Source organism: uncultured Mucilaginibacter sp., from assembly GCF_913773635.1.
Taxonomy (GTDB): domain Bacteria; phylum Bacteroidota; class Bacteroidia; order Sphingobacteriales; family Sphingobacteriaceae; genus Mucilaginibacter.
Genome location: NZ_CAJYGQ010000005.1, coordinates 230,685 through 346,027 on the forward strand (window position 1 = coordinate 230,685; position 115,343 = coordinate 346,027).

Consider the following 115,343-nt stretch of genomic DNA (forward strand, 5'->3'; position numbering starts at 1 on the left):
CTTGGGAGAAGGGGATTATAATTTTACTTACAAACATCCTGAAGGTTGGGAGGAAATTTCTATTGTTGATTATATTGAATCGCATGAGCAATTAGAAGAGTTGCTTTACATTTACCGAAAACGTTACGAAAGAAAGATGATAGGTGATAAGATTTGATAAAAAGTACTATTTTCAAAATCAATGTCCCCAACACACCCTTTCTCCCGCGGCATCAGGAATGCTGCGGTAAACTCAGCCTTAAGTAAAAGCAAATAACGGAATTATTAATACGTTGCTTTAGTTTTTAAGCGATGTCACAAAGGGAAACTATCTACTATACTTTTTACACAATATGCTTTACAGCAGCAGTTTATTTTGCGATAACAATTCCAAGAATCAATTCCCATATACCTCCACCAGCTTTTGCTATTGAATTATTTGCTTTGCCAATAGGTTTTGTGATTTTTCAGTATGATATTATAAAATATAAAAAAATGACGGTACATAAGATAGGCCTTACCGCTAATGGATTAGTGATGGCTTATATTTTATTTATGGCCTTTTAAAAGCTCTGCCCCAACATCACCTTTCCCCGCGGCATCAGTGTTTTGCGGGTAGCACAAACTCAAGTCAAACCACAGCCCTAACGAAGCAAATAAACGTAGCCGCAAGTTTTCTTTTGGTTACTTTTCTTTTGTATAAAAGAAAATTGACATCCACTGGCTTACGGCAAGTACATCCCAATGCTAACAAGGCACTGGCAGTAGTAGAAGCACAAAACTCAAAGCAACGACGAGGTGGCGAGCAAAACCGCTTCGATAAGATTTCTCTCTATCGTTCGAAATGACAGGTTTATTAAAGATCGTTAAGAAATAAACACCCCTACGTCAATCAATCCTCACATTCTCATAAAAATTCCTTAAAACTCTGTGTAAAACTTATTTTTGCTAGCAAATCAAAATACACACTTGGACAGGACAGTTATTATTGGCACCCGTGGTAGCGAATTAGCCTTATGGCAGGCCAACTTTGTTAAAGATAGTTTAGCTGAAATTGGCGTAACCGCCCAGCTGAAAATTATTAAAACCCAGGGCGACCGTATCCTGAACCTTAGCCTTGATAAGCTGGAGGGTAAGGGATTTTTCACCAAAGAGCTGGAAGAAGAACTGATGGCCGGCACTATTGATATTGCTGTACACTCACATAAAGATTTGCCTACCGAGCATCCGCCGGGCTTAATTATCGCTGCAGTATCTGAGCGCGAAGATCCGTCGGAGTATTTGATTATTTTGAAAGATTGTGTTGATGTAAAGCAAAAGCTGTCGGTTAAGTTTGGTGGTTTGGTGGGTACATCATCAAACCGTCGGAAAGCCCAGTTGCGTGCCCTGCGTCCTGATTTAGAAATGGACGATTTGCGCGGCAACGTGCCTACCCGTATTGGCAAATTGCGTAGTGAAAGCTATGATGCCATTATGCTGGCCAAAGCCGGGGTGGTACGTTTAGGAATTGATTTAAGCGAATTTCATGTTGAGGAACTAACTCCAACTGAATTTGTACCTGCCCCTGCGCAAGGTGCCTTAGCTATCCAAATCCGCGAAACCAATACTGATTTGTTCGAGGTATTACAAAAGCTGCATCACCCCGAGGTGGCCGAGGCTTTAGCTGTTGAACGTACTGTACTTAAAAGTTTTGGTGGTGGTTGTCATATGCCTTTGGGCTGTTATTGCCGCAAACACGAGGGCGAGTATCAGGTGTTTACCTCTAAAGCCGATACCGAAAATGACCTGCCCGACCGTATGTTTATAAGCGCTACAAGCACTGAGGGACTGGTTGACAAGATATTAGCCAAGTTTGATAAAGAGCGCAAACTGGCTAACAAGGTATTTATATCAAGAGAGCTTCCAGCATCAAGTTATTTCCGCCGAGTGTTGGAAAAACATGATGTGGAGATTGAAGCCCGCTCATTGATACGCACTGTGCCGGTAATGACCATTTTGAACCCTTACGTTTTGCAGGGTGTTGATTGGGTATTCTTTACCAGCAAAAATGCGGTTGAGTATTTTTTTCAGTTGAAGCCGCAGTTTAGTCACCCGGTTAAGTTTGGCGTAATGGGTAGCGGATCTGAAGATATGCTGCGTCGTAACGGCCACTTTGCTAATTACGTAGGCGACAGTGGCGACACTGCAGAGGTAGGTGCCGAGTTTGCCAAACTAGCCAACGGACTACACGTACTGTTCCCTGGTGCCGAAAACCCAATGCGGAGCATACATAAGGCATTGTCGCCCGAAACAAAAATAGTTGATCTGCCGGTTTACGAAACCGTACTTGAAGAAAGCGCCGAAGGGACCAATGCCGATATACTGGTGTTCACCAGTCCATCAAATGTTGAAGCTTACTTTAACGACAACCTGTTGGATAATTACCAACGCGTAATTGCTATAGGTAAATCAACCGGCAACAAATTACAGGAAATGAATATAGCCTACACCCTGCCATTTTCACCTGATGAGGTTGGACTGGCCGAAGCGGTGTTTGGACTATAAATTGGATTGTGATTCATGGTTCATGAATCATAGTTCACAATAAAAGTTGTTGATAGGTCAATTCTGCCATGAACGATGAGTTATCAACTATGAACTATAAAATTATGCTACAACGACCAAGAAGAAACAGAAAGAGTGAAGTGATCCGGCAAATGGTGCAGGAAACACATGTGAGTGCGGCAAATTTGATATTCCCGCTGTTTATTGTAGAGGGCGAAAATCAAAAAACGGAGGTTTCTTCTATGCCGGGCATTTACCGGTACTCTATTGATAATTTACTGCGTGAAGTTGAAAGCTGCATGAAGTTAGGATTGAAATCGTTTGATTTGTTCCCTAACATTGATGAAGCGTTGAAAGACCAATACGCTACCGAAAGTCACCGCGATGGTAATTTGTACCTGCGTGCTATCAGTGCGGTTAAAAAAGAATTTCCTGAGGCGTGCGTGGTTACAGATGTTGCTATGGATCCATACAGTAGCGACGGCCACGACGGCATTGTTCAAAACGGCGAGATACTGAACGACGAAACGCTGGAAGTTTTAGGTAAAATGGCTTTAGCCCACGCGCGCGCCGGTGCCGATATTATTGCACCATCAGATATGATGGACGGTAGAGTAGGCTATATACGCAATGTGCTTGATGATAATGGCTTTACCGGCGTATCTATCATGTCATATACCGCTAAGTATGCCAGCGCCTTTTACGGCCCGTTCCGTGATGCACTGAACTCAGCGCCTAAGTTTGGCGACAAAAAATCATACCAGATGAACCCTGCCAACCAGCGCGAAGCTTTGATTGAAGCCGAGCTTGATGAGGCCGAAGGTGCCGACTTTTTGATGGTTAAACCCGGTTTGCCGTACCTTGACGTAATTCAACTTCTAAAAGAAAATACCGAATTGCCAATTGCCGCCTATAACGTAAGCGGCGAATATGCTATGATTAAAGCTGCAGTACAAAACGGATGGCTTAATGCTCAGCGTTCTATCACCGAAGTGTTATTGAGTTTCCGCAGGGCAGGCGCATCGGCAATTTTAACTTACCACGCTAAGGAAGTTTTAGAAAATAAATGGCTGTAATTTAAAGGTGAAGGGTTAAAGGCGAAAGGTAAAAGGTTTCCAACCCTAAAAAGCATCTTTCGCCCTTAACCTTTCACCCTTAACCTAATAAAAAGGATGTCTGATAACGTAAAAGAAATAAGCCGCGAAAAATCGGCTGCATTATATGCTAAGGCACAAACTTATTTCCCGGGTGGGGTAAACTCTCCGGTAAGAGCGTTCAAATCAGTGTATGGTACCCCTCTATTTATAAAAAAGGGTGATGGAGCTTACCTGTGGGATGCTGACGATAACCAATTTATAGATTTTTGTGGCTCATGGGGTCCGCTTATTTTAGGCCATAACCACCCTGCCGTACGCGAAAAGGTAATTGAGGTGATGCAAAACGGTATGTCGTTTGGTGCACCAACAGCGTTGGAGAACGAACTTGCCGAACTCATTTTGAGCAATAATCCGTTCATCGAAAAAATACGTTTTACAAGCTCGGGTACCGAGGCGGTTATGTCGGCTATAAGGCTGGCCCGTGGCTACACCAAGCGCGATAAGATATTAAAGTTCGAAGGCTGCTACCATGGTCATACAGACTCTTTACTGGTTAAAGCCGGTTCAGGATTGGTAACCTTTGGCGAAACTTCATCAGCAGGTGTACCAAAATCTTTTGCCGATGAAACCATCGTAATAGCACTTAATGATAAAGAAGCATTGGCTCAGGCGTTTGAAAATTTTAAAGATCAGATAGCCACTGTAATAATTGAGCCGGTACCGGCTAACAACGGTTTGCTGCTTCAGCATAAAGAGTTTTTACAATACCTGCGAGAGATTTGTACCGCTAACGGTACCTTGTTAATTTTTGATGAGGTAATTTCCGGATTCCGTGTGAGCTTTACTGGCGCGGCAGGTTTATATCAAATTCAGCCCGATATTATTACTTATGGTAAAATTATTGGCGGTGGTTTACCTGTAGGTGCTTACGGTGCATCGGCGCAAGTTATGAGTAACGTATCGCCCGAGGGGCCGGTTTACCAGGCTGGCACACTGTCGGGTAACCCGGTTGCAATGGCAGCAGGTATAGCTCAAATAACCGAGTTATTAAAACCTGGCTTTTATGAAAACTTGTCGGCCAAGACAGAAGCATTTGTGAACGATATTACAGCTTTTGTAAACGAGCATAATTACCCGGTTAACCTTACGCGCATTGGTTCTATCTTCTGGTTTGCATTTGATACTAAAGAAACCATTCGTAAAGCCGAAGACATTGATCCGCAAAGCATGAGCAAATTTAAGCAAATGCATTTCGAACTTTTAAACCGCGGGGTTTATTTTGGCCCATCGGGTTATGAAGTTGGCTTTGTATCTGCCGCTCATACTACCGATTTACTTAACCAAGCAAAACAAGCTATATTTGATAGCTTAAAGGTGATATTTGGATAGATAAATGTTCTTGATTCATAGTTATTTGAGCGCCAACTTTGCTGTAAACTATGAATCATCAACCATGAACTGATTTATGAAAAGACCATTTGTTATTTTTTACGCGCTTATCATTTATACCGTTATGGAACTGGTGTGGTGGGGGTATATGCTTTTAAAGCTGCAGCCCGAGCGTACGGGCATGATACTGGGCGAAGGTTCGATGTTTGTGATGGTTATAACAGGTGGGGCTATACTGTTTCATAAATCGCTTACTAAAGAACGCCGCTTACAACATCAAAAAAAGAACTTTTTACTCTCGGTTACGCATGAGCTTAAATCACCTCTGGCTTCCATAAAACTTTATTTGGAAACTATTCAAAAGCGCACGCTAACCAAGCAACAGGTTGATGACTTTGTGGGCAAGTGTTTGCTTGACGTTGACCGCCTGAATGATATGGTGGAAAATATGTTGCTGGCCGCCAAGATAGAAAACCAGTCATATACTTTTCCAAAGCAGCAGTTCAATATTTCGGTATTAGTTGATGGTATTATTAACCGTTTACAAATAAACCGGTGCGATATGCATCAGCAATTGATTAATGCCGAAATTGAGCCAAAGCTTGAAGTAACCGGCGATAAGTTTGCCTTAACATCGGTAGTTACCAATTTAATTGAGAACGCAATTAAATACTCAAAACCCTGCGAAACGGTTGATGTAAAACTGTACGCCCGCGGCGGCAGAATACACCTTGAAGTGGCCGACCACGGCATTGGTATAGCAGATGAAGAAAAAAGCCGTATTTTTGAACGTTTTTACCGTGTAGGAAGCGAAGAAACCCGTAACACAAAGGGCACAGGTTTGGGTTTATACATTGTAAAACAAGTGCTGGATAAACACCAGGCGGTAATTAACGTACGTGATAACCGTCCGGCGGGCAGTGTATTTGAAGTTATTTTTGGTTAAACCATTTCAACAAACCTGTAATGACAAAAAAAAGAATCCTTTTGGCCGAAGATGAAGAACATCTTTTAGAAGCCATCAAATTAAACCTCGAGTTAGAGGGTTATAAAGTAACAACAGCCAACAACGGCAAAAAAGCGCTTCAAAAGTTCAAAGAAGAGCGCTTTAACCTGGTTATTTTAGATGTGATGATGCCCGAGGTTGATGGCTTTGTAGTGGCCGAAACCATTCGTTTGGAAAACTCGGAGGTGCCTATCATGTTCTTAACGGCTAAAAATACTAATGAGGATAAAATTCAGGGCCTCAAAAAAGGTGCTGATGATTACCTTACCAAGCCTTTCAACTTAGAGGAACTAATTTTACGCGTTAACAACCTGGTTAAGCGTGGCCTCAAAGGCGACGACTTGAAAGAGTTTAACAGTTACAAAATTGGCGACAAAACCATCCATTTTAACTCATTTGAATTAATTAACGAAGATGGCTCGGTTACGCCTTTAACTAAAAAGGAAACCATGCTGTTGAAGCTGTTGATTGAGCGCCGTAATGAGGCAGTATCACGCGAGCAGATATTGGAGACTGTATGGAACTACGACGTTTACCCGTCAACCCGTACTATTGACAACTTTATATTAACCTTCCGCAAGTATTTTGAACCCGATCCAAAAAACCCGGTTTATTTTCATTCCATTCGCGGTGTAGGCTATAAGTTCACTGACCATCATTAATGTTTACCAACAAAGCCCGTATTCTTGTAGCTATTGCTTTTACGCTGCTTATGATATTTTTTATCTATAAGCAAACGTATCAGCTGGCTGCCGTAGCACTGCTTTTTGTTGCCTTGCTAGTATGGGGATATTTTAAAGAAGGACCTATTATTTTAGCTGCAAAGCAATTTCACCTTAAAGATTACCATAAGGCCGAAGAGTTGCTGATGCAAATCAAAAACCCTGAATGGCTAAGCCGTAAACGCCGTGGTTTTTATGAATTTATGATGGGTGGCATTAGCTTGCATAAGCAGGAGTACACCACGGCCGAGCAGCATTACGAGCAGGCGGCTCAATATCCGTTACGCTCGGTTAATGACCATGTTGCTGCCTTGGTACATATTGTAAATATTAATATAAGGCAAGGTAACTATGAAAAGGCCGAAACCTATTTGCAGCTTGCCGAAGAAAAAGGTGATAAAATAAGTGCTAAAATGCGTGAGGTAATTAATAAGCTTGAAAGCGAATTAGCAATGCGTAAAAATTGATATGAAGCAGGCTGAGCAGGCCTGCTATTTTTATATGAAAAATTCATTATTTATTAAAGCCGCATTATCACAGCCAACCGAGCGTCCGCCGGTGTGGATGATGCGCCAGGCCGGTCGTTTTATGCCGCAGTATTGGGAAATCAAAAACAAGTATTCGTTTTTGGAGATGTGCAAAACGCCCGAAATTGCTGCCGATGTAACTATGTTGCCGGTTGATTTGCTGGATATTGATGCGGCCATCCTTTTTTCTGATATATTGGTTACCGGCGAGGCTATGGGTGGCGATTTAAGCTTTACCCAGGGAGTTGGTCCTAAGTTTGCTAACCCGGTGCGTACCAAGGCCGATGTTGACAATTTACAGGTTGATGTGTTAGACCGTCTGCAATACGTAGCCGATGCTATTAAAGTGATACAGCAACGTTTGAACGGCCGTATTCCGCTTATAGGTTTTGCCGGAGCACCATTCACAGTAATGAGTTATTTGGTTGAGGGCGGCTCATCGCGCGATTTTAAGCTTACAAAGCTTATGCTGCATAATCAGCCCGAACTGGCTCATCAGTTGCTATCGAAAATTGCACAAGTAACTGCCGATTACCTTAACCTGCAAATTGAAGCTGGTGTGAATGCCGTGCAAATATTTGACAGTTGGGCACAAGCTTTAGCGTGGGATGATTACAAAGAATTTTCGCATAATTACATTGCTCAAATCATCAGCAAGTTGAACCGTAAAGATATTCCGGTAATATCTTTCTGTAAAGGAAGCTCGGTGTTTGCCCCTTTAATGGCCGAAGCTAAACCTGATGTGGTTTCGATTGACTGGAATGTTGATTTGCTTGACATGAAACAACGTTTACCACAAGGTATTGCCGTGCAAGGTAACCTCGATCCGCATATTTTATATGCCGATAAAAGCGTTATCAAAGAGCGTATTCACCGCCTGTTTAACCGCATGAAAGATGAGCAGGGTTACATATTCAATCTCGGTCATGGCATTATGCCTGATATTCCTTTTGATAACGTGAAGTATGCTGTTGAAGTAATTAAAGAATACAGATACTAAGACATAAATCTCCTCCCGTTGAAAGGAGGAGATTGCCTTTTAAAATAATAAGTAAAGCGCACCAATCAAGTCGCCATATCTTATGTACCTATACGTAAAAGCCATACATATAATATTTGTAGTCAGCTGGATGGCCGGACTATTTTATGGCGTGCGTTTGTTTATTTACCATACCGAGGCCCAAGATAAACCAAAAGTTGAGCGTAATATATTAACCGCCGAATACGTGCGCATTGAAAAACGACTATTTAACATCATAGCCACCCCGGCAATGATACTTACGTTGCTGGCAGGCATAACCATGGTGTATCTTGATACCACTTTGATGCGGGCCAACTGGCTTATTGTTAAGCTGTGCTTTGTGGCGGGCCTGGTGGCTTACCACTTGAAGTGCCAAAGCATTATGGAAGATATGCGACACGGTAAGTTCAAGTGGACGTCATTCCAGCTTCGCCTGTGGAACGAGGTTGCTACCATTTTTTTATTTGCCATTGCCTTCCTGGCGGTACTTAAAAGCGCTGTAGATTGGTTGTATGGCATGGCCGGACTTATAGCTTTTGCGGCTATCATCATGTCGGCCGTGAAGATTTATAAGAATTACAGGGTAAAAAAAGGAATAAAGTAAGGATTATCATCAATCGTCATTCCGAAGTAGCGGGGGAGTTGAGCGCTGCCGCTGAAGCAATCTCGGAGTTCCGATACGCTGTACTTCCTTATTGCTTCGACATCCAATGCTCTTCCTGCATCTGTCTTGCAGTGACATGATTATTGTACGGGCACTAATGCCGTTGTCTACGTTCTCACTTACAACTTTATTTTCAAATCACCACTTGGTGCACTATACTTTCTTAGACAATAATTCTAAGCAAAGATCCATATTATCGATATATTTAAACCATATTAACCTATGGCCGAAAAACTGGAGTTTAGTTGCAGTCAAGACGATTTGCGAAATCTAATAAACGGTAAAATCCTCATTGCCGATTTTCTGAGTAACTTATTTACAGACCCTGCAAAGTACGCCCAAATGTGCGCTGCCCTGCAATCCTACCACCGCAACGATGGTGGCTCACCCGAGGTACATTCCTTTGATGTTGAGAATGCGATATTAAACCCAGATGGTACGTCTGGACGTTTCAGGTGCCGGTTCAGAGTAAAGTATCATTACACCTGTTCTGATGTTCATAACACCGCAGGAGATACCATTGACTGGACTTTTAAAATTATAAATCAAACGCTTCAATTAACAGGTGAAGATGTACTGGAGCGAGATGGCGATGAGTTCTAAAAAAATATTTATAAAGTGATGCAACCATTTCCTTGCATGTATCATCTTACCTACAAATGCTGTTTTTAAAACATAAATATTCAACCGAAGACTTAATTGCCAAATGCAAAACAGCCGATCGCAAATGTCAGGAGTTGCTGTATAAGCAATTCGCTTCAAAAATGCTTGCGGTATGTATGCGTTATGCAGTTGACAAAATGGAAGCTGAAGATATGTTACAGAATGGCTTTGTAAGGGTGTTCCAAAAAATAAACGACTACCGCGGCGATGGTAGTTTTGAAGGCTGGATGCGCCGTATTATGGTGCACAGCTCAATTGAGTATTACCGCAAACATCATAAGATGACTTTAGTTGATATTGACGAGAGTGGTTATGAGCAACCAGTTAACGCAACGGCTGCTTCCAGCCTGGAAACTAAAGACCTTATGGCCTTAATACAGCAATTGCCTGCAGGTTATCGTATGGTATTTAACCTTTATGCCATTGAAGGATACTCGCACCGTGAAATTGCTGATATGGCAGGAATTACCGAAGGAGCATCAAAATCGCAGCTGTCAAGGGCACGCACTTTATTAAAGCAAAAGATTGAACAATTGGAGGGAAAGTTATATGAATATGCAGGATAATGAATTAGACGAACTGTTCCGTTCAAAGCTGGGTGGTTTGGAAATGCAACCATCCGCTCATATATGGGATAATATTAATGCTTCCTTGGGAAAGGAAAAAAAGAAGCCTTTAATACACACGCTTAGTATTGCGGCTACTTTGCTTGTTATTTTATCGGCCGGAACGTGGTTTGCATTAAATAAACCGGCAAAAGTTGAGCAGGCTCATGCATCTGCGGTAATTAAAAAGACTAATGCAATAAAGCAGCTTCAGGCTGCTGATACTAAGTCTGACGTAATCAACCAGCCAGTTGTTGGCGTTAAAAAGACCAATGAAAAAATTCAACAGGTTGCAGTTGTTAAACGTAAGCCTATAGTTGAGCAAGCAAAATCAAATGCGGAATCGGTAAAAGAGGTTATTTATGATGCTGCCACTATTACCAATGAACCTGAACAAATATTAGCTGCAGTTGTAAATGTTACTGTAAATAAGCCCGTGCTGCCAGAAATGGCCTTAGCCACCAAAACCATTGATACTGTTCCTGCTGCATTGAAGACAACTCATTCTGTTACTTCGCCAACGCTAATGGCTCAGCAACCCGAAAAAAAGAAAAGGCGTGGAATACACTCGCTGGGAGGTATAATCAATGCTGTAGTTTCGGCAGTTGATAAACGCGAAGACAAGTTTATAGAGTTTACCGAAACTGACGAGGACAATGCCAATATAACAGGAATTAACCTTGGCCTGTTGAAAGTTAAGAAAGAGAAATAAGACATATATTCAACTTAAATAATCATGAAACGCTCAATTATAATTGCAATAATTACCGCTTGTACTACAGGTGCGTTTGCGCAAAGTACAACAACTACTACAACTAAAACAGTAATTACAACTAATGATAAAGGTGACACTGTGCAGGTGCGTACCGATACGGTTAAAACTAAAAGAAAAGGTTTCAGGTTTAGCTTTGGTAAAGGCGAAGATGCGGCTTCGGTATCAGTTAACCGTCGTGATACTATCAAAACAGAGGATAAGCCATCTAAGGCTCCCGGCTTTTCATGGGGGCTTACACTATCAAGGTTAGATCTTGGTTTGGCTACTTTGGTTGATAACGGTAGTTTCAATTTATCACCTCAAAACAATTTTCTTCGCTATCGCTCATGGAAAAGCAGTAATGTTGGCTTCGATTTTATTCAGGTAGGTTACCGTTTTAACAGTGCATTTCGTATCTACGTTTCGGGTGGTTTAGATTGGACTCACTTCCGCTTGCGTGAAGACATTACTATCCAAAAGGAGCAACCTGGTGATTTAGGCCTGGTATACACCACAGATAATATTGATTACAGTAAAAACCGCTTTACGTCAAGCTACTTCCGTATACCATTAACTTTTGATTGGAGAAGCCATGTAAACAGTGAAGGCAAACGCTTCCATATAGCAGGCGGACCAATGTTAGGCGTACTTTACAACGGCCGTGTTAAGCAAATAAGCGATGAGAACGGCAAACAAAAGGCCAACGATAATTACCACTTTACCAAATGGCGCTACGGTATGACTGCCCGCCTGGGTTACGGTGCCTGGGGTATTTATGGTAAGTACTACTTTAACGATATGTTTGATACCGCCGTTCAAAATGGGTTACGTAACTTTTCCTTCGGTATCATGTTAGGATTTTAAACATATTGCGGTATCAAAAAGCAAAACTGCATTCTAGTTAAAAGCCCTTTGTAAGAGGGCTTTTTTATTTTTAAAAGTGGCGTCGTCAATAGATTTAGGCGGGGTTATGTATCTTTACCCCGATGTCAGATTCTACCCATTTCTTACAAGCTGTTTCGGTAAATAAAATATATCCGGGCAAACAGCAATCAGGTGTTAAAGATGTTAATTTAAGTATTCAGCAGGGCAAAATCACAGCAATAATTGGTGAAAGCGGCAGTGGCAAGAGTACGTTGTTAAAGCTGCTTTTTGGTTTGCTGAGTCCTGATTCGGGCAATGTGAACTTTAAAGGTGAACGCATATGGGGTCCGGATGAAAAGCTTATACCAGGGCACGATGCCATGAAAATGGTAACCCAACACACCGATGATTTGAATCTTTATGCGAAGGTATGGGACAACGTGGCCTCGCTAATGCCCAATACCAACCTCAAAGCCAAACAGGAAGAAAGCGAAAAGGCACTTCGCCAGCTCAATATGTTTCACCTGGCCGATAAACGTGTTACCGACCTAAGCGGTGGTGAAAAACAACGTGTAGCCATAGCCCGCGCATTAATTAAACGCCCCGAGGTGCTATTATTAGACGAACCATTCAACCAGGTTGATACTACCTTTAGAGACGGCCTGCAGCAAGACATACGCCGTATAGTAAAGGAGACTGGTATTACCGTTATCATCGTATCTCATGACCCTGCCGAAGTGCTTTCAATGGCTGATGAATTAGTAGTTATTCAAAATGGTAGCGTGCTCGAAAGCGGATCGCCTAAGGCATTGTATAATGAGCCACGTAATTTGTATACCGCGCGTTTGCTATCAAACTGCAATGTGCTTTTAAGAGAAGAGGCAAGAGCGCTGCGAATAAAAGCCGTTAAAGACAAAGTAGTTATATACCCGGAATGGATAAAGCCTGTAAGTACCGGTGAGAATGTGGAATGGACTGTAAAAGAAATACTTTTTAAAGGCTCACATGAAGAGGTATACCTCGAATATGGACCAATTGAAATACACCTTACCAATCATGAGCCGGGCTTGTTTGACAACTATAGCCATTTGAACGTTCGGGTAAGTAAGTATTTAGAATTTTAAAAGGCTTGTTAAATGAAAAATGTCATTTCGAGTGATAACGAGAAATCTTGTTTGGCAATGCAGGTTTTACACTTGGCATTATTAACAAGATATCTCGTTATCGTTCGAGATGACATATGGAACAGGTGGAGACTACTTACACCAAGTACTCAAACAGCGTTTGGTCTCGGTTTACTTCAATTACATCAAATTTGTAATCTTCCATTTTTTGCAGCAAAGCCGGATAATCGTCGGCGTTTTTAAGCTCAATTCCCACCAAAGCGGGGCCACGCTCGCGTTCGGTTTTTTTGATAAACTCGAAACGGGTAATATCATCGTATGGTCCTAAAACTTCGTTTACAAAAAGTTTAAGTGCTCCCGGGCGTTGCGGAAAACGAACGATGAAATAGTGCTTCAGGCCTTCATATAAAAGCGATTGCTCCTTTATTTCGCCCATTCGGTCAATATCATTATTGCCGCCGCTTACCACACAAACTATCTTTTTGCCTTTGATCTGATCTTTAACCAAATCTAACGCCGATACCGATAGTGCGCCTGCGGGTTCAACTACAATAGCATCTTCGTTATATAACTTCAATATGGTGGTGCAAACTTTGCCTTCGGGTACTGAAAGCATATCGTCAAGTATTTCACTGCAAACTTGATAAGTTAGGGCGCCAACGCGTTTTACAGCAGCTCCATCAACAAAACGGTTAATTTGCGATAGCGTATAAGGTTGCCCTCTGCGAATAGCTTCTACCATGGATGGAGCGCCTTCAGGTTCGATGCCTATTAGTTTTACTCCGGGATTTATCTGCTTGAAAAAGCTTCCCACGCCAGCAGCCAAACCGCCACCACCTACGGGCATTATAATAACTTCGGCATTAGGCAGGTCTTCGTGTATTTCTACACCTACAGTGCCCTGGCCTTCCATAATGCGGTAATCATCAAATGGGGGGATGAAAGTCATGCCATTGGCTTCGGTATAAGTCAATGCTTCCTGCAGGCAATCATCGAAGGTATCGCCAATTAAAACTATCTCCACATTGCCGTTGCCAAACATTTCGGTTTGTTTAACCTTTTGCTTGGGGGTAATGCCGGGCATAAAAATAACGCCTTTAATATTAAGCCTGCGGCATGAGAATGCCACACCCTGGGCATGGTTACCTGCACTTGCACAAACCACACCCTTTGCTAATTTCTCCTGCGGCAACTGACTAATCATGTTGTACGCGCCACGCAGTTTATATGAACGTACAACCTGCAGGTCTTCACGCTTAAGATAAACCTCGCATGCGTATTTATCTGAGAGTCCTTGGTTAAATTCGAGCGGGGTGCGGCGTACTACACCGCTTAAACGTGTTTTAGCAGCGGTAAAATCTAAATGCCGTGTATGCAATTCACTATCCATCGTTATTATTGTTTTACCAAACGATGAGCTACTAAGCTTAGCAAGTCGGTATCGTTTATATCTAATTTATTATCTGCAAGCTTCAGGAAATTTTGATATACCTCGGCTAGTTCTTCTTTGCCCAACACATGACCCAGGCGGTCTAAATGATACTTTAAAGCATGGCGACCGCTGCGTGCGGTTAACACAATGGTTGCACTCGGGAAGCCTACATCCTCAGGACGAATGATCTCGTAATTTTCTCGGTTTTTTAAGAAACCATCCTGATGAATACCTGAACTGTGCGCAAAAGCATTGCTGCCCACAATGGCTTTGTTAGGCTGAACCGGCATGCGCATTTGCGTACTGATCATGCGGCTTAACTCATAAAAGCTTTGGGTGTTAATGTTGGTATGCAAGCCCAAAGATTGGTGAGTTTTCAGAATCATTACCACTTCTTCAATAGAAGTATTGCCTGCACGCTCGCCTATACCGTTAATGGTACCCTCAATTTGGCGGGCTCCGTTTTGCAAGCCGGCAACAGAGTTGGCTGTAGCCAAGCCTAAATCATTATGGCAATGTACCGATATAATGGCTTTGTCGATATTTTTTACGTTCTCTTTCAGAAAACGGATTTTGCTACCATACTGGTCGGGCAGGCAATAGCCATTGGTATCGGGGATGTTTACAACGGTTGCACCTGCACCAATAACCGCTTCTACCATTGTAGCTAAAAATTCAATGTCGGCACGGCCGGCATCTTCGGCATAAAACTCAATGTCTTCCACCGACTTTTTAGCATACTTAACCGCTTCAACTGCACGCTCCAAAATTTCTTCGCGGGTGCTGTTGAATTTAGTTTTGATGTGCATATCTGAGGAGCCGATGCCTGTATGTATACGCGGACGTTTAGCATATTTCAACGCTTCAACGGCGGCATCAATATCACCTTTGTGGGCGCGGGTTAGGGCACACACTGTTGGGTTGGTAACCGCTTTGGCAATCTCTACTACGCTTTGAAAATCGCCGGGGCTCGAAGCCGGAAAACCAGCCTCGATAATGTCAACGCCCAGCGCTTCCAGTTCGCGCGCAATCTCTATCTTTTCAGGCGTGGTTAACTGGCAGCCCGGTACCTGCTCACCATCGCGCAGGGTGGTGTCAAATACATATACTCGGTTTGGATCGTGTAACATAGTTTTTTTGTTTTAGTATCGAGTAGTTAGTATCAAGTATCAAGATTTAAATATCCCGCATCTATCTTGATACTTGATACTCGCTACTTGATACAAATGGTGCTACTGCTCTTTAATAGCTGTAAATCTTAATCTTTTATAATCTGCATACCATTGGCCGTTTTCGTTATAGTGCGGCTCCAGTATTTCGGTTATTTCCTGTAATAGTTTGGGGTGTTCTGTTTCGGGGATGCCGGTAAAGTATTGTGCGCCGAACATTTTTATCCATTTGGCTACTCCCTGATCGCCATCCTGTAATGGTGTTTTACGGTCAAAGTGTGCGGCAAATGTTACCCTGAAGCCGTGAAGCTCCAGCAGGCTCGTGTACTCTCCCAGTGATGGAAAATACCATATTTGGGTATCGGCCTGCATGGTATAGCCATTTTTAATCAGCACTTGCTTTATAGCCGAACGCAATTTGGCAATGTTGCCTTTTCCGCCCATTTCGGCAACGAAACGTCCGCCGGGCTTTAGGGCCTCATAAACAGATTTAATAACGCCACCTGCGTTGTGCACCCAGTGTAAAGCAGCGTTCGAAAACACGGCATCGTAAGGAAATTCAACCGTAAAGTTGGCTGCATCAGCTACTTCAAAATTTACTGTTGGGTATTTGAAACGTGCTTGTGCAATCATTTCGGGCGAATAGTCGGTTCCGGTAACATCGGCGCCTTTGGCTTTAATTTGTTGAGTAAGGTCCCCAGTGCCACAGCCTATATCCAGTATGGATTCGCCCGGCTTTACATCCAGCAATTCGAGCACGTTTTCGCCAAACTGCGAAACGAAGCTGTGCTTGTCGTCATATAAATCTGCGTTCCATTTCATGTTCTTTAGGTATTACACTGATTTTTAAGGTGATTCCACCGATATTGTCTACCGATGATTTTCAATTCTGTTAATTCTATAAATTCCTAAAATCCCGGTTCAGACCTACGTCAAAGCCGGTTTTGATAAAAACTGTAACACCATTTCGCCCATGGCTTTGGTGCCTAAAATCTTATCAGGCTGCGTCAACGTATCAGCAATGTCACCGGTGCGGTAACCTGCTTTCAATACATGATCAATTGCGGTGGTTACGCGTTTGGCTTCGTCTTTCAAACCAAAGCTAATTTCCAGCATCAGCGCAACTGATAGAATAGATGCCAGCGGGTTTGCCTTGTCTTGCCCGGCAATATCATGTGCTGAACCGTGAATTGGCTCAAAAAAACCCGTTCCATCACCAACAGAAGCTGATGCCAGCATACCCATGGAACCTGCAATTTGCGATGCTTCATCCGTTAAAATATCACCAAAAAGGTTTGCCGTTAATACCACGTCAAACTTTTTAGGGTTTTTAACCAGTTGCATAGCCGCGTTGTCAATGAACATGTGCTCGGTTTCTACGTCGGGGTATTGCTTAGCTATTTCCTGCACCACCTCGCGCCACAGCCGTGATGATTCTAACACGTTGGCCTTATCAACCGAGCATAAACGTTTGCTACGGGCTTGTGCGGCCTGGTATGCTTTGTGTGCGATACGTTCCACTTCATAACGGTGATAGATCATCAAGTCAGACGCTGTATTGCGATCCTCGCTACGCGATTTTTCACCAAAATAAACGTCGCCGGTTAATTCGCGGAAAAACAGTATATCGGTACCACGTAACACAGCGGGTTTTAGGCTCGATGCATCCAGCAGCTCATCAAACAGCATGATAGGACGGAGGTTGGCATACAAACCAAGCTCTTTCCGTATCTTAAGCAAGCCCTGCTCCGGGCGCACCTTTGCCGATGGATCGTTGTCATATTTGATGTGACCGATGGCGCCAAACAGGATAGCATCGCTAGCTTTAGCTTTTTCCAGTGTTTCATCAGGTAATGGGTTGCCTGTGGCTTCAATACCTGCATGACCCATCAGTGCCTCATCATAAGTAAACTCATGACCGTATTGTGATGCTATTTGCTCTAAGACTGCTTTGCCCCAAGTGGTAACTTCAGCGCCAATGCCATCACCTGGGATGACTAATATGTGTTTTTTAATACCCATTTTATTTTGGTTGTGAGATGCCGGTTGCTAGATGCCTGTATTCAAAATTGATGACGGCGCGCAACTGACAACACATAACTTATTTCTGTTCAAATTCTTCTACTAAGCCTTTATTGCTCAAAATATAATCTATATCGTCATAGCCGTTTATTAAACAGGCTTTTTTGTACGGATTAATTTCAAAGCTTTCCTGCTCGCCGGTGCTTACTATTTTAATGAACTGGTTTTCCAGGTCGACCTCAACTTCGGCGTGTGCATCTGAAAATACCGCTTCAAACAGATTTTTTAAAAACTCATCGCTTACCTGAATTGGCAGCAGGCCATTGTTAAGCGCATTGCCTTTAAAAATATCGGCAAAAAAGCTGCTTACCACCACGTCGAAGCCATAATCTGATATAGCCCATGCAGCATGTTCGCGGCTACTGCCGCAACCGAAGTTTTTACCGGCTACCAGTATTTTACCAGAGTATGTGGGATGGTTGAGCACAAAATCCTCCTTAGGATTATCGTTCTCGTCAAAGCGCCAGTCGCGGAAGAGGTTATTGCCAAAGCCCTCGCGGGTGGTGGCTTTCAGGAACCTTGCCGGAATAATCTGGTCGGTATCAATATTCTCGATAGGCAAAGGCACCACCGAGGTTTGTAAATGTTTAAAAATTTTGGTTGCCATGTGATCAGAATTTACTGAATTTAAGAATTTACTGAATTAGGCTTGAAAATGTATTTTGGATTGAAAACAAGCTTATGTTGTAAGCTTGTACCACCAAAATTTATCAATAAGCCGATAGGGAAATTATAAGCCACCGTATAATTTTTTGCCTGTGCTAAATGCACATCTTCTAAATTTATCAATGCTTTTAATTCTACTACTAATTTGTTTTCAATTACAAAATCTGCCCTTCTTGTTCCAACTTGTAAATCCTTGTAAAATATTGGATGTTCTTGTTCTCTTAAAAAATTTAATCCAGCCTCGGCTAATTCTATTGCCAGGCACCGTTGATATATAACTTCCTGAAAACCATTGCCGAGTGTATTGTGCACTTTCATTGCACATCCGATTACTTTATATGTAAGTTCATCTTTTTCCACCCGACAGGATTCTGTTAATTCTAAAATTCTGCAAATTCAGATTCAGACAGAAACGCTCGTATATCCGTCACCTTACCCGTAATAGCCGCCGCCGCAGCAGTCAACGGACTGGCTAATAAGGTACGTGAGTTTGGCCCCTGGCGGCCTTCAAAGTTGCGGTTTGAGGTTGATACGCAGTATTTCCCCGCAGGTATCTTGTCCTCGTTCATGCCTAAACAGGCACTGCAACCTGGTTCGCGCAGTGGGAAACCTGCTGCTTCAAATATCTTGTCGAGGCCTTCTTCAATGGCCTGTATTTGTACTTGTTTAGAGCCGGGAACAACCCATACGGTAACGTTATCGGCTTTGTGTTTGCCTTTTACAAAGGCTGCAACTTCGCGCAAATCTTCAATGCGGGAGTTGGTACAGCTGCCGATAAATACATAGTCTATAGGTTTGCCTATCAGTGATTCGTCATCGTGCAGGCCCATATAGTTAAGTGCCTTGGCGTACGAGCCTTGTTCTTTGGCTTCGAAGCTGGCAGTTTCGGGTACGTGTTGCGTGATGCCAATACCCATACCCGGATTGGTACCGTAAGTTATCATGGGCTCAATATCAGCAGCGTCAAAATAAAGTTCGCTGTCAAACTGAGCGTCAGCATCAGAATATAGTGTTTGCCAATAAGCAACGGCTTTGTCCCACTCTTCCCCTTTAGGGGCAAATTCACGACCTTTTACATAGTCGATTGTGGTTTGGTCGGGCGCAATTAAACCACCGCGGGCACCCATTTCGATGCTCATGTTGCAAATGGTCATGCGGCCTTCCATACTCAGGGAGCGGATGGTGTCGCCTGCATATTCTACAAAATAACCGGTACCGCCAGCGGCCGATATTTTGGAAATGATATACAGGATAATGTCTTTAGCGCCTACGCCTTTTTGAAGTTGTCCGTTCACTTCAATTTTCATGCGTTTAGGGCGTTGTTGTAACAGGCATTGGGTTGCTAAAACCTGTTCAACTTGTGAAGTGCCTATACCAAATGCAATAGCGCCAAAAGCGCCGTGGGTTGAGGTATGGCTGTCGCCGCATACATAAGTGCAGCCGGGACGTGTGATGCCCAACTCTGGACCAATAACGTGTACAATGCCTTGGTAAGGGTGACCTAAGCCGTAAAGCTCTACGCCAAATTCAGCACAGTTTTTGGTAAGCATATCAACCTGGTAACGTGACAGTTCCTCCTTAATAGGCAGGTGCTGGTCCCAGGTAGGTACGTTGTGGTCGGCCGTGGCCACAGTTTGTTTTGGCCTGAAAACAGGTAGACCTCGCTGACGCAAGCCATCAAAAGCCTGCGGGCTGGTTACCTCGTGTATAAAATGCGTGTCGATGTACAAAATATCTGGAAAGCCTTCATTGTTGCTTACAACGTGTGCATCCCAAATTTTATCGAATAGTGTTTGTCCCATTTCCTCTTTTAGTATCAATAGTAAGTATCAAGTATTTAGTATCAAGTATCAAGATAGGAGGTTTCCTGTTTTCTTGATACCTGATACTCGTTACTTGATACTTAAAAATTATGCTTCTACTTCCTGGTTTTCAGGGCGTAAGCTGCGTACAGTTTTGCCAGCTTGCCATAATTCACTTTCGCGAAGCTCACGAAGTTCTTCGTTCAGTTTTTCGCGGTAATCTGGCTGGCTGTTGCTGTCTATAGAGCGTTGTGACTCTTTACCGGTAGCTACGCTGTCGTATAATTCTTCGAACACTGGTTTAGTAGCGTCACGGAATTTTTTCCACCAGTCTAACGCACCGCGTTGTGCAGTGGTTGAACAGTTGGCGTACATCCAGTCCATACCGTTTTCGGCAACCAATGGCATTAAAGATTGGGTTAACTCTTCAACAGTTTCGTTGAAAGCTTCAGAAGGTGAGTGACCTTTGGCACGTAAAACTTCAAACTGGGCGGCAAAAATACCCTGGATACAACCCATCAGTGTTCCACGCTCGCCGGTTAAATCGCTGTATACTTCTTTACGGAAATCGGTTTCGAACAGGTAACCGCTACCTACGGCAATACCTAAGGCAATAACGCGCTCAAATGCTTTACCGGTTGCATCCTGGAAGATAGCGTAGCTTGAGTTTAAGCCACGACCTTGCAAGAACATACGACGTAATGAAGTACCTGAACCTTTAGGAGCTACTAAAAATACGTCAACATCGGCAGGAGGAACTATGCCGGTTTGCTCGTTAAAAGTGATACCAAAACCGTGAGAGAAGTAAAGGGCTTTACCCGGAGTTAAGTGTTTTTTAACGGTTGGCCAAAGTTCAATCTGGGCGGCATCGCTCAACAAGTAACAAATGATGGTACCTTTTTCAAGGGCTTCTTCAATTTCAAATAAAGTTTCGCCCGGTACAAAACCGTCAGCTACTGCTTTATCCCAGGTTTTTGAATTTTTACGCTGACCAACAATAACGTTAATGCCGTTATCTTTTTGGTTTAACGCCTGGCCAGGACCTTGAACACCGTAGCCAATTACCGCTACTACTTCATTTTTAAGCACTTCCTGTGCTTTCGATAAAGGAAATTCGTCGCGGGTTACTACGTTTTCTTCGGTACCGCCAAAATTTAATTGTGCCATTTCTATGTTATTAGTTATTGGGTTATTTGTAAGTTATTTATGTTGTTAGTTTAGTTTGCGCTAAAATTATGCACTGCCGCTTGTTCAATATTCAATACTGCACGGCGCAATGCCAGGGCGTAACCAAAATGTAAATTATCATGCGTGCAGAAGTAAGCAACGGCATTATTGATGTTACTTAAGGTTGCACCAAAAGCTGTGGTTACCGGTTCGTAGTTGTCAAATATATCAGCCTCTATATCGATTTTTAAATCATCGAGCAGGGTAATAGCCTTGTCTTTATAAAAATCAAGCTCTTCTTCAGTTATAAAATCTTCTGGACGAGTGCCCTTTTGGTATTTAGTTACTTCTTCAATAGCTAATCGAGTGGGCACCTTACCTCTAACATAGCAAAGCGTTTGCTGCGCTGCCACAATGTGTGCAAAATTCCAGGCAATGTTGTTGTTATATCCTTGTGGAATAACATTCAGTTGCTCTATGCTTAGGCCTTCCATCAGTTTGATAAAGTTTAACCTCGTGTGCCGTGCTATTTCAATTGCAAACTCCATAGCCATTACATGGTAAATACCTTATCGCGTTGGTTTAGGTATTCGTTTTCAATTACGTCTTCGCCCGGTTCGCGTTTTTCAAATTCACGCAGTTTGCGGTTGAAGCCTTCACTGTCTTTAATAATAGCAATACGAGCACTGCGTACAAACTCAATCAAGCCAAAAGGTTGCAATACATTAATCAAGTTGTCCGTTTCCTCGCGGTGACCGGTAGTTTCAAAAACAATGTAATCTTTACGGATAACTACCGCACGGGCGCCATTCTCGCGCAGTAAGCGCTCAACCGAAGCCTTTTCGGCAATAATATCTGCAGGTACTTTGTAAAGTGCCATTTCCTGCCAAATGATATCGGCGTTGGTATGGTAGTATACTTTTAATACCTCTACCTGCTTTTCAATCTGACGACAAAGCTTACGTACCACATCTTCTGTTTCGGTAATAACGATGTTGAAGCGGTGAATACTCTCAATCTCTGATGGAGAGGTATTTAAGCTATCGATATTGATTTTACGGCGGGTAAAAATGATAGCTATGCGATTCAGTAAACCAATTTGGTTTTCGGTATAAACCGTGATGTTATATTCCTGTTTGCCTTCGGGCAATGTATCCTGAGTGCTCATTGTACTTGTGTTTTAACTCCCCCGTCAGGGGGGCGGGGGGTTATTTCAATCTTATTTCGCTAACGCTGCAACCTTGTGGTACCATTGGGAACACGTTGTTCTCTTTGGTAACAAATACCTCTAATAGGAAAGAGCCTTTATGCTCGAGCATTTCTTTCAGACTTGATTGCAGTTCATCGCGTTCCTTAATGCATTTGCCGGCAATGCCGTAACCTTTGGCCACCTGCACAAAGTCGGGGCTTTGAATATCAACAAACGAATAACGACGCTCATTAAACAACTCTTGCCATTGGCGAACCATGCCTAAGAAGCGGTTATTAAGAATAAGAATTTTAACATCTACACCGCTTTGCATAATGGTGCCTAATTCCTGCAAGGTCATTTGGAAACCACCATCGCCTATAATAGCTACAACAGTTTTGTCTAGTGCACCAAACTTAGCTCCTATTGCTGCAGGCAGGGCAAAGCCCATAGTGCCTAAACCACCGCTGGTAATATTGCTGCGGGTGTTGTTAAATTTAGCATAACGGCAGCCCACCATTTGGTGTTGGCCTACGTCGGTTACAATAACCGCGTCGCCATTAGTAAGTTGGTTTAGTTGATCAACTACTTCGCCCATGGTCATTTCGCCGGTTTGCGGGCGAAGTTCGGCGTTGATAACTGCTTCTTCTTCCTGGCGGGTGTAATCTTTAAACTTAGCCAGCCAATCGGTGTGTTGTTTTTGCTCAACCAGTTCAGTAAGCATAGGCAGGGTCTCTTTACAATCGCCCCAAACGGCTACCGTAGTTTGTACGTTTTTGTCAATTTCGGCCGGGTCAATATCTAAATGAATAACCTTGGCTTGTTTTGCATATTTATCTAAACGGCCGGTTACGCGGTCGTCAAAACGCATACCTATGGCAATCAAAACATCGCAATCGTTGGTTAACACGTTAGGGCCGTAGTTACCGTGCATGCCTAACATTCCTACGTTCAACGGATGGTCGGTTGGAATGGCACCCACCCCCATAATAGTCCATGCAGCAGGAATGCCCGATTTTTCAACAAAGGCTTTAAACTCCTGCTCGGCGCTGCCTAGCAATACGCCTTGCCCCCAAAGAATGAAAGGTTTTTTAGCTTGGTTAATAACCTGTGCAGCCTGCTCAATAAACTGCGGACGTACAATAGGTTTTGGACGATAGCTGCGGATATGCTTACAAGGTGTATAACCTTTAAAGTTGAATTTTTGTATCTGCGCATTTTTGGTAATATCAATTAGCACAGGGCCCGGCCTGCCGGTACGCGCAATGTAAAACGCCTTGGCAATAGCCTCCGGAATTTCATTGGCATCGGTTACCTGGTAGTTCCATTTGGTTACCGGGGTAGTAATGTTAATTACATCGGTTTCCTGAAAGGCATCAGTACCCAGCAAATGGGCAAACACCTGGCCGGTGATACATACCAATGGAGTGCTGTCAATTTGCGCATCGGCCAAGCCTGTTACCAAATTTGTTGCACCTGGACCGCTGGTTGCAAAGACGACACCTACTTTACCTGATGAACGGGCATAGCCCTGTCCGGCGTGAATGCCTCCCTGCTCGTGGCGGACCAGGATGTGGTTTAATTTCTCTTTGTAATCATACAAAGCGTCATAAATAGGCATAATGGCACCACCCGGATAACCGAAAATGGTATCAACGCCTTCCACAAGTAAAGCTTCTAAAAGTGCAGCAGAACCTGTCATTTCGGTTACTGTTTGCGCTTCAGGTGCGGTGAGTACGTCTTGTTGTGCAACTTCCATTTTTATTTAGATTTTAACTTTCGAATATCAAATTTCGAAAGTCAGTTAATTATGCAGTTCTGTAAATTGTTCAGTATTGGTTTAAAAGAACACCCTTACGCTATTTCGTCCGTTACGCACCCATCGGCGGCAGTGCTTACGGTTTTGGCATAGCGGTATAACAAGCCTTTGGTAACACGCAGTGGCGGCTGTTGCCAGGCTGCTTTGCGGGCGGCCAGTTCCTCGTCGCTAATTTTTAAATTAATGCTGTTTTTGGTAGCATCAATTTCAATGCGGTCATCGTCTTTTACCAAAGCTATGGTACCACCACGGTATGATTCGGGGGTGATGTGGCCTACCACAAAACCGTGGGTACCACCGCTAAAACGACCATCAGTTATTAATGCTACCGAGGCACCTAAACCTGCACCAAATATGGCCGATGTTGGTTTTAGCATTTCAGGCATTCCCGGCGCGCCTATCGGGCCCACGTTGCGTATTACTACCACATCACCGGCTTTAACCCGACCGGTTTGTATGCCATCTATCAAATCAAACTCTCCATCAAACACCCGTGCAGGACCTTCAAATCTTTCACCCTCTTTACCGCTAATTTTGGCTACACTACCACCCTCAGCTAAGTTTCCGTAAAGTATTTGCAGGTGGCCTGTAGCTTTTACAGGCGCTTCAACAGGCCATATAATTTTTTGCGTATCAAAATCAAGTTCAGGAACATCGGCCAAGTTTTCGGCCACGGTTTTTCCGGTTACAGTAAGGCAATCACCGTGTAACCAACCCTTGCTAAGGCAATATTTCATTACTGCAGGTACGCCGCCAATTTCATGCAGGTCGGTCATCATATACTTACCGCTTGGTTTCATGTCTGCCAGTACCGGTATACGGTCGCTAATGGCTTGGAAATCATCTTGGGTAACTTTAACGCCAACGCTTTTTGCCATGGCTATCATGTGCAATACTGCATTGGTGCTGCCGCCTAATACCATAATCAACACCATAGCATTTTCAAATGCTTCGCGGGTCATGATATCACTTGGCTTAATATCTTTTTCTAATAAAACCCTTATGGCTTTACCTGCTGCCAAACACTCAGCTTTCTTTTCATCACTCAATGCCGGATTGCTTGATGAGTAAGGCAAGCTCATACCCAATGCCTCAATAGCAGCAGCCATGGTATTGGCAGTGTAAACGCCACCACAGGCACCTGCGCTTGGACAAGCGTTTTTAATCACTCCTATATAATCTTCCGGGCTAATAGTACCGGCTATCTTTTTACCTAAAGCTTCAAATGCCGATACAATGTTCAGATCTTCTCCCTTCCAATGGCCGGGGTGAATAGTGCCACCGTAAACCATAATAGACGGGCGATTTAAACGGCCCATAGCAATGATGGAGCCTGGCATGTTTTTATCGCAACCAGGTAAGGTAATCAAGCCATCATAATACTGGGCACCTGTAACTGCTTCAATAGAATCAGCAATTACATCACGGCTTATTAACGAGTAGCGCATACCCGGAGTACCATTACCCATGCCATCGCTTACACCAATAGTATGAAAAATCAGGCCAACCAAATCTTCATTCCAAATACCTTCTTTTACAAGTTTGGCTAAATCGTTAAGGTGCATGTTACATGTGTTACCATCATAACCCATACTGGCAACACCTACCTGTGCCTTTTTCATATCCTCATCAGTTAAACCAATGCCGTAAAGCATGGCCTGTGCCGCAGGTTGGGTAGGGTCTTGGGTAAAGGTTTTGCTGTATTTGTTTAATTCAGCAGCCTCGGTAGTGTCGGTATTAAAGCTCATTTTTGTATAGTACTTCCGTTTATAATCTATTGACTTAGAATTAAGGTTTAAATTCTTACAAATCAGGTGACAGATGTTTAAACAGCAACGTTAATTTTGGTTTAAACTTAATCCCTCAATCAATATTTGTAAGGTAGATAGATAGCTTAAAACTGGCAATAGCAATTGAAAAAAAAATCAAACAGAATATGATTCTTATTAAATAGATTATTTAAAATATTATTCTGTACAAATTAATAAAAATGAAATAAAATAATTATAAGATTATACCAAAGTTTAAAACGGTATTTGGTATTGATGCTATGCATGCATAGTAGTTTATAGAATTTCAGCCTGAAATTGCGTAGATGCCTGTAAAAGTTAGAATATTATTAATGAATTTAATTGTTGCAATGCTTACAAAAAGCTTAGGCTGTTTTGCCTTTGGAATTTACAGTCTTTTCAATTTTTTAAGTCGCTTAATAACCAGCGATAACCTGCATGATTATCATAATGCTGTTGTAGCAAACACAATTCCTTTTGCGTATAGGTAGTTATAAAACCTTATTATGAAAAAGCATTTTATTTTATTGATGTTGGCTTTCGCTACAATGAGCGCCTGTAAAAAGGGAGATCAAAATTCAGTAAGCGGTTTATTTGGGCGCTGGAAGCTTACCGAACAATTGATCGACCCAGGTGACGCTAGTGGTAACTGGCAAAAAGTACAAGGTGACCAATATGTAACTTTCAACGCCGACGGAACCATTAAAGGCGATTACTTATTAAATGCCAAACGGTTTACTATCATTGATAGTGTAACCCTTAGTGTTAGTCCGCAAATGGACAATACCCAGGCTGTGCAATGGCGTTATAAAATTAAGGGCAAAAACCTGGAGATCAATCCGCCGTGTTTTGAGCCATGCGGGTTCCGTTTGGTTAAGCATTAAATCTGCGTATATACAGTAGTTTAATTTACTATCTTTCGCACCTCATGATTATAATAATTCAATGCCGCGACCGGGTGGGACTGGTGTCGGCCATATCGGGTGCAATGAGTAAGGCCGGTCTCAACATCATTAACATGGATGAGTACGTTGATAAGGCCGAAAATCGTTTTTTTGTACGGCTGAATGTTGAACAGCCCGAGGGCACCCGTTTGCATGAGGATGATTTGAAACCATTGCTACCTGATGATGCTATAGTAACCATCAATCCATCGCCCGAGAAAAAGATAGTAGTGATGGTTACCAAAGAATACCATTGCCTGGCAGATATATTGATTCGTAATTATTTTAAAACGCTGGGCGCAACCGTGCAGGCGGTAATTGGTAACCATAATGTGCTTGAGGATATTTGCCGTCGGTTTGGTATACCTTTCCATTATATAACACACGAACAGGAAACCAAAGGCCAGTTTGAAGCAGCAATTGCTGATACCATTAACAACTACAATCCTGATTACGTAGTGCTGGCAAAATTTATGCGAATTTTGTCGCCTGAGTTTGTAGCCAGATTCCCTATGCGGGTTATCAATATCCATCACTCTTTTTTACCTGCCTTTATTGGGGCCAACCCATACAGGCAGGCGTACAATCGTGGCGTGAAAATTATAGGTGCCACCGCTCACTTTGTAACCAATGATTTGGACGAAGGGCCTATTATTTCACAACAAACCATTCATGTAAACCATACCTACACCGCACAAGACATGATGAAGGCCGGCCGTGAAGTGGAAACCTCTGTTTTGGCAAATGCACTACAGTTGGTTTTGCACGATAGGGTATTCGTTTACAAAAATAAAACGGTTGTTTTTGAATAATGTATCACACAAATCCTGAGTTTTTAACTTTAAAGTACCAACACTTTATATGGAAAAGAAAATCTATTATTTGCTTGCATTTGTAGTAGTGATTTTTGTGGCATGTACGTCTCAAAAAGGAATGTCGGTACATGACAAGTTGGAAGGCCGCTGGGCATTAACTGAAACGTTGAACGACATTGGCGATGGTAAAGGCAAATATGTGCCCGTAACTGCCGACAGTGCTTACCTTGTATTTAATAAAAGCGGACTTATAAACGGCAATGCTATTTATGGTGCCACTAATTATAAGATTACTGATAACACTCACCTGGCAATAAGTATAAAGGGTAACACGGCGCCGGTAAACTACCGATACAAGGTAGATGGTAACGATTTAGAACTTAATGCGCCCTGCCGTGAGGCCTGCGGTATGCGTTTTAAGCGAATGAGGTAGTTTTGTAGCCACAATTGCTATATTTAGCACATGGATTACTCGCAAAGCTTACCTAAACTTAATGCCGAAGAAATACGTGTGTTAGGCTCCTTAATGGAAAAAAGCCGTACCACCCCCGATTATTATCCCATGACCATTAACAGCTTAACGGCGGCTTGCAACCAAAAGTCGTCGCGCAAGCCGGTGGTTAATTATGATGAGGATACCGTGGTGCGTACACTTGATACTTTAAAGAAAAAAGGTTTAGTATCAACCGCCACCGGCGGTAGTAGTAGGGCTACCAAGTATAAACACAACTTTGCTATTGCGTTCCCGGTAATTCCATCCGAAGTAGCTATTATTTGCCTGCTGCTGTTGCGCGGTCCGCAAACACCCGGCGAACTGAATACCAATTCGGGCCGTTTGTACGAGTTTGAAAGTTTGGACGATGTACAAGACGCCCTGGAAAAATTAAGCAGCGGCGATATGCCGTATCTAACCCAGTTGCCACGCCGTACCGGGCAGAAGGAAGTGCGTTATATGCATCTGTTGGGCGAATCGTTGGATATTCTGGAGGATGATGAGCCCGACAGTGCTTCTTCGTCAAAATCAAACCCTTTGGTTGCTGCACTTGAGGAACGCGTGGCAAAGCTGGAAGAAGAGCTGTCTACTATGCGCACGGAGTTTGATAAGCTGATGAAAGAATTGATGGGATAATTTGCCGGTAAAATTTGTTTAAAATACTTTATTAAGGCAACATAAACCGCAAAGCTTTGCCTTTACCCACGCATTGCCGAATGAAAAAACTAATTATCCTGTTTGCTGCGCTACTTGAAGTTTTATTGACTTTTGGACAAAATACAACTGAACTGCCAAAGTTTTCTGCTAATGAACTTAAGACAGATCTTGACTTTTTGAAACAGCAAGTATTTAATGTGCACGCTAACCCATTTACTGAGCTTTCGCAAACGCAATATCAAAAGTTATTCGACGACATTGAATCTAGCATCACTGATTCGCTAACAGCGGTAGACTTTTATCGTTTAGTAAAACCTGTAGTGTCTTACCTGTCTGACGAGCATGCGCAAATAGGCTACAACGGAAAACTTATTGGTACCTATTTTACCAGCAGTGTGTTCCTGCCTATCACGCTAACAAAAAAAGGTAAGGATTACGTAGTAGATAATACCCTTACAGATGTTGCAGGTATTGTTAAGGGCGACGTTATAACGCAAATAAATAATGAGCCGGTGAATGCACTAGTTAACCGCAATATTGCTTACGCAACAGGCTTTCGTGGCCAGCGGTTAGACAAGGCTATGCAGCAGTTTGGTTTATGGTACGGCTGGAGCACACCCTATGCAAAAGTGCAATATGAAGTAAAAACAGGTGCAGGAAAAACTGTGGTTGTTCCTGGAGTTGACATAAAGGTTTGGCAAAAATACTTGAACGCTGCTTCAGTAAGTAGCACCGCAAAATTACCGCTGATTTCTTATTCGCTTTATAAGGATGCCGGATACATCAATGCCAATTCTTTCAACGTCCATAATAATAGAGAGATGGACTCGATAAAGAACGTACTCAAAACCGTTTTTCAAAAAATAAGCACCGATAAGCCTAAGTACCTTTTTATTGATGTGAGTAATAACGGTGGGGGAAACTCTGAAGTTGGTGATGCAATGATAGACTACTTTTACGCTAAGCCATATCTTAATTATCAATGCAACTGGCGGCGTAGCGATGAGTATTTAAAGCTGATGCAAAGTTGGGGAATAAAAGATAGCGTTTACGCAGCTAAGGCAGCAGGAAGCTTAATTCATTTTGATGCAGAAAAGGTATTTCCCTCGTCAAACAATCCGCTTCGTTATAATGGTAAGGTTTATATAATTGTAGGCCCCGGTACATTTTCGAGCGCTATGATGTTTGCTACTGTAATTAAAGATAACAAAATAGCTACTTTAGCAGGCCAGGTGCCTAAAAACGGACACCCTTCACACTTTGGTGAAATGTACTCAGTAAACTTGCCTAATACAAAACTGCCAGTTAGGTTTGGCGTAAAAGAATGGTTGCGCCCCGCCGGAAAATCAGTTGAAAATGTTTTAAGACCCGATATCAATATTGACTTATCAGCAGGTTCAAGCCCCGAAAAGCTGTACGATTTGTTGATCAAGTAACCATTATGCCGACTTCGTAGTTGACCCGTTTTTACGTTTAGAAATTACCAGCCCTATTATAACCAGCATAGTACCTATTACCGAATAAAGCGTAATGCTTTCGCCCAATAATAAATAGCCAAAAAGGTAGCCAAACACCGGTACAAGGTACAGCCACGAGGCCGCAGTTACAGGATCGCGCTTTACGAGGTACATCCATATCATATTTGCTACAAATGATAGTACCATGATGAGCCACGCAAGACTTAGGAGCAAATTGACATCCACTTTGTAAACCTGGTGTGCATTGAAGAGCCAGCAAAACGGTAATAACATAACCCCACCAACAAAAACCTGCCATATGTTAAACACCATACGTGAAAGTGACATGTGTGCGTTGGAAAGATAAATGCTGCTAGATGCATAGGCAGTTACATAAATAACCAGCAACAGTATGCCAAGCGGTTTAATAGAAGCGTTGGGCAGTGCTGCTAATGAGGCTACAATTAAACCGGTAAAGGATATAAGCATACCGCCAACTTCAAATCGTGTTAGTTTTCGTTTTAAAAAAATGGACGAAAGCAATGCAATCAAAAGCGGAGTAACGGCTGTAAACAGCATACTGATTCCAGCCGGTGAGTATTTTTGAGCGGCAAAAAAGCTGCCTAAGGTGGCTGTACTATTCAGAAAACCGTAAATAAAAATGGGTTTCCATTCATTGCGTTTAGGCAAAAAACGATGCTTGGGATGAAGTAGAAAGAATGGCGAGAATAGTAAGCCCGTGCAAATAAAACGTATAGCGGCCAGCATCAATCCATCGGCCGAGCGGATGCCAAACTTGGCTCCTATTGCCCCGGTTGACCATAATATGGCAAACATTAACCCAGGCAGTATATTCTTAAACATGGGGCTAAGTTAAGCAGGATGCCGAAAAGTTTATTATCTTAATTATTCCCTTTTTGGCCCTCTAAATATTTCGATGAGAAGCTGCCAATCTTTTGCTTGTGCACTTCATCATAAATAACCCAGGCTTCCACTTCTTTTAAAGGAACTTTTACTTCGTCTTGTATTTTTAGCTTTTTCAAAACGTATGGAGAGTCAACGAGCATTCCTTGAAAAGTATTACTGTTTACCACAAAAAACCTTGACCACATATGTTCATGTTGACCATCTTTAATAAAGTCTGATTTTACAGCAAAAACATAGTTCTTTTCATCGGCGGCATGTAGTTTCAAACTATCAACAAATTGGTTGATTTTCGCTTGAGCAGTATCTTTAAGCGCTAAAAAGGCACTATCTCCGGTTGGTAAATTCACAACCGAATCGGGCTTTTATTAGCGGAATTAGTGAAAGCTTGTAAGCTGGCTATCAACAAGCCTGAATAAATAAGTAGATGTTTCATATTACATTACCCGTACTTTCAAAAAGCTCGGATTGTTTTTAGAAGTGTAAACGCGGTGCGTTGCCTTTTTAAAATCGGTATCCTTAGCTTTCATTATATCCTGAAACTGCTGCGTATTGCGGTCAATAAGTGGGAACCATGAACTTTGTACCTGTACCATAATACGGTGGCCCTTTTTAAAGGTGTGAAGTACATCCTGCAATTCAAAGTTGACCGGGCTTACCTTGCCAGGCGCAAATGGAGATGGCTTATCAAAGCCTGTACGGTACTTTCCGCGCATACCTTCGCTGCGTACCATTTGCTGGTAGCCGGCCATTTGCACGTCTTTGCCCGTAAACTTATTATTAGGGGCGCTATCTGGGTAAACGTCAATTACTTTTACAATCCAGTCGGCATCGGTGCCGGTGGTTGATACTTTGAGGTTAGCCCAAATGTTACCAGCAAGCGTAACATCACTGGTAAGCACATCCGTTTGATAAGTTACCACGTCAGTACGGTCCTTTAAAAAACGCTGGTCGGCCGTCATGTAATCACGTTCCATGTCCATAGTTGGCTTAGCGTAGTAAGGCACGGGTTTGTTAGGGTCTGATACAAATTCGTTAAAGCTTTCTTTAGTGGCAGATGGCGCCGTAAATGATAATCTTCCACCGGACAAAAAGTAAAGGTTCTTTTCTTTAGCGGGGGCTGGCGGCCATATGTTGTAGTTTCTCCATTTGTTTTCGCCTGTTTCAAAAGTGTTTACCTTTGGCAAGTTTAAGGGTGTGCCTTTCAAATAGTGGCTAAAGAAGACAAACTCAATACTATCACGATAATAAGGGGCTGTAGCACCACCAAAATCAACATCACCTAAGTGGTCGCCCAGGCCGCGTGCCCAGCCGCCATGTACCCACGGACCCATGGCAAAGTAAACCGGCGTGTTAGGATTTTTAGCTGCAAGCACTTTATAGGTGTTGATGGCGCCGTACAAATCTTCGGCATCATACCAGCCGCCGGTAACCAGTGTAGCAGTTTTAATATCGTGCAGGTGAGTTAACACGTTGCGGTCTTTCCAATGCTGATCATAGTCCGGGTGGTCCATCATCTCATTCCACAAGCGTATAGTGTCTTTGAAGTACTTTACGTTGGTATTACGCATTGAACCCATTTTTAGGAAAAAGTCATAACCATCCTCACTGCCAGGGTTAGGGTTAAACCTTGCACCGCGGCGCTGGGTGGGTTTATCATCCTGCCTGTTAGTAAAACCCGGATAAAAGCCAAAGTTGGCTGCTAAAAAGAAGGTGCCGTTATGCCAGGCATCATCGCGCCATAAATCGGCAATAGGTGCCTGTGGCGATGCAGCTACCAGGGCCGGGTGACGGCTTAACAGCGCTGTTGTAGTGTAAAAGCCTGGATAAGAAATACCCCATACCCCAACTTTGCCGTTGTTGTTGGCTACGTTTTTAAGTAACCAGTCAATAGTATCATAGGTGTCGGTGCCTTCGTCAACATCTTTGTTGGTTTTGTGCTCTTCCAGTTCAGGAGTCATTTCTTCGTAAATGCCTTCGCTCATCCAACGACCGCGCACATCCTGGTAAACGAAAATGTAGCCATCCTGCATGAACTTTGGGTTCGGTCCTAATGATGGTCTGTAAGCATCGGCTCCGTAAGGAGCAACACTGTAACAAGTGCGGTCCATCATGAAAGGGTGCTTTTTTGATTGATCTTTAGGAGTGTATACCGACGTAAATAGCTTTTTGCCGTCGCGCATGGGTATTTGATACTCATGCTTGGTGTAGTGTTCTTTAACGTAAGCGGCATCAGCACTGCCGGGCTGTGCAATAGCCGTAATGCAAAATAAAGAGAATAGGAGCGTAACGAAGAGTTTCATAAATGCTATTGAATAGCTAAACATACAAAAAAGGCCGCTTTGATGAAAGCAGCCTTCTCGTTTATTTTGGTGTGTTAAGATTACTCGTTTATAGCCTTAACACCCGGCAATTCCTTACCTTCCATGTATTCCAGTAATGCACCGCCGCCGGTTGATACGTAGCTTACATCATCATTAAAGCCAAACTTTGAAACTGCAGCAGCCGAGTCGCCGCCACCAATCAACGTAAAGCCACCATCTTTTGTAGCTTGTACTACTGCTTCGGCTACGGCTTTGGTGCCTTTTTCAAACTTTTCCATTTCGAAAACGCCCATTGGGCCGTTCCATAACACAGTTTTTGATTCGGCTACAACTTTAGTGAATGCGGCTATCGAATCCGGACCAATATCCAAGCCCATCCAGTCTTCTTTAATTTCTTTGTTTGGCGCTATGTCGGTATTAGCGTCGGCAGCAAATGCATCAGCAATTACCGAATCGGTTGGTAACAACAAATTAACGCCTTTGCTTTTGGCTTTTTCAATCAACTGTAGCGCCAGGTCAAGCTTATCATCCTCTACCAATGATTTGCCAATGTTTCCACCCTGAGCCTTTGCAAAGGTATAAGCCATACCACCGCCAATAATAAGGTTGTCAACTTTTTCAAGCATGTTTTCAATCAGCAGCAGCTTGTCGCTTACTTTTGCGCCGCCCATAATAGCGGTAAATGGTTTGGCAGCACCGTTCAATACTTTTTCGGCATTTTCCAGTTCGGCAGCCATCAGGTAGCCAAAGTACTTAGCTTCCGGGAAAAATTGTGCAATTATAGCGGTAGAAGCATGGGCGCGGTGAGCAGTTCCAAAGGCATCATTTACGTATACATCGCCTAGTTTTGAAAGTTTTTCGGCAAAGTCTTTATCGCCTTTTTCTTCTTCCTTGTAAAAACGCAGGTTTTCAAGCAGCAATACTTCGCCATCTTTAAGAGCAGCAGCTTTTTCAGTTGCTTGTTGGCCTATACAGTCATCTGCAAATTGGACTTCTTTACCAAGCAGTTGAGATAGGTGCGGAATGATGTGCTTTAAAGAATACTTTTCGGTAGGTCCTTCTTTTGGCCGGCCTAAGTGCGACATCAATATAAGCGAACCGCCATCAGCCAATATTTTTTTTAAGGTTGGCAGCGCAGCAGTAATGCGGTTATCATCAGTTATGTTGTAATCCTTGTCAAGCGGAACGTTAAAATCAACCCTTATAAGGGCTTTTTTTCCGGCAAAGTTTAGTTGATCGATTGTTTTCATGATTGGTTGCATGTCAAAATGAGTGCCCAAAATCAGAAAATTAATTGAGATACGTAAACGTAATTTTAAAAATGTGTGGGAAATACACTATGCAAGCTTAATGGTGTTTAAGTTGAATGTATTTATATATCACTTAACTTTTTTAATGATAAGTAAATTGATTTGATATGTTAAGGTTAAACGTCTTTTAAACAATAGCTTACATATAAATTAGTAGTAAGAGTTGTGAAAATTGGCAGCTAAATTGCTTTTACCATTTGACTTTTATCAATTCAACAAGTCAATTAATTATTAGCATTTACTTAAAACAGTTAATTATGATACAGGTAAAGCGTTTATTGATGGTTTCGGGCGTAGCACTAGGTTTAGTTGCATGTCATTCAAACCCAAATCAATCTAACACCGTGGCTGCTAAAGTAGACAGCCAGCAAACTTCAACCGTAACAATGGAAAAGTCTGATACCGTAGGCCTGGCAGCTTTCAGGGCTCAACAGCAGGCACGTTATGAAGACAGCCTTAAAAATGTAGGCGCTATGCGCGAGCGTGAACGCCGCCGTGCAAGAGCAACAACTACTTATGCTTCGTCAGGTACAAGGTCGTCATATGCGGCTTCTGGCTACGGTGCAAATACCACAACAACTACCAGAAAGAAAAGCCACGCAGCACGTAACGGTGCTTTGATAGGCGCTGGTGCAGGTGCTTTAACAGGTGCTTTGGTAACCAAGAAAAACCGCGGCGTTGGTGCATTAATTGGTGGTGTAGCCGGTGGTGCAGCAGGTTATGGAGTTGGTAAAATAGTAGAGAAGAAAAAAGAAAACCAATAAGCTTACTTAGCTCAAATAAAAAATGCAACCCATGAAGGGTTGCATTTTTTGTATAGGCTCATTTTATATATGCGGCTTATTGAATTTTAAGATACATAGCATGGTGCGGGCCAATTCCGGGTATATCAAATTCCTTTGATACAATTTCAAAACCAACGTTGCTGTAAAAGTTAACGGCTATTTTACGTGCATTGCACCATACATAGTTTACTTTTTGGCCGCGCAGATAAACCACAGCAAAATTTACAAGCTGCGTACCCAAACCTTTACCCTGGTAGCTTTTTAAAGTAGCCATTCCCCTTAACTGGTAGCCTTTACCGGTAAACTCACCGTACCCTTGCGGATGAAAAGACGCAATACTTACTAGCTCATCACCATCAAAGAAACCTAAGTGGAAGCTTTCTGGATAATCATCGCCCGTAAAGCGGCATTCTTCAAGGGTAAGCTTTCCCTCACGCAATATTTCATTGCGGATAGGAAGTATATCATCTTTGCTTATAAATTTTACCACGAGTGATAATTATTGGTTTTGTAAGTTAGAAAGGTTCAAGTTGTATTATTCTCTGAAGCTGTATTTAAGAACTCAATGATGCAATTCGCTCAACCAAATCGGCCAAACGGCTGCTATAACCCATTTCATTGTCATACCAGCCCACAACTTTTACCAGGTCGCCAACTATTGATGTTAGCTGTGCATCGAATATACAGCTATGCGGGTTGTCAAGTATATCGGTTGATACTATAGGGTCTTCGGTATATTCTAAAATATCTTTCATTGCGCCGTTGGCAGCTTCCTTAAAGGCTGCATTAATGGCCTCAACAGTTGCCCGCTTTTTTAAAAGGCAGGTAAAATCAGTAAGTGAACCGTTAAGTACAGGCACACGTATTCCTGCTCCGCCTAATTTACCATCCAAATGAGGGAATATTGAAGTTATTGCCTTTGCTGCTCCGGTGGTTGTTGGAATGATAGATGATGATGCAGCCCTTGCCCTGCGAAGGTCTTTATGAGGAGCATCGTGCAGGTTTTGATCGCCGGTCATGGAGTGTACGGTGGTGATATAACCTTCGGTTATGCCCCAGTTTTCTTCCAGCACCTTTACCATAGCAGCCACATTGTTGGTAGTACATGATGCATTTGATATAATGGGCGACCGCAAATCAATTTGATCATCATTCACACCCAACACCACGGTTGGTACCGTTTTGCCGCCTGCCGGGGCAGATATAATAACTTGTTTGGCACCTGCAGATAAATGCTGGTTAGCGCCATCGAGCGAGGCAAACTTGCCGGTTGATTCAATTACAAGATCAATGTCAAGATCTGCCCATGGTAGATTTACCGGAATGCTTTCGGCCAGTATTTTTATTGATTTGCCGTTTATAAACAAATGTTGCTCATCAAAAGAAACATCGCCTTTAAAGCCTCGGTGAACGCTGTCGTATTTAAATAAATGTGCCAGCGTTTGTGTGCTGGTAATGTCATTAATGGCAACTACCTCAATGCCCGGCCTGTTCAATATATTACGCAAAAAGATGCGGCCAATACGGCCGAATCCATTGATAGCTATTCTCATTATCTAATACTTAGTACCCTGCAAAATTATAAAATATAAAGGCTTAAGCGTGTGTTTTAATACACGGGCGGGTCATATTCATACTATCTTTTAATAATGCCTACTTTTGTAATTGCATGACCTCTAAAAGTAGCATCAGGGAAAATAAATGGGCCTTCATTATTTTGGCGGTTCCGGTATTGGTAACGTTTATTACCGGAGCTTATAGTTTTGTAGCACCTCCGGCCATATACCCCGATCCAAGCTGGGGTTTTCAGGTAATGCGCTCAATGGAACACGGCGGTGCCTTCAATATGCTGGTAGGACCTGATACTGCCAACATAGCCAGAGATTCCGGCTTTTTTTTAACGTGGTGGTCGCCGGGACAATATTTATTACCTTACATTTTTAAGCAATTGTTTGATGTTAACACCGGGCAGGCTTCAGTATTTACCAGTGTATTATGTGAAATAACAGGCCTTTTTGGCTTTTTTGCTTTTTTTAAGAAAGTAGGCTTTAAGCCGGTTATTGCTGCTTTAAGTGTGGTCTTTATTGCCAGTCAGCTGTTTTACTATATTCCGTTTGCTTTTTATAATGGGGGAGAGGTAATCATGTTTGCTTATGCAGGGTGGTTTTTATACGGATGCTTTCATTTCAAAAAAGTTAGCCCGCTCATGCTGCTGTTTGTATTGGTTGCAGGCTGGGCAGGCTTCTTCAGCAAATCGTCAATGATGCTGGTGTACGCGGCCGGTTTGTTTTGTATGTGGATTAATATGTCGCCACAACGCAAAGATTACGCTGCATGGATTAAAAACGGAATAGCCATCAGTATTCCGTTTGTGATTTCTGTAGCTTGTATTTACATCTTCTTTTTAAGCAGGGGCGAAAACCCGGCGTCAGAGTCAAGCGGTGGTTTTCGTATCATATGGGAAACGTTCTTGTTCCCGATAGGCTCACCTTTGCTGGCTGGTTTCTCGTTAGATGAACTGACGCATGGCTTAATTTACCACCCCGACGGACCTATGTTTTCGCCGGCCGTAACAACCATATTGTTGATTGCTATAGCCGCGGGCAGCGTAGCACTGGTTTGGGCAATTGTAAGGCTTGTGCCTTACCGTCAATACATTATCGCTTTAGTTGCTTTTTATGTAGTTTTCTTTCTTTTCTTTGGGCAGGCCTTTGTACGCCAGTTAGCTATATCATATGAAGGCCGGCACTTTCGTATTGTGGGGCTGTTGATTGTTCCGGGAGCAATTTATTTGGTTGATAATAGCAGGATTTATTTTAAGGCAGCCTTTGTGTTTATTTGGATATTTATTGCCTGGCAAAGCATTTCAACTCTGCACCGCGAATACTGGTATAACCGCGAGGAAGGCATACACGGCACTTCGGGCATTACCCAGCAATTTATTGACAAGCCAACGCTTAAGTACATTTTACAAGCAGATCAGCGGCAACGCAATGCTATCTTCGTTTTCATCAGCGCCGATTTAGGCTTGGAAATTCAAAACAACCGGTTTATAACCATTGAACCCATAGGTGCCGATGTTGGTACCAATTATGATGACTACACATTTAAAGGACACGCCGGGCCATTGTATATTTTGCTGCCGTCGGAATATGAAACCAACGGAGGAGCTAAGTTTATAATGCAAAAGTGTTTCCCCGGGTATAAAAACTTTGAGCCTAAAAAGCTTACAAGTGATTATACCGTTTGGATAGGAAAGTAATTATTCAATTTCCGTAATTAATCCTTTTCAAAAAAGTTCCCTCTTTGGATAAAAAGGGATAGGATAATTATTGAATGTTATTATTGATTTCTTTCCACAGCAAATCTTTCAATGGATCAATGCCTTGTTGGGCTACGGCTGAAATAAATACCGCAGGTATGCCTTCTGGAAGCTCTGCTTTCATTTCCTGTTGCAGTTCGTCATCCAGCAAATCGCTTTTGGTAATAGCCAGTACACGTGGCTTGTGAGCAAGCTCGGGATTGTACTCTTTAAGCTCATGCAATAATATCTCATATTCCTGCTTAATGCTGCGGTTAGTATCGGCCGGAATCATGAATAACAATACAGAGTTGCGCTCAATATGACGTAAAAAACGGAAGCCCAAACCTTTACCTTTTGATGCTCCTTCAATAATACCCGGAATATCGGCCATTACAAATGAACGGTTATTGCGGTAAGCCACAATGCCTAGATTAGGTACAAGGGTAGTAAAAGCATAATCAGCAATTTCGGGCTTGGCTGCTGATACTACTGATAGTAGGGTAGACTTACCCGCGTTCGGAAAACCAACCAAACCTACATCCGCCAGTAATTTCAATTCCAGTATATTCCAGTGCTCTTGTCCAGGTTCGCCCGGTTGAGCGTAACGTGGTGTTTGGTGGGTTGATGATTTAAAATGCCAGTTACCTAAACCACCACGGCCCCCTGAGGTTAGAATTTTGGTCTCGCCGTCTTTAGTAATTTCAAAAATCACCTCGCCAGTTTCGGCATCGCGGGCTATAGTGCCCAAGGGTACTTCAAGTATTTCGTCTCTGCCGGTTTTACCGGTGCTAAGGGCACTGCCGCCACTGTCACCATCACCGGCAATGATATGCTTGCGGTATTTGAGGTGTAGCATGGTCCATAGCTGGGCATTGCCCTTCACAATAACATGTCCGCCACGGCCACCGTCGCCACCATCGGGGCCACCTTTAGCCGTATGTTTATCACGGTGCAAATGCGCCGACCCTGCTCCACCCTTGCCCGAGCGGCAGCAAATTTTTACATAGTCAACAAAGTTCGAACCCTGGCTCATGTGTTTTGTATTTCAAAATCCAAATTTTTACATTCGAATTTGTGTAACTCTTTAATTTTCTACTTGTCATTTCAAGCCCGACAAACCTCTTTAACGTGCTTACCTTGCACATTTATCAGGATTATCTGCAATAATTAGCAATGACAAAGTCTCAACCTGCTATAAACAACAATTTCGGATTTAAACAGCCCTTTGTAGCACTGTTCAAATCCGAAATCAAAATTCCGGCTAGCGGAAATATTAATATTTTTCTATTACCTCGCTAATGGCATCAAAAATACCATCAATGGTACCTACGCCGTTAATGCTGGTAAACTTATCCTGTTCTTTGTAAAACTCTGCTACCGGCGTGGTTTTGCTATTATACTCGTTAATGCGTTTACGAATAATTTCGGGGTTTGCATCATCAGGGCGGCCTGATGTTTTGCCGCGCTCTAACAAGCGTTTTTCTAACTCTTCATCATCAACCACCAAAGCTATCATGCCTGAAATTGCAGTGCTTTTTTCCTCAAGTAAGGTATCTAAAGCCGCTGCCTGCGCAACAGTGCGTGGAAACCCGTCAAATATAAAGCCTTTGGCATCAGCATTTGCATCTAGCTTATTGCTAATCATGCCAATCACTACTTCATCAGGTACAAGTTTGCCATCATCCATCAGTTTTTTAGCTTCGAGGCCCAGCGTAGTACCTTGTGCAATTTCATTGCGTAATATATCACCGGTTGAGAGATGTATTAAGCCGTATTTTTCAATAAGTTTTTGAGATTGTGTACCCTTGCCAGCGCCCGGCGGACCAAACAAAACTAAGTTCAGCATCCTTGTGATTTGTGTTTTAAATTAAAAAAGCCTTTCTGCAATAATACGGAAAGGCTTTGAGATTAAAAAGTGCACTCGAAGGGAGTCGAACCCCTAACCTTCTGATCCGTAGTCAGATGCTCTATCCAATTGAGCTACGAGTGCTTCCTGAAACGGAATGCAAAAGTAGTATTATTCTACATTCCGTTCAAATGTTTTTATAAAAAAATGATAAATAATTTTTGAAAATGAGTTTCCGACTTCATAATCAGGATATTAATTTTCAAATAAACCATAACACAAGTTGTTGTTCATGTTCTTATTTGGCTGCCGACTTAGCCGCCGCAAGTTTAAGCGCATTATAAGCGTTTACAACACCGCCGGTTTTACACAAGTCGGCAAAGGCAATGCTTCGCTCTTTGCTGCCAACTTTATAGTTTACTTTATGGTCTATTTTAACAACCGATTTTAAAATAACTTCTTTAACCTCTGCAGCGGTCAAAGAGGGGTAGTATGATCTGATAAGTGCCGCAAGTCCGCTTACTACCGGTGCCGCCATGCTGGTACCGTCATGATTGGCATACTCTGAATTTGGTGTAGTTGAATAGATAGCAACACCTGGAGCAAATACATCCACTGTATTTTTACCATAGTTTGAAAATGGTGCTTTCAATGTTTTATCATCTATAAAGCCCGATGCACCAACTTCTATCCATGCTTCGGCCGTACCGCTTTTGTCTTCATAATTACGGTTAGGGTAAAATATCTTTTGGTCAGTGTTTTCATTGTCGTTACCGGCAGCGTGTATAAGTAGCACATCTTTACTTACAGCGTACTTCACCGCTTCGTCCACTACTTTTTTATCCCATGAGTAGGGTTTGCCAAAACTCATGTTAATTACCTTAGCTCCGTTATTGGCAGCGTATCTTATAGCGTTGGCTACATCCTTATCGCGTTCATCGCCGTTGGGTACCGTACGTACCGACATGATGGCAACGTTATTGGCTACACCTTTAATACCTAGGTTGTTTTCACGCAGGGCGGCAATAATTCCTGCCACATGCGAACCATGATCCGCATCAGGCCCGGTAACATCGTTGTTGCCGTAGAAGTGTTCGTTACTGTTTTCGTAATTGTCGCCTACAAGGTCACGCGCCTCATAGTCCATATTTAAGTGGTAATTCAGCTTTTCGTTATAATGCTGGTAGGCCTCATCTACTACATTCTTTTTAAAATCTTTAAAATCCTTGTATTCAGGCATCATGCGAAGCACAATCTCGCGCACACGGTTATCAACCTGGTTGCGCGGCACAAAATTCATCACGTCTTTATACGTTGGGTTTTCAATGCCAATGGCTTGCAGTACCGCTTCAAGGGCCTGTTTAAAGCCGCTTATATTTTGCAGGCTTTGGGTGGCTTCAGCTCGTTGCTTTTGCAGTTCGGCCTTATGCTTTTCGTGTTCATTATAAGCTTTAAGTTCCTCGCCCTTCAGTGTTTCGGGTGTTGCGTAGGCAAACTTCATCCAGTATTTTTTTAGCAGGCGGGTAAGTTCTGTATTATCGTATTGGAGGTTGCCTTTGGCCGATCCTATGAAATTCCAGCCGTGCACATCGTCGGCGTAGCCATTTTTGTCATCATCAATACCGTTGCCTGCAATTTCTTTGCTGTTGCTCCAAATTACATCTTTCAAATCTTCGTGGTTCACATCAACCCCGCCATCAATCACGGCAACAATTACTTTTGATGGCTTTTTATCCTTCAGTAATTCGTTGTAAGCTTTTTCAGTGCTTATACCAAACATTCCGTCGGCTTTCAGGTCGAGGTTTTGCCAGTTGGGTTTTGGCTTGGCGGGAGCTTGGGCGAAGGTGTTTGTGGTACATAAAAGCATGCCTGCCAATAACAGGCGTTTTATAGAATAAAAATTAATCATTTAAGTTAAAGAGCAAGTAAAATTACAAGCGTTAAATAAACCAAAAAAACGCTCATGATACAACGCTGAAATTTGATAAACCATATGAAAGTTTAAAACCGTGGGCCAGTAGCAGAGTTAATTGAATGATGAAAACAGTGATAATTTGTAAACCCGGAGGACCTGATGTGTTGAAGCTGGCCGAGCGGCCAAAGCCTGTGCCCCGGCCAAATGAAGTATTGATAAAAGTGCATGCTGCCGGCGTTAACCGGCCCGATGTTGCGCAGCGTGAAGGCAGTTACCTGCCGCCCCCGGGTTCATCCATTGATATACCTGGGCTTGAAGTGGCGGGCGTGGTTGAAGCAATTGGGTCTGATGTGTCGTTATGGCAAGCGGGTGATGAGGTATGCGCTCTTATAGCAGGCGGCGGTTATGCTGAATATTGCGTGGCTCCCGAAGGGCAATGTTTGCCGGTTCCGGCGGGTATGAGCATGGTTGAAGCTGCAAGCCTCCCCGAAACTTTTTTTACTGTTTGGAGTAACGTTTTTGACAGGGCAGGGTTACAGCCGGGCCAAAGTTTGCTTGTGCATGGCGGCAGCAGCGGTATTGGTGTGGCAGCTATACAAATGGCTAAAGCTTTAGGTAGCACTGTGTATGTAACCGCCGGTACAGCCCATAAATGTGAAGTGTGCGAACAATTGGGTGCAACAAAAGCCATCAACTACAAAACGCAAAATTTTGCTGATGAGATCATACAGTTAACCAACGGAAATGGTGTTGACATAATTTTAGACATGATAGGAGGCGATTACACACCGCTAAACCTTGCCGCACTTGCAAATGATGGACGGTTGGTACTGATTAATACCATGAAGGGTAAAGATGCGCAAGTTGATTTGTCATTGGTTATGCGTAAGCGAATTGCCATAACCGGTTCAACTTTGCGTGGCAGAAATACTGAATTTAAGGCTGCAATTGCAAAACAACTCAAGGAACATGTATGGCCACTAATTGAGCAAGGACAAATTAAAGCAGTGATTAACCAAACTTACCCGTTACATCATGCTGCCAAAGCGCATTCGCTTATGGAAAGCAGCGAACACATAGGCAAAATTGTGCTTGTGATGCCTTAATTTAAAAGTCAAGCTATCCGCTGATGACGATCAGCTGAACGCTTTTTATTGTGATATATTATCCATCTGTTATTATTCATTATCCGTTGAGTGTATTAGGTTCATATTTTCAGTAAAATTCTTTCATATAAGTAGTTAAAAAGTCATTATAAACCTTAACTTTGCGCTCCGAAATAGTGTCATGTGTTTGTTACAAAACCTGTTTCATTATCAGTTTTAAAAAATTAGGTAAGGTATATATGCCAAACATTGGAAAAATCTCACAAATCATTGGTCCGGTAGTTGACGTAAGCTTTAGCGACGATGCACATCTTCCTAGAATTTATGATGCGCTGGAGATCACCAAAAGCAACGGTCAGAAAATTGTATTAGAAGTTCAGCAGCACTTAGGCGAAGATCGCGTACGTGCCATTGCAATGGACTCAACCGACGGTTTATTACGCGGCATGCCGGTAACCGATCTGGAATCTCCTATCCGTATGCCTATCGGTGATAATATCAAAGGTCGTGTATTTAACGTAGTAGGTGATGCTATTGATGGTTTGCCTGATTTAGACAAAAAAGGTGGTCGTCCTATTCACGCTACTCCTCCAAGATTTGAAGACTTATCTACCGAAACTGAAGTACTGTTTACTGGTATTAAAGTAATTGACCTTTTAGAGCCTTATGCTAAAGGTGGTAAAATTGGTTTGTTTGGTGGTGCTGGTGTAGGTAAAACCGTATTAATTCAGGAACTGATTAACAACATTGCAAAAGCATACTCAGGTTTATCGGTATTTGCTGGTGTAGGTGAGCGTACGCGTGAAGGTAATGACTTACTGCGCGAGATGCTTGAGTCAGGCATTATCAAATACGGGGAAGAGTTTATGCACTCTATGGAGCAAGGCGGATGGGATCTATCTAAGGTGAACGCCGAAGAATTAAAAGATTCAAAAGCAACCTTCGTGTTCGGTCAGATGAACGAGCCGCCAGGTGCACGTGCACGTGTTGCATTATCAGGTTTAACTATTGCCGAGTATTTCCGTGATGGTGATGCTGAAGGTAAAGGCCGTGATATCCTGTTCTTTATCGATAATATCTTCCGCTTTACTCAGGCGGGTTCTGAAGTATCGGCTTTATTAGGTCGTATGCCATCAGCGGTAGGTTACCAGCCAACGCTTGCTACCGAGATGGGTATCATGCAGGAACGTATTACCTCAACAAAACGTGGTTCAATTACTTCAGTACAGGCCGTTTACGTACCTGCGGATGACTTGACTGACCCTGCGCCGGCTACAACTTTCGCCCACTTGGACGCTACCACCGTACTTTCACGTAAGATTGCTGAGTTAGGTATCTATCCTGCGGTTGACCCTCTGGATTCAACTTCACGTATTTTGAGCGCTGCTGTATTGGGTGATGAGCATTATAACACCGCACAACGCGTTAAAGAAACCTTACAACGTTACAAAGAACTTCAGGATATCATTGCCATTTTAGGTATGGATGAGTTATCTGAAGAAGATAAGTTAACAGTATCACGCGCTCGTCGTGTTCAGCGTTTCTTATCACAGCCTTTCCACGTGGCCGAGCAGTTTACCGGCTTAAAAGGTGTATTGGTTGATATCAAAGAAACTATCAAAGGTTTCAATATGATCATGGATGGTGAAGTGGATCAATATCCTGAAGCTTCATTTAACCTTGTTGGTACTATTGAAGACGCCATTGAAAAAGGTAAAAAACTATTAGCAGAAGCAAATAATTAATTGTTGCAGTTTGCGGGTTGAGAGTTAACAAATAATGAATTGCAAAACTCTCAACACGCAAGTTACAGCACATAACTCAAAAAATGACTTTAGAAATTCTTACTCCTGATAAAAAAGTATTTGAGGGCGAAGTTAGCTCAGTAACCGTTCCGGGTACTTTAGGGTCGTTTGAGATATTAAATAACCACGCACCAATCATTTCAACGCTTGAGGATGGTAAACTTATTGTTCGCGGCGGAAGCAAAGATGGTAAAGAAGGTGTTTACCGCATACAAGGCGGAGTGGTTGAAGTAAATAATAACAAAGTAATGGTACTTGCCGAAGGCATTACCCAGCGTTAATACTTACTTAAACATAATAAAAGCCCCTGTTATTTTATAGCAGGGGCTTTTTTGTATAATAAGGTTTGCATTTTATGCGCGCATCCACTTTCTTTTCAGCCAGGCGCGCACAGGTTCGTCATATAGCTTAAGTGCTGCATATGCAACCGCCACAAATACAATAAACAACCCGCAGCCAACAGTTAGCATTTGAGCGGGTGTTGGCTTTTTTGCTTGTATCCAATACAAAAAGTAATAAATGCCGGGGTAGTGTATGATGTAAAGAGGGTAAGACAAATCGCCCGAAAACTTACACAGTTTAGCCCACTTTCCGCCAATGCTGCTTCCGGCACCAGCTGCAATAACCAAAGGAAAAATGAATATGATACATGCAGCCTCAAACAGCCCGTTATATTTAAAATAGGGTAGCATGAAAAGTACAATCAATACTACCGAGCACAGCAGGTAAGCGTTGCGTATTTTAATTAATAACCCCGATCTGAATAGCAGCAACCCTGCAAAGAAAGGGAATGCCATGCGTGTTAAACCCATCCAAAAGTTACCATAAGCCCAACCGCTGGCCACGCTACCCAGCATGTTAGCCGCATATGCTAACCATAAGCCGCTAATAATGGCTACAATCCATAATGCCTTAATGCTTATCACCCGCCCAAACGCAACATATAGAATGTTTGCGATGTATTCCTGTAATAGTGACCATAGCGGCCCGTTCAGTGAATGAGTTTCATCCCATCCCCGCACATCAGGGGTGGGCAGTAATGTTAGTCCTATTAATGTAATGCCCACCAGTTTCATAAAGTCAATATGGTATTTGGCATCTATATAGGGGTCGAGCCAAAAGCAAACGGCACCGAGTATTGTGCTGAAAATAACCATAGGGTGCAGGCGAATAAGGCGCGCCTTAAAAAAGTCCCAGGGTTTCAATTTACCCCAGCGGTCATCATAAGCGTAACCAATAACAAAGCCCGACAACATAAAAAAGAAGTCGACAGCAAGGTAGCCATGGTGAATAGGGTGAATGCTATAATCGATGTACAACGATTCGTACAAATGGAAGATAACTACCATAATGGCCGCTGTTCCGCGTAAGCCATCAAGTATAGGGTAATGTGGTTTCAAAGGCAATGTAATTGGTAACAGGTTGCAAAGTACCAAAAATTATTAACGAGCTAATGTTGTTGGCGCTATAGAATGTAAGTGAAAGATTTACAGTGTTGTTATGGTAGTTTATGAAAGCGCAGTAAGGAATTTATAACTGTACAAATAAGCAATTGTTTGCGGTGGTGGGGATAAAGTTATCAAAAGTTGCTGTTGAAAACTTTTTAGTGGGAAAAAGTGGGAGGAAGTGGAAATTCTGTGTTACTTTTACATCTGAAAATTAGGATAAGACCCTGCATGTCTCATTTTTTAGGAGAATTTGATTGTAAACTGGATGCCAAAGGGCGGATGATGATCCCGGCGGGCCTCAAGAAACAGCTTCCAGAAGCTGATAAAGAGGGCCTTGTGATCAACCGTGGCTTTGAAAAGCACCTGGTAATCTATACTCGTAAGGAGTGGGATAAGATAGTTGATGACCTGAGTAAGCTTAATCAGTACGAGAAAAAAACCCGTGAGTTTATCCGGTATTTCACCCGTGGAGCTACCGAATTATCCCTTGATGCATCGGGTAGGGTACTATTGCCAAAGGCGCTCACTGAATACGCGGGTATAGGTACTGAAGTGGTGTTGTCTTGCCAGTTTAATAAAATTGAGGTTTGGGATCAAACTGCATATGATGAGCAGATGGATAGCGCCCCTGAAAACTTTGCCAACCTGGCCGAGGAGGTGATGGGTGGTTTAGGAAGGAGGGGAGATGAGTAATTATCATAACCCGGTAATGCTGCAGGAGTGCATCGAGGCTTTGAATATTAAGCCAAACGGAACTTACGTTGATGTAACCTTTGGCGGTGGCGGTCACTCGCGTGAAATAATGAAGCACTTGGGTGAAAACGGAAAGTTAATAGCTTTTGACCAGGATGCTGATGCACAGCGTAATAAAATTGATGACAAGCGCTTTGTGTTTGTTGATCAGAATTTCAGGTATCTCAAAAACTTTTGCCGCCTGCATGGTGCAACAAAGGTTGATGGTATACTGGCCGATTTGGGTGTATCGTCGCATCAGTTTGATGAGGCAGAGCGTGGATTTTCAATAAGGTTTGATGCCGAGCTGGATATGCGCATGAATCAGCAATCGGAGCTTACCGCCAAGCAGGTGGTAAATACGTATAGCGAGGCTGAATTACACCGCATTTTTGGTATTTACGGTGAAATTCAGAATGCAAAATCGCTGGCAAAAACTATTGTAACAGGTAGGCTTAATGGTCAGCTGAGTACAGTGGCCGATTTAAAAAATACAATTACGGGATTAATTCCCCGTGGCAAAGAACATAAGTACCTGGCGCAGGTGTTTCAGGCGTTGCGCATTGAGGTAAACCAGGAGCTGGAGGTATTGAAAGATTTCCTGCAGCAATCAGCCGATGTGCTGGCAACAGGGGGCAGGTTGGTAGTTATGTCTTACCATTCGCTGGAAGACAGGCTGGTTAAAAACTTCATTGCTAAAGGCAAATTCAGTGGCGAGGTAGAAAAAGATTTTTACGGTAATGACCAAAAACCGCTGGAGGCTGTAAGCCGCGGCGCAATAACCGCTACCGAAGAAGAAATAAAGGAGAATAACAGGGCGCGTAGTGCCAAATTAAGAATAGCTGTAAAAAAATGAGCAACCGTTTACGTACAGAAATTCAGGAAGAAGAAGCTGAGAAGGAGATTGTGGTAAAGGAGATACCGGCTAAAGAAAACCCGGAAAACTTTTTTACTAACCTTATCAGTAAAGGAGTAATATCTACCGAGGATGTTACCCGTGCTTTGCCATTTGTTTTCTTTTTGGCATTGCTGGGTATGGTGTACATAGGTAACAGGCAATTTGCCGAAAATAATATACGTGACATTGATAAACTAAGTAAAGAAGTAAAGGAATTAAGCTGGGATTATAAAACTACCAAAGCCGAGATGGCTTACCACAGCACGCTTACAGAAGTGGCCAAGCGTGTGGATACCCTGGGTATAAGTGAAGCTGTTGAGCCACCACAAAAGTTAACCGATAATACGGAGGTTGAAAAATGAATATCAGGACTAACATATTGTTGCGTGTGTACCTGGCCTTTGGGCTAATAGTGGTACTGGCGTTTGCTGTGTTTTTTAAGCTGTGTCATTTACAATTTGCGCAGGGTAAAAAGTGGCGCAACATGGCCGATAGTCTTTCTGTAAAGTACGTTAACGTTGATGCTGCAAGGGGTAACATTTTTGCCGTTGACGGTAGCTTGCTTGCAACCTCAGTGCCTGAGTATGAGCTGCATATGGATATGCTTGCCGGGGGCATTGAAGATGATAAGGTGTTTTATGATAAGGTAGATTCACTGGCTTATAAAATGTCGGCCTTCTTTGGCGATAAATCAGCCGGTGATTACTCACGCGCTTTGCGTGAGGCACGCCGCGAAAAGCGCCGTTACCAGTTGGTTCGCAGGCGCGTATCTTACCAGGATCTGAAGAAAATACGCAAGTTCCCCATTTTTAACATGGGCCGTTATAAAGGTGGTTTAATTGTGGTGCAGCAAAATAAGCGTATTCTTCCTTATCGCTCGCTTGCGGCACGTACCATTGGTTATAAAAACGAAAACATCAAAAACCCTGTAGGTTTAGAGGGTGCATATGCTGATTATATTGAAGGCGAAAGTGGTAAGCGTTTAATGCAGCGTATTGCAGGCAGTGTTTGGATGCCGGTTAACCCCGATAATGAGATTGCCCCAAAAGAAGGTGCAGATATTATATCAACCATTGACGTAAATTTTCAAGACGTTACGCAAAACGCGTTGCTTAAGCAGCTCATTAAAAGTAATGCCGACCACGGCGCCGCCATATTAATGGAGGTATCAACCGGTGAAATACGCGCTGTAGCAAATTATAGCAAGGTTGCCGACGGCGAATACAAAGAGAAATTCAATTATGCTATTGCCGGTAACCAGGATCCCGGCTCTACATTTAAAATAGCATCTTATATGGCGCTGCTTGAAGATAAGTATGTTGATACCAACACCCTTGTAGGTACGGGCACATATCCTATTCGTGGCCACATCATTAAAGATTCGCATGGAAGCATTGGAGTGGTGACCGTAAAAAAGGCGTTTGAAGAGTCATCAAACGCCGCGGTTGCCTATTTAGTTGATAAGTATTATAAGCAAAACCAATCGAAGTTTACCGACCATCTTTACGATTGGAAGTTGAATGAAAAGCTGGGTTTGCAAATACCGGGCGAAGCTCAGCCGGTGGTAAAAAATCCTAAAAGCAAAAGCTGGAACAAGAATATGTCGTTGCCTCAAATGGCCTACGGCTATGAGATGAATTTGACGCCGCTTAAAATGTTGTCGTTTTACAATGCCATAGCCAATAACGGCAAGTATGTAGCGCCAATTTTTGTGCGCGAAATTCGCAGACTGGGTAACCCCATCGAGCAGTTTTCGGCTCGTGTTGTTAACGATAAAATATGCTCCGAAAAAACCCTGAAGAAAATGCAGGAAATGATGGAAGGAGTAATTACCGAAGGTACGGGTAAAGGCATCATTTATAACCCATTGTACAGAGTTGCCGGTAAATCAGGTACTGCACAAGTGGCCGATGCAAACAAAGGTTATAAAGCCCGCCGTCAATACCAGGCCTCATTTGCAGGTTATTTTCCGGCCGATAAGCCCAAATACTCGCTCATAGTGGTTATCAATGATCCTAAGAACGGCTATTACGGTGCAGCGGTTGCTGGTCCGGTTTTCAGGGAAATTGCTGATAAAGTATACTCGAGCGATTTACAGATGGACCAGGCTCCTGTAACCCGCTTAGTTGGCAACACGCAGCTACCTGAGGTTAAGCACGGAAACATTAAAGCCCTGCAGCAGGTGTATGGCAAACTAGGAGTTAAACCGCTATATGCATCAAACGCATCGCGTTCGGTTGATACCAGTAATGGTTTGGCTCCGCAGGAAGTAAAATACAAACGTGGCACTGTACCCGCCGTAACAGGAATGGGTTTGAGTGATGCGCTTTATGCATTAGGTAATGCAGGATATAAAACAACTGTAAGAGGATGCGGAGTAGTAGCGCGCCAGTCGGTAACGGGTGGCAGTATTATTCCTAAAGGATCACGCGTAACCATTGAACTGCAATGAGATATTTAAGCGAAATAATTGAAGGCTTAGCCTTTACCGAATTGCAGGGCAGCGCCGATGTTGAGATTACTGCGGTAGTGTTCGACTCGCGTAAGGTTGTACCCGGTGCATTGTTTGTTGCAGTGCGCGGTACCCATGTTGATGGTCATGATTATATAGAGCAAGCCATTAAAGATGGTGCCGTAGCCATAGTTTGTGAAGATTTGCCGGGTCATACCGCCGAAGCTGCAGACTTTTTAATGGTACAAAACTCTGCCGAAGCGTTGGGTTTACTGGCGTCTAACTTTTACGGCAATCCATCCAAAAAAATAAAACTTGTTGGAGTTACCGGTACAAACGGGAAAACTACTACGGCAACTTTGCTATACCAGTTGTTTCGTGATTTAGGTTACAAATGTGGTTTGCTTTCAACGGTAGAGAATCAGATAAATGGTAAGGTAATACCTTCTACTCATACCACGCCCGATCCGGTTGCGCTTAATGCCTTACTTGATGATATGGTGGCGCAAAGCTGTGATTACTGCTTTATGGAAGTAAGCTCACATGCTGTTGCACAACACCGCATTGATGGGTTGACTTTTGCCGGCGGCATATTTTCAAACCTTACGCATGATCATCTAGATTACCATAAAACCTTTGATAGCTATTTAAAGGCCAAAAAAGGGTTTTTTGATGCCTTGCCTAAAGGTGCATTTGCTTTAACCAACGTTGATGACCGCAATGGTAACGTAATGCTGCAAAATACCAAAGCCTCTAAAAAAACATATGGCCTTAAAAACATGGCCGATTTTAAGGTAAAGGTTCTGGAGAATCAGTTTGGCGGCCTTTTGTTGAATGTTGACGGAGACGAAGTGTGGTTTAAAATGGTAGGCAGCTTTAATGCTTACAATTTATTGGCAGTGTATGCAGCGGCTATATTGCTAGGTCAGGAAAAAAGTGCCGTATTAACCAGCTTAAGCAAATTATCAGGAGCGGAAGGTCGGTTTGATTATTCAATAGCACCTAACAAGGTTATTGGTATTGTTGATTATGCCCATACGCCTGATGCCGTGCAAAATGTTTTGAGCACCGTGCACGACATACGCAAAGGAACCGAAAAGGTGATAACTGTTATAGGCTGCGGAGGCGACAGAGATAAAACAAAGCGCCCCGTAATGGCAAAAACAGCCTGCGACTGGAGCGACAAAGTAATACTTACCTCTGACAACCCACGCACAGAAGATCCTGCCCAAATTATTAAAGATATGGAGGCCGGAGTTGACCCAGGCAATCAGCGCAAAACAATAAGTATAGCTGACCGCCGGGAAGCCATTAAAACAGCGGTACATCTGGCTCAACCCGGAGATATTATAGTGTTAGCCGGAAAGGGACATGAAAAGTACCAGGAAATAAACGGTGTAAAAAACCACTTCGATGATAAAGAAGAACTTCTAAACGCATTTTCAAAACTATAACAGCAATTATTAATAAAGAGAACCAGTAACCTAAATAACTCAATAAAAAACCAGCCGATGCTCTATTACTTATTTACTTATCTGGATCGTAACTACAATATTCCTGGCGCGGGTGTATTTCAATATCTTACGTTTCGTATGGCCATGGCTGTTATTGTGTCGTTGCTGGTTACTACCGTTTGGGGGCGCAGGCTAATTGATTATTTACGCTTTAAACAAGTTGGTGAAACCGTACGCAACCTGGGCTTGGAAGGCCAGATGCAAAAAGCAGGTACGCCAACCATGGGCGGTATCATTATTTTGCTGGGTATACTCGTACCAACCTTATTATTTGCCCGGTTAGATAATGTGTACGTAATACTGATGCTGGTTACTACAGTTTGGTTGGGCGCTATTGGCTTTTTGGATGATTACATTAAAGTATTTAAAAAGAACAAAGAAGGTTTAGCCGGTAAATTTAAAATTGTTGGCCAGGTTGGTTTATCAATCATCATTGGCTGGACAATGTGGTCAAACACAGGTATAAAAATGCGTCAGGAAGTTAAGCTTCCCGTTAAGTATGATGCACCGGTAAGCTATCACCTTAAAAACGGATTGCCTGTTTACACGCAGGATATAAAGTCTACTAAAACCACTATGCCGTTTTATAAAAACAATGAGTTTGATTACGGCAAGGTATTAAAGTTTATGGGTGGCGATTATGAACGCTGGACACTGTTGGTGTTCATGTTCTTCGTTATCATGATCATAACCTTTATATCAAACGGTGCTAATATAACCGATGGTATTGATGGCCTGGCCACCGGTACCTCTGCAATTATAGGTGTTACACTGGCAGTATTGGCTTACGTATCGGGTAACGTTGTAATTGCCGATTACCTGAGCATTATGTACCTGCCTAATTCAGGCGAACTGGTAATTTTTGCCGGAGCGTTTGTAGGTGCCTGTGTTGGCTTTTTATGGTACAACTCATTTCCTGCTCAGGTTTTTATGGGCGATACCGGCAGTTTGGCCATAGGAGGTATTATAGCCGTGTTTGCCATATTGATACGAAAGGAGTTAATGCTGCCTTTGTTATGTGGCGTTTTTGTAATTGAAAATGCATCTGTGCTGATGCAGGTGGGCTGGTTTAAGTTTACCAAGAAGCGCTTTGGCGAGGGGCGTCGTATTTTTTTAATGGCTCCGCTGCATCATCATTATCAAAAGCGTGGCTTTCATGAGGCAAAAATTGTAACCCGTTTTTGGATCATCGGAATTATGCTGGCCATTATAACGGTAATAACGCTAAAGTTAAGATAGAACCAAAAGGTAAGAACAAGAGCCAAGACAAAAAGACGATAGCAAGAAGATTAAAAGATAAATGAACGAAACTAATAACATATCAAACCAAACTGCTCCCTCTTTGGAGATGGCTGGAGAGAGGCTTGTTATTCTCGGTGCCGGCGAAAGCGGTGTTGGGGCAGCCTACCTCGCCAGGCAGCAGGGGTATGATGTGTTTGTTTCAGATTTCGGCGCTATTGCGGATAAATATAAGGCTCAGCTTGAAGAGTGGAACATTCGCTTTGAGGAAAAGCAACATACCGAAAGTGAAATTTTATCGGCAGTTGAAGTTATAAAAAGCCCTGGAATACCAGAAAAAGCAGCTATTGTAAAAGCATTGCGTACCAAAGGAACTCCCGTAATATCAGAGATTGAATTTGCCGGCAGGTACACCAAAGCAAACATCATTGGTATTACAGGTTCAAATGGTAAAACTACCACTAGCAGTCTTACCTATCATATACTTAAAAACGCTGGTTTAAATGTAGGGTTGGCGGGCAATATAGGTAAGAGTTTTGCTTACCAGGTAGCTACCGAAAGCTATGATCATTATGTATTGGAGTTGAGCAGCTTTATGCTTGATGACATGTATAAGTTCAGGGTAAACATTGCCGTCTTATTGAATATTACGCCCGATCATCTTGACCGCTATGATTATAAGCTGCAAAATTATGCTGACAGTAAGTTTCGCATAACGCAAAATCAAACTGCGGCCGATTATTTTATTTATTGTGCCGATGATGCTGAAACCCTTAAAGGGATGGAGCAACGCACTTTTGATGCACAACTATTACCATTTAGTATACAAAAAACATTGCCTTTAGGTGCATACCTCAATGGCGAAGAACTAACCATAAATACACCAAATAATCATTTCGAAATGACTATCACCAAACTTGCTTTACAAGGTAAACACAACATCTACAATTCAATGGCGTCCGGAATTGTGTCGAAGGTATTAGAATTGCGGAACGGGGATATCCGTGAAAGCATGGGCAACTTCAGAAACGTACCTCACCGTTTAGAGCACGTGGCTGATATTGCCGGTATCAGGTTCATTAACGATTCAAAGGCAACTAATGTTAACTCAACATGGTATGCACTTGAAGGTATGCCTAACGAAAAGGTAGTACTTATACTGGGTGGCGTTGACAAAGGAAATGATTATAACGAATTAACATCTCTTATAAAAAGTAAAGTAAAAGCTATCGTATGCATGGGTACTGAAAACGCTCGCATTCATGAAGCTTTCAGCGATGATGTAAAAACAATAGTCAATACAGCATCGGCTAAAGAGGCAGTTGCTGCAGCTTATAATTTGGCTACAAAAGGTGATACTGTTTTACTATCTCCGGCTTGTGCAAGCTTCGACCTTTTCAAAAACTATGAAGATCGCGGCGATCAGTTTAAGCAGGCAGTAATGGAACTGTAATTGGAGTTTGCTGAATTTGATTCAGGAAGTAGTTAGTGATATTGTAAAATTAAAGGTAATGCATAGGATACTAAGTAAAACCAAAGGCGACAGGTGGATATGGCTCATCGTTATTATGCTTTGCGTAATATCAATGCTGGCTGTATACAGCTCAACTGGTACGCTTGCGTATAAGCGTGGCGTGGGTACCGAATCTATCTTGATTAAGCACTTTTTTATGATGGTGGGCGGTGTTGCGTTGATGTATATAGCACATAAGCTCGATTACCGGTATTACGCCGGCATATCAAAAATGCTTATGGTGGTAACTATTCCTTTGCTGTTTTACACTTTAGCTTTTGGTAGCCATGTAAATGATGCAAGCCGCTGGATAGCTATACCAGGTACCGGCTTAACTTTCCAAACTTCCGATTTGGCTAAACTTGCCCTAATTACTTACCTGGCACGTACACTATCGCGCAAACAGGAAAATATAAAGGACGTTAAGCAATCGTTTATCCCAATCATGGGGTCGGTTTGTGTGGTGTTTATTTTGATTGCGCTGGCTAACTTATCAACAGCTTTGATGCTTTTTGGTGTAAGCATATTGCTGCTCATAATTGGCCGCATAAGCGTGAAGCAAATTGCGGTGGTTTGTTTGGCAGGTGCAGTATTGTTGGCCGGGGTTATATTTTTAGGTCCGCGCCGTGCAACTTACATGTCACGTGTTAATACATTTTTACACCCCGAAAAGGTAGATAAAGATAAATCATTTCAAAGCGACCATGCAAAAATCGCCATCGCAACGGGTGGCGTAGCCGGCAAGGGACCAGGTAACAGTACTGAGCGTAACTTTTTGCCTCACCCATACTCCGATTTTATTTATGCAACCATAGTAGAAGAGTATGGCCTTATAGGTGGTTTATTCATTATTGTAATATACCTGTTTTTGCTATACCGGTGCATTAAAATTGTAACCAAAGCCCCTAAAGCCTTTGGTGCATTGCTAGCCGCCGGGTTGAGCTTTAGCTTAACTATTCAGGCGTTTGCAAACATGGCTGTAGCGGTAGGTTTAGGCCCGGTTACGGGTGTGCCATTACCGTTGGTTAGTATGGGTGGTACATCTATTTTATTTACCAGCGTTGCGTTTGGTATCATACTATCGGTAAGCCGCCATATTGATGAAAACGAAGCGCTTAAGGGTGCTGGTGGTAAGGAAGGCGCAAAAAAAGTAGTGGTTGGAGAAATACTGGAAGTAGCTTAAGAGAAAGTCAAGAGTAAAGAGTCAGTAATAATATAGTAGATAAAACAATGTTAAACGAGCAAGCAAATAGCACCGAAAATCAGCTTCCCGTTGCGGGACAGGGGAGGCGTCCGCTTCGCATCATCATTAGTGGTGGTGGTACGGGTGGTCACATATTCCCGGCGGTTGCTATTGCCAATGCGTTAAAGCAACTTGCTCCTAATACAGAGATATTGTTTGTAGGAGCCAATGGCCGCATGGAGATGGAAAAGGTTCCGGCGGCCGGCTATAAAATCATAGGGCTCGATATACAGGGCATACAGCGTAAAGCCGTATGGAAAAACGTGTTTTTCCCCATTAAGCTAATTAACAGTATTAGTAAGGCTGCCAAAATTATTAAAGATTTTGGGCCCGATGCTGCTGTTGGCGTGGGTGGTTATGCATCAGGTCCGTTGTTGTATGCCGCATCATTAAAAGGTGTACCTACGCTTATACAAGAACAAAACTCGTACGCGGGTATCACCAATAAATGGCTAAGTAAAAAAGCCCGCAAAATTTGCGTGGCCTTTGATGAAATGGACAGATTTTTTCCGGCTTCAAAAATTGTGAAAACGGGCAACCCTGTACGCCGTGCATCAGTTGATATTGAAGGCCGGGAAGAAGAAGCCTTGCACAACTTCCAGCTTTCGCCTAATAAGAAAACTATTTTGGTTACGGGTGGAAGTTTAGGCGCACGCACTTTAAACAACAGTGTACTTGCCGGATTAGATAAATTGATAGCGGCCGATGTGCAACTTATATGGCAAACCGGTAAAGTTTACTATAAGGGTATAATGGAACGGTTGGGCGAAAATTATCATCCTAACATACGCATACTGGAGTTTTTGAACCGTATGGATTTAGCCTACGCTGCTGCCGATGTAATCATATCACGTGCAGGGGCCGGTACCATTGCTGAGTTATGCATTGTGGGCAAACCTGTAATACTGGTGCCGTCGCCAAACGTGGCCGAAGATCACCAAACCAAGAACGCATTGGCGCTTGTGCAAAACAATGCAGCCATGTTTATAACAGATGCCAATGCGCCTGTGAAATTGGTGCCGCAGGCATTGGAATTATTGAAGAACAAAGAAGAACAAAATAAGCTAAGCAAAAATATCAGCCAACTGGCTCTGCCTAATGCCGATGAAGTGATTGCTCAGCATGTAGTTGAAATAATAAAAGAGAATAACAAAATTTAAATAAGCTGTCATCGTAAACGATAGTGAGGAATCTTTTTGAATTGATAGCCTAATGCTTTTAAAAAGATATTTCCTGGATTGAAATGACAAATGAGATTTGAAGGTACAAGTAAAAATGATGGAGTTAAGTAACATAAGACAGGTTTACCTGATTGGAATAGGCGGCATAGGCATGAGTGGCCTTGCCCGTTATTTTAATCATTTGGGATGCGCTGTTTGCGGTTACGACAAAACACCAACGCCGTTAACTGATGCTTTGCAAAACGAGGGTATGGCTATCATTTTTATGGATGATGTAAGTCTTATCCCGTCGGCCTTTAACAAGCCTGATGATAAAACGTTAATTATTTATACTCCGGCTATCCCCAAGGATTCTGCCGTGCTTAATCATTTCCGCTCGGCGGGGTTTGAATTGTATAAGCGTTCGCAGGTATTAGGCATTATAAGTCAAAGCATGTTTACGGTGGCTGTGGCAGGTACACATGGTAAAACCACCACATCAAGCCTTATTACACACATACTTACCGAGGCTGGTAAAGATTGCAGTGCATTCTTAGGCGGTATAGCATCAAACTATAACAGTAATGTACTGTACGGCAAATCAAATATTGTAGTGGTTGAGGCCGATGAGTACGACCGGTCATTTTTAACCCTGCACCCCGATGTTGCCGTAATTACGTCAATGGATGCCGATCATTTGGATATTTATGGCAATCATGAGCATCTGACCGAATCGTTTAAAATGTTTGCCTCGCAAATAAAAGCAGGCGGTAAGTTAATAGCTAAGCAAGGGTTGCCATTAACGCACACACGTATCAGCTACACCATAGGTGCCGAAGCGGCAGATGCGGTTGGTACCAACATACACGTTAAAAACGGTAGCTTTTATTTTGACTTTGAAAGTGGTGATACCATTATCAAAGACATTGAAATGGGCATTCCGGGAATACACAATATTGAAAATGCAGTTGCCGCTATACAGGTTGCATTGTTAATGGATGTAAGCCCTGCCGACGCGAAGGCTGCACTTGCTTCTTTCAAAGGCGTTAAACGCAGGTTTGAATACATAGTTAAGGGTGCCGGTAGCGTTTATATTGATGATTACGCCCATCATCCTGAGGAGTTGAAGGCAGCTATTACATCAGTGAAAAAACTATACCCTGAGCGTAAGCTTACCGTGATATTTCAGCCGCATTTGTTTACGCGTACCCGTGATTTTGCCGACGGCTTTGCCGGGGCACTTGATATGGCCGATGAGCTGCTGATGCTTGACATTTACCCGGCAAGGGAATTGCCTATAGCAGGCGTTAATTCGGCTTTGATATTAAGCAAAATGCAGCTGAATAATAAACAGCTTTTAAGCAAACAAGATGTTGTTGACTACGTACAAAGCCAACAGCCCGAATTGTTATTAACCGTTGGTGCCGGAGATATTGACCAGTTAGTTGAACCCTTAAAACAAGCTTTACAGTCATGAATATAGGGAGTAAACTGCTTTGGAAAAAAATAGGTATCGGGTTTGCCTGGGTTGTAAGTCTTACCGGTTTAATTGTGCTTATGAGTTTCATTGGCGTAAAGCAAGCGGGTGTGGTTTGTGCAGGGGTTAAGGTTTACATTCCGGGCAATGAATACTTTATTGATCAGGCCGAGGTAGACAACATTTTAGGAGTAAGCAGTAACACGCTTGTAGGCCGTAAAATTGATCAGATCAATATACATGATCTTGAAAACAAATTGCAGCGAAATTCATTTATTGAATCAGCAGAAGTTTATGCCGATATGGACGGATTGATTAGAGTAGAAATCAGTCAACGTCACCCTATTTTACGCATTTTGAACCGTTTCGATCAGGATTTCTATATAGATCAGCACGGCGTTAAAGTACCGCTGTCTAACAATTTTACTGCCCAGGTTTTGGCTGCCAATGGCTTTATCGATGAGTTGTTTGCCAATAGGTTGGATACATTGCACACAAGGCTGGCTAAAGACCTGTTTGCTACCGCAAACTTTATAAGGAAAGATACGCTATGGAATGCCCAGATAGCACAGATATATGTTGATCAAAACCATGAGATGCAACTTATACCGCGTGTAGGTAATCACCGTATTTTACTCGGCAATGCCGATTCGCTTGACAGGAAGTTTCATAACCTTGAGATTTTTTACAAGCAGGCTATGCCACAGGTTGGCTGGAATAAATATAAAGCTATCAACGTAAAGTATACCAACCAGGTAGTTGGTGTAAAAAGTGAAACCAGCCTGGCTGATAGTTCAACCGTTAAAAAAATTGCGCCCTCAAAAGCCGATTCATCGATAAAGAAAAAGGAAATTTTAAGAGATACAACATCCCAATTTTAATAAGTTATGGAAAAAAGCATACCACAAGAGAAGAGCTCGCCAATTGTTGTAGGGTTGGACATTGGTACAACTAAAATATGCGCAATAGTTGGACGCAGGAGCAAAAACGGAAAGATAGAGGTACTGGGTATCGGTAAGGCCGAATCGGCCGGGGTTACCCGTGGTATGGTATCAAATATTGACAAAACTGTGCAGGGTATAAATGTTGCCGTTGATGTTGCCGGTTCACAATCAAACGTTGAAATACGTATTGTGAATGTTGGCATAGCAGGGCAGCATATTAAAAGCCTGCAACACCGCGGCCTTATTACCCGCCGCGATTTAAACACCGAAATTGGCCGCAAGGATATTGACAAGCTGATTGAGGATATGTACAACCTGGTAATGCCTCCGGGCGAAGAAATTATTCATGTATTACCGCAGGAGTTTACGGTAGATAACGAGCCTGGTATTAAAGACCCGATCGGGATGTCGGGGGTGAGGCTTGAGGCAAATTTCCATATCATATCAGGACAGGTAACTGCAATAAAAAATATTGTTAAGTGTGTTACCAAGGCCCAGCTTGAAAGCCAGGAATTGATACTGGAGCCACTTGCATCTTCAGAAGCTGTTTTGAGCGATGAAGAGAAAGAGGCTGGTGTAGTGCTGGTTGATATTGGCGGTGGTACAACAGACGTAGCTATTTTCCATGAAGGTATTATTCGCCACACTGCCGTAATTCCTTTTGGTGGCAACAGCATTACCGAAGATATACGCGAAGGCTGTTCAGTAATGCGCAACATTGCCGAGCAACTGAAAGTAAGATTTGGCTCAGCGTTGGCTGACGAGAACAAGGAGAATGAAATTGTTTGCGTACCTGGCTTGCGTGGCCGCGAACCAAAAGAAATTTCTGTAAAAAACCTGGCTTACATTATTCAGGCACGTATTGAAGAAATTATCGAGCACGTTTATTACGAAATTAAATCATCGGGTTACGAAAAGAAACTGATAGCCGGTATAGTAATTACGGGTGGCGGCGCGCAGCTTAAGCACCTGTCACAACTTGTGGAGTATGTTACCGGTTTAGATTGCCGTACTGGTTACCCAAATGAGCATTTGGCTAAAAACGAGACTTTGCCTAAAGGAATATATGAAGAGCTGCAAAGCCCTACTTTTGCAACAGGTATTGGCTTGTTAATTAAAGGCATACAGCGCATGGAGTACGATACCCTTACCTCGGTACAACCCGAAGTAAAAGTGCAGAAAGCAAAGTATACCGACGAGCGCCGTTTTGGCTTACTTGGCAAAATTTTAGAAACCGGTAAAAAGTTTATAAAAGACGATATCAAAGACGAAGACTTTTTAAAATAATAACTACCAGTGCCTGCACCTTACAAAGTGTAAATTTTTTAGAAGAAACTTAAAATTTGCACGTTTAAATAGGGTAAACGCGGGCACTAGTTTAAGTTATTAACAATTTAGAAATGTTGATAAATTTTAAGCAAAAAGCTTTATAATTACATAGCAGAAAACAGAATATCCATCAATTCACATACCCCTGAAAATAAGTATCATGCAGTTTGAGATGTTAAAAGAAAAATCGTCGATTATCAAGGTAGTTGGTGTTGGCGGCGGCGGCGGAAACGCTGTAAACCACATGTACAAGCAAGGAATTACCGGTGTTGACTTTATTATTTGTAATACCGATGCGCAGGCGCTTGAGCTTAGCCCAATCCCTAACAAAGTACAATTAGGTGCCAGTTTAACTGAAGGAATGGGGGCAGGATCAATACCCGAGGTTGGTAAAAACTCGGCTATTGAAAATATTGAGGATGTGAAGCAGATGCTGGGAAGCAACACCAAAATGTTGTTTATAACTGCAGGTATGGGCGGTGGTACCGGTACAGGTGCAAGTCCTATTATTGCAAAAGCTGCCCGCGAAATGGATATTTTAACAGTGGGTATTGTTACTACGCCATTTTCGTTTGAAGGCAAACGCCGTAAAATGCAGGCCGAAGAAGGTTTGGAAGAGCTAAAAAAGTATGTGGATTCTTTTTTAGTGATCTCTAACGATAAAATGCGTCAAATTTTTGGCAACCTTACTTTAGGTTCGGCATTTGCGCAGGCCGATGATATTTTGACTACTGCGGCTAAGGGTATTGCCGAAATCATAACTCATCCGGGTTACATAAACGTGGATTTTAAAGATGTACGCACTGTAATGAAAGACAGTGGTGTGGCCATTATGGGTAGCTACTCTGCCGATGGAGATAACCGTGCATCACGTGCTGTTGAAGGTGCGCTTTCTTCACCGTTGTTGAAAGACAACCAAATTGAAGGTGCCCGTTATATTCTGTTAAACATCAGCTCGGGTAGTGAGCAGGAAGTTACCATGGATGAGGTAAGTATCATCACTGATTACATCCAGGAAGAAGCCGGTTTAGCCGCCGACCTGATCTGGGGTAACTGTATTGACGAAACTTTAGGTAACAAACTATCGGTAACCATTATTGCTACCGGTTTCCAAACTAAAGACGAACGCGAGAAAGAAGAAAGCAACAAAAAAGTGGTATCAATGCTGATGCCTGAAAATACACCGCTTGTAAAACCGGTTAACGAATTTGTAAAAACAACTGTTAAAGAGGAGGAAGTTGTAATGGCAAAAACCACTGCAACAGCAGCACCTCAACAAAGCGATTTGTTTAACATGCAGGTTACTGCACGCCAGGAAGAGCAGGCGCCAACCGTGGTTAGGCATAACCTGATGGAGCCTGATCCGGAGCCTACGCCTGAGCCTCAGGCTGATGAACTGGTTTATAAGGTAACTGAAACCGTAATGAACTTTGGCCCGGTAAACGAAGCACCTGTAGCACCACAGCCTCAATATGCACCACAGCCGCAGCCGCAACCAGAACCGGAGCCGGTGGTTAATGCCGATGAAGGTAAAACCAACGAGTCTATAGAAGAACAGCTGCGTAAATCGCGTGAGCGTATTATGCGTTTAAAAGATTTGAGCATGAAATTGCGTAATGGCAACATTCAGGAGCTTGAAAATGTACCTGCTTACAAACGTAAGGAGATATCATTACAGCAGCCTGCTGCCTCAAATGAAAGCTCTATTTCTAAGTTCTCATTGTCAGACAATGAGGGTAATCCTGAAATTCGCCGCAACAATTCGTTTCTGCACGATAATGTCGACTAATTGAATAAACTTCACCTTGTAAAGTATACGAAAAAAAGAGGTGCCCGACTCACATGAGTCGGGCACCTCTTTTTTTACAGCTATAATAGTTGTTTTAAACGGTCCCGTAACTATTTGATTGCCCTCCGTCAATTGCAATTACCTGTCCGTTTACGTAGCTGCAGACATCGCTTAGCAAAAAGCAAACTACTTTTGCAACTTCTTCGGGCTTACCCAGTCGTTTAGTTGGGTTGGCTTGTGCATACTCCTTTTCGGCTGCTGCCGGATCGCTCGGGTTTACTTGTTTAAAAGCACCTGCCACCATAGGTGTTAAAATAGCTCCGGGGGCAATGGCGTTGGTAACAATTCCAAATTTTGCATACTCTAATGCTGTGTTTTTGGTTATACCAGCTACTGCATGTTTACTGGCCACGTAAGGTGTTTGGTTCATAACTCCGCGTATACCACCAACAGATGCCACGTTCACTATACGTCCGTAGTTTTTGTTTTGCATATGCGGCAGCACGTGCTTAATACCATAGTACACTCCGAGTAAATTAATATCAATAACCTTTTTAAATACTTCAGCATCGTAATCAGCCAAAGGTGCCTGCTTTCCTTCAATCCCTGCGTTATTGTAGAAGCCGTCAATGGCACCAAACTTATTAATGGTTTGTTCCACGTAGTTTTGCACCTGCTCTTCGCTTGATGTGTCGGCAACAATAGTTAGTATTTCCGCAGCGGGAAATTGCTCGCTGATTTGTGCCTTAGCTTTCTCCAAGCCTTCTGCATTATAGTCTACAAGCGCAAGTTTAGCACCCGTAGCTGCAGCTTCAACCGCTGTAGCAAAACCTAATCCCATTGCTGCACCGGTAATAAGTATTACTTTGTCTTTTAAATGATTCATAGCATCTGAAATTAAATAATACATGTTTAAACATGTATTTTGATGAATTGTTTTTATGTTTTAAGCCTTAATTATGCTCAACGATAACCTGTCAATGTTATGTTATAACCTATTATAAAAAGTTATAGGCGTTGATTGCCTGAATGTAATCCCTTATATTTGCGTTTAAATAAATAAATTAAAGACATTGGATTTATTTGACAAAATTTCAAAGAACCTTGGCGGACCTATTGGTCAGCACCAGAAGTGGTCACACGGTTATTTTTCTTTTCCCAAGTTAGAAGGGGAGATTGCTCCTCATATGATGTTTAACGGAAAAGAGCACTTAGTTTGGAGTCTTAACAACTATTTAGGTTTAGCAAATCATCCGGAAGTGCGCCAGGCTGACGCTCAGGCAGCTGCCGATTACGGTATGGCTTATCCTATGGGTGCCCGTATGATGTCTGGCAACACCAAATATCACGAGTCGTTAGAGCAGGGTTTGGCCGAGTTTGTGGGCATGGAAGATGCCTTTTTATTAAACTATGGTTACCAGGGCATGGTATCAATTATTGATACGCTTGTTGATCGTAATGACGTAATTGTATACGATGCTGAATCACACGCCTGTATTATAGATGGTGTACGCCTTCACATGGGTAAGCGCTTTGTTTACCAGCATAACGATATCGCCAGCTTTGAAAAGCAAATGGAGCGGGCTACAAAACTTACCGAGCAATCAGGCGGCGGCATTTTAGTAATCACCGAGGGCGTTTTCGGTATGTCGGGTGCTCAAGGTAAAATTAAAGAAATTGTTGACCTTAAAAGCAAGTATAATTTCCGTTTACTTATTGACGATGCTCATGGCTTTGGTACAATGGGCAAAACAGGGGCAGGTACTCACGAGGCTCAAGACTGTATTGAAGGTGTTGATGTGTTTTTTGGCACGTTTGCAAAGTCAATGGCAGGCATAGGTGCATTTGTGGCTGCTAAAAAGGATATTATTGCTTACTTACGTTATAACATGCGTTCGCAAACTTTTGCTAAGGCACTACCAATGCCAATGGTTATGGGCTTGCATAAGCGTTTTGAACTTCTAAAATCACAACCTGAGCTGCGCGAAAAGCTTTGGCTGATTGCTACCACACTGCAAAATGGTTTAAAAGAACGCGGTTTTGACATAGGCAACACCAATACAATGGTTACGCCTGTATTTTTAAAAGGCGATTTATTTGAGGCAACAAGTCTTACCCGTGATTTACGCGAAAACTATGGCATCTTTTGTTCAATAGTGGTTTACCCCGTTATTCCAAAAGGGCTCATTGTATTACGACTTATACCTACTGCAACACATTCGTTAGAGGATGTACAGCGTACGCTTGATGCTTACAGCGAAGTTGCTCAAAAATTAAAGGACGGTTTTTACAAGGAGAAGAACTTAGAACTCGCCTAAACTAAAAACTTAGCTATACAAGGCCTCCGCGATAGCGGAGGCTTTTTTGCGTTTTTTAAGTAGGTTCATGCATCAATTACTATTCAAATTATAGCCTGAATGAGTAAATAATAGCTGTTTGAGTATTTTGACAGTCTAAAAGTTTTCAACATACATACTGCCTTTTTGAAAAAAATTAATTTATAAGCGATAATTGATAGTATAATTCAATTAAATAAACGGTTTGATTGAAAAAGTGCCTAAACAGCATCAGAAGGGCGTTTTTAGGATATCAAACGTTTTTATATTCAAAAAAAAGATTTTAGATTAGCCTTAGTTAAAACAATAAACCTCAATCTTTAAAAGGAGTAAATTAAAATGGACAAATTTAACCAGGTAAAAGAGCTTATTGCTTCATTAGAAGGCGATGCTGACAAATTCTATAACAAAGGTAACAGCGCTGCTGGAACCCGTATACGTAAAGGAATGCAGGATTTAAAAAACCTTGCTCAAGCAATACGCCTGGAAGTACAAGACACTAAAAACAAAGCCTAAGTTTATATCAGGGCTTAATTAAAAGCTATAAAAAAAGCTGGTTGAAAAACCAGCTTTTTTTATGTTGTAAAATTACGTTGTATTATTTGGCAGAGCTTTAGTGAAATGCTCAGCTATTAGGCAGTAATCTTTTTGAGTTCTGATGCAATTTTATCAGCAGCAGCACTGCTTACCTGTACTAAAGGTAAACGCAGGGTATCTCCACAAATGCCTAATTGCTTAAGGGCTGTTTTAATGCCGCCCGGACTTCCTTCGGCAAACATAAGGCGGGTAAATTCAATTAAATCGTAATGGCCTTTAAGTGCAGCTTTAAAGTTGCCGGTTAAGCAGGTACGTATCATATCTGAAAACTGGCGTGGTACCGCATTGCCAATAACTGATATTACACCAACAGCACCCATAGCAATCATAGGAAGGGTTACCGGGTCATCGCCTGATATAAACATGAAATCTTCAGGCTTATCGCGCATAATCTGGTTAAACTGTTCAAAGTTGCCTGACGCTTCTTTAGTGCCAATAATATTTTTAAAGTCATTGGCTAAACGTACAGTAGTTTCAGCGGTTACATTACTGCCGGTACGGCTGGGTACATTGTAAAGCAACACCGGTAGAGGAGATGCCTCGGCAATAGCCTTGTAATGCTGATAAATGCCTTCCTGTATTGGCTTATTATAATAAGGGCTGGCCGATAGTATAGCATCATAGCCTGCGGCTTCAAAACCTTTAACGGCTTCAACAACTTCGTAAGTGTTATTGCCGGCTATGCCAGCAACAAGGTGAACACGTTTATTAACTTTTTCGGCGGTAAAAGCCCATACCTTCTTCTTCTCCTCCTTGCTTAATGTGGCGCTTTCGCCGGTTGTACCCAATGATACCAGATATTCAACACCTCCGCCAATGAGGTGATTAATCAGGTTTTCGAGGCCGGCATAATCAACCTGGCCATCGGTAGTAAACGGAGTTACCATTGCCACTCCCGTTCCGTGAAACATTTCCATCTTATCTAATTAACAGGATTGCTAAGATATGATTTCCGCTGTTTAAATGCCATTTTTATTTAACCAACGTTAAGTTTGTATCAACTTTTTTAAAATTCGAGATTGATACGAAATGCTGTTTTTGAGTTAGGACCGCTGTTGAATGACCATCCGTAGAGTGCTTTTATGCCCAGGTAGCTTATGCCCACGCCAAGCTCCGAGTAGTTTTTAAATTGTGGTGTGGTAAGATAGCTTGCCTTTACTATTTCCTGTAATTTAAGCCGGCGTATCAACGGAATTTTACTTAATACCAAGCCGCCAAAGTTATGCTCATAATGTCCTTCCAAGTAACTGCTGGCGGTACTATTGGTATAGTAATTAAGCATCAGGAAAGAGTTTGGAGCATCATGATGAATTAGTATTTCGTTACCCGAAAAGTGTTTGTAATCGGTAAAGTAAAGTTGCTTGTTGTTGAAAAACTTACCTGCGCCAATGTAAAAGTCAAACTTACCGTACATACCCAGGCTTACATCACTCTTACTTAAACTGGCGGTGAGTAAATCATAGTCTACATCAGAGCCCAGTAGCTTGTTTATTCCTTTTGTATAGCCAACCTCAAGCTTAGGATACTTTGATGCTAGATAGAACCTGCCTGTTGGATAGGTTACATAGCGGTTGCTGAAATCATAACTGGCGCGAATGCTAACTTTCAAAGCTTGGTTGTTGGGGAACAGTGGTGTATTTGAAAAGGGGGCCAGCGGGTTGTTTGATGAGTACTCTCGGTTGCGGAAAAAGAAACTGTAATCTGATGTATTGTCAAGCCAGCGCCTGTCTGCAAATTCGGCAACTACGCTTCCCTGTAAGCCTCCTGCAATACGCCTTGATAAGCCAACAGAAATGAAATGCTTATCATATAGCTTTTGGTAGTTAAGCCGGTAAAACAAGCTTGATATGGAATTTGACAGCGGCCGTATAGGGTAGGTGTTATTTAAATCTACTACATCTGAGCCACCAGCAAAGCTTAACGAGTAATCATTTATTGGAATAATGCCCGTTATGTTGCCATGTAGCAGTTTATTACTAAAGCCATACCTCACCCGGCCTGATAGCCTGAGGTATTTATTGCGGGCACTATCAATTTGCTTACTGAACGATGCGCCATAATTGATAGCCACGCCCTCTACCGTGTTATATAGCAATGAACCTAATACCGATTCGGTATTGAAATATGTTTTTTTATAGCGGTTACGTATGCTGATGCCTGACAGTAAAAATCGTGTAGCCGATACTTTGTTATGAACCTTGTCGAGCGAGTCGAGGTAAGGCTTTGATTCGCGCTTTTTTGCAAGCACCGCCTTTTTTTCATAATCGGTCATTTCTTCAGCAGTAAGTGGTATTGGGCGCGCCTGCTGCCAGTAGGTAGAGTCTTTTTTATTAACGCCCTGGGTAACCCGCATAACCTCGGCAAACGTTTTGCGTGTAAGTGCAGGGTTGATGTCGTAGTTTTTAAATACCGCTACAAAGTAACCGCCAATTTTGAAGCTGAATAAGCCGGCCGTAAACTCAAATTTAACCGACGATGGCATCCATGTTTTAGTACCCACCGGTACAAATTGCTGTTTAACGGTGAGGGTGTCAACAAAGTTAATTCCGGCCGATTTGGTCAGCATTAAATCGGCGCTGTGCAGGCGCCAGCTATCTTCAATAATGTAAATAAATCCTTCAAAAGTGGGTTCAAACTTACGCTTGGGTGTTACTTTAATACGGTTAATAGTTTCACCGTTTTCTACGGTTTCACCCATGTATTTATAATTATAAAACGATAAAGCATTTTCGGCAATTGGCGAAACTAACGGGCGGTTGCTTAGTCCTTCCCAGTCCTGCAAATTTTCGTAAAAGTTTACGTTAAGCTCAGATGCCCTGTTGAAACTAAAAGCCCTGTTGCTACCCGATACTTTTGACGATACCATTTCCTCATGGTAATTATTGGGTTGCATGAAAGCAAGTTTCGATTCAGACTCAGAAAGGTAAACAATCCCTCTGCGGTTGGAGTCAAGGCCAATCTCGCGTGCCATTTGATCAAGATCACGACCCATGAACTTTTTTGGCATATTCAATATTCGCTGTAAACCTTTAATGTAAGTATCACAGGTGTAAGACTTAATTTCGGTTAAATATCCTTTACGCTTACGTATGGCTTTGCGTATTATAGCATACGCCGGGTCTTCGCCACCAGCCCTTACCACTACGTTTTGTAATTGGAACGCCTCGGGCAAAAGCTCAATGTTCAAAGTCAGATTGCCTTGTAAGGTTATTTTCCTGCTTTCCTGCTTGTAGCCTATCGCTTTAAACTGTATATCATAGGTGCCGGTTGGAAGCGTAAGCGTATACTGCCCGTCGGCATTGGCGGGCGAGCCTTTGGTGGTGCTTTTTACCAACACAGTAGCAAAAGGCACAGGTTGGCCTGTATTATCTTTTACTGTGCCATTAATAGTAAAGTTTTGGGCCAGCGCTGTGAAAGATATAAACAACAGGCTGATAAGCGATAAAACAATCTTCATGCGTATGATAGGGGTTGTGCATAAAGATGCACATTATTGCCTTAACGCCTTGTTAAATAGTGTTAAATAAGCATATATAGGTTAGCTCACCTTGTTTTGTGTAAGATTATAACGCGGCTTAATACTCCGCCAACACTACAATCTTATCTGCCAAAGGCGCAATTTTTTTTCTGCCCTCTAATGCACTCAATCCTACAATAAAGCTAAAGCCGGCAATTACACCGCCCATTTGAGTAACCAGGTTTGCAGCTGCAGTAACGGTGCCTCCGGTAGCCAGCAAATCATCATGTATTAAAATACGCTGACCAGATTTAAAGGCATCGGTATGAACCTCAATAACTGCCGAGCCATATTCTAAGTCATACTCCATTTTTTTAACCGTATATGGCAATTTGCCTGCTTTGCGTATAGGCACAAAAGGCACACCTAATTTACCGGCCAGTTGTAAACCAAACAAAAAACCGCGGCTTTCAATACCGGCTACGGCATCAACAGTAGAGTTTTGAAAATGGGCTGCAAATGCGTTAACTATGTTTTCGCACAAAACAGGCTCTTTAAGTATAGGGGTAATGTCTTTAAATACTATTCCGGGCTTTGGAAAATCAGGGATATCGCGAATTACGGATTTGATTTGCTGGTCAATCATAATTTGCCAAAGCTAGCTTTTTTTGGCGATGCATCATAGACGGTAGTTTAACAGTGTATTTTGAGCTAACGGTTTATAACTAATGTAATTCCGCAATAGAACATCCGATATCTAAAATCAAAAAAATTCTATCTTTGACGCGCTATGAGTAAAAGTACCGACGAATTATTTAAAAATGTAATTGCCCATGCTAAAGAGTATGGTTTTGTATTTCAGTCAAGTGAAATTTACGACGGCCTGAGCGCTGTTTATGATTACGGCCAAAATGGTGCTGAACTGAAAAATAACATCAAAACCTACTGGTGGAAAAGCATGGTTCAGTTGAACGATAATATTGTGGGTATTGACTCAGCCATATTTATGCACCCAAAAATATGGAAAGCCAGCGGTCACGTTGATGGTTTCAGCGATCCGATGATTGATAACAAGGATTCGAAAAAACGCTACCGTGCCGACCAGCTTTTAGAAGATCGTATACAAAAATACGATGCTGATGGCAAAACCGATAAAGCTGAGCAGCTGCAGCTGGAGTTGGATAAGGCCATGAACGCAGATGACCTTAACCGCCTGCGCGAATTAGTTGTAGAGCATGAAATTGCCTGCCCTGTAAGCGGTACCCGCAACTGGACCGAAGTACGCCAGTTTAACCTCATGTTCAGCACTCAAATGGGGGCCGTTGCTGATGATGCCGATACTATTTACTTACGCCCCGAAACTGCACAGGGTATATTTGTAAACTACCTTAACGTGCAAAAAACCGGTCGTATGAAAATACCTTTTGGTATTGCACAAATTGGTAAGGCTTTCCGTAATGAGGTTATTGCACGCCAGTTTATAATACGTATGCGCGAGTTTGAACAAATGGAGATGCAATTCTTTGTTCGACCGGGTACGCAAAAAGAGTGGTTTGATAAATGGAAAGAAACCCGTTTGCAATGGCATTTGGCCTTGGGAACAGCTCCTGAAAAATACCGTTACCATGAGCATACCAAACTGGCACACTATGCTGATGCCGCTTATGATATTGAATTTAACTTCCCGTTTGGCTTCAAAGAGGTAGAAGGTATTCATAGCCGTACTGATTTTGATTTGAGCCAGCATCAGCAGTTCTCGGGCAAAAAAATGCAGTACTTTGACCCTGAGGTTGATCCGGACACTAATAAGCCATATGGTAACTACGTGCCATACGTTATTGAGACTTCAATAGGGTTAGACCGTATGTTTTTACTTACCATGATTAATGCGTACGAGGAGGAAGACCTGAGCACCGAAGAAAAGCAGGACAGCCGTACTGTACTACGCCTGCACCCTTGCCTGGCACCGGTAAAAGCCGCTATTTTCCCGCTTACTAAAAAAGATGGTTTGCCGGAAAAAGCGAGAGAAATTATGGACACGCTTAAGCTCGACTTTAACATTCAGTACGAAGAAAAAGATGCTATTGGCAAACGTTACCGTCGTCAGGATGCTATTGGTACACCGTTTTGTATTACGGTAGATCATCAAACACTCGAAGATAACACCGTAACCATACGCCACCGCGACAGTATGCAGCAGGAGCGCGTACCTGCCGACCAGTTGCAAAAAATAATCGGCGATTTGGTAAGTTGGAGAAACGTGTTGAAATAGACTTATCGTTATAATTACAAAAAAGCGGCCTGGATTTATTATTCAGGCCGCTTTTTGTTTACGTTAATATTGAATTAATAAAAATCAGTTACTTGAAGTTAAGCACAACCGTTTTGCCCGATATACCTTCTAACAAAGGTTTGAATATAACCTGTGCGTTCTGCCTGGCTTTACCGGTAATATCCTGTTGTTTGGCATTATCCAGCAAACGCTTTTCGGCAAGTTTGTAAATATCCTCAACCATAGCTTTGGTGGTGCTTGGTAGTATTACGCCGCTTACGTCATATACTTTGGAGCGTTGATGATCGAGCTTTGCGTAACAAATTTCGGGCTGGGGCAGCGTTACAGTAACTACACTGTCGCCGTTACTGCGGGTAATGTTCTGTTTGGTTACTTTGGTAAGATCAATGCAGGCGGTTACTTCGCCCACGGCTACAAATAATACTCGTTCATCCGGTAAGATGGTGTGTATCTGTTTCTTTTCCAGCACATCCTTCATGCTGTATTTTACCAACTCGAGTTTGCCCATAGCAGTTATTTTTTCTACCATAACATCTTCCTTAACCTCGGTGCGTACGGTGCCAAATTGGTGCTTCATGTAAAAAAACAGGAATACAAGAAACCCAGTAATAATAATCACAAATAAAAAAGTAAGCGATAAACGTCTACGCATAGTATTAATATGTATTTGGTTTTAAACAACAAGGAGCAGACGTTATTGTCTGCTCCTTGTATATTTTACCTGCGCATGTCATTACCGTGAACTATCAGCAATTACAGCAGCAAGAAAGGTAGTGTTTTCTATTACTTATACGCCGTAAATCACGTTAAGGGTAAATGGCACGCTTAAAGCTTTTGAAATGATACAGTTCTTTTTAGCGTCTTCGGCAACGGCTTTAAACTGATCTTCAGATACACCGTCAATAGCTGTAGCTTTAATTTCAAGATGAATACCGGTTATGGCAAGGTTGGCCATATCAAGGTCTAACACAGCGGCGGTGTCTAAATCACCAGGCTGAAAACCTTGCTGGGTTAAAGCTGCTCCAACAGCCATAGTAAAGCAACCTGCATGTGCAGCTGCTAATAACTCCTCGGGGTTAGTACCCACGCCCGACTCAAAACGGGTTTTAAAAGAGTATTGAGTTTGATTTAAAGTAGTGCTTTGTGTAGTTAAGTGGCCTGCGCCGTCTTTCAATGTTCCGTTCCAGTGTGCAGTTGCTGTACGTTTCATGTTCTTTTTGGGTTGATTATTAAAAGGTTAATTAGTTTTGCATTCAATTAACGCCATTGTGCGCGTTCGTATTGTGCAGGCCATGCAATTTCATGTTGCAACTCATGTGCAGCGCGTAAAGCAAAATGCGGATCACGCAACAATTCGCGCGCCATCAATACCATGTCGGCCTTGTTGTTTTCTATAATTTCATTGGCTTGGGCCGCATTGGTAATTAAACCAACGGCGCCGGTCAATATTCCGGTTTGTGCTTTAATCTTCTCGGCAAATTCAACCTGGTAGCCCGGTTTATTAGGTATGTTTGCTTTCGGCACGTTACCGCCCGATGAGCAATCAACCAAATCTACACCTTTTTCTTTTAAAACTGCAGCCAGTTTAACCGAATCTTCAATAGTCCAGCCACCCTCAGTCCAGTCGGTTGATGATATACGTACAAATAGCGGGTAATCCTGAGGCCACACTTCACGCACCACTTCAGTAACTTCAACCAGCAAACGTATACGGTTTTCAAAGCTGCCTCCATATTCATCAGTACGTTGGTTGCTCAATGGCGAGTAAAACTGGTGAAGCAGGTAACCATGTGCTCCATGTACTTCTGCTACTTTAAAGCCTGCGCTAAGCGCACGCTCGGCAGCACTTTTAAAGTCGGCTTTAACCTTTTCAATTCCGGCCTTATCTAACGCTACTGGCGCTTCTTCGCCTTCAGTAAAAGGCAGGGCACTTGGTGCAACGGTTAACCAGCCATTTTCATGATTTGATGTAAACTGCTTACCGCCAAGCCAAGGCTTATCATGGCTGGCTTTACGACCCGCATGTGCCAGTTGTATACCGGCTACCGAACCTTGTGCCTCAATAAAACTTGTTATTTGTTTAAGCTTTTCAATTTGCTCATTATTCCATATGCCTAAATCGGCGTAGGTTATACGGCCTTCGGGTGATACCGCGGCTGCTTCGGTAATTATAAGGCTTGCGCCACCGGTAGCAAATGCACCTAAATGTACCAGGTGCCAGTCATTAGCGAAGCCATCATTACTGCTGTACTGGCACATGGGCGATACAACAATACGATTTTTAAAAGTTGTGCCTTTTATAGTTAAGGGTGAAAGTAAATTAGCCATATCATCAAACTTACGGTACAAACATTAACACTGTGTAAACGGTTTGTAAAAGCGTTTTTAGATGATGTGTATATGACATTAAAGCGTCCCTTAACAAACAATTTAAGCCAAAATGTTATATTGCTACACAAGTTAATTGCATTTTGACTACCTATACTACTTTAATCGTTCTGTGTTCGCTGGTTATTTTTTCATACCTGTTTGATTTAATTGCAGGTAAAACAAAAATTCCGTCAGTACTGCTGCTTCTGTTTTTAGGTGTAGCCTTACATCAGTTGGTTGATTACTTCAGCATAAAGCTGTTTGATTTAACCACTATTTTACCAACACTTGGAACGCTGGGTTTGATCTTAATAGTTTTTGAGGGCGCACTAGAGTTAAAGTACTCACCTTCAAAAAATCAGGTAATCAAAAAATCGTTCTTATCGGCATTTTTTGTACTGTTGTTCACTACATTCAGTATATCAGGCTTGATTTATGTACTCACCCGGGCCGATTATTACCGATGCTTTATAAACGCCATTCCCTTTTGTGTTATCAGTTCGGCTATTGCTATACCGTCAGCTTCAAACATCAATAAGCATAAAAAGGAATTTATAATATACGAATCCTCGTTTTCAGATATTTTAACGGTAGTACTGTTTAACTTTATGCTTAGTAACAGCGTTATAAGCGTAGGGTCATTTGCCAAGTTAGGCGTTGAGCTGGTTGCCATACTTATACTGGCGCAGGTGGCTTGTTTACTATTACTGTATTTAATTGGCCGCATAACGCACCACGTAAAGTTCTTCTTAATTATTGCGTTGCTAATTTTGGTTTATGCTATAGGGCAGTCGTTTCATTTGTCGTCGCTCATTATTGTGCTGGCGCTGGGGCTGTTCTTTAACAATGCCGATCAGATAAACCTGCCCTGGTTTCGCAAACATTTCATTTACCACGGCTTAAGTCTTGACCTTAAGCAGTTGCTGCAACTTTCGGCCGAGAGCGCCTTTATCATGCGTACGTTTTTCTTTATCATTTTCGGGTTCAGCATGGACGTATACCAACTGCAAAAGTCAACCGTGCTGTTCATTGGGGCACTTATACTGTTTACAATTTACTTTATACGCTTTGTTTATATCAAACTGGCATTGAAAACCGACTTGATGCCCGAACTGGTTATTGTTCCGCGCGGATTAATAAGCGTGTTGTTGTATTATAATTTGCCGCAGCAATTACGTTTACCCGGTGTTGAAACGAGTTTGCTGTTTGTGGTAATACTTGGCACCAGTATTATTATGAGTCTAGGCTTGTTCTTTTACAACCGCAGGGTTAGTGGTAGGGAATTTGAAAATGTTTAGGATGAAGTAAGTGATAGCAGCGGCGAAATAATTGCTCATTCACAACATCGCTTATTCACACATTAACAAAAAACCTATCTTCGCCTTTATGGCAACAAACCAGGCTAAACAACGCATTGCCCAGCTCACGGCTGAGCTTAAGCAACACAATTACAACTATTATGTGCTTGCACAGCCAACTATATCTGATCAGGATTTTGATTTTAAATTGAAGGAACTGGCCGCCTTAGAAGAGCAGTACCCTGATTTAGCCGATCCGGAATCGCCAACTCAGAGGGTTGGCGGTGAGGTAACCAAAGAATTTAAAACAGTACGTCACCGCTGGCCTATGTTATCGCTAGGTAACACTTACAGCGAGCAGGAACTGCTGGACTTTGACCAGCGCGTACGCAAAGCCATTGGCGATAATTTTGAGTACGTAGTTGAATTGAAGTTTGACGGCCTGAGCATGAGCATTACTTATGAGGACGGCAAACTGGCCCGCGCCGTAACCCGTGGTAACGGAGTTGAAGGCGATGAAGTAACCACCAATGTGCGCACCATACACACCATACCTAAAAAGCTACATGCCGATAGCGGCTACCCTGATTTATTTGAAATACGGGGCGAGGTGTTTATGCACCGTAAAGCTTTTGAACGTTTAAATGACGACCGTATTGAAAAAGGAGAGGTGGCGTACGCTAACCCCCGCAATTTTGCATCGGGTACTATGAAGCTGCAGGATTCGGCCGAGGTTGCACGGCGCCCTTTAGATTGTTTTTTGTATGCCCTGCATATGGAAAAATCGCCGTTTAAAACTCATTGGGAGAGTTTGCAGGCCATTAAAAGCTGGGGCTTTCACGTGAGTGAAGATAGTAGGCTTTGCACTGATATTAACCAGGTGCTTGAATTTATAAATTATTGGGATACCGAGCGTTTTAACCTAAGCTTTGATATTGACGGAATTGTTATTAAAGTAAACAATTATGGCCAGCAGGAAGAGCTTGGTTTTACTGCAAAAGTACCACGCTGGGCCATATCATATAAGTTTAAGGCCGAACGGGTAGAAACCGAGCTGCTGAGTGTGGATTACAATGTGGGCCGTACCGGAGCGGTTACCCCTGTGGCTAACCTAAAGCCTGTACTGCTGGCGGGTACAACTGTAAAGCGTGCTACGTTGCACAACGCTAACGAAATTATTCGTTTGGATTTGCATGAGGGTGATACCGTCTTCGTTGAAAAAGGCGGTGAAATCATCCCTAAAATTATCAGCGTAAACCCCGATAAGCGTAAAGCCGGCGCTGTAAAAGTGGAGTATAGAAGCACTTGTCCGGCTTGCGGTACGCCTTTAGAGCGCAAAGAGGGTGAGGCTGCCTATTACTGTCCGAACGATGAAGGCTGTCCGCCGCAAATTGTAAGCAAAATGCAGCATTTTGTAGGACGTAAGGCTATGGATATTGATGGGTTGGGCGACGAAACCATTGAAACACTTTATCAGCGGGGATTGCTCAAGCACATTAGCGACATATATGAGTTGCACACACATGCTGATGAATTAAAACAGATGGACCGCTTTGGTGAAAAATCAATCACCAATATGCTGGCCGGAATCGAAAAATCAAAGGAAAAGCCTTTCGAAAAAGTGTTATTTGGCCTGGGCATACGTTACGTGGGCGAAACCGTAGCACGGAAACTGGTGGCTCATTTTAAAACATTAGAAAAGCTACAGTCGGCATCACTAGAAGAGCTTACCGCCGTTGAAGAAATTGGTGAACGCATAGCCCAAAGTTTGGTGGAGTATATGAGCGGGCCTGTGCATTTGGCCGAGCTTCAAAAGTTGCAAAGCCAGGGTCTGCAATTTGAATCAGTTCAAAAAGAAGTTGTATTGCAAAGTGATAAGCTGGCGGGCAAAACTTTTATCATATCGGGTGTATTTGAAAAATACTCGCGCGAGGAGCTTAAGGAACTTATAGAGCAAAACGGCGGTAAAATACTGAGCAGTATATCGGCTAAGCTAAACTACCTTGTAGCAGGTGACAATATGGGGCCATCAAAACTGGAAAAAGCTAATAAGCTGAATGTGCCTATCATAACCGATGCAGAGTTGCTGGAAATGTTATAACTCAAAAATCTTATATTTGACCGTTTATAGAGTATAATGAAGATTTCGTATAACTGGCTTAAAGAGTTTATTTCAACTGATAAGTCGCCCGAAGATATATCACAAATACTTACCGGCGTAGGGCTGGAGGTAGAAAGCCTTGAAAAGGTGCAGGCCATTCCCGGTGGTTTGGAAGGTTTGGTTATTGGTTATGTTAAAGACGCTCAACAACATCCTAATGCTGATCGTTTGCGTATAACCAAAGTTGACGTTGGTGCCGAAAATGATTTGCAAATTGTTTGTGGTGCACCCAATGTTGCTGCCGGTCAAAAAGTGGTTGTAGCTGTGGTTGGTTCAACCGTACACCCAACTACTGGCGAGCCTTTTAAAATAAAAGAATCAAAAATTCGCGGCGAACTATCGCAGGGTATGATTTGCGCGGAAGATGAAATTGGCTTAGGCCATGACCATGATGGTATTATGGTTTTGGATGCTGATGCACCTGTTGGAGCTTTTGCAAAAGATTTCTTTAAGCTTAATGACGATTACTTATTTGAAATTGGCCTTACACCAAACCGTGCCGATGCTGCTTCACACCTGGGCACAGCCCGCGACATTGCAGCGTTTTTGCGTATTGGTATAACCAAGCCTGATGTTTCGGCCTTTAAGGTTCAAAATAACGATTTAAACATACCTGTAACCATTGAAGCTCAAGCTGCATGCCCGCGGTATGCCAGTTTAACAATAACAGGCGTAAAGGTGCAAGAATCACCGCAGTGGTTAAAAGAGCGTTTGGCAGTTATTGGCGTACGCGCAATTAATAACATTGTTGATGTTACCAATTACGTGTTGCATGAGTTAGGCCAGCCCTTGCATGCGTTTGATGCTAATGCCATTACCGGTGGTAAAGTATTGGTTAAAACGTATGCCGAAGGTACGCCATTTGTAACGCTTGATGATGCTGAGCGCAAACTATCAGCAGATGATTTGATGATAGGCAATGCCGAAGAACCAATGTGTATTGCAGGGGTATTTGGTGGAGCTAAATCGGGCGTAACAGAGGGCACAACGTCTGTTTTTCTTGAGAGCGCTTATTTCAACCCGGTTTCCGTACGTAAAACATCAAAACGCCATGGTTTAAAAACCGATGCCTCTTTCCGTTTTGAGCGTGGCGTTGATCCTGATATAACGGTGTTTGCGCTTAAACGTGCTGCCTTATTAATTCAGGAGGTTGCAGGTGGTGTAATCTCATCAGAAATATCTGACATTTACCCGGCACCCGTTGAACCGTTTAGCGTTGAGGTTACTTTTAAAAATATCGACAGGCTTATTGGTAAAGCAATAGGTAACGGTACCATTAAGGCAATTATACAAGCTTTAGATATTGTTATAACTAACGAAACTGCCGAAGGCTTATTCTTAAAAGTGCCGCCTTACCGTGTTGATGTAACCCGCGAAGTTGACGTCATTGAAGACATCTTACGTATTTACGGTTATAACAATATCGAAATTCCTACACAAATACGTGCGTCGCTGAACACCAGTAACCGGCCAGAGCGCGACACCGTGCAAAATGCGCTGTCAGATTTACTGTCCGCTAATGGATTTAACGAGATGCTGGCAAATTCATTAACCAGTTCATCGTATGCCCAAAGTTTGGATAACGCGGTTAAACTGCTTAATCCGCTGAGCAGCGATCTGGACATCATGCGTCAAACGCTGTTGTATTCAGGTTTGGAGGCTATTGCATACAATCAAAATCGTCGTCAGGCCGATTTAAAGCTTTACGAATTTGGTAAAACCTACTTTTTTGAGGATGACAAATACGTTGAAACGCAACGTATGTCAGTTTTTATAACTGGTAGGACATCTGTAGAAAATTGGAATGATCGCCCTAATTACTTCATTCCACTTTTTGAAAATGTTGGTAAGTTGGTAAAAGCAGTTGAAGAAAGTGAACATGCAAGTGAATTTGTTAAGTTCAAGCAACCAATCGTTAATGCGCGTAATAATGCTGTTAAGGAAGTTGATAGTATTAAAACAGGTACTTTTTACACCCTTAAAGCTATTGTTGATGGGTTACTGAGCCGGTTAAATATTACCGATTATACAACCGACGAAATACATGATCATGAATTTGCTTACGGTTTGCAATACAACTTTCGTGGTGGCAAAACGCTGGTAAAATTTGGCTCAGTTTTACCTGGTGCTTTGAAAAAAGCCGGGGTAGAGAAAGAAGTGTTTTATGCCGACTTTAACTTTGATACGTTGCTGAGCATTGTTCGTAAGAATAAAATTGTAAACAAAGAAATTTCTAAGTTTCCGGCCGTACGGCGCGATTTATCTATGCTGGTTGATACCGCAGTTACATTTGGTCAGTTAAAGCAAATAGCGCACAAAACCGAGCGTAAGTTGCTTACTGAGGTTAGTGTATTTGATGTGTATCAGGGAGATAAGCTTCCGGCGGGTAAAAAATCATATGCGCTTAGCTTTGTTATACAAGACGAAGAAAAAACGCTTACCGACAAGGCTATTGATTCGATAATGCAAAAGCTTATTTACAACTTTGGAAAAGAGGCGGGAGCAGAAATAAGAAAGTAATTTTTACCATTTTGGTTTGAAGCTATGCCCGTTTTAAAATTAAATTTTAAATGAGGATATTACGCAAATTTGAAATTATATTGCGTGGCAAAGCGTTAGTCCGAAATAAAAAAATCCCAAATAGAATATTCGAAATCTGAAATCAAAAAGATGCCATCAGTAACCGATCAGCTGAGTATAGTAGTAGAGAAAACGGAGCGGCTTATAGCGCTTTGTGGTGCGTTGCAGGAAGAAAACGACTTGCTGAAGCTTGAAAACCAGTCGCTGAGCACAGCTTTAGATGTAAGTAAAAGTAAGAATAAAGAGCTTGAAGAGAAGCTTCGTGTATTGAAGCTGGCTAAGTCATTTTCAGAAACAAATGAAAAAAGCCTTGACATCAAGCAAAAAATTAACGAATTTGTGCGGGAAATTGATAAGTGTATCGTGTTGCTTAAAAAGTAACATTGTAAAGTGAACAAGCTCAAATGGGAGAAATCTCAATAAAAATAAACATTGCTGATCGCGTATATCCGTTGAAAGTTGATACGGAAGAAGAGGAATTAATACGCCGGGCTGCCAAATTGGTTAACGACCGCATAAAGGAGTATCAGGAGAACTATGCGGTAAAAGATAAGCAGGATTTGCTTTCAATGAGTGTTTTGCATTACGCAACCGCATCATTAAAAGCAGAGCGTAAAGTTACGGTTGAAGATACAACCGTGGCCGAAAAGGCTTACCAGTTAGACCATATGCTGACGGAGTTTTTTAAAAAGCAATAAACGTTCTTATAAATAGAGCAATATAAATTTAACGCAGTTAAATTTTAAGTTTCACTGACAGGCACAGGCTTTTTGCTGGTTGGTTATCGGTAGGTAGTAGTTTTTACCTTACTGACCCATCAGGCATTAAGCAATGTGGGATGGCACTTAAAATTTAGTTGCGTTTTTTTTTAACATATATATACATCACACAAACACCAAAATGGACCTTTTATCCACCATTATAGGCCTGCTCGTAGGTGCCATCATTGGCACTTTGATAGGCCGGTTCCTGCTCCGGAAGCTATTTAAGGAACAGGAAGTAGCAGCTCAGAATAAGGTTAAGAAAATTCTGAAAGATGCTGAGAACAACGCTGAAATTCTTAAAAAGAATAAATTGCTTGAGGCTAAAGAAAAGTTTTTACAGCTTAAGGCCGAACACGAGCAAGAGGTAAACGCTAAAAATAACAACATTAATCAGCGCGAAAATTCTATTAAGCAGAAAGAGCAGTCACTCAATCAAAAGCTTGAAAACGTAAACCGCAAGGATAACGAACTGGAAAACCAGCGTAAAAACCTGGAGAAGCAGAACGAAATACTGCACAAAAAACAGGAAGAAGTTGAGCACTTGAAGCAGCAGCATGTGCAGCAATTGGAAACAATTGCAGGATTAACTGCCGAAGAAGCCAAAAATCAATTGGTTGATACCCTGCGCGAGGAAGCACGTACCAAAGCTATGATGCAAATAAAAGACATTGTAGATGAGGCTAAACTTACTGCAACAAAAGAAGCTAAAAAGGTAGTTATTCAAACCATTCAGCGCACTGCAACAGAAAGTGCAATTGAAAACACGGTATCAATTTTCAATATCGAAAATGATGAAATCAAAGGCCGTATCATTGGTCGCGAAGGGCGTAACATACGTGCGTTAGAAGCAGCAACCGGTATTGAAATTATTGTTGATGATACTCCTGAGGCTATTATACTTTCGGGTTTTGACCCGGTTAGGCGTGAAATTGCCCGTTTAGCAATGCACCGTTTGGTAACCGATGGTCGTATTCACCCTGCACGCATTGAAGAGGTAGTAGCCAAAACACGTAAGCAAATAGAGGAGGAGATTGTAGAGATTGGTGAGCGTACCGTTATTGATTTAGGTATTCACGGTTTACACCCCGAGCTTATACGCATGGTAGGACGTATGCGTTACCGTTCATCTTACGGACAAAACCTGTTACAGCACTCGCGCGAGGTTGCTAACTTCTGTGCTACCATGGCAGCCGAATTAGGCTTAAACGTTAAACTGGCTAAACGTGCCGGCTTACTGCATGATATTGGTAAAGTGCCTGATGATAACCCTGAATTGCCACACGCAATATTAGGTATGCAACTGGCCGAAAAATATAAAGAACATCCTGAGGTTTGCAATGCCATAGGAGCCCACCACGATGAAATTGAAATGACATCAATGATATCGCCTATTATTCAGGCTTGCGATGCTATTTCAGGTGCTCGTCCAGGTGCCCGTCGTGAGGTTGTGGAAAGCTACATTAAACGCTTGAAAGAGCTGGAAGAGCTGGCTCTGTCATACCCGGGTGTTGAGAAAACATTTGCTATACAGGCTGGTCGTGAATTGCGCGTAGTAGTAGAAAGCGAAAAGGTGACTGATGCGCAATCAGAAGTGCTGGCCGCTGATATATCAAACCGTATACAAACTGAAATGACCTATCCTGGTCAAATTAAGGTTACCGTAATACGCGAAACGCGTTCGGTATCGTACGCTAAATAATTATTTGCAATAAAGCATAACCAAGCGACAGGATGAATTCCTGTCGCTTTTTTTAATTAATACTATGCCTCCTAAAGCAGAACTAAGACCGGTTGACAAGCATTTTGATGAATACAGTTTGGTGCAAAAGCAATTTACGCTGCCTGTGCCTGTGCTATGTTTTGCCATAGTTTTAACCTTGTTTGGCCTTGTTACTTTTATATGGGCTTTGCCGTTTCCTTATATCAGCTTTTTGGGGCGTTATAACGGATACGTTAACTGGGCCTCTTTTTTAATAGCGTTCAGTATTTATTACCTGCTGCGTTTATCGCCGCTGGTATCATATGTTATGCTTTTTATGCTTTTTGCTTTTTCATACGGCATTATTCAGTTAGAAGGCTGGCAAAAAACAGGAGGACCTGAGTTATGGCTGGTTGGATTAGTCGCTTTAATAGTTGGACTGGCCTTGCAGCTTTTAACATACCGTTCATTTAATTTTAACAGGCGTTTAGGTTTGTTATTGTTAGCCCCTCTGTGGTTAATTGTTTCCGTCATCAAGAAATTGAATTTCAGGTATTAACGGTATTTTAAGATCATAAGTTAATGCCATTAATGACATTAACTTAATCTCAAAAAATTAACTATTGAATTAATGTGCTATATGTCAGTAGTTTACAATGGTTGTTAATTTTAATTTAACAATTAGAAATTGTACAGTTAATTTGATGATAACAATGAGCTAATGTTGCGCTAATAATTTTGCTGCATCAAAAATATGCAAGTGAAAAAATTAGCTATTACCTTATTTAAACTAATCGTGTGTTTGTTGCTTACAGCATCTTTTAGTTTAGCACATGCTCAAAGCACCGGTAAGCTCACCGGTAAAATAACCGATCAAAAAACAGGCGAAGCGCTAATTGGCGCATCAATTTTGGTTGAAGGCTCTACCCGTGGTGCGGCAACCAATGTTAACGGTGAATATACTATAAACGATGTTCCTGCAGGTACACACAGCGTTTTGGTACGTTACGTAGGTTACCAAAACAAGCAGATATCTGAAATTCTTATTAAAGCGGGGCAGCCAACTACTTTAAATATAGTATTAACTGAAGCGGCAACACAGCAGTTAGCGGCAGTAACGGTAAGAGCAACAGCCCGCCAGGAGTCCGCCAACTCATTATATGCACAACAAAAAAATAGTGCCCGTGTAACCGACGGTATATCGGCTGAGGCTATACGCCGTTCACCTGACCGCAACACTGCCGATGTATTGAAGCGTGTGAGTGGTGTTACCGTACAAGACAATAAGTTTGTGGTTGTACGTGGATTGAGCGACAGGTATAACAATGCCACCCTTGATGGCGCTCCACTACCAAGCACCGAGCCTAACCGTAAGGCTTTCTCATTTGACATTGTACCATCAAACATGGTTGATAACCTTATTATCAACAAAACTGCAACGCCTGATCTTCCTGGTGACTTTGCTGGTGGTTCGGTACAGGTAACTACTAAAGATATTCCAGACCGTAATTATACTTCGGTGAGTGTGGGCGCAGGTTACAATACCGCATCAACCTTTAAAGATTTTAAAAGCGGACAGCGTAACACCAGCGACTACTTTGGATTTGACAATGGCGACAAAAAGCTTCCATCATCATTCCCAAGTTCAGAAGCGTTGGTGAATAACTCCTTGTCAACTTCACAAAATACTGCGGCTATCAGAAGCTTACAGCAAGACTGGAACGTTTACAATAAAAAAGCTCTGCCTTCACAAAACTACCAACTAACCGTTGGTCGTGTAAAGGATTTTGAAAAAACCGGTAACAGATTCGGCGCAACAGTATCATTAAGCTACCGTAATACCCAAAACTATTATCAGGATTTATTTCGCGAATTTTATGGTAACAAGTATACCGACCAGGTTTATAAGTTTTCAACTAACGTAGGTGCATTGGCAAACTTTGCATATACCTGGGGTAAAAATAAAATCACGCTTAAAAATACTTATAACCGCATTTATGATGATCAGTACCTTTCAAGAGCAGGTGTAAACGAAAACATCACCAGCCAGGTACGCTTCTCGGCTTTTGACCTTATACAAAAAGCCGTATTTAAATCAACACTTGAAGGTACACACTCATTTGGCGAAAAAGGAAGTAAGTTAACTTGGTCTGCCAGCTACAGCAATACCTTGAATGATCAGCCTGACCAACGTAAGGCTAACTATGTGCGTGATATAAACGCTACAGGTAATGCTCCTTTCTTTGCTCAAAATACAACGTTGGGAAAAGAAAATGCACGCATGTTTACTTACATGACCGAGAACGGTTATTCAGGTAACTTGAATTATTCAACCCCGCTGAAAATGTTCAATAACTCGGCAACATTCAAAGCCGGTTTAAATTCATCATACCGCGATCGTGGCTTTACCGTACGCTTTATAGGTTTGTTACCTAATAACGTTGATGATTTAGAGCAGATAAGACAAAGGCCACTAAACACACTTTACGGCCAAGATTTAATTGACCGTGGCGATGTTTACCGCTTAAGTGAAATTCCGGGTAGCTACCTTGATGAGTCATACAATGGTCACGCCATGACTAACGCAGGCTACGCCATGTTAGATAATAAACTTAGCGATAAGCTAAGAGTAGTGTGGGGTGTACGTGTTGAACACTTTGATTTAGATTTGCAAAACCTGCGCAAATCGGCGTTGTCAAGAGCACAACTAAGCAACGTTGACGTATTGCCATCAGCAAACTTTACTTATAGCTTAACGCCTAAAGCTAACCTTCGATTAGCATACTACCGTACGCTTGCACGTCCGGAATTCAGAGAGTTGGCGCCGTTTGGTTATTATGATTATGAGCAGGTAAGCTTTATAACAGGTAATCCTAATTTAAAACGTACGCTTATTGATAACTTTGATTTGCGTTATGAATTCTTCCCTTCTGCCGGTCAAATTATCTCAGTTTCTGGTTTCTATAAAAGCTTCCAAAACGCAATAGAAGCTTACAATTTTGATCAGGGCTCAAACAGGCAAATTGAGTATCGTAACTCTCCAAAAGTAACTGTTTACGGTGCTGAGTTTGAGTTACGCCACTCACTGGGCTTTATATCAAACACTGATTTCCTTAAAAATACTACCCTTTACACCAACGTATCATTAATAAAATCAAAAGCAACCAACCCCGATTTAGGTGTAAACCTTAATTATTCAGAAAGACCTTTGGTTGGCCAGGCTCCTTACGTAGTTAACGCCGGCTTAATGCATACTTTCCTTGAAAATAAGGTTACGTTCAACGCTCTGTACAACGTTGTTGGCCGCAGGCTTAACGTAGTTGGTGGTCCTATATTCCCGGCAATTTGGGAAGCTCCGCGTAACGTTATTGATTTACAGTTAGGCATTAAAGTGCTTAAAAGCCGTGGTGAGCTTAAGCTGAACGCAAACGATATTCTTAATCAGCGCTCGCTGTTCTACTTTGATCGTGATGGTAATAAGAAATACGATCAGGCTGCCGATCAAACACTTAGCCGCTTTAAATACGGTAGCAATTACTCATTTGTTTTCAGCTACAACTTTTAAGGGCTTAACAATAAGTAAACACTTTGCTCATAATAAGTTAAATACAACATAACATTAACGTTATATACGACCCCGATTTTTGAACCGAAATAAATTCACACAAAAGATGAACATTAAGAAATTCTTTTTACTTGCCTCTTTAGGATTGATGGTATTTGCATCAAGCTGCTCAAGTGACGATGATGCACCTGCAGTTTCAGAAGATAACGTACTGTCTGGTGATATCACAACCAGCAGAACCCTTACTGCTGATAAAATCTGGTTGTTGAGAGGTAACGTGTTTGTAACGAACAATTCAACCTTAACTATTGAGCCAGGAACAATTATTAAAGGAGAGAAATCAACCAAAGGTTCATTAATTATAACCCGCGGTGCCAGAATAAATGCTGCTGGTACGGTAGATAAGCCAATTGTATTTACTTCAAATGCTGCTGCAGGTGGCCGTTCACAAGGCGACTGGGGTGGTGTTATCCTTTTAGGTAAAGCAAATAATAACATTGGTGCTTCTGTAGCCATCGAAGGTATATCTGACGCTACTGATAAAGCTAAACATGGTGGTACTGACGATGCCGATAACTCTGGCGTTATGAAATACGTTCGTATTGAGTTTGCTGGTATTCCACTTGGTCCGGATAACGAAATCAACGGTTTAACTTTTGGTAGCGTTGGTTCAGGTACTACAATTGACCACATTGAGGTTTACCGTTCAGGTGATGATGCTTACGAGTGGTTTGGTGGTTCAGTAAACGCTAAATATTTATTATCTATTGCTACCTGGGATGATGACTTTGATACTGATAACGGTTACTCAGGTAAAATTCAGTTTGCGTTAGCTCAGCGTTTAGCTTCAACTGCCGACGTATCTGGCTCAAACGGTTTTGAATCTGATAACAACTCTGGTGGTACTTCAGCTACTCCTCAAACTAAAGCTCTATTCTCAAACGTAACTATCTTAGGTCCGCGTGAGCACCTGCAAGGTACTGCTACTTCGGCTCCAAGCGTAAATGCTAACTACCAAAATGCAGCTCAAATTCGCCGTAACTCTGCTATGAGCCTTAACAATTCAGTATTAGCAGGTTATACAGTTGGCGTGTTTTATGATGATGCTTTAGGTAATTCAAGCGGTGCATTAACCGGTAACACATCATTGTTCCTTAACAACCTTATATACGGTTGTACTACACCAATCAGAGCAACTAATGCCACTGCATTACAAGCTGTAACTGATAAAATCAATGCTGGCGGAAACGCAATCTCTGCTGATTTGGCTAACGCATTATACACCGAGCCTTACAAATTTGCTGCTGATTTAGCTGGTGGCGCTCGTATTGGTACTCCTGTATTTACTCAAAAAACCGGTTCGGTTGGTTTAGCAGGTGCTGCGTTTACTGGTGCTTATGCTGATGCTTTCTTTGATAAAGTTGCTTTCAAAGGTGCATTTGGTGCTGAGAACTGGGCTGCTGGTTGGGCTCACTTTGATCCTCAAAACTTACCTTACACCACTCCGGGTGCTGTAAAATAATATTAACAACGTATACCTTTCTTAAAAGCAAACGGCCGCCTGCATTGCAGGTAGCCGTTTTGCTTTTAAAGTGTGTTGAAAAAAATAAAGGCCAACCAGTATTGCTGATTGGCCTTTACTAAACAGTAAGTCATTCTACAGGTTTCTACCTATCTTTTCCAAAACATCTTTTGGTACCTTTTGTAAATCAAGCACCAGGAAGCCGTCCAAACAATCTGCAAACTTAGGATCAATGTTAAAGCAAATGATTTTTGCATTGAGCGATATGTATTGCCTTAGCAGCACAGGCACCTTAATGTTATGGGTTTCTATTTCAGATATAAGGTTATCAAGCTTTTTAAAATTTTCTTCACCGGCCATAAGCAATTCAGTATCAATGCTGGCAAAATCTACTTTAAACTTTTTGCGTGGCTTTACATATTGCGCCATATCATGATCAAAATGATGGCGGGTGATGTAGTCAACAATCAATGATTTAGAGAATTTGGAAAATGTGTTGCTTATGCTTACCGGTCCAATTAAATACCGGTACCTCGGGTTATCAATAACAAACTTTAATATGCCTTTCCAAAGCAAAAACAGTGGAAGGGCTTTTTGTTGGTATTCTTTCCTGATCCATGAGCGGCCCAGTTCAAGACTGCTTTGCAACACATCACTGAATTGTGATTTAATTTTGAATAAGTTAGCGGTGTAAAAGCCCTTTTTTCCAAAGCTGTCAAATATTTCGTCGCCCATGCCTATACGGTAGGCGCCAACAACTCTTTTGGTGTCAACATCCCAAATAAACAGGTGATGATAGTAAATATCATACTCATCCAAATCGGTGCTGTTATTTGTTCCTTCGCCAACCTCACGAAAGGTAATCTCACGCAAACGGCCAATTTCACGAATGATATTAGGAATAAGCGCAGTTGGGGTGATGAATACCTCGTAGTTTTTCTCACTCCATACCCTGTAGTTTTCCCGCAGCGGAACCAATTCCCTGTCCATTAGCTCGGCCATGGTAGGTGCAACAATTTCTTTAGGCTCTTTTTTTATCTTAAAAAGATTCCGTGGATTAAAAAGACGCTTTTCGTCTTCAAGACCAGTACCTAACGCATATGTTTTGGCGCGTAAAAAATTAAGCAGCTGCGTAACATTGTTATAGTTAGGTATTTCTTCAACCTTGATAGGCTTTCCAATGCGCAGTTTTATAGTATGACCCTGCTTGTTAAATAATTCTGATGGTAGCTTGGCAGTACGTAGGGTGGGGTGTATTAAACTAAGCAGGTTAAACAGCAGGCCATTGTTACCATGAAAGTAAATGGGTACTACCGGTACTTTGGCTTTTGCAATTAGCTTTCCAACCACCGGGTGCCACATACGGTCGGTAACCTGTTTGCTGTTTAATTTATAAGTCGACACCTCACCAGCCGGGAATATTCCTATAGGTGTTCCGTTTCTGAGCAATTCAAGTGTTGATTTAATGCCGCTAATGCTTGATGAATGCTCAACGTTTTCAAAAGGGTTAACGGCTATAAAGTAATCGGCAAGGTTAGGTATTTTTTTTAGCAGGAAGTTTGCCATCAGTTTGGCATCCTTCCTAACCATACATAATATTTTAAGTAATATCATGCCCTCAATTCCGCCATACGGGTGATTGGCAATGGCTATGAAGGCGCCATCAGCAGGCAAATTCTTCAATTCGCTTTCGTCAAAATCTACAGTTACGCCGCAGCCCTCCAGTATGGCATCTACAAATTCAGGTCCTTGTTTGGGCTGAGCCTTGGCAAACAAATCATTAACCTGGTTAATTTTCATTAACTCCATCAGTAAAGCTGCCAGGCCCGGCATACGCAACTTATCAAGCTTGGTGGCCTTGGCAAACTCATCTGTGGTTATAATCTTCATGCTTATATACGTAGGTAAATTTATAAAATTACTAATTTAACCTTTTATTTAGGTATAAGTGAAAGCACGCATCAAAAATTACCTGCTGTTAACCAAAACAGAATGGAACGGACTAATTGTATTGGTGTTGCTTATAGCCGGGGCATTGGCAGCTCCGGCAATCAACAGGCGCTTAAATGTTGAAAAGCCGGTTAAATTTAAAAAGGTTGATTTAGCTGTTGCCGAGTTGCAGCGTGCAGGCGTAAAGCCTTACTTAAATGATGAAGAAGAAATAGCAAGTGCGCATTTGCAGGTAAAGCTTTTTAAGTTTAATCCTAATAAATTACCGGTTGAAAGTTGGCAACGGCTTGGCTTGTCGTTACGGCAGATTAAAGGGATAAAAAATTATGAAGCCAGTGGAGGCCGTTTCATTACCAAAGCCGATGTTAAAAAAATGTATACTCTTACTGCAGAAGATTATCAACGCCTGCAGCCTTACATTAATTTACCGGCCGACAAACAGTTAAACATTGCTGAACACCGTTTAGTAGTAGAACTAAATACGGCCGACTCGGCAACTTTAACAAAGCTTAAAGGTATAGGCCCCGCGTTTGCGCACCGTATTATCCAATATCGTACACGGCTGGGTGGCTTTTATAAAAAGCAGCAGCTTACAGAGGTGTTTGGCTTAGATGAAATATATTATAAGGATATACAGCAACAATTTACCGTTGACAGGAAGAGAATAAAGAAACGTAATGTAAATGCTGCCGAGTACGAAGATCTTAAGAATTTCCCTTACCTGAGCTACAAGCAAGTCAACGCTATTGTACAGTACAGAAAGCAGCACGGTAACTATGAATCGGTTGAAGAACTAAGCAACGTAGCTATTATTGACTTAGCAACGTTAAAAAAGGCAGGCCCTTATTTAACAGTACAGTAGTTACTCGGATTACTGTGATGAGTCCAAAAGATGCTTTTTAGTGCTTCAGGTTGTATAATGTTGATTTTCAACTAAAAACATTTGCTTATTGAAATCCTTTATGAAGTCATATTCGTAAGTTGGATTACATGGGCAACTTTTTACATAGTACTTCTTTAAGGCAGCAATTAAAATGTGTATTTACACTTACTATTTTATTGTTTGCTTTGAGCGTTGCCTGTAAAACGGTTATGCAATCAGGCAAACCTTACGTCAAAAAAGCTTTAATGGTTCCGGGAACCCAAGATGGTGACACCGGCGACGCCGATGAAAAAGATGACGCACAATTTGGTAGCAAAAACTTGCTATCTGCAAACTATTTAGCAACTGATTTAAAGGTGCTTCCAACTGTGCTGCAAGCTAGAAAGTATAGCTTGTTTGTGCCGGTAAGCTTTTCGGCTTTTCATTTGGTTGTACCTACACCACCTCCTAACGCTTAGCAAAAAATCTACTGCTACTTTTTTATTTATGAGGGCTTGTTACAGCCATCAGTCTGATTACGTATTTACATAAATTATGAAAAATTATACTACTACCTTTTTTATGAGAGGAATGGCTTTGTGTGGCCTGGCACTTTCTGTATTGTTAAGCTCGTGTTCAAAAGACGACGATGACGATTACCGCAACGACAGCGAAATTGTTGCACCAAATGTTAATGTTACCGCATTGCTACAAAATAACCGCATTGCTTCTTTCAATGCGCAAACCAGCGGTGCACTTACACAAACCTTAAGCATAACCGGTATGCAATCTGGAGAAAACATGCTGGCTATTGATTACCGCCCGGCCACAGGTGAATTGTATGGTGTAAGCAGCGGTAGCCGCATTTATATCATCAACCCATCAACAGGTGCTGCCCGTGCAGTAAATGCAACGCCTTTTACCCCGGCCATTGACGGAACGGCAATTGGTATTGACTTTAATCCAACAGTTGATCGTTTGCGTTTAGTGTCAAACAATGGACAAAACCTGCGCTTAAACCCTGAAGATGGAACTGCACTTCGTGATGGTGATATCAACGGTGCAGCCGGTGCAAAAATATCTTCAGTAGCTTACACCGAAAACTATGCGGGTGCAAGTTCTACAGTATTATTTGATATTGATTTAACTAACAAAAAGCTATACAAGCAGGATCCACCTAACAACGGTACGCTGGTTGAAGTTGGTTCCCTTGGTGTTGACGCTTCTGCAATAGGCGATTTTGATATTACTCCCGACAGTAAATCAGCATTGGCTGCTTTAACGGTAAATGGTACACAAGGACTTTACAGTATTGATATGAGCAATGGGAAGGCTTATAAGGCTTATTCATTTAATACCAATATTGTTGGTTTGGCTATCTTCACCAACCCCGTAGCATACGCTGTTAGCGGTAACAACGAGCTGCTAATTTTTAACCCTGCAAGTATATCACCGGTTGCAAAAGCAATTAGTGGTGTGCAGGCTAATGAGCAAATTTTGGGTATAGATTTCCGTCCGCTTAATGGCAGGTTATATGGCTTGGGCAGCAGCAACCGCCTGTATACCATCAATCCATCATCGGGTGTGGCAACCGCCGTTAGTGGTGCTCAATTTTCTACGGCTTTGTCGGGCACATCTTTTGGGTTTGATTTTAACCCGGTGGCCGATTTAATACGTGTAGTTAGCAACACCGGCCAAAATTTACGTATAAGCCCGGTTACTGGCGACATTGCAGGTGTTGATACGCAATTGCCTGCAAACACCGGCTTTGTAAATGCAGCTGCTTATACCAATAACTTTGCAGGTGCTACGTCAACTGTGTTATTCACCATTAACTCCCAAACAGGTAAATTATACAAGCAAGATCCACCAAATGCCGGTACTATGACCGAGATTGGGTCACTTGGCATTACTATTACAGAAGCAAACGGATTTGATATCAGTGCAAACACAGGTAATGCTTATGGTATATTTACTGTTGCAGGTACTACACGGTTTTATGGTATAAACCTGCAAACCGGTGCTGTATCGGCCGGTGTGTCATTCCCGCAAGGCACACGCGGTTTTGCATTGGGCCTGGGTTTTTAACCTTATATAAAAATTATGCTACAAAGGGCTTGTTCGTTAACCGAACGAGCCCTTTGTGTTGTTTTTTAAGTTGTTATGAGTAATTTAGTCCGGCTATAGCACATCTCTTACACGCTACACCAAACCTATTACGCAATAGCAAACCAAATTATGAAGAAGAAATTAACACTGCTTAGTGTATTGTTATTGGCGTTATGTGCCTGGATTTCGCCGCCCCAAAAAATTACTGTTTACATGATTGGCGATTCAACAATGTCCATCAAAGAAAAGCGCTATTACCCCGAAACGGGCTGGGGGATGCCGTTTGCAAACTATTTTGACAGCACCGTTGTGATTGAAAACAGGGCAAAGAACGGTAAGAGTACCAAAACGTTCATTAATGGTGGTTGGGCATCTGTTAACGAAGGCATGAAGGCCGGCGACTACCTCATTATTCAATTTGGCCATAATGATGAGGTGCCTACCAAAAAGAGTGCAACCACCCAGGCTGAATTTAAAAAGAACCTCGAAATGTTTGTTGCAGCCGCTAAAGCCAAACAGGTTACGCCGGTAATTATTACACCCGTTGCCCGCCGTAAATTTGACAGCACCGGACATATAGTGCAAACCCACGAATTGTACGCGCAAATAGTGCGCAACGTTGCTAAGGAAACCAAAATTGCACTTATTGATCTTGATATGGAAAGCCAGCAAATGTTTCAGCAGCTGGGCGATGAAAAGTCAAAGCTGCTGCTTAACTACCTTGAGCCAGGGCAAAACCCCAATTACCCTCAAGGTAAGGCAGATGATACGCATTTTAATGAACTAGGCGCCCGTCGAGTGGCTGAATTAGTTTTAAAAAGCATAATTGATTTAAAGCTGGGTTTAGCCGATCATGTAGTTAAAGCTAAATCTTGATAACTTATAAGAACAAGTTGGGCAACATCAGTCAACCTGTTTAGTTGCCAATTGCCTTATTTTGAAAACCACATAAACCACAGCTTAATGTTAAATATTAAAAAATATTCTATAGCCGCCTTATTAATCACGGGCAGTACTTTTCTTGTTTCGGCGCAGGTAAAAAACAGGCCATACAGTTGGAGTAATTTACCAAAGGCAGCTTTACCAACCTTTAAAAAAGACACCTTTAACATTATAAAATATGGTGCTAAGCCCGACGGTATAACACTCAATACAGAGATTATCAACAAAACTATTGACGCCTGCAGTGCAAAAGGCGGAGGGGTAGTATTAATACCGCAAGGCTTATGGCTAACAGGCCCTATAAAACTTAAAAGCAACGTAAACCTGCACGTTAGCCGCGCAGCCTTAGTGCAGTTTACGGCCGATAAAAGCCAGTACAAACTTATTGAAGGCAACTGGGAGGGGCATGCGGCATATCGCAACGAGTCGCCTATATCAGGTACTAACCTCACAAATATTGCCATTACCGGCGATGGAATTATTGATGGAAACGGCGAAATATGGAGGCTGATTGCCAAAGACCGTTTAACCGAACAGGAATGGAACCGCAAAGTAGCATCGGGTGGTGTTGTGAGTGAAAACGGTAAAACCTGGTATCCATCTGCAGCTTATTACAAGGCAGCACGTACACCAAAGGCGGGTTACATTGAGCCCGGATCTACGCCTGAGGCTGCTATGGAATTTAAAGATTATTATCGCCCTAACATGCTTGTGCTGGCTAACTGTAAAAAGGTTTTACTACAGGGTGCAACTTTCCAAAATTCTGCAGCCTGGTGCCTCCATACATTAATGTGTGAAGACTTAACATTTGACGGTGTACGCGTACGCAATCCTTGGAACGCTGCCAATGGTGACGGTGTTGATGTGGAGTCGTGCAAAAATGTGTTGATTAATAATAGCACGTTTGATTGCGGCGATGATGGCATTTGTATCAAATCGGGCCGTGATGAGGAAGGTCGTAAACGTGGTAAGCCAACCGAAAACATGGTAGTTAAAAACAGTATTGTTTATCGCGCACATGGCGGTTTTGTAATTGGTAGTGAAATGTCGGGCGGTGCGCGTAACCTTTTCGTAACCGACTGTACGTTCATTGGCACCGATATTGGCCTCCGCTTTAAAACCACCCGCGGACGTGGTGGCGTGGTTGAAAACATCCACATCAAAAACATTTCCATGCGCGATATTGTAACCAGCGCCATCTTGTTCGATATGTATTACACCGGCAAATCGCCAACGGATGAGGAAATGGCAAATGACACCAATGTTCCGCCGGTAACAGAAGCTACCCCGGTATTTAAAGATTTTTGGGTTAGTAATGTATCATGTAACGGTGCCGACAGGGCATTAATGATTCGTGGTTTACCAGAGATGGCTATCAAAAACATTAATCTTGAAAACGTAAGCATTAAAGCCAACAAAGGGATTGATATTATAGAAGGTAAAGACATTAACCTGAAAAACTTCTATGTTGAAGCCAAAGCATCTGCGCCTTTAATTAATGTTATCAATTCAAATAACGTTAAATTTAGTAACCTGCGTTACGGTGCCACTACAGAACAGGTGTTTGGCATTAACGGTAAAAAGACATCAAATATTGAAGTTACCGCGTCAGACTTGACTAAGGCCAGGCAAAAGGTGGCGTTTAAAAACGGTGCTAATCAAAAGGCATTTATAGCTAAGTAATAGCAGTATGAAAGTGTTTAAGCTGTTAATGGTTGCCGTTTTATTCATCGGGCATGCATTTGCTCAGCAGCCTGTGTTTCCTGCAGAGCTTACCGTTGCTGCCGATGGCAGCGGTAATTACAAAACCATACAGGAAGCAGTTAACTCAGTGCGCGATTTAGGGCAAAAGCGGGTAATTATTCATATAAAAAAGGGAATCTATCATGAGAAGTTGGTTATTCCCAGTTGGAAAACTAATGTATCTCTTGTTGGCGAAAGTGCTGAAAGCACTATCATAACCAACAATGATTATTCAGGAAAACCCGTAACCGGTGGAAAGGATGCTTACGGTAAAGATAAAATGACTACCTACACCTCGTATACCGTTTTGGTACAGGGTGACGGCTTTGAGGCCAGTAACCTCACCATCGAAAATACGGCCGGCAGGGTAGGACAGGCTGTTGCCTTACACATTGAGGCCGACCGGTGCATTATAACCAAATGCCGTTTGCTGGGTAATCAGGATACGTTATACACAGCCAAAAGCAACAGCCGTCAATTTTACCAGGATTGCTATATTGAAGGCACTACCGACTTTATATTTGGTGAAGCAACAGTTGTATTTCAGCACTGCACTATTCGTAATTTAACTAATTCATTTGTTACTGCTGCAGCCACCACTGCAAACCAGGAGTTTGGTTATGTACTGATGGATTGTAAATTAATTGCCGATAGCACCGTGAAAAAAGCACTATTGGGCCGCCCATGGAGGCCTTACGCTAAAACGGTGTTTATACGCTGCGAAGTAGGTGCTCATATTTCACCTCAAGGCTGGAATCCGTGGAAGGGAGATGCCATGTTTCCTGATAAGGAGAAAACAGCTTTTTACGCCGAATACAAATGTTATGGAGCAGGCGCCAAAACGACTGAACGTGTTACCTGGTCAAAACAGTTAACTGATAAGGAAGCCAAAAAATATACGTTACAAAATATATTGGGTGGCAAAGACAATTGGAATCCGCTTGCCTTGGCCAAGGTAAAGTAGCCTAAATGGCGTTACGAAAACGTTTGCATTGATTTTTACAGCCATTATCGCTTTTTTATCCTTTCAATATTATAAAATTGTATCCTGAAGATATGCGGGGTACTAACCAAACCTTTGACAGGCGACACCGTCTGTCATTAACTAATTATCAGAAGAAGAAACTATGAGAAAATTCTTATTTGCATGCCTGTTCCTGATTTCAGGTCTTCAACTTGTTCAGGCACAAACGCAACCCTGGTCGCAGCGCATGGCTAAAACAGCTATGAAGGTGTGGGCAGATACTTCAAAACCACACTGGACTTATGAGCACGCCGTTGTATGGAAGGGTTTAGAAGATGTGTGGCTGCAAACCGGCGATCCGCAATACTTCAAATACATCAAAAGCCGTGTAGATGTTCATCTAAATGATGACGGCACCATAAAAGGCTATAAAATGGACGATTACAATATCGATAACATTTTACCCGGCCGTAGTGTGCTAATGCTTTATCAGGTAATTGGCGGCGAAAAATACTTAAAAGCAGCCCGAACTCTTCGTGAGCAATTGAGCAAGCAGCCACGTGTTCCTGAAGGTGGTTTTTGGCACAAAAAACGTTACCCTAACCAAATGTGGTTGGATGGTTTGTACATGGGTGAGCCGTTTTATGCCGAATACGCAAGTGCTTTTCATGAAGATACTGCGTTTAACGATATAGCCAAGCAATTCATTTTAATGGAGCGCATGTCGCGCGATAGCAAAACAGGATTGCTGTACCATGCGTGGGATCAGAGCCACAAAGAGCGCTGGTCAAACCCTGAAACCGGTAAATCTCCCAATTTTTGGGGGCGTGCTATGGGCTGGTACGGTATGGCCTTAGTTGATGTACTTGATAAAATGCCGGTAAATCATCCAAAGCGTGCTGAATTGCTGGTTATTTTAAACCGCTTTGCTACAGCAGTAGCCAAGTATCAGGATAAGCCATCCGGTTTATGGTACCAGGTAATGGATAAACCTAACGGAAAAGGCAATTACCTGGAGGCTTCGGCTTCTTCAATGTTTGTTTATGCATTGGCTAAAGGCGTGCGGCAGCATAACCTGCCTAATTATTTTAGAGGCGTAGCCGAAGCAGGTTATAAAGGCATCATTAAAAAGTTTGTTGAGGTTGATGCTAACGGTCAGGTTAATTTTAACGGTACAGTAAGTGTAGCCGGTTTAGGCGGCAATCCGTACAGGGATGGCAGCTACGAGTATTATTTGAAGGAAAAAGTAGTTACCAATGATGCTAAAGGCCTTGGTGCTTTTTTGCAGGCCAGCGTTGAAATTGAGCGTATTGCCAATTTAAATAAAGCCAATAACAAAACTGTGTTATTGGATAGCTATTTTAACGACGAGCGTAAAAAAGACGTAACCGGTGCTGTAGTTCCTTATCATTACAAATGGGAGGGCCGTGATAACAATGGCTTCTCGCTGTTAGGGCACATCTTTAATAACTACGGCCTAGAAACTACCACTTTATACCAAGCCCCAACTGCGGCTAATTTAAAACCGGCTTCTGTTTACTTAATAGTTGATCCCGACATTCCAAAAGAAAACCCTAACGCTAAATACGTTGAGCCGGCCCACGTAACCGCAATACAAAATTGGATTAAGCAAGGCGGGGTATTATTAGTATTACATAATGATACAGGTAATGCCGAGTTTAAAAACTTTAATACGCTGATGAGTAAATTTGGTATGCCGTTTAAAGAAAACAGCATTAACCATGTGGCTGGTCAGCAGTTTCAACAGGGTGCGGTAAAAATTCCGGCGGGCAACCCTGTATTTAAAACAGCTAAGAAGATTTATATCAAAGAAATAAGCACGTTCAACCTGTCGGCCCCTGCAAAACCGGTATTAAATCATAATGGTGAGGTGGTTGTAGCAATGGCAAAATACGGTAAAGGTACCGTAATTGCAGTTGGCGACCCATGGTTTTATAACGAATACCTCGATGGTCGCAAACTAACGCCCGACCTGGAAAATTTTAAAGCGGCTAACGATTTAGTGGCCTGGCTGGCAGATCAGATTCCGGCTAAGGCTGCCAAAAAGTAAGCGGCAAATTATAAGCAAATGTTACTATCAAGATATAACTTAAAGAAGATTAATGTACCGGGTTTGGTGCTTCCGCCAGAGGATGTATTTAACCTGCCCGAGAAAGTTTTACAATTTGGTACCGGCGTGTTACTTCGCGGCCTTCCTGATTTTTATATAGATAAAGCAAATAGGGAAGGAGTGTTTAACGGCCGTATTGTGGTGGTAAAATCAACGGATACAGGCTCGGCTAATGACTTTGACCGTCAGGATGGCTTGTACACACTTTCAATTAAAGGTATTGAAGATGGTAACGAGGTTGATGAGCAAATTGTATGTTCATCTATAAGCCGTGTACTATCGGCCGGCGAAGACTGGGAAGAGATTTTAAAAGTTGCCCAAAACCCCGAACTTAAAGTTGTTACATCAAATACCACAGAGGTGGGTATTCAACTGGTTCAGGATGATATTTTTAAAAACCCACCTGTATCTTTCCCGGGCAAGTTATTAGCCGTCTTATACAAGCGCTTCCGTACATTCAACGGCAGTGCCGAGAGCGGTTTGGTAATTGTTCCGGCCGAATTAATAGTTGATAATGGCAAAAAACTGGAAGCAATTGTGCTTGAACTGGCGCATTTGAATAACCTGGAACCTGCGTTTATTGATTGGCTTGAAGAACACAACCGCTTTTGCAACACATTGGTTGACCGTATTGTTCCGGGTAAGCCCGATGCAAAGCTGGCAGAGCAACTGGAGGCTGATTGCGGATATAAAGACGGACTACGCATCGTATCTGAAGTATATTCACTTTGGGCTATTGAAGGCGATGACTACGTTAAAGATGTATTATCGTTCCATAAAGTTGATAAGGGCGTTGTAATAGTGCCTAACATTGACATCTTCCGCGAATTGAAATTACGCTTGCTCAATGGTACGCACACGTTAAGTTGTGCAGTTGCATTTTTATCAGGTTTCCGCACGGTTAAAGCAGCCATGGAAGATACTGGTTTTACGCACTTCATCAATCAATTAATGTTAAAGGAAATTGCTCCGGCCATTCCTTATGACGTTGATCATGACACTGCTGCCGAATTTGCAGGTAAGGTGTTAGATCGTTTCCGTAACCCTAACCTGGAGCACCTGTGGATCAGTATTTCGGCACAGTTTTCGTCAAAAATGCAATTGAGGGTGGTGCCGTTAATTTTAAATCATTTTAAGCATCATACTACGGTTCCGGTACATATAGCACTAGGCTTTGCAGCATTCATCAGGTTCATGAAATCTGTTAAAGATGAGGACGGTAAATACATTGGTACAAATAATGGTGAAGATTACGTAATTACCGATAGTAACGCAGAGTTCTTTTATCAGGCCTGGCAAAAGGCTGAGTTGCATGATGTAACTTACAGCATCTTGAATAATAAGGAGCTTTGGGGTGCAGATTTGGCCCAGCTTCCAGGTTTCAAAGAAGCTTTATTAGATCAGCTTCAGCAAATTGAAGCCAACGGAACAAAAGAGATTTTAGCAAAAGAAGCAACTTTATAATATACAATGAAACAAAATATTTTAAAGATTCACCCTAATGATAACGTACTGGTAGCGTTGGTTGACCTGCCCGTAGGTGAGGTGATCACTTATGATGGAGTTACCATAACAACTGTTAACCCAATTGCCGCTAAACATAAAGTTGCCATTAACGATATTAAAGCCGGCGATAGCATTATCATGTATGGCGTGTTGGTAGGTAAAGCGCAGTTTGACATTCCGTCGGGCGGTGTAATAAGCACACAGAATATTAAGCATGCTGCCAACAGCATGTCTGCCGCAAGCAAACATACCGACTGGAACAAGCCTGATGTTAGCGCCTGGGAAAGCCGCACGTTTAATGGCTATCACCGTCCGGATGGTAGCGTGGGTACGGCAAACTACTGGCTGGTTATACCCATGGTTTTTTGCGAAAACCGTAATATAGAGGTACTGCAGGAGTCATTGATTAAGCCGCTAGGCTATGGTCGTAAAAAAACTTACGAAACCAAGGCGCAGCAATTAATTAGCAAAATCAAAGCTGGTAGCGGTGTTGACGAGATATTGTTTACCGAGGTTAATGCAGGCGACGTAGCTTCACAAGAAAGCAAAGTGTTCCCAAATGTTGACGGTATAAAGTTTCTGAACCACTCTGGTGGTTGCGGCGGTACCCGCCAGGATGCTGAAGCGCTTTGCGGTTTATTAGCCGGTTACATAACCCATGCTAATTGTGCCGGTGCTACAGTGCTAAGTTTGGGTTGCCAAAATGCACAGGTGAGCATTTTGGAAAACGAAATTCAGAAACGTTCTCCGGGCTTTAAAAAGCCGCTGTATATATTAGATCAGCAAACTATAGGTAAGGAGTCTGACATGATGGAGCAGGCGTTACGCAAAACGCTTGCAGGTTTAATACAGGCTAATGAGTATACCCGCCAGCCGGCACCATTAAGCAAACTTACTATTGGTTTGGAGTGTGGTGGTTCGGATGGTTTCTCCGGTATATCAGCAAATCCGGCTATTGGTTATACTTCTGATTTATTGGTTGCCTTGGGTGGTTCGGTTATTTTAGCTGAGTTTCCTGAACTTTGTGGAGTTGAGCAAAACCTTATTGACCGTTGTATTCAGCAGGAAGATGCAGACCGCTTTGTAAACCTTGTACGCACTTACGCGCAACGTGCCGAAGAAGCAGGTTCGGGCTTTGATATGAACCCATCACCTGGTAACATTAAAGACGGTTTAATTACCGATGCCATTAAATCTGCAGGGGCAGCTAAAAAAGGTGGTACATCACCGGTTGTTGATGTGTTAGATTATCCTGAAAAAGTGGTAAACCCAGGCTTAAACCTGCTTTGCACGCCAGGTAATGACGTGGAAAGTACCACTGCCGAAGTTGGCTCAGGTGCTAACGTTGTATTGTTCACCACTGGCTTAGGAACGCCAACAGGAAACCCGATTGTGCCGGTTGTAAAAATTGCCACCAACACAAATCTGTACAATAAAATGAGTGATATTATTGATCTAAATACAGGTACCATTATTGAAGGCGAAGAGACTATTGAGCAGGCTGGTGCACGTATTTTAGATTATGTAATTCAGGTTGCCAGCGGTGAGGTTGAAGTGTCTGCCGTGCGTCACGGTCAGGACGATTTTATTCCTTGGAAACGCGGCGTATCCTTGTAATTTATTGATCATCATAAGCCTGCATAATTATCAGGTTAACATCCTACATAAAACCCCGTGCGTTTGCCACGGGGTTTTATATTTTTAATCACATTTTAATGCACTTCGGTTAAAAATGTAATACATTTATACAAGCAGTTGCTTAAATCTACCGGCTGTAAGTTTTCTGTTAATGGCAATATAATATAACAAACAGGCAATTACTGATAAGTATCTGTCTGAATTTTTTAATCTCTTTGAAAATGCCATTTATACATCCGGGCTGCATTGAGGCAGCTGTTAACAATTAACACCAGGATTATAAACCATACACAACACTACCATGTATAAAATTGATGCTCACCAGCATTTTTGGAAATTTGACCCGGTAAGAGATAATTGGATTACCGAGGAAATGGATGTTATACGCCGCGACTTTTTGCCGCAGGATTTGATGCATATACTTATGCATAACCAAATGCAGGGGTGTGTGGCAGTGCAGGCAAGTCAAACCGAAAAAGAAAATCAGTTTTTACTGGAGCTGGCAAGCACCACACCATTTATAAAGGGTGTGGTTGGCTGGATTGATTTACAAGCCGATGATGTTGAAGAGCAATTAAAGCATTACGGTAAAATTGACAAAATGGTGGGCTTTCGTCATGTGTTACAAGGAGAGCCACAGCGCGACCTAATGCTTAAGCCTAAGTTTAAACGTGGTATAAGCCTGTTGCACAAATATGGCTTTACCTATGATGTACTCATCTTTGCCGATCAGCTTAAGTATACCGCTCAACTAGTAGCCGAGTTCCCAAAACAGCAATTTGTAATTGACCACATTGCCAAGCCCGACATTAAAAATAAGCAAGTAGCTGAATGGGAAAAGGAAATTCGCAAGGTAGCTAAACACCCTAATGTGTATTGTAAAATATCGGGCATGGTTACCGAGGCAAACTGGTATGATTGGGAAGAGGAAGACTTCAAGCCTTACATGGATGTGGTTTTTGATGCCTTTGGTATCGATCGTTTAATGTTTGGGTCAGACTGGCCCGTGTGTATGGTTGCCGGTGGTTATAACCGTGTGGTTAAAATGGTAAGGCATTATCTTGAGCCGTTCAGTGATATGGACAAGGCTAAGTTTTGGGGTGGCAATGCCATAAAATTTTATAATCTGGAAGTTTAAAACAATAAATGAAAATATTAACCTGTACTACACCCGGCCAGTTTGATTATGGCCAGGCCAATAAACCCGAACTAAAAAAGGATCACGCCATCATCAAAATAAAACGCATTGGCGTGTGCGGAACTGATTTACATGCTTTTAAAGGAACACAGCCCTTTTTTAGCTATCCGCGTATTTTGGGCCACGAGCTTTCGGGCGAATTGGTAGAGGTTAATGGTGCCCAGGGATTTGAAGCAGGGGAAGCGGTAACTTTTATCCCTTACTTCAATTGTGGTCATTGCGTAGCCTGCCGCACCGGTAAGCCTAATTGCTGCTCAAGCATACAGGTTTGTGGCGTACACGCCGATGGTGGTATGGTTGAGTATCTGCAAGTACCATCGTACTCACTGGTACATGGCGAGGGTTTAACTTACGATGAATTGGCACTGGTTGAACCATTAGCTATTGGAGCTCATGGCATTCGTCGTGCAGGTATTAACCAGGGCGACTTTGTGCTGGTAATTGGTGCAGGACCTATTGGCTTAGGCACCATTGAGTTTGCGCGCATTGCAGGTGGCAAAGTAATAGCCATGGATGTAAGCAACGAGCGCTTACAGTTTTGTAAAGATAACCTGGGCATCGAATACACCATTAATCCTTTGGATGGAAACGCAGTCGAACAACTGCGTGAGATAACCGGTGGGGATATGGCATCGGTAGTGGTTGATGCTACTGGTAACCTGAAGGCAATAAACGGTGGTATTGATTACCTGGCACACGGCGGGCGTTACGTATTAATCGGGTTACAAAAAGAAGCTTTTAGCTTTAACCACCCTGAGTTTCACAAACGCGAATCGACCCTGATGAGCAGCCGCAACGCCACCCGCCAGGATTTTGAACACGTAATAGCCAGCATGAAAAAAGGCTTGGTAGACCCTAAAACCTACATTACCCACCGCGTACAATTTGACGAGGTAAAAGACAACTTTGAAAGCTGGTTGCAACCGGAAACGGGGGTGATTAAGGCGATGATTGAGGTGTAGTTGCCCCTCCTAAATCTTCCCCGCCTGAGGCGAAAGGATTTTAAGAAAGCGAACTGTAGAGACACAATACTTTGTGTCTCTTAATAAATATGGCAGCTAAAAGAGCGGTGGCCCGCCACAACACCCGGCCGGGAGCTGGCCTGTGGGATGGAAGGGATTGTTGTGGATAGGCCTTTTTGTTTCTTTTGTGGCTATGACAAAAGAAATAGCCCCCGCGGCAATGAGCGGTAGAAAAGCGATAAGCTAACCAAGATGCAAGGCGACTAACCTAATTAAAGAGATTGCCACGTCGCTATCGCTCCTCGCAATGACATTCGAGGGATATGAACCAATTATAAATGAAGAAAATACTCACTATACTACTTTCACTAACAGCAACCATTGCGTATAGCCAAACCAAACCAAGCCTTACCGATGACAAGTTGAAATCGTACGTTACCTATTTTAATAAGATTGATACCGAAACGGTTAAAAACTACGTGACTAACGATCAGGCTATTGATTGGATGTCGCAAAACGTGCCACTGTTTGAGTGCCCCGATTCTACGCTCGAAAAAATATACTATTACCGCTGGTGGGCTATGCGTAAGCATTTAAAGCAAACACCCGATGGCTTTGTGTTTACCGAATTTATCACCCCGGTTAATCACGCCGGCAAGTACAATACGGTGAGCAGCGCCCTAGGCCATCATATTTATGAGGGCCGCTGGCTGCGTAATCAAACCTACATCAACGATTATATAAACTTCTGGCTTTACGTTGACCCTAAAACCCCAAAGCCTCATTTGCGTAACTTTAGCAGCTGGTTGCAAAATGCTGTGTTTAATTACTATCTGGTGAATGGCAATAAGCCCATGGTGCAAAAGCTGTTACCTGTTTTAGATGCTGATTACCGCGCTTGGGAAAAAGATAAAAAACTGCCCAATAACATGTTCTGGCAGTTTGATGTGAAGGATGCCATGGAAGAATCCATTAGCGGTGGCCGTAAGGATAAAAACATTCGCCCTACCATTAACAGCTATATGTATGGTAACGCCATTGCGCTATCAAAAATGGCAGCATTGGTGGGTAACGATACGCTTAAAAAGATTTACGCTGCCAAGGCAAAAGAGCTAAAAAAATTGGTGCAGGATACCCTTTGGGATAATCAGGCATCATTCTTCAAAGTAAAACAGGTAACTAAAAACCAACTGGCCGATGCCCGGGAAGAATTAGGCTATATTCCGTGGTATTTTAATTTGCCTGATGATAAGGCTAAATATGCCGAGCAATGGGAGCAGTTAGTTGACGAGAAAGGCTTTAACGCTCCTTGGGGCATTACTACAGCAGAGCGTCGTCACCCAGGTTTCCGTACACATGGTACAGGCCATGGCTGCGAATGGGATGGCGCCGTATGGCCTTTTGCCACAACGCAGACTTTAAAAGGGTTAGCAAACCTGCTCACCAACTACAAAAATAAGGATGGGATGAGCTCCAAAATATTTTATGATGAACTGCATAAATATGCGGCATCGCACCAAAAACGTGGTTTACCTTACCTGGGCGAGTACCAGGATGAGAAAAACGGCTACTGGTTGAAAGGAGATAATCCACGTAGCAGTTACTATAATCATTCCGGCTTTGCCGATTTAATTATTAATGACCTTATTGGCCTAAAACCACGCGAAGACAATAAGCTGGAAGTATACCCGCTGATACCTGAGGGTCAATGGGACTGGTTCTGTTTAGACAAAGTGAATTACCGTGGTCGTACCATTACCATCCGCTGGGATAAAACCGGTACAAAGTATAATCAAGGACAAGGCCTTGTAATTTACTCCGACGGAAAAGAAATAGCTAAGAGTAAAGAGTTGAAGCATATTGTGGTAAAATTGCCGTTACCTGTACTCACAAGAGATAAAATGATACAATAGCATGAAAAAATGCTATATGAATAAATAACAGGGTACTTATAGCTTTGAACCTGATAAAATGAGCAACTTTTGTTTTTTCGGTCCTGTGCAAAATTCCTTACAGGACGAAGGCAGGAAGTAAAAAGAACTCATAACTTTTAAAACCAATAATAAACTTTTCACCTGTTTGTTAAGCTGGGTTAAAATCAGTTTCAGCGTGGTTGCATAACCCCCGGCCATCAGCAGGTAAATCGTTTTTGATAACTTGATATGGTCAAATTATATAACCGCTGTTTTCTTAGCGTCTTAATCGCTTTTTCTTGTTTTGCTAACGCTTATGCTCAAAAGGCAGCTACTAAGTCTATAGCTATTGTTACGCCGGCTGGCGCGCATGTGCGTATTGGCTATGGGGCCGGACAGTTAGCAAAGGCACTTCAAAAAAGCGGTTATCAAACTAAAATGCTTAAGCAGGTACCTGCATCAGGTGCAAGCATTGTTATCGGTAGGGCGCAGGATGCAGTTGTAAAGAGTGGTCTTGCAAAATACAGTATCAAAACCACCGGAAAACCCGGTAAAGAGGGTTATACCATTGGTACAGGTAAAAATAGCATGGTTATATCTGGCGCTGATTTTTCGGGCGCTATGTATGGCTGTTTAGAACTGGCCGACCGTATACTTGACCAAGGCAAGCTTCCGTCAGGCATAAACCTTACCGATCAGCCGGAGATGGTAATGCGCGGGGCCTGTGTAGGCGTACAAAAACCGGTATTGCTCGAAGGCCGCGGCGTTTATGAATATCCTTACACCCCTAAAAATTTCCCGTGGTTTTACGATAAAGCGCTTTGGCTGCGCTACCTCGACTCATTAGCCGAAAACCGTATGAACGCTCTTTACTTGTGGAACGGTCACCCGTTTGCCTCACTGGTGCGTGTTAAAGAGTACCCATATGCGGTAGAGGTTGACGATGCAACTTTTAAAAAGAACGAAGAAATATACAAGTTTATAACCGATGAGGCCGACAAACGCGGTATATGGGTTATACAGATGTTTTATAACATCATCGTATCAAAACCTTTTGCCGAAAAAAACAAGCTGGCCACGCAGGATCGTAACCGTCCTATCATCCCTATCATTGCCGATTATACACGCAAATCAATTGCAGAGTTTGTTAAGAAATACCCGCACGTAGGTTTAATGGTAGCCTTGGGCGAAGCTATGGAAGGCGTAGGGCAGGATGATATCGACTGGTTCACTAAAACCATTATCCCAGGCGTGAAAGATGGTTTGAAAGCCATTGGCAAAACCGAAGAGCCACCTATTGTACTGCGCGCTCATGATACCGATGCACCTGCAGTAATGAAAGCAGCGCTGCCTATATACAAAAACCTGTATACCGAAGCCAAATTCAACGGCGAAGCCTTAACTACTTATACCCCTCGTGGTCCGTGGGCAGAGCTGCACCGCACGTTAAGCCGATTAGGTTCGGTACAAATTGAAAATGTGCACATTTTGGCTAACCTAGAGCCTTTCCGCTATGGTTCGGCCGATTTTATACAAAAGAGCGTAGAGGCTATGCACAACACTTATGAAGCCAATGGGTTGCATCTTTATCCGCAGGCATCATACTGGGACTGGCCGTATACCGCCGACAAAACCGACCCGCGACTGCTGCAAATTGACCGCGACTGGATTTGGTACAAAGAATGGGCACGTTACGCCTGGAAGTGTAACCGCGACCGCGCACAAGAGATAAAATATTGGGGCAAATTGCTGGCCGGCATGTATGGCTGTACTCAGGCGCAAGGCGAGCAAGTATTAAAAGCTTATGAAGAAGCTGGCGAAATCTCTCCGCAGATATTGCGCCGTGTAGGCATTACCGATGGTAACCGCCAAACCATGACTTTGGGTATGCTGATGGCACAATTTACCAACCCTGAAAAATTTGGTCTGTTTAGCCTGTTATATAATTCTGAAGCACCAGAAGGAGAAATACTAAGCGAGTATGCTGAGAAGGAGTGGAAGCATGAAAAGCACATTGGCGAAACTCCGCTTGACGTGGCTAACAACATTGTGGCTTTTGGTAAAAAATCTGTAGAAGCTATTGAAAAAGCAGCTCCGGGTGTAAAGAAAAATAAAGCCGAGTTTGACCGCCTCAAAAATGACATGTACATCCATGAGGCCATGGCTAACAGCTATTCGGCTAAAATCAAGGCAGCCATAGCCATTATGCGCTACAAATACACTGATGATGTAGCCGACTTGGAAAAAGCACTGCCCGACATGGAAACCAGCTTGAACCACTACCGTCAACTGGTGAAACTTAGTGAAAATACTTACCTGTATGCCAACAGTATGCAAACCAAGCAACGTAAAATACCGGTAAGCGGCAACGACGGTAAAATGAAAACCTGGGTTGAACTGTTGCCCGTTTACGAAAAAGAGCTGGCTAACTTTAAGAAGAATATTGATTCGCTGAAATCGCCATCAGCCAAATCAAAAAAAACAGCGCTTGCCACGCTTACCAACGCACCAGTTACTGTTACCAGCGGTGCCGAAGGTAGCTATATAATTGGCGAAGGAGCCAAGCCATTTGCCGATACTACGGTTGCCATTACCGATTTTGCCAAGGAATTGAAAGGCTTGAAAGCAGTTCAGTTAGACAGGGCAAAACAGCGTAAATTGGGTACCAAAATAACCTTTACCAATGCGCAGCCTGTGAAAGTGCTGGTAGGCTATTTCAACAAAACTGGTTTTATTAATCCCGACACCTGGCCTTACCACGTGCCATCACAACTGGAAACCGATGCCAGCGCAAACGATTATGGTCAGGCCGATGTAAAGCTGTCGAACGGATTATTGATCCCTACACAACCATCGGTTAACGTACACACTTTCAGCTTTAAACCCGGTAACAACACACTAACCTTAGGCAAAGGCATTGCCGTAATATTAGGTTTCGTTCCCGAAAATCAGCCAGTCCCCGTATATGACGCCGGCCTAAGCACTACGGGTAATATCAAAGATTTAAGGTGGTTGTTTAACTGAGGTGAAGGGTGAAAGGATAAAGGTGAATGATAAAGGAGGCGAGGAGCGGAGATAGAAGTATATAAACTATCCCCAAGAACTGCCCTAACGATAACTTTTTTCGCGGCATCAGTGTTTTGCGGATAGCACAAGCGCGAGTTAAAGCACAGAAATAACGTAGCAAATAAACGTAGCCGCAAGTTTTCTTTTTGGTTCTTTTTCTTTTGTATAAAAGAAAAAGAACATCCACAGGCGGGAATGCAATCACTTTACCTGTCCTAACGGAGTGCTGAATAAGTAAAAGCAGAAACCTAATTGAGGTAAAAGGATAACACGTGAAAGTAGATCACATTATCCGATAATTACAGAAACCAAAATGAAGAGAAGACTTACCATACTAACCATAGCAACCCTGCTTTGCTATAATCCTCTTTCAGCTCAAACTCTTAAACTCTGGTACAACCAACCCTCTAAGAAATGGACCGACGCCTTACCCATAGGCAACGGCCGTATAGGTGGCATGATATACGGCACCGCCGATACCGAACGCGTTCAATACAACGAACAAACCCTGTGGACTGGCAAACCCCGCGATTACCAGCGCGAGGGTGCCTATCAATACCTGCCCCAAATGCGTCAACTCCTGTTCGAAGGGAAACAAAAGGAAGCCGAAGCCTTGGGCGAGGCTCACTTTATGGGCCGTAAGATGAACGAGGAGGATTACGACCAGCAGAAAGCCACGTGGTTTAAACAAGTGAGTGCAGTAAAATCGCCAAGTGCTACTACTTACAATGATAGCAAATGGAAAAGCATTAGCCTACCTACCGAAAAAGGCTGGGAAGTAATACCTGGTTTTGAAGGCGTAGACGGTGCCGTTTGGTTTCGTACAATGTTCGACTTACCAGCCGATTGGGCAGGTAAAGACTTAACACTAAGCCTGGGCCGTATGCGCGATATGGACTACACCTTCGTAAACGGCGAGCAGGTAGGCTCTGTTGATGGTGCCGACTATCGCCGTTATACTATCCCTGCTAAGCTGTTACGTGCAGGTAAAAACCAAATTGCAATACAGGTTATAAACTATTGGGATAAAGGCGGCCTAACCAGCAATCCACGCGAATTAGCCATATATCCGGTAAGTTTTGCTCCTGCCGAATTAAAGGGTGCTGCCACCACCACCATACCCCGAGACATGGCCGTAGACCAAAAAACTGGTGAAAAGTTCAAAGTTGTACGATTAGACTGCAGCTGGAAGTACTGGATACAGGATAACCAACCGCCGCAATTTCCCCGTTATAATGCCGACTACCAGCCATTTGCCGACCTGTTTTTACAAATGGCAAAAACGGGTACCATTAGTAATTACAAACGTGACCTTGATATAAGTAACGCTACCGCCCACGTCAAATATACCGCAGGCGGTGTAAACTATACCCGCGAATACATTGCCAGCAACCCCGATCAGGTAATGGCTGTGCATATCACAGCCGATAAACTGGGCAAAATATCGTTTAAAGCATTGCTGCATACACTGCATCAATCGGTAAGCATACGCAAGGTTGATGCGCATACGCTGGCGCTATCGTTCAAAGTGCGTAATGGCGCTTTGCGTGGCGTAAGCTATTTATATGCCGATGCTAAAGGCGGCAAGCTAACGGTCACTAACGATGGGATTAGCATAAGTGGCGCTAATGAGGCTACGCTGTATCTAACCGCTGCTACCAACTTCAAGACTTATAAAGATGTATCGGGTAACCCCGAAACCATTTGTGCTAAGCAGATAGCCGCTGTTCGTGCCAAAACTTATGCTGCCGTAAAAGCTGCACACATCGCCGACTATCAAAAATACTTTAACAGTTTTGCAGTTACATTTGGTAAGGGCAGTAATGATGCCTTGCCAACAGATGAACGCATTTTAAAATACAACAGCACGGTTGACCCCGGCTTGGTGAGCCTGTTTGTGCAATACAGCCGTTATCTTTTAATTTCCAGTTCAAGACCAGGTAGTAAGGTGCCGGCCAACCTGCAGGGCTTATGGAATGATTTGCTTACGCCGCCCTGGGGCAGCAAGTTTACCACCAACATTAACCTGCAAATGAATTACTGGGGTGCCGAAATGCTGAACCTTTCTGGCTTAACACAAGCGCTGTTTGCCATGATAGATGATTTGAGGCAAACCGGCGCGGCAACCGCCAAAGCGCACTACAATACCCCCGGCTGGGTACTGCACCACAATACCGATTTATGGCGCGGAGCAGCCCCGGTAAACGCTGCCAATCATGGAATATGGACAACCGGTGCTGCCTGGATAAGTGAAAGCTTATGGGAGCACTACCAGTTCACACAGAACAAAGCCTTTTTGCAAAGCCAAGCTTACCCGGCCATGAAAGGCGCTGCCGAATTCTTTGTGGCTAATTTGGTTAAAGACCCTGCTACAGGCTACCTCATCAGCACCCCATCTAACTCACCCGAGCATGGCGGTTTGGTGGCCGGTCCAACAATGGACCATCAGATTATACGCGAGTTATTCAGGAACACCATCGCGGCAGCCAAAATATTAGGCACCGATGCTAAATTTAGCAAAACACTCCAAGATAAATATGACCAAATAGCGCCTAATAAAATAGGCAAGTACGGCCAGCTACAGGAGTGGATGCAGGATAAGGATGATACCACTGACACTCACCGACACGTATCGCACATGTGGGGTATACATCCGGGCACCGAAATTTCTGCGGCTACCCCTGATCTATTAAATGCTGCTAAAAAATCGATGCATTACCGTGGCGACGATGGTACAGGCTGGAGCATTGCCTGGAAAATAAACCTATGGGCACGTATGCGCGATGGCGACCACTCATACCTTATGCTCACCAAACTGCTTTCGCCCGCTGATGCTGTGCCTAATCACGAAAAAGGCGGCGTATATCACAACCTGTTTGATGCACACCCACCTTTCCAGATTGACGGCAACTTTGGCGGCGCTGCCGGTATTGGCGAAATGATATTGCAAAGTCAGTTCGGTACGCTCGATGTATTGCCCGCCCTCCCAAAAGCGTTGCCCAACGGCGAGGTAAAAGGCATCAAAGCCCGTGGAGGATTTGTGCTGAATATCAAATGGCAAAGCGGTGCGCTGCAACAGGTTGATATTACCTCTGAAGCTGGTAAGCCTTGCGTGGTAAATTATCAGGGTAAACAAATTAAATTCAGTACCAAGAAAGGCAAGACCTATAAGTTAGGCAGCAACTTGCAAAAGATATAATATGGCGTTCAAAACATACCCTTTCGTTATAAAAGAAAGTAATCGCATTACCCAAAATTGGCCTTCTCAAGAGGGTAGGGCACAACCCGTGCATTTTGCACAGGCGGTTGTGAGGGGTGTGTCCTTAGCCATGTTTGCGGTTGGGTTATTTTTTACTAACGCCACAGCCCAAACCAACCCACGCCAGGATATCCTCCTCAACAATGGCTGGCAAACCGTAGCGCACGATACCAAAGCTGATGCCTACACCGGCTTCGAACAATCAACTTTTAAAGCCACCAACTGGAAAGCCGTAACTGTACCGCATAACTGGGATGGCTACGAGGGTTACCGAAGGTTAAAGCATGGCAACCGTCATGGTTATGCCTGGTACCGCAAAACGTTTACCGCAAAGCAATTCAAAGCCGGGCAGCGTTATTTTTTATGGTTCGAAGGAGTAAGCTCATATGCAACGGTTTACTTAAACGGCAAAAAAGTGGGATCTCATGCCGGTGGACGAACATCTTTCACGCTCGACGTTACCGATGCCATCAAACTTAATCAACCTAATTTACTGGCCGTAAAGGCCGATCATCCTGTTAATATTCAAAACCTGCCCTGGGTTTGTGGTGGCTGTTCAGATGAGGTGGGCTTTTCAGAGGGGTCGCAACCAATGGGTATTTTTCGCCCGGTGCATTTGATAGCTACCAACCCGGTGCGCATTCAGCCTTTTGGGGTTTACGTGTGGAATGATACCACGGTGAGCCAAAAATCGGCAACCCTGCATCTCGAAACTGAATTAAAAAACTACGGCAACAAAGCAGCATCGGTACAAATTATTAACCGCCTAACCGATGCAACCGGCAAACAGGTTGCCTTGGCACAGTCAACGATTAATCTTTCATCAACCAAAGAACATATTCTTAAACAGGATTTTAAAGACATCAAAAACGTACGCCTATGGTCGGATAAAGACCCGTACCTGTACACACTTCACACCCAGGTTATCCAAAACGGAAAGGTAATTGACGAGGTGCATACCCCATATGGTATCCGCTGGATCAAATGGGGAATGGGCATCAATGGCGATGGCCGCTTTTATATTAACGGCAAGCCGGTGTTCATCAACGGCATGGGTGAATACGAGCACCTGATGGGGAAAAGCCACGCCTTCAGCAACGAAGAAATTAGGGCTCGTGTAATGCAACTGCGGGCATCTGGCTTTAATGGTTTCCGCGATGCGCACCAGCCGCACAACCTTGAATATCAAAAATATTGGGACAAGCAAGGGGTTATTTGGTGGCCGCAGTTTTCGGCGCATATCTGGTATGATACACTTGAGTTTAAAGAGAATTACAAATCGCTGATTGTTGAATGGATTAAAGAGAGGCGGAATAGTCCGTCGGCTATGCTGTGGGGTTTGGAGAACGAGAGTAAACTGCCCGAGGCTTTTGCCCGTGAATGTACCGAACTCATCCGCTCTTTAGATCATACCGCATCATCGCAACGCAAGGTAACAACCTGTAACGGTGGCAAAGGTACCGATTGGGACGTGCCGCAAAATTGGACAGGTACTTATGGCGGGAACCCACTTACTTATGGCGAAGACCTGAAGCGACAGGTTTTGGTGGGCGAGTACGGCTCATGGCGCAGCCTCGAACTGCACACCGAAGGCCCTTTTATAGCCGGCGGCCCGTTAAGCGAAGACCGCATGGCCCAAATGATGGAAACCAAAGTGCGCCTGGCCGATTCGGTTAAAAACGAGGTGGCAGGGCATTACCATTGGATATTTTATTCGCACGAAAATCCCGGCCGTATACAAGGCGGCGAAGGTTTGCGCGAACTGGATAGGGTAGGCCCCATCAACTACAAAGGATTATTTACCCCATGGGGTCAGCCGCTGGATGTGTTCTATATGTTCCGCTCCAACTATGCGCCAAAAGATAAGGAGCCGATGGTGTACATTGTATCGCACACCTGGCCTAATCGCTGGCTAAAACCCGGCAAAAAAGACAGCATCAGCGTGTATTCCAATTGCGATGAGGTGGAACTATTTAACGATGTAAAAACCGTATCTCTTGGCAAACGCAAACGCGGAAAAACAGGTACGCATTTCCAATGGGATGGTGCTAACATTCAGTACAATGTACTTTATGCCGTTGGTTATGTAAACGGTAAAGTGGTGGCCGAAGATTATATTGTGCTCAATCATCTGCCTAAAGCGCCTCACTTAAGTCAGTTGTCGGCTGTCGGAGGTCAGATGCCCGGCAATGCAAGTAAAACAGCCGGCGACCGGCCTCCGGCCTCTGACCTCACAAAACCCGCCTCAGGTCAAAAATACCTTTACCGTGTTAACTGTGGTGGCCCTGATTATAAGGACAGCAATGGCAATATCTGGCTGGCCGACAGACATCAACCCAACTCTAAATCGTGGGGTTCACGCTCATGGACGGATGATTTTGAAGGTATGCCTAATTTTTTTGCAAGCCAGCAGCGCACGTTCGATGTAATTAAGGGAACTAACGATGGCGCATTGTTCCAAACCTTCCGTTACGGTATGGATAAGCTGAAATACGACTTTCCGCTGTCCGATGGTAAGTACCAGGTGGAATTGTATTTCAACGAGCCTTGGTATGGCATAGGCGGTGGTATGGACTGCAAAGGCTGGCGCTTATTTGACGTAGCCTTCAACGAAAAAACGGTGATTAGCAACCTGGATATATGGAAAGAAACAGGCGTTAACCATGCACTTAAAAAAACAGTTACCGCACAAGTTACAGGCGGAAAACTGACCATCAGCTTCCCGAATGTTGCTGCGGGAGAGGCTATAATTTCGGCTATTGCTATCAGCACGGCAAACCAGCAGGTGAAGGTGCCGCAGTCTTCAACTCTGGGACTTATTACCAACTTGAAAGCTCCGGCTAACTGGTCGGCTAAATCATGGTTGGATTTGGGTAATCAGTTATATGCAGGCAATTCAAATATCATCATCAACGAGTTACCTCCAATTTTATTTGGGGCTGAATGGCTGCAAACATCTG

94 protein-coding genes and 1 tRNA gene (2 of these 95 cut by a window edge) are annotated in these 115,343 nt (G+C 42.7%); 64 read left to right on the top strand and 31 right to left on the bottom strand.

The annotated features are described in order from the left end of the window. The 14 genes from QZ407_RS04695 to QZ407_RS04760 all read left to right on the top strand — a co-directional run. A protein-coding gene (locus tag QZ407_RS04695) for a hypothetical protein (RefSeq protein ID WP_295768090.1) crosses the window boundary here: on the top strand, window positions 1–157 show its end. It extends 713 nt beyond the left edge of the window; only the last 157 of its 870 coding nucleotides appear in the window; its start codon lies off the left edge, out of view; the stop codon is at window positions 155–157. A gap of 791 nt (window positions 158–948) precedes the next feature. Continuing rightward, entirely contained in the window at window positions 949–2,523 is a 1,575-nt protein-coding gene (gene hemC / locus QZ407_RS04700) for a hydroxymethylbilane synthase (RefSeq protein ID WP_295768092.1), read from the top strand. Between the two features lie 104 nt (window positions 2,524–2,627). Further along, the gene (gene hemB / locus QZ407_RS04705) at window positions 2,628–3,599 is read left to right on the top strand and encodes a porphobilinogen synthase (RefSeq protein ID WP_295768361.1); all 972 of its coding nucleotides are present in this window, start codon (window positions 2,628–2,630) and stop codon (window positions 3,597–3,599) included. Between the two features lie 96 nt (window positions 3,600–3,695). Continuing rightward, window positions 3,696–5,009: a glutamate-1-semialdehyde 2,1-aminomutase gene (gene hemL / locus QZ407_RS04710; RefSeq protein ID WP_295768094.1), complete on the top strand. Its 1,314-nt coding sequence runs from the start codon at window positions 3,696–3,698 to the stop codon at window positions 5,007–5,009. A 76-nt stretch (window positions 5,010–5,085) separates the two neighbouring features. Beyond that, window positions 5,086–5,955, top strand: a complete 870-nt coding sequence (locus QZ407_RS04715; protein ID WP_295768096.1) for an ATP-binding protein — start codon at window positions 5,086–5,088, stop codon at window positions 5,953–5,955. 20 nt (window positions 5,956–5,975) lie between these two features. After that, window positions 5,976–6,677, top strand: a complete 702-nt coding sequence (locus QZ407_RS04720) for a response regulator transcription factor (protein ID WP_157539935.1) — start codon at window positions 5,976–5,978, stop codon at window positions 6,675–6,677. After that, complete coding sequence (locus QZ407_RS04725) at window positions 6,677–7,204, top strand: tetratricopeptide repeat protein (RefSeq protein WP_295768100.1); 528 nt, start codon at window positions 6,677–6,679, stop codon at window positions 7,202–7,204. Before QZ407_RS04720 ends, QZ407_RS04725 begins: the two co-directional genes overlap by 1 nt. 34 nt (window positions 7,205–7,238) lie before the next feature. Continuing rightward, window positions 7,239–8,264 (top strand): uroporphyrinogen decarboxylase, encoded by a 1,026-nt coding sequence (gene hemE / locus QZ407_RS04730; protein ID WP_295768102.1) that lies wholly within the window; start codon window positions 7,239–7,241, stop codon window positions 8,262–8,264. Window positions 8,265–8,346: 82 nt separating this feature from the next. After that, window positions 8,347–8,889: a CopD family protein gene (locus QZ407_RS04735; protein WP_295768104.1), complete on the top strand. Its 543-nt coding sequence runs from the start codon at window positions 8,347–8,349 to the stop codon at window positions 8,887–8,889. 282 nt (window positions 8,890–9,171) lie between these two features. Next, window positions 9,172–9,552 (top strand): hypothetical protein, encoded by a 381-nt coding sequence (locus QZ407_RS04740; protein ID WP_295768106.1) that lies wholly within the window; start codon window positions 9,172–9,174, stop codon window positions 9,550–9,552. 56 nt (window positions 9,553–9,608) lie between these two features. Next, a complete protein-coding gene (locus QZ407_RS04745; RefSeq protein WP_295768108.1) occupies window positions 9,609–10,178 on the top strand; it encodes a sigma-70 family RNA polymerase sigma factor in 570 nt (189 codons plus the stop codon). After that, the gene (locus tag QZ407_RS04750) at window positions 10,162–10,929 is read left to right on the top strand and encodes a hypothetical protein (RefSeq protein WP_295768110.1); all 768 of its coding nucleotides are present in this window, start codon (window positions 10,162–10,164) and stop codon (window positions 10,927–10,929) included. The genes QZ407_RS04745 and QZ407_RS04750 overlap by 17 nt, the downstream gene beginning before the upstream one ends. A 24-nt stretch (window positions 10,930–10,953) precedes the next feature. Beyond that, window positions 10,954–11,835 carry a porin family protein gene (locus QZ407_RS04755; protein ID WP_295768112.1) on the top strand — a complete coding sequence of 294 codons (882 nt, stop codon included), beginning with the start codon at window positions 10,954–10,956 and terminating at the stop codon, window positions 11,833–11,835. 122 nt (window positions 11,836–11,957) lie between these two features. Next, on the top strand, window positions 11,958–12,959 hold the full coding sequence (locus QZ407_RS04760) for an ABC transporter ATP-binding protein (protein WP_295768114.1): 1,002 nt from the start codon (window positions 11,958–11,960) through the stop codon (window positions 12,957–12,959). A gap of 136 nt (window positions 12,960–13,095) precedes the next feature. Here QZ407_RS04760 and ilvA read toward each other — a convergent pair whose 3' ends face one another. From ilvA to ilvD, 12 genes are all read right to left on the bottom strand, one after another. After that, on the bottom strand, window positions 13,096–14,349 hold the full coding sequence (gene ilvA / locus QZ407_RS04765) for a threonine ammonia-lyase IlvA (RefSeq protein WP_295768117.1): 1,254 nt from the start codon (window positions 14,347–14,349) through the stop codon (window positions 13,096–13,098). 5 nt (window positions 14,350–14,354) lie between these two features. Then, window positions 14,355–15,521: a 2-isopropylmalate synthase gene (locus tag QZ407_RS04770; protein ID WP_295768120.1), complete on the bottom strand. Its 1,167-nt coding sequence runs from the start codon at window positions 15,519–15,521 to the stop codon at window positions 14,355–14,357. A gap of 102 nt (window positions 15,522–15,623) precedes the next feature. After that, window positions 15,624–16,382: a methyltransferase domain-containing protein gene (locus QZ407_RS04775; RefSeq protein WP_295768121.1), complete on the bottom strand. Its 759-nt coding sequence runs from the start codon at window positions 16,380–16,382 to the stop codon at window positions 15,624–15,626. Between the two features lie 105 nt (window positions 16,383–16,487). Next, window positions 16,488–17,576 carry a 3-isopropylmalate dehydrogenase gene (gene leuB, locus QZ407_RS04780; RefSeq protein ID WP_365334667.1) on the bottom strand — a complete coding sequence of 363 codons (1,089 nt, stop codon included), beginning with the start codon at window positions 17,574–17,576 and terminating at the stop codon, window positions 16,488–16,490. 85 nt (window positions 17,577–17,661) lie between these two features. Next, window positions 17,662–18,249: a 3-isopropylmalate dehydratase small subunit gene (gene leuD, locus QZ407_RS04785; protein ID WP_295768125.1), complete on the bottom strand. Its 588-nt coding sequence runs from the start codon at window positions 18,247–18,249 to the stop codon at window positions 17,662–17,664. Between the two features lie 20 nt (window positions 18,250–18,269). Continuing rightward, window positions 18,270–18,668, bottom strand: coding sequence for a GxxExxY protein (locus QZ407_RS04790; protein WP_295768127.1), 399 nt, complete (start codon window positions 18,666–18,668; stop codon window positions 18,270–18,272). 20 nt (window positions 18,669–18,688) lie between these two features. Then, the gene (gene leuC / locus QZ407_RS04795) at window positions 18,689–20,110 is read right to left on the bottom strand and encodes a 3-isopropylmalate dehydratase large subunit (RefSeq protein ID WP_295768129.1); all 1,422 of its coding nucleotides are present in this window, start codon (window positions 20,108–20,110) and stop codon (window positions 18,689–18,691) included. A 108-nt stretch (window positions 20,111–20,218) separates the two neighbouring features. Continuing rightward, window positions 20,219–21,277 carry a ketol-acid reductoisomerase gene (gene ilvC / locus QZ407_RS04800; RefSeq protein WP_157539921.1) on the bottom strand — a complete coding sequence of 353 codons (1,059 nt, stop codon included), beginning with the start codon at window positions 21,275–21,277 and terminating at the stop codon, window positions 20,219–20,221. A gap of 50 nt (window positions 21,278–21,327) precedes the next feature. Continuing rightward, complete coding sequence (locus QZ407_RS04805; protein ID WP_295768132.1) at window positions 21,328–21,825, bottom strand: DinB family protein; 498 nt, start codon at window positions 21,823–21,825, stop codon at window positions 21,328–21,330. A gap of 5 nt (window positions 21,826–21,830) precedes the next feature. Next, on the bottom strand, window positions 21,831–22,445 hold the full coding sequence (gene ilvN / locus QZ407_RS04810) for an acetolactate synthase small subunit (RefSeq protein WP_295768134.1): 615 nt from the start codon (window positions 22,443–22,445) through the stop codon (window positions 21,831–21,833). 40 nt (window positions 22,446–22,485) lie between these two features. Next, the gene (ilvB, locus tag QZ407_RS04815) at window positions 22,486–24,225 is read right to left on the bottom strand and encodes a biosynthetic-type acetolactate synthase large subunit (protein ID WP_295768136.1); all 1,740 of its coding nucleotides are present in this window, start codon (window positions 24,223–24,225) and stop codon (window positions 22,486–22,488) included. 95 nt (window positions 24,226–24,320) lie between these two features. Beyond that, on the bottom strand, window positions 24,321–26,033 hold the full coding sequence (gene ilvD, locus QZ407_RS04820; RefSeq protein WP_295768138.1) for a dihydroxy-acid dehydratase: 1,713 nt from the start codon (window positions 26,031–26,033) through the stop codon (window positions 24,321–24,323). A gap of 548 nt (window positions 26,034–26,581) precedes the next feature. Between ilvD and QZ407_RS04825 the strand changes: the two genes are divergently transcribed. The 5 genes from QZ407_RS04825 (at window position 26,582) to QZ407_RS04845 (ending at window position 30,420) form a co-directional block, all read left to right on the top strand. After that, window positions 26,582–26,959, top strand: a complete 378-nt coding sequence (locus QZ407_RS04825) for a hypothetical protein (RefSeq protein WP_295768140.1) — start codon at window positions 26,582–26,584, stop codon at window positions 26,957–26,959. Between the two features lie 44 nt (window positions 26,960–27,003). Further along, window positions 27,004–27,831, top strand: a complete 828-nt coding sequence (purU, locus tag QZ407_RS04830; protein WP_295768142.1) for a formyltetrahydrofolate deformylase — start codon at window positions 27,004–27,006, stop codon at window positions 27,829–27,831. Window positions 27,832–27,880: 49 nt separating this feature from the next. Next, window positions 27,881–28,267 carry a hypothetical protein gene (locus QZ407_RS04835; RefSeq protein WP_295768144.1) on the top strand — a complete coding sequence of 129 codons (387 nt, stop codon included), beginning with the start codon at window positions 27,881–27,883 and terminating at the stop codon, window positions 28,265–28,267. 30 nt (window positions 28,268–28,297) lie between these two features. After that, complete coding sequence (locus QZ407_RS04840; protein WP_295768146.1) at window positions 28,298–28,963, top strand: YceH family protein; 666 nt, start codon at window positions 28,298–28,300, stop codon at window positions 28,961–28,963. An 80-nt stretch (window positions 28,964–29,043) separates the two neighbouring features. Further along, complete coding sequence (locus QZ407_RS04845) at window positions 29,044–30,420, top strand: S41 family peptidase (RefSeq protein WP_295768148.1); 1,377 nt, start codon at window positions 29,044–29,046, stop codon at window positions 30,418–30,420. Window positions 30,421–30,423: 3 nt separating this feature from the next. Here the strand turns inward: QZ407_RS04845 and QZ407_RS04850 are convergent, their stop codons facing one another. From QZ407_RS04850 to QZ407_RS04865, 4 genes are all read right to left on the bottom strand, one after another. Continuing rightward, entirely contained in the window at window positions 30,424–31,305 is an 882-nt protein-coding gene (locus tag QZ407_RS04850; protein WP_295768150.1) for a DMT family transporter, read from the bottom strand. Between the two features lie 38 nt (window positions 31,306–31,343). Further along, window positions 31,344–31,715, bottom strand: coding sequence for a DUF2314 domain-containing protein (locus QZ407_RS04855; RefSeq protein ID WP_295768152.1), 372 nt, complete (start codon window positions 31,713–31,715; stop codon window positions 31,344–31,346). A gap of 87 nt (window positions 31,716–31,802) precedes the next feature. After that, entirely contained in the window at window positions 31,803–33,668 is a 1,866-nt protein-coding gene (locus QZ407_RS04860) for a CocE/NonD family hydrolase (protein ID WP_295768154.1), read from the bottom strand. 80 nt (window positions 33,669–33,748) lie between these two features. Beyond that, window positions 33,749–34,939, bottom strand: coding sequence for a phosphoglycerate kinase (locus QZ407_RS04865; RefSeq protein WP_295768156.1), 1,191 nt, complete (start codon window positions 34,937–34,939; stop codon window positions 33,749–33,751). A gap of 317 nt (window positions 34,940–35,256) precedes the next feature. On the opposite strand from QZ407_RS04865, the gene QZ407_RS04870 reads away from it, so the two are divergent. Next, window positions 35,257–35,763, top strand: coding sequence for a glycine zipper domain-containing protein (locus tag QZ407_RS04870; protein WP_295768158.1), 507 nt, complete (start codon window positions 35,257–35,259; stop codon window positions 35,761–35,763). 76 nt (window positions 35,764–35,839) lie between these two features. Here QZ407_RS04870 and QZ407_RS04875 read toward each other — a convergent pair whose 3' ends face one another. Further along, entirely contained in the window at window positions 35,840–36,274 is a 435-nt protein-coding gene (locus tag QZ407_RS04875; protein ID WP_295768160.1) for a GNAT family N-acetyltransferase, read from the bottom strand. A 64-nt stretch (window positions 36,275–36,338) separates the two neighbouring features. After that, complete coding sequence (gap, locus tag QZ407_RS04880) at window positions 36,339–37,337, bottom strand: type I glyceraldehyde-3-phosphate dehydrogenase (RefSeq protein WP_295768163.1); 999 nt, start codon at window positions 37,335–37,337, stop codon at window positions 36,339–36,341. Window positions 37,338–37,453: 116 nt separating this feature from the next. On the opposite strand from gap, the gene QZ407_RS04885 reads away from it, so the two are divergent. After that, the gene (locus tag QZ407_RS04885; protein ID WP_295768166.1) at window positions 37,454–39,046 is read left to right on the top strand and encodes a hypothetical protein; all 1,593 of its coding nucleotides are present in this window, start codon (window positions 37,454–37,456) and stop codon (window positions 39,044–39,046) included. A gap of 67 nt (window positions 39,047–39,113) precedes the next feature. On the opposite strand, the gene obgE is transcribed toward QZ407_RS04885, so the two are convergent. The 4 genes from obgE to QZ407_RS04905 form a co-directional block, all read right to left on the bottom strand. Continuing rightward, window positions 39,114–40,121, bottom strand: coding sequence for a GTPase ObgE (gene obgE, locus QZ407_RS04890; protein ID WP_295768168.1), 1,008 nt, complete (start codon window positions 40,119–40,121; stop codon window positions 39,114–39,116). Window positions 40,122–40,361: 240 nt separating this feature from the next. Beyond that, on the bottom strand, window positions 40,362–40,934 hold the full coding sequence (locus tag QZ407_RS04895) for an adenylate kinase (protein WP_157539904.1): 573 nt from the start codon (window positions 40,932–40,934) through the stop codon (window positions 40,362–40,364). A 70-nt stretch (window positions 40,935–41,004) separates the two neighbouring features. Beyond that, window positions 41,005–41,078, bottom strand: a tRNA-Arg gene (locus tag QZ407_RS04900). A 154-nt stretch (window positions 41,079–41,232) separates the two neighbouring features. Beyond that, window positions 41,233–42,843, bottom strand: coding sequence for a S8 family peptidase (locus tag QZ407_RS04905; protein ID WP_295768170.1), 1,611 nt, complete (start codon window positions 42,841–42,843; stop codon window positions 41,233–41,235). Between the two features lie 125 nt (window positions 42,844–42,968). Here QZ407_RS04905 and QZ407_RS04910 point away from each other — a divergent pair, with 125 nt between their 5' ends. The 3 genes from QZ407_RS04910 (at window position 42,969) to atpC (ending at window position 46,041) form a co-directional block, all read left to right on the top strand. After that, window positions 42,969–43,955, top strand: coding sequence for an NAD(P)H-quinone oxidoreductase (locus QZ407_RS04910; RefSeq protein WP_365334638.1), 987 nt, complete (start codon window positions 42,969–42,971; stop codon window positions 43,953–43,955). A gap of 239 nt (window positions 43,956–44,194) precedes the next feature. Further along, on the top strand, window positions 44,195–45,700 hold the full coding sequence (gene atpD / locus QZ407_RS04915) for a F0F1 ATP synthase subunit beta (protein WP_295768173.1): 1,506 nt from the start codon (window positions 44,195–44,197) through the stop codon (window positions 45,698–45,700). 83 nt (window positions 45,701–45,783) lie between these two features. Continuing rightward, window positions 45,784–46,041 carry an ATP synthase F1 subunit epsilon gene (gene atpC / locus QZ407_RS04920; protein ID WP_157539900.1) on the top strand — a complete coding sequence of 86 codons (258 nt, stop codon included), beginning with the start codon at window positions 45,784–45,786 and terminating at the stop codon, window positions 46,039–46,041. A 72-nt stretch (window positions 46,042–46,113) separates the two neighbouring features. On the opposite strand, the gene QZ407_RS04925 is transcribed toward atpC, so the two are convergent. Next, window positions 46,114–47,160, bottom strand: coding sequence for an acyltransferase (locus QZ407_RS04925; protein ID WP_295768176.1), 1,047 nt, complete (start codon window positions 47,158–47,160; stop codon window positions 46,114–46,116). A 276-nt stretch (window positions 47,161–47,436) separates the two neighbouring features. Here QZ407_RS04925 and mraZ point away from each other — a divergent pair, with 276 nt between their 5' ends. The 13 genes from mraZ to ftsZ all read left to right on the top strand — a co-directional run bounded on the left by mraZ (window position 47,437) and on the right by ftsZ (window position 63,498). Next, window positions 47,437–47,901, top strand: a complete 465-nt coding sequence (gene mraZ, locus QZ407_RS04930) for a division/cell wall cluster transcriptional repressor MraZ (protein ID WP_295768178.1) — start codon at window positions 47,437–47,439, stop codon at window positions 47,899–47,901. Continuing rightward, complete coding sequence (rsmH, locus tag QZ407_RS04935; RefSeq protein ID WP_295768182.1) at window positions 47,894–48,796, top strand: 16S rRNA (cytosine(1402)-N(4))-methyltransferase RsmH; 903 nt, start codon at window positions 47,894–47,896, stop codon at window positions 48,794–48,796. The genes mraZ and rsmH overlap by 8 nt, the downstream gene beginning before the upstream one ends. Next, window positions 48,793–49,200, top strand: coding sequence for an FtsL-like putative cell division protein (locus QZ407_RS04940; protein WP_157539896.1), 408 nt, complete (start codon window positions 48,793–48,795; stop codon window positions 49,198–49,200). Before rsmH ends, QZ407_RS04940 begins: the two co-directional genes overlap by 4 nt. Further along, a complete protein-coding gene (locus QZ407_RS04945) occupies window positions 49,197–51,290 on the top strand; it encodes a penicillin-binding protein (protein ID WP_295768187.1) in 2,094 nt (697 codons plus the stop codon). Before QZ407_RS04940 ends, QZ407_RS04945 begins: the two co-directional genes overlap by 4 nt. Next, window positions 51,287–52,744, top strand: a complete 1,458-nt coding sequence (locus QZ407_RS04950; RefSeq protein WP_295768191.1) for a UDP-N-acetylmuramoyl-L-alanyl-D-glutamate--2,6-diaminopimelate ligase — start codon at window positions 51,287–51,289, stop codon at window positions 52,742–52,744. Before QZ407_RS04945 ends, QZ407_RS04950 begins: the two co-directional genes overlap by 4 nt. A gap of 57 nt (window positions 52,745–52,801) precedes the next feature. Further along, a complete protein-coding gene (gene mraY / locus QZ407_RS04955; RefSeq protein ID WP_295768194.1) occupies window positions 52,802–54,043 on the top strand; it encodes a phospho-N-acetylmuramoyl-pentapeptide-transferase in 1,242 nt (413 codons plus the stop codon). A 61-nt stretch (window positions 54,044–54,104) separates the two neighbouring features. Beyond that, window positions 54,105–55,496 carry a UDP-N-acetylmuramoyl-L-alanine--D-glutamate ligase gene (gene murD / locus QZ407_RS04960; RefSeq protein ID WP_295768197.1) on the top strand — a complete coding sequence of 464 codons (1,392 nt, stop codon included), beginning with the start codon at window positions 54,105–54,107 and terminating at the stop codon, window positions 55,494–55,496. Between the two features lie 58 nt (window positions 55,497–55,554). After that, on the top strand, window positions 55,555–56,739 hold the full coding sequence (locus QZ407_RS04965) for a putative peptidoglycan glycosyltransferase FtsW (protein WP_157539892.1): 1,185 nt from the start codon (window positions 55,555–55,557) through the stop codon (window positions 56,737–56,739). Between the two features lie 47 nt (window positions 56,740–56,786). Beyond that, entirely contained in the window at window positions 56,787–57,959 is a 1,173-nt protein-coding gene (gene murG, locus QZ407_RS04970) for an undecaprenyldiphospho-muramoylpentapeptide beta-N-acetylglucosaminyltransferase (protein ID WP_295768199.1), read from the top strand. 118 nt (window positions 57,960–58,077) lie between these two features. Further along, entirely contained in the window at window positions 58,078–59,436 is a 1,359-nt protein-coding gene (gene murC / locus QZ407_RS04975) for a UDP-N-acetylmuramate--L-alanine ligase (RefSeq protein WP_295768365.1), read from the top strand. Beyond that, window positions 59,433–60,317, top strand: a complete 885-nt coding sequence (locus QZ407_RS04980; protein WP_295768201.1) for a cell division protein FtsQ — start codon at window positions 59,433–59,435, stop codon at window positions 60,315–60,317. The genes murC and QZ407_RS04980 overlap by 4 nt, the downstream gene beginning before the upstream one ends. Window positions 60,318–60,323: 6 nt before the next feature. Further along, entirely contained in the window at window positions 60,324–61,667 is a 1,344-nt protein-coding gene (gene ftsA / locus QZ407_RS04985; RefSeq protein WP_157539889.1) for a cell division protein FtsA, read from the top strand. A 202-nt stretch (window positions 61,668–61,869) separates the two neighbouring features. After that, complete coding sequence (gene ftsZ, locus QZ407_RS04990; protein WP_157539888.1) at window positions 61,870–63,498, top strand: cell division protein FtsZ; 1,629 nt, start codon at window positions 61,870–61,872, stop codon at window positions 63,496–63,498. Between the two features lie 94 nt (window positions 63,499–63,592). On the opposite strand, the gene QZ407_RS04995 is transcribed toward ftsZ, so the two are convergent. Continuing rightward, window positions 63,593–64,384, bottom strand: coding sequence for a glucose 1-dehydrogenase (locus tag QZ407_RS04995; protein WP_295768205.1), 792 nt, complete (start codon window positions 64,382–64,384; stop codon window positions 63,593–63,595). A gap of 187 nt (window positions 64,385–64,571) precedes the next feature. On the opposite strand from QZ407_RS04995, the gene QZ407_RS05000 reads away from it, so the two are divergent. After that, the gene (locus tag QZ407_RS05000) at window positions 64,572–65,816 is read left to right on the top strand and encodes an aminotransferase class I/II-fold pyridoxal phosphate-dependent enzyme (protein ID WP_157539886.1); all 1,245 of its coding nucleotides are present in this window, start codon (window positions 64,572–64,574) and stop codon (window positions 65,814–65,816) included. A 357-nt stretch (window positions 65,817–66,173) separates the two neighbouring features. After that, window positions 66,174–66,350: a histone H1 gene (locus QZ407_RS05005; RefSeq protein ID WP_157539885.1), complete on the top strand. Its 177-nt coding sequence runs from the start codon at window positions 66,174–66,176 to the stop codon at window positions 66,348–66,350. Between the two features lie 116 nt (window positions 66,351–66,466). Here QZ407_RS05005 and dapA read toward each other — a convergent pair whose 3' ends face one another. From dapA to QZ407_RS05020, 3 genes are all read right to left on the bottom strand, one after another. After that, window positions 66,467–67,348: a 4-hydroxy-tetrahydrodipicolinate synthase gene (dapA, locus tag QZ407_RS05010; RefSeq protein WP_295768208.1), complete on the bottom strand. Its 882-nt coding sequence runs from the start codon at window positions 67,346–67,348 to the stop codon at window positions 66,467–66,469. An 89-nt stretch (window positions 67,349–67,437) separates the two neighbouring features. Further along, window positions 67,438–69,888: a DUF5686 and carboxypeptidase regulatory-like domain-containing protein gene (locus tag QZ407_RS05015; RefSeq protein WP_295768210.1), complete on the bottom strand. Its 2,451-nt coding sequence runs from the start codon at window positions 69,886–69,888 to the stop codon at window positions 67,438–67,440. Between the two features lie 118 nt (window positions 69,889–70,006). Then, window positions 70,007–70,534, bottom strand: coding sequence for an adenine phosphoribosyltransferase (locus QZ407_RS05020; protein ID WP_295768212.1), 528 nt, complete (start codon window positions 70,532–70,534; stop codon window positions 70,007–70,009). A 144-nt stretch (window positions 70,535–70,678) separates the two neighbouring features. Here QZ407_RS05020 and QZ407_RS05025 point away from each other — a divergent pair, with 144 nt between their 5' ends. Beyond that, entirely contained in the window at window positions 70,679–72,160 is a 1,482-nt protein-coding gene (locus tag QZ407_RS05025) for a glycine--tRNA ligase (RefSeq protein WP_295768215.1), read from the top strand. A gap of 88 nt (window positions 72,161–72,248) precedes the next feature. Here QZ407_RS05025 and QZ407_RS05030 read toward each other — a convergent pair whose 3' ends face one another. The 3 genes from QZ407_RS05030 to QZ407_RS05040 all read right to left on the bottom strand — a co-directional run bounded on the left by QZ407_RS05030 (window position 72,249) and on the right by QZ407_RS05040 (window position 74,509). Beyond that, on the bottom strand, window positions 72,249–72,758 hold the full coding sequence (locus QZ407_RS05030) for a DUF4230 domain-containing protein (protein ID WP_295768217.1): 510 nt from the start codon (window positions 72,756–72,758) through the stop codon (window positions 72,249–72,251). Window positions 72,759–72,968: 210 nt separating this feature from the next. Further along, window positions 72,969–73,391, bottom strand: a complete 423-nt coding sequence (locus QZ407_RS05035) for an OsmC family peroxiredoxin (protein WP_295768219.1) — start codon at window positions 73,389–73,391, stop codon at window positions 72,969–72,971. A gap of 47 nt (window positions 73,392–73,438) precedes the next feature. Beyond that, window positions 73,439–74,509: an NADH:flavin oxidoreductase/NADH oxidase gene (locus tag QZ407_RS05040; RefSeq protein ID WP_295768220.1), complete on the bottom strand. Its 1,071-nt coding sequence runs from the start codon at window positions 74,507–74,509 to the stop codon at window positions 73,439–73,441. A 143-nt stretch (window positions 74,510–74,652) separates the two neighbouring features. Here QZ407_RS05040 and QZ407_RS05045 point away from each other — a divergent pair, with 143 nt between their 5' ends. The 9 genes from QZ407_RS05045 to QZ407_RS05085 all read left to right on the top strand — a co-directional run bounded on the left by QZ407_RS05045 (window position 74,653) and on the right by QZ407_RS05085 (window position 88,140). After that, a complete protein-coding gene (locus tag QZ407_RS05045) occupies window positions 74,653–75,849 on the top strand; it encodes a cation:proton antiporter (RefSeq protein WP_295768222.1) in 1,197 nt (398 codons plus the stop codon). Window positions 75,850–75,937: 88 nt separating this feature from the next. Beyond that, window positions 75,938–77,950, top strand: coding sequence for an NAD-dependent DNA ligase LigA (ligA, locus tag QZ407_RS05050; RefSeq protein ID WP_295768225.1), 2,013 nt, complete (start codon window positions 75,938–75,940; stop codon window positions 77,948–77,950). Between the two features lie 36 nt (window positions 77,951–77,986). Next, the gene (gene pheT, locus QZ407_RS05055; protein WP_295768227.1) at window positions 77,987–80,530 is read left to right on the top strand and encodes a phenylalanine--tRNA ligase subunit beta; all 2,544 of its coding nucleotides are present in this window, start codon (window positions 77,987–77,989) and stop codon (window positions 80,528–80,530) included. A gap of 150 nt (window positions 80,531–80,680) precedes the next feature. Then, window positions 80,681–80,971, top strand: a complete 291-nt coding sequence (locus QZ407_RS05060; protein WP_157539873.1) for a hypothetical protein — start codon at window positions 80,681–80,683, stop codon at window positions 80,969–80,971. Between the two features lie 23 nt (window positions 80,972–80,994). After that, the gene (locus QZ407_RS05065; RefSeq protein WP_157539872.1) at window positions 80,995–81,288 is read left to right on the top strand and encodes a cell division protein ZapA; all 294 of its coding nucleotides are present in this window, start codon (window positions 80,995–80,997) and stop codon (window positions 81,286–81,288) included. A gap of 202 nt (window positions 81,289–81,490) precedes the next feature. Then, on the top strand, window positions 81,491–83,053 hold the full coding sequence (gene rny / locus QZ407_RS05070) for a ribonuclease Y (protein WP_157539871.1): 1,563 nt from the start codon (window positions 81,491–81,493) through the stop codon (window positions 83,051–83,053). 64 nt (window positions 83,054–83,117) lie between these two features. Beyond that, complete coding sequence (locus QZ407_RS05075) at window positions 83,118–83,612, top strand: hypothetical protein (protein ID WP_295768233.1); 495 nt, start codon at window positions 83,118–83,120, stop codon at window positions 83,610–83,612. 195 nt (window positions 83,613–83,807) lie between these two features. Then, complete coding sequence (locus QZ407_RS05080) at window positions 83,808–86,618, top strand: TonB-dependent receptor (protein ID WP_295768235.1); 2,811 nt, start codon at window positions 83,808–83,810, stop codon at window positions 86,616–86,618. A 106-nt stretch (window positions 86,619–86,724) separates the two neighbouring features. Continuing rightward, on the top strand, window positions 86,725–88,140 hold the full coding sequence (locus tag QZ407_RS05085) for a hypothetical protein (protein ID WP_295768237.1): 1,416 nt from the start codon (window positions 86,725–86,727) through the stop codon (window positions 88,138–88,140). 135 nt (window positions 88,141–88,275) lie between these two features. Here QZ407_RS05085 and QZ407_RS05090 read toward each other — a convergent pair whose 3' ends face one another. After that, window positions 88,276–90,030 carry a GNAT family N-acyltransferase gene (locus QZ407_RS05090; protein WP_295768239.1) on the bottom strand — a complete coding sequence of 585 codons (1,755 nt, stop codon included), beginning with the start codon at window positions 90,028–90,030 and terminating at the stop codon, window positions 88,276–88,278. A gap of 58 nt (window positions 90,031–90,088) precedes the next feature. Here QZ407_RS05090 and QZ407_RS05095 point away from each other — a divergent pair, with 58 nt between their 5' ends. The 15 genes from QZ407_RS05095 to QZ407_RS05165 form a co-directional block, all read left to right on the top strand. Continuing rightward, entirely contained in the window at window positions 90,089–90,952 is an 864-nt protein-coding gene (locus QZ407_RS05095) for a helix-hairpin-helix domain-containing protein (RefSeq protein ID WP_295768241.1), read from the top strand. A gap of 230 nt (window positions 90,953–91,182) precedes the next feature. After that, on the top strand, window positions 91,183–91,431 hold the full coding sequence (locus tag QZ407_RS05100; protein ID WP_295768243.1) for a hypothetical protein: 249 nt from the start codon (window positions 91,183–91,185) through the stop codon (window positions 91,429–91,431). Between the two features lie 76 nt (window positions 91,432–91,507). Further along, on the top strand, window positions 91,508–93,040 hold the full coding sequence (locus QZ407_RS05105) for a DUF4394 domain-containing protein (protein ID WP_295768245.1): 1,533 nt from the start codon (window positions 91,508–91,510) through the stop codon (window positions 93,038–93,040). A gap of 150 nt (window positions 93,041–93,190) precedes the next feature. Continuing rightward, window positions 93,191–93,937, top strand: a complete 747-nt coding sequence (locus QZ407_RS05110) for a rhamnogalacturonan acetylesterase (protein WP_295768247.1) — start codon at window positions 93,191–93,193, stop codon at window positions 93,935–93,937. 87 nt (window positions 93,938–94,024) lie between these two features. Beyond that, the gene (locus QZ407_RS05115; RefSeq protein WP_295768249.1) at window positions 94,025–95,686 is read left to right on the top strand and encodes a glycoside hydrolase family 28 protein; all 1,662 of its coding nucleotides are present in this window, start codon (window positions 94,025–94,027) and stop codon (window positions 95,684–95,686) included. Between the two features lie 7 nt (window positions 95,687–95,693). After that, window positions 95,694–96,710 carry a pectinesterase family protein gene (locus QZ407_RS05120; RefSeq protein ID WP_295768252.1) on the top strand — a complete coding sequence of 339 codons (1,017 nt, stop codon included), beginning with the start codon at window positions 95,694–95,696 and terminating at the stop codon, window positions 96,708–96,710. Window positions 96,711–96,873: 163 nt separating this feature from the next. Next, window positions 96,874–98,781, top strand: coding sequence for a glycoside hydrolase family 88 protein (locus QZ407_RS05125; protein ID WP_295768254.1), 1,908 nt, complete (start codon window positions 96,874–96,876; stop codon window positions 98,779–98,781). A gap of 18 nt (window positions 98,782–98,799) precedes the next feature. Further along, entirely contained in the window at window positions 98,800–100,305 is a 1,506-nt protein-coding gene (locus QZ407_RS05130; RefSeq protein WP_295768256.1) for a tagaturonate reductase, read from the top strand. A 6-nt stretch (window positions 100,306–100,311) separates the two neighbouring features. Then, window positions 100,312–101,964: an altronate dehydratase family protein gene (locus tag QZ407_RS05135; RefSeq protein ID WP_295768258.1), complete on the top strand. Its 1,653-nt coding sequence runs from the start codon at window positions 100,312–100,314 to the stop codon at window positions 101,962–101,964. A gap of 322 nt (window positions 101,965–102,286) precedes the next feature. Further along, a complete protein-coding gene (locus QZ407_RS05140) occupies window positions 102,287–103,123 on the top strand; it encodes an amidohydrolase family protein (RefSeq protein ID WP_295768260.1) in 837 nt (278 codons plus the stop codon). Between the two features lie 8 nt (window positions 103,124–103,131). Continuing rightward, window positions 103,132–104,145: a zinc-binding alcohol dehydrogenase family protein gene (locus QZ407_RS05145; RefSeq protein ID WP_295768262.1), complete on the top strand. Its 1,014-nt coding sequence runs from the start codon at window positions 103,132–103,134 to the stop codon at window positions 104,143–104,145. Between the two features lie 338 nt (window positions 104,146–104,483). Beyond that, on the top strand, window positions 104,484–106,058 hold the full coding sequence (locus QZ407_RS05150) for a glycosyl hydrolase family 65 protein (protein WP_295768264.1): 1,575 nt from the start codon (window positions 104,484–104,486) through the stop codon (window positions 106,056–106,058). Between the two features lie 249 nt (window positions 106,059–106,307). Further along, window positions 106,308–109,082: a hypothetical protein gene (locus tag QZ407_RS05155; RefSeq protein WP_295768267.1), complete on the top strand. Its 2,775-nt coding sequence runs from the start codon at window positions 106,308–106,310 to the stop codon at window positions 109,080–109,082. Window positions 109,083–109,437: 355 nt separating this feature from the next. Further along, window positions 109,438–112,323: a glycoside hydrolase N-terminal domain-containing protein gene (locus QZ407_RS05160; protein ID WP_295768269.1), complete on the top strand. Its 2,886-nt coding sequence runs from the start codon at window positions 109,438–109,440 to the stop codon at window positions 112,321–112,323. 1 nt (window position 112,324) lies between these two features. After that, window positions 112,325–115,343, top strand: partial view of a malectin domain-containing carbohydrate-binding protein gene (locus tag QZ407_RS05165; protein WP_295768271.1) — the 5' portion only. The gene runs 665 nt beyond the window's last position; 3,019 of the gene's 3,684 nt are visible here — the first part of the coding sequence; it begins with the start codon at window positions 112,325–112,327; its stop codon lies beyond the right edge, outside the window.

Coding starts and splice junctions, on each gene's coding strand:
- hemB (WP_295768361.1), top strand. CDS start 2,628: ATGCTACAACGACCAAGAAGAAACAGAAAGAGTGAAGTGATCCGGCAA.
- hemL (WP_295768094.1), top strand. CDS start 3,696: ATGTCTGATAACGTAAAAGAAATAAGCCGCGAAAAATCGGCTGCATTA.
- QZ407_RS04715 (WP_295768096.1), top strand. CDS start 5,086: ATGAAAAGACCATTTGTTATTTTTTACGCGCTTATCATTTATACCGTT.
- QZ407_RS04720 (WP_157539935.1), top strand. CDS start 5,976: ATGACAAAAAAAAGAATCCTTTTGGCCGAAGATGAAGAACATCTTTTA.
- QZ407_RS04725 (WP_295768100.1), top strand. CDS start 6,677: ATGTTTACCAACAAAGCCCGTATTCTTGTAGCTATTGCTTTTACGCTG.
- hemE (WP_295768102.1), top strand. CDS start 7,239: ATGAAAAATTCATTATTTATTAAAGCCGCATTATCACAGCCAACCGAG.
- QZ407_RS04735 (WP_295768104.1), top strand. CDS start 8,347: ATGTACCTATACGTAAAAGCCATACATATAATATTTGTAGTCAGCTGG.
- QZ407_RS04740 (WP_295768106.1), top strand. CDS start 9,172: ATGGCCGAAAAACTGGAGTTTAGTTGCAGTCAAGACGATTTGCGAAAT.
- QZ407_RS04745 (WP_295768108.1), top strand. CDS start 9,609: ATGCTGTTTTTAAAACATAAATATTCAACCGAAGACTTAATTGCCAAA.
- QZ407_RS04750 (WP_295768110.1), top strand. CDS start 10,162: ATGAATATGCAGGATAATGAATTAGACGAACTGTTCCGTTCAAAGCTG.
- QZ407_RS04755 (WP_295768112.1), top strand. CDS start 10,954: ATGAAACGCTCAATTATAATTGCAATAATTACCGCTTGTACTACAGGT.
- QZ407_RS04760 (WP_295768114.1), top strand. CDS start 11,958: ATGTCAGATTCTACCCATTTCTTACAAGCTGTTTCGGTAAATAAAATA.
- ilvA (WP_295768117.1), bottom strand. CDS start 14,349: ATGGATAGTGAATTGCATACACGGCATTTAGATTTTACCGCTGCTAAA.
- QZ407_RS04770 (WP_295768120.1), bottom strand. CDS start 15,521: ATGTTACACGATCCAAACCGAGTATATGTATTTGACACCACCCTGCGC.
- QZ407_RS04775 (WP_295768121.1), bottom strand. CDS start 16,382: ATGAAATGGAACGCAGATTTATATGACGACAAGCACAGCTTCGTTTCG.
- leuD (WP_295768125.1), bottom strand. CDS start 18,249: ATGGCAACCAAAATTTTTAAACATTTACAAACCTCGGTGGTGCCTTTG.
- leuC (WP_295768129.1), bottom strand. CDS start 20,110: ATGGGACAAACACTATTCGATAAAATTTGGGATGCACACGTTGTAAGC.
- ilvC (WP_157539921.1), bottom strand. CDS start 21,277: ATGGCACAATTAAATTTTGGCGGTACCGAAGAAAACGTAGTAACCCGC.
- QZ407_RS04805 (WP_295768132.1), bottom strand. CDS start 21,825: ATGGAGTTTGCAATTGAAATAGCACGGCACACGAGGTTAAACTTTATC.
- ilvN (WP_295768134.1), bottom strand. CDS start 22,445: ATGAGCACTCAGGATACATTGCCCGAAGGCAAACAGGAATATAACATC.
- ilvB (WP_295768136.1), bottom strand. CDS start 24,225: ATGGAAGTTGCACAACAAGACGTACTCACCGCACCTGAAGCGCAAACA.
- ilvD (WP_295768138.1), bottom strand. CDS start 26,033: ATGAGCTTTAATACCGACACTACCGAGGCTGCTGAATTAAACAAATAC.
- QZ407_RS04825 (WP_295768140.1), top strand. CDS start 26,582: ATGAAAAAGCATTTTATTTTATTGATGTTGGCTTTCGCTACAATGAGC.
- purU (WP_295768142.1), top strand. CDS start 27,004: ATGATTATAATAATTCAATGCCGCGACCGGGTGGGACTGGTGTCGGCC.
- QZ407_RS04835 (WP_295768144.1), top strand. CDS start 27,881: ATGGAAAAGAAAATCTATTATTTGCTTGCATTTGTAGTAGTGATTTTT.
- QZ407_RS04840 (WP_295768146.1), top strand. CDS start 28,298: ATGGATTACTCGCAAAGCTTACCTAAACTTAATGCCGAAGAAATACGT.
- QZ407_RS04845 (WP_295768148.1), top strand. CDS start 29,044: ATGAAAAAACTAATTATCCTGTTTGCTGCGCTACTTGAAGTTTTATTG.
- QZ407_RS04850 (WP_295768150.1), bottom strand. CDS start 31,305: ATGTTTAAGAATATACTGCCTGGGTTAATGTTTGCCATATTATGGTCA.
- QZ407_RS04860 (WP_295768154.1), bottom strand. CDS start 33,668: ATGAAACTCTTCGTTACGCTCCTATTCTCTTTATTTTGCATTACGGCT.
- QZ407_RS04865 (WP_295768156.1), bottom strand. CDS start 34,939: ATGAAAACAATCGATCAACTAAACTTTGCCGGAAAAAAAGCCCTTATA.
- QZ407_RS04870 (WP_295768158.1), top strand. CDS start 35,257: ATGATACAGGTAAAGCGTTTATTGATGGTTTCGGGCGTAGCACTAGGT.
- gap (WP_295768163.1), bottom strand. CDS start 37,337: ATGAGAATAGCTATCAATGGATTCGGCCGTATTGGCCGCATCTTTTTG.
- QZ407_RS04885 (WP_295768166.1), top strand. CDS start 37,454: ATGACCTCTAAAAGTAGCATCAGGGAAAATAAATGGGCCTTCATTATT.
- obgE (WP_295768168.1), bottom strand. CDS start 40,121: ATGAGCCAGGGTTCGAACTTTGTTGACTATGTAAAAATTTGCTGCCGC.
- QZ407_RS04895 (WP_157539904.1), bottom strand. CDS start 40,934: ATGCTGAACTTAGTTTTGTTTGGTCCGCCGGGCGCTGGCAAGGGTACA.
- QZ407_RS04905 (WP_295768170.1), bottom strand. CDS start 42,843: ATGATTAATTTTTATTCTATAAAACGCCTGTTATTGGCAGGCATGCTT.
- QZ407_RS04910 (WP_365334638.1), top strand. CDS start 42,969: ATGATGAAAACAGTGATAATTTGTAAACCCGGAGGACCTGATGTGTTG.
- atpD (WP_295768173.1), top strand. CDS start 44,195: ATGCCAAACATTGGAAAAATCTCACAAATCATTGGTCCGGTAGTTGAC.
- atpC (WP_157539900.1), top strand. CDS start 45,784: ATGACTTTAGAAATTCTTACTCCTGATAAAAAAGTATTTGAGGGCGAA.
- mraZ (WP_295768178.1), top strand. CDS start 47,437: ATGTCTCATTTTTTAGGAGAATTTGATTGTAAACTGGATGCCAAAGGG.
- rsmH (WP_295768182.1), top strand. CDS start 47,894: ATGAGTAATTATCATAACCCGGTAATGCTGCAGGAGTGCATCGAGGCT.
- QZ407_RS04940 (WP_157539896.1), top strand. CDS start 48,793: ATGAGCAACCGTTTACGTACAGAAATTCAGGAAGAAGAAGCTGAGAAG.
- QZ407_RS04945 (WP_295768187.1), top strand. CDS start 49,197: ATGAATATCAGGACTAACATATTGTTGCGTGTGTACCTGGCCTTTGGG.
- QZ407_RS04950 (WP_295768191.1), top strand. CDS start 51,287: ATGAGATATTTAAGCGAAATAATTGAAGGCTTAGCCTTTACCGAATTG.
- mraY (WP_295768194.1), top strand. CDS start 52,802: ATGCTCTATTACTTATTTACTTATCTGGATCGTAACTACAATATTCCT.
- murD (WP_295768197.1), top strand. CDS start 54,105: ATGAACGAAACTAATAACATATCAAACCAAACTGCTCCCTCTTTGGAG.
- QZ407_RS04965 (WP_157539892.1), top strand. CDS start 55,555: ATGCATAGGATACTAAGTAAAACCAAAGGCGACAGGTGGATATGGCTC.
- murG (WP_295768199.1), top strand. CDS start 56,787: ATGTTAAACGAGCAAGCAAATAGCACCGAAAATCAGCTTCCCGTTGCG.
- murC (WP_295768365.1), top strand. CDS start 58,078: ATGGAGTTAAGTAACATAAGACAGGTTTACCTGATTGGAATAGGCGGC.
- QZ407_RS04980 (WP_295768201.1), top strand. CDS start 59,433: ATGAATATAGGGAGTAAACTGCTTTGGAAAAAAATAGGTATCGGGTTT.
- ftsA (WP_157539889.1), top strand. CDS start 60,324: ATGGAAAAAAGCATACCACAAGAGAAGAGCTCGCCAATTGTTGTAGGG.
- ftsZ (WP_157539888.1), top strand. CDS start 61,870: ATGCAGTTTGAGATGTTAAAAGAAAAATCGTCGATTATCAAGGTAGTT.
- QZ407_RS04995 (WP_295768205.1), bottom strand. CDS start 64,384: ATGAATCATTTAAAAGACAAAGTAATACTTATTACCGGTGCAGCAATG.
- QZ407_RS05005 (WP_157539885.1), top strand. CDS start 66,174: ATGGACAAATTTAACCAGGTAAAAGAGCTTATTGCTTCATTAGAAGGC.
- dapA (WP_295768208.1), bottom strand. CDS start 67,348: ATGGAAATGTTTCACGGAACGGGAGTGGCAATGGTAACTCCGTTTACT.
- QZ407_RS05015 (WP_295768210.1), bottom strand. CDS start 69,888: ATGAAGATTGTTTTATCGCTTATCAGCCTGTTGTTTATATCTTTCACA.
- QZ407_RS05020 (WP_295768212.1), bottom strand. CDS start 70,534: ATGATTGACCAGCAAATCAAATCCGTAATTCGCGATATCCCTGATTTT.
- QZ407_RS05025 (WP_295768215.1), top strand. CDS start 70,679: ATGAGTAAAAGTACCGACGAATTATTTAAAAATGTAATTGCCCATGCT.
- QZ407_RS05030 (WP_295768217.1), bottom strand. CDS start 72,758: ATGAAGCACCAATTTGGCACCGTACGCACCGAGGTTAAGGAAGATGTT.
- QZ407_RS05035 (WP_295768219.1), bottom strand. CDS start 73,391: ATGAAACGTACAGCAACTGCACACTGGAACGGAACATTGAAAGACGGC.
- QZ407_RS05040 (WP_295768220.1), bottom strand. CDS start 74,509: ATGGCTAATTTACTTTCACCCTTAACTATAAAAGGCACAACTTTTAAA.
- ligA (WP_295768225.1), top strand. CDS start 75,938: ATGGCAACAAACCAGGCTAAACAACGCATTGCCCAGCTCACGGCTGAG.
- pheT (WP_295768227.1), top strand. CDS start 77,987: ATGAAGATTTCGTATAACTGGCTTAAAGAGTTTATTTCAACTGATAAG.
- QZ407_RS05060 (WP_157539873.1), top strand. CDS start 80,681: ATGCCATCAGTAACCGATCAGCTGAGTATAGTAGTAGAGAAAACGGAG.
- QZ407_RS05065 (WP_157539872.1), top strand. CDS start 80,995: ATGGGAGAAATCTCAATAAAAATAAACATTGCTGATCGCGTATATCCG.
- rny (WP_157539871.1), top strand. CDS start 81,491: ATGGACCTTTTATCCACCATTATAGGCCTGCTCGTAGGTGCCATCATT.
- QZ407_RS05075 (WP_295768233.1), top strand. CDS start 83,118: ATGCCTCCTAAAGCAGAACTAAGACCGGTTGACAAGCATTTTGATGAA.
- QZ407_RS05080 (WP_295768235.1), top strand. CDS start 83,808: ATGCAAGTGAAAAAATTAGCTATTACCTTATTTAAACTAATCGTGTGT.
- QZ407_RS05085 (WP_295768237.1), top strand. CDS start 86,725: ATGAACATTAAGAAATTCTTTTTACTTGCCTCTTTAGGATTGATGGTA.
- QZ407_RS05090 (WP_295768239.1), bottom strand. CDS start 90,030: ATGAAGATTATAACCACAGATGAGTTTGCCAAGGCCACCAAGCTTGAT.
- QZ407_RS05100 (WP_295768243.1), top strand. CDS start 91,183: ATGCAATCAGGCAAACCTTACGTCAAAAAAGCTTTAATGGTTCCGGGA.
- QZ407_RS05105 (WP_295768245.1), top strand. CDS start 91,508: ATGAAAAATTATACTACTACCTTTTTTATGAGAGGAATGGCTTTGTGT.
- QZ407_RS05110 (WP_295768247.1), top strand. CDS start 93,191: ATGAAGAAGAAATTAACACTGCTTAGTGTATTGTTATTGGCGTTATGT.
- QZ407_RS05115 (WP_295768249.1), top strand. CDS start 94,025: ATGTTAAATATTAAAAAATATTCTATAGCCGCCTTATTAATCACGGGC.
- QZ407_RS05120 (WP_295768252.1), top strand. CDS start 95,694: ATGAAAGTGTTTAAGCTGTTAATGGTTGCCGTTTTATTCATCGGGCAT.
- QZ407_RS05125 (WP_295768254.1), top strand. CDS start 96,874: ATGAGAAAATTCTTATTTGCATGCCTGTTCCTGATTTCAGGTCTTCAA.
- QZ407_RS05130 (WP_295768256.1), top strand. CDS start 98,800: ATGTTACTATCAAGATATAACTTAAAGAAGATTAATGTACCGGGTTTG.
- QZ407_RS05135 (WP_295768258.1), top strand. CDS start 100,312: ATGAAACAAAATATTTTAAAGATTCACCCTAATGATAACGTACTGGTA.
- QZ407_RS05140 (WP_295768260.1), top strand. CDS start 102,287: ATGTATAAAATTGATGCTCACCAGCATTTTTGGAAATTTGACCCGGTA.
- QZ407_RS05145 (WP_295768262.1), top strand. CDS start 103,132: ATGAAAATATTAACCTGTACTACACCCGGCCAGTTTGATTATGGCCAG.
- QZ407_RS05150 (WP_295768264.1), top strand. CDS start 104,484: ATGAAGAAAATACTCACTATACTACTTTCACTAACAGCAACCATTGCG.
- QZ407_RS05155 (WP_295768267.1), top strand. CDS start 106,308: ATGGTCAAATTATATAACCGCTGTTTTCTTAGCGTCTTAATCGCTTTT.
- QZ407_RS05160 (WP_295768269.1), top strand. CDS start 109,438: ATGAAGAGAAGACTTACCATACTAACCATAGCAACCCTGCTTTGCTAT.